This is a genomic window from Streptomyces sp. NPDC002536 (genome assembly GCF_053594995.1).
This window is the reverse complement of sequence record NZ_JBSFWU010000014.1, coordinates 1-90,432: the sequence shown is the minus strand read 5'-3', so window position 1 is coordinate 90,432 and position 90,432 is coordinate 1. Positions and strand designations below refer to the sequence as shown.

General features: G+C 71.8%; 69 protein-coding genes. 42 read left to right on the top strand and 27 right to left on the bottom strand.

Going from position 1 to position 90,432, the window contains the following annotated elements; genetic code table 11:
* On the bottom strand, positions 1–879 hold an 879-nt coding region (locus ACWD4B_RS08090; protein WP_451420001.1), incomplete at its 3' end, for a 3-hydroxybutyryl-CoA dehydrogenase.
* Entirely contained in the window at positions 876–2,162 is a 1,287-nt protein-coding gene (gene aceA, locus ACWD4B_RS08085) for an isocitrate lyase (protein ID WP_451420005.1), read from the bottom strand. The genes aceA and ACWD4B_RS08090, both read right to left, overlap by 4 nt.
* A 209-nt stretch (positions 2,163–2,371) precedes the next feature.
* Here aceA and ACWD4B_RS08080 point away from each other — a divergent pair, with 209 nt between their 5' ends.
* The 3 genes from ACWD4B_RS08080 (at position 2,372) to ACWD4B_RS08070 (ending at position 6,796) form a co-directional block, all read left to right on the top strand.
* A complete protein-coding gene (locus tag ACWD4B_RS08080) occupies positions 2,372–3,775 on the top strand; it encodes a short-chain fatty acyl-CoA regulator family protein (RefSeq protein ID WP_451420000.1) in 1,404 nt (467 codons plus the stop codon).
* Between the two features lie 422 nt (positions 3,776–4,197).
* Entirely contained in the window at positions 4,198–4,443 is a 246-nt protein-coding gene (locus ACWD4B_RS08075; RefSeq protein WP_451419999.1) for a heavy-metal-associated domain-containing protein, read from the top strand.
* An 88-nt stretch (positions 4,444–4,531) separates the two neighbouring features.
* A complete protein-coding gene (locus ACWD4B_RS08070) occupies positions 4,532–6,796 on the top strand; it encodes a heavy metal translocating P-type ATPase (protein ID WP_451419998.1) in 2,265 nt (754 codons plus the stop codon).
* Positions 6,797–8,049: 1,253 nt separating this feature from the next.
* On the opposite strand, the gene ACWD4B_RS08065 is transcribed toward ACWD4B_RS08070, so the two are convergent.
* Positions 8,050–8,424: an MBL fold metallo-hydrolase gene (locus ACWD4B_RS08065; RefSeq protein WP_451419997.1), complete on the bottom strand. Its 375-nt coding sequence runs from the start codon at positions 8,422–8,424 to the stop codon at positions 8,050–8,052.
* Between ACWD4B_RS08065 and ACWD4B_RS08060 the strand changes: the two genes are divergently transcribed.
* Entirely contained in the window at positions 8,408–8,554 is a 147-nt protein-coding gene (locus tag ACWD4B_RS08060; RefSeq protein ID WP_451419996.1) for a hypothetical protein, read from the top strand. The genes ACWD4B_RS08065 and ACWD4B_RS08060 overlap by 17 nt on opposite strands.
* Before the next feature lie 15 nt (positions 8,555–8,569).
* Here the strand turns inward: ACWD4B_RS08060 and ACWD4B_RS08055 are convergent, their stop codons facing one another.
* Complete coding sequence (locus ACWD4B_RS08055; RefSeq protein ID WP_451419995.1) at positions 8,570–9,862, bottom strand: amidohydrolase family protein; 1,293 nt, start codon at positions 9,860–9,862, stop codon at positions 8,570–8,572.
* Between the two features lie 205 nt (positions 9,863–10,067).
* On the opposite strand from ACWD4B_RS08055, the gene ACWD4B_RS08050 reads away from it, so the two are divergent.
* The 16 genes from ACWD4B_RS08050 to ACWD4B_RS07975 all read left to right on the top strand — a co-directional run bounded on the left by ACWD4B_RS08050 (position 10,068) and on the right by ACWD4B_RS07975 (position 34,458).
* A complete protein-coding gene (locus tag ACWD4B_RS08050; protein WP_451419994.1) occupies positions 10,068–11,507 on the top strand; it encodes an eCIS core domain-containing protein in 1,440 nt (479 codons plus the stop codon).
* Between the two features lie 456 nt (positions 11,508–11,963).
* Complete coding sequence (locus tag ACWD4B_RS08045) at positions 11,964–13,280, top strand: hypothetical protein (protein WP_451419993.1); 1,317 nt, start codon at positions 11,964–11,966, stop codon at positions 13,278–13,280.
* Positions 13,281–13,334: 54 nt separating this feature from the next.
* Positions 13,335–14,909, top strand: coding sequence for a hypothetical protein (locus ACWD4B_RS08040; RefSeq protein ID WP_451419992.1), 1,575 nt, complete (start codon positions 13,335–13,337; stop codon positions 14,907–14,909).
* 79 nt (positions 14,910–14,988) lie between these two features.
* The gene (locus ACWD4B_RS08035; protein ID WP_451419991.1) at positions 14,989–15,384 is read left to right on the top strand and encodes a hypothetical protein; all 396 of its coding nucleotides are present in this window, start codon (positions 14,989–14,991) and stop codon (positions 15,382–15,384) included.
* The gene (locus ACWD4B_RS08030; protein ID WP_451419990.1) at positions 15,381–15,539 is read left to right on the top strand and encodes a DUF6760 family protein; all 159 of its coding nucleotides are present in this window, start codon (positions 15,381–15,383) and stop codon (positions 15,537–15,539) included. Before ACWD4B_RS08035 ends, ACWD4B_RS08030 begins: the two co-directional genes overlap by 4 nt.
* A gap of 1,502 nt (positions 15,540–17,041) precedes the next feature.
* Entirely contained in the window at positions 17,042–17,473 is a 432-nt protein-coding gene (locus ACWD4B_RS08025) for a phage tail protein (RefSeq protein WP_336410815.1), read from the top strand.
* Between the two features lie 16 nt (positions 17,474–17,489).
* Positions 17,490–18,212 (top strand): CIS tube protein, encoded by a 723-nt coding sequence (locus ACWD4B_RS08020; RefSeq protein WP_451419989.1) that lies wholly within the window; start codon positions 17,490–17,492, stop codon positions 18,210–18,212.
* Positions 18,209–20,008, top strand: a complete 1,800-nt coding sequence (locus ACWD4B_RS08015) for a VgrG-related protein (protein ID WP_451419988.1) — start codon at positions 18,209–18,211, stop codon at positions 20,006–20,008. The genes ACWD4B_RS08020 and ACWD4B_RS08015 overlap by 4 nt, the downstream gene beginning before the upstream one ends.
* Before the next feature lie 24 nt (positions 20,009–20,032).
* A complete protein-coding gene (locus tag ACWD4B_RS08010; protein WP_451419987.1) occupies positions 20,033–20,452 on the top strand; it encodes a GPW/gp25 family protein in 420 nt (139 codons plus the stop codon).
* Entirely contained in the window at positions 20,445–22,556 is a 2,112-nt protein-coding gene (locus ACWD4B_RS08005) for a hypothetical protein (RefSeq protein WP_451419986.1), read from the top strand. Before ACWD4B_RS08010 ends, ACWD4B_RS08005 begins: the two co-directional genes overlap by 8 nt.
* Positions 22,557–22,592: 36 nt before the next feature.
* Positions 22,593–23,129 carry a phage tail protein gene (locus ACWD4B_RS08000; protein WP_451419985.1) on the top strand — a complete coding sequence of 179 codons (537 nt, stop codon included), beginning with the start codon at positions 22,593–22,595 and terminating at the stop codon, positions 23,127–23,129.
* Entirely contained in the window at positions 23,126–26,374 is a 3,249-nt protein-coding gene (locus tag ACWD4B_RS07995; protein WP_451419984.1) for a putative baseplate assembly protein, read from the top strand. Before ACWD4B_RS08000 ends, ACWD4B_RS07995 begins: the two co-directional genes overlap by 4 nt.
* Complete coding sequence (locus tag ACWD4B_RS07990; protein ID WP_451419983.1) at positions 26,371–29,361, top strand: beta-propeller fold lactonase family protein; 2,991 nt, start codon at positions 26,371–26,373, stop codon at positions 29,359–29,361. The genes ACWD4B_RS07995 and ACWD4B_RS07990 overlap by 4 nt, the downstream gene beginning before the upstream one ends.
* Positions 29,358–29,987 (top strand): DUF4255 domain-containing protein, encoded by a 630-nt coding sequence (locus ACWD4B_RS07985; protein WP_451419982.1) that lies wholly within the window; start codon positions 29,358–29,360, stop codon positions 29,985–29,987. Before ACWD4B_RS07990 ends, ACWD4B_RS07985 begins: the two co-directional genes overlap by 4 nt.
* Complete coding sequence (locus tag ACWD4B_RS07980) at positions 29,984–32,104, top strand: ATP-binding protein (protein WP_451419981.1); 2,121 nt, start codon at positions 29,984–29,986, stop codon at positions 32,102–32,104. The genes ACWD4B_RS07985 and ACWD4B_RS07980 overlap by 4 nt, the downstream gene beginning before the upstream one ends.
* Positions 32,101–34,458: a hypothetical protein gene (locus ACWD4B_RS07975; RefSeq protein WP_451419980.1), complete on the top strand. Its 2,358-nt coding sequence runs from the start codon at positions 32,101–32,103 to the stop codon at positions 34,456–34,458. Before ACWD4B_RS07980 ends, ACWD4B_RS07975 begins: the two co-directional genes overlap by 4 nt.
* Before the next feature lie 23 nt (positions 34,459–34,481).
* Here the strand turns inward: ACWD4B_RS07975 and ACWD4B_RS07970 are convergent, their stop codons facing one another.
* The 5 genes from ACWD4B_RS07970 to ACWD4B_RS07950 form a co-directional block, all read right to left on the bottom strand.
* Positions 34,482–34,916, bottom strand: a complete 435-nt coding sequence (locus ACWD4B_RS07970; protein WP_451419979.1) for a hypothetical protein — start codon at positions 34,914–34,916, stop codon at positions 34,482–34,484.
* Positions 34,917–34,926: 10 nt separating this feature from the next.
* The gene (locus tag ACWD4B_RS07965) at positions 34,927–36,267 is read right to left on the bottom strand and encodes a phage tail sheath family protein (protein WP_451419978.1); all 1,341 of its coding nucleotides are present in this window, start codon (positions 36,265–36,267) and stop codon (positions 34,927–34,929) included.
* A 26-nt stretch (positions 36,268–36,293) separates the two neighbouring features.
* A complete protein-coding gene (locus ACWD4B_RS07960; protein WP_336410828.1) occupies positions 36,294–36,734 on the bottom strand; it encodes a phage tail protein in 441 nt (146 codons plus the stop codon).
* Positions 36,735–36,779: 45 nt separating this feature from the next.
* Positions 36,780–38,147, bottom strand: coding sequence for a phage tail sheath family protein (locus ACWD4B_RS07955; RefSeq protein WP_451419977.1), 1,368 nt, complete (start codon positions 38,145–38,147; stop codon positions 36,780–36,782).
* 309 nt (positions 38,148–38,456) lie between these two features.
* Positions 38,457–39,431, bottom strand: coding sequence for an AraC-like ligand-binding domain-containing protein (locus tag ACWD4B_RS07950; RefSeq protein ID WP_451419976.1), 975 nt, complete (start codon positions 39,429–39,431; stop codon positions 38,457–38,459).
* A 159-nt stretch (positions 39,432–39,590) separates the two neighbouring features.
* On the opposite strand from ACWD4B_RS07950, the gene ACWD4B_RS07945 reads away from it, so the two are divergent.
* Complete coding sequence (locus ACWD4B_RS07945) at positions 39,591–40,745, top strand: alpha/beta fold hydrolase (RefSeq protein WP_451419975.1); 1,155 nt, start codon at positions 39,591–39,593, stop codon at positions 40,743–40,745.
* A gap of 49 nt (positions 40,746–40,794) precedes the next feature.
* Here ACWD4B_RS07945 and ACWD4B_RS07940 read toward each other — a convergent pair whose 3' ends face one another.
* Positions 40,795–41,955 (bottom strand): DUF3443 family protein, encoded by a 1,161-nt coding sequence (locus ACWD4B_RS07940; protein WP_451419974.1) that lies wholly within the window; start codon positions 41,953–41,955, stop codon positions 40,795–40,797.
* Positions 41,956–42,150: 195 nt separating this feature from the next.
* On the opposite strand from ACWD4B_RS07940, the gene ACWD4B_RS07935 reads away from it, so the two are divergent.
* Both ACWD4B_RS07935 and ACWD4B_RS07930 read left to right on the top strand, forming a co-directional pair.
* Positions 42,151–43,065: an endonuclease/exonuclease/phosphatase family protein gene (locus ACWD4B_RS07935; protein ID WP_451419973.1), complete on the top strand. Its 915-nt coding sequence runs from the start codon at positions 42,151–42,153 to the stop codon at positions 43,063–43,065.
* 19 nt (positions 43,066–43,084) lie between these two features.
* Positions 43,085–43,639 (top strand): hypothetical protein, encoded by a 555-nt coding sequence (locus ACWD4B_RS07930; RefSeq protein WP_451419972.1) that lies wholly within the window; start codon positions 43,085–43,087, stop codon positions 43,637–43,639.
* Between the two features lie 3 nt (positions 43,640–43,642).
* Here the strand turns inward: ACWD4B_RS07930 and ACWD4B_RS07925 are convergent, their stop codons facing one another.
* The 3 genes from ACWD4B_RS07925 to ACWD4B_RS07915 form a co-directional block, all read right to left on the bottom strand.
* Positions 43,643–43,981, bottom strand: a complete 339-nt coding sequence (locus ACWD4B_RS07925; RefSeq protein WP_451419971.1) for a thioredoxin family protein — start codon at positions 43,979–43,981, stop codon at positions 43,643–43,645.
* A 159-nt stretch (positions 43,982–44,140) separates the two neighbouring features.
* Positions 44,141–45,367 (bottom strand): cytochrome P450, encoded by a 1,227-nt coding sequence (locus ACWD4B_RS07920; protein ID WP_451419970.1) that lies wholly within the window; start codon positions 45,365–45,367, stop codon positions 44,141–44,143.
* Between the two features lie 95 nt (positions 45,368–45,462).
* Positions 45,463–46,308, bottom strand: a complete 846-nt coding sequence (locus ACWD4B_RS07915; protein WP_451419969.1) for a DUF4097 family beta strand repeat-containing protein — start codon at positions 46,306–46,308, stop codon at positions 45,463–45,465.
* A gap of 414 nt (positions 46,309–46,722) precedes the next feature.
* Between ACWD4B_RS07915 and ACWD4B_RS07910 the strand changes: the two genes are divergently transcribed.
* Positions 46,723–46,941: a DUF6480 family protein gene (locus ACWD4B_RS07910; protein ID WP_391154651.1), complete on the top strand. Its 219-nt coding sequence runs from the start codon at positions 46,723–46,725 to the stop codon at positions 46,939–46,941.
* 387 nt (positions 46,942–47,328) lie between these two features.
* On the opposite strand, the gene ACWD4B_RS07905 is transcribed toward ACWD4B_RS07910, so the two are convergent.
* The gene (locus tag ACWD4B_RS07905; RefSeq protein ID WP_451419968.1) at positions 47,329–47,889 is read right to left on the bottom strand and encodes a rhodanese-like domain-containing protein; all 561 of its coding nucleotides are present in this window, start codon (positions 47,887–47,889) and stop codon (positions 47,329–47,331) included.
* Positions 47,890–47,969: 80 nt separating this feature from the next.
* Between ACWD4B_RS07905 and ACWD4B_RS07900 the strand changes: the two genes are divergently transcribed.
* Positions 47,970–48,251: a metal-sensitive transcriptional regulator gene (locus tag ACWD4B_RS07900; protein WP_336410844.1), complete on the top strand. Its 282-nt coding sequence runs from the start codon at positions 47,970–47,972 to the stop codon at positions 48,249–48,251.
* Positions 48,252–48,291: 40 nt separating this feature from the next.
* Here the strand turns inward: ACWD4B_RS07900 and ACWD4B_RS07895 are convergent, their stop codons facing one another.
* Both ACWD4B_RS07895 and ACWD4B_RS07890 read right to left on the bottom strand, forming a co-directional pair.
* Positions 48,292–49,044 (bottom strand): sulfite exporter TauE/SafE family protein, encoded by a 753-nt coding sequence (locus ACWD4B_RS07895; protein WP_451419967.1) that lies wholly within the window; start codon positions 49,042–49,044, stop codon positions 48,292–48,294.
* Positions 49,041–50,423, bottom strand: coding sequence for an MBL fold metallo-hydrolase (locus ACWD4B_RS07890; protein WP_451420004.1), 1,383 nt, complete (start codon positions 50,421–50,423; stop codon positions 49,041–49,043). Before ACWD4B_RS07890 ends, ACWD4B_RS07895 begins: the two co-directional genes overlap by 4 nt.
* 157 nt (positions 50,424–50,580) lie before the next feature.
* On the opposite strand from ACWD4B_RS07890, the gene ACWD4B_RS07885 reads away from it, so the two are divergent.
* Positions 50,581–50,967, top strand: a complete 387-nt coding sequence (locus ACWD4B_RS07885; protein WP_451420003.1) for a DUF302 domain-containing protein — start codon at positions 50,581–50,583, stop codon at positions 50,965–50,967.
* Positions 50,968–51,085: 118 nt separating this feature from the next.
* On the opposite strand, the gene ACWD4B_RS07880 is transcribed toward ACWD4B_RS07885, so the two are convergent.
* Positions 51,086–51,748 (bottom strand): DUF305 domain-containing protein, encoded by a 663-nt coding sequence (locus tag ACWD4B_RS07880; protein ID WP_451419966.1) that lies wholly within the window; start codon positions 51,746–51,748, stop codon positions 51,086–51,088.
* 285 nt (positions 51,749–52,033) lie between these two features.
* Here ACWD4B_RS07880 and ACWD4B_RS07875 point away from each other — a divergent pair, with 285 nt between their 5' ends.
* A complete protein-coding gene (locus ACWD4B_RS07875) occupies positions 52,034–55,618 on the top strand; it encodes a hypothetical protein (protein WP_451419965.1) in 3,585 nt (1,194 codons plus the stop codon).
* 208 nt (positions 55,619–55,826) lie between these two features.
* Positions 55,827–56,261, top strand: coding sequence for a hypothetical protein (locus ACWD4B_RS07870; protein ID WP_451419964.1), 435 nt, complete (start codon positions 55,827–55,829; stop codon positions 56,259–56,261).
* A gap of 105 nt (positions 56,262–56,366) precedes the next feature.
* Here ACWD4B_RS07870 and ACWD4B_RS07865 read toward each other — a convergent pair whose 3' ends face one another.
* Positions 56,367–59,225, bottom strand: a complete 2,859-nt coding sequence (locus tag ACWD4B_RS07865; protein WP_451419963.1) for a BTAD domain-containing putative transcriptional regulator — start codon at positions 59,223–59,225, stop codon at positions 56,367–56,369.
* A 222-nt stretch (positions 59,226–59,447) separates the two neighbouring features.
* Between ACWD4B_RS07865 and ACWD4B_RS07860 the strand changes: the two genes are divergently transcribed.
* Entirely contained in the window at positions 59,448–61,049 is a 1,602-nt protein-coding gene (locus tag ACWD4B_RS07860; protein WP_451419962.1) for a peptidoglycan-binding protein, read from the top strand.
* 82 nt (positions 61,050–61,131) lie between these two features.
* On the opposite strand, the gene ACWD4B_RS07855 is transcribed toward ACWD4B_RS07860, so the two are convergent.
* A complete protein-coding gene (locus ACWD4B_RS07855) occupies positions 61,132–61,629 on the bottom strand; it encodes a hypothetical protein (protein WP_451419961.1) in 498 nt (165 codons plus the stop codon).
* A 326-nt stretch (positions 61,630–61,955) separates the two neighbouring features.
* Here ACWD4B_RS07855 and ACWD4B_RS07850 point away from each other — a divergent pair, with 326 nt between their 5' ends.
* Positions 61,956–62,660 (top strand): cupin domain-containing protein, encoded by a 705-nt coding sequence (locus tag ACWD4B_RS07850; protein WP_451419960.1) that lies wholly within the window; start codon positions 61,956–61,958, stop codon positions 62,658–62,660.
* Between the two features lie 358 nt (positions 62,661–63,018).
* Here the strand turns inward: ACWD4B_RS07850 and ACWD4B_RS07845 are convergent, their stop codons facing one another.
* Complete coding sequence (locus tag ACWD4B_RS07845; protein WP_451419959.1) at positions 63,019–64,845, bottom strand: ricin-type beta-trefoil lectin domain protein; 1,827 nt, start codon at positions 64,843–64,845, stop codon at positions 63,019–63,021.
* A gap of 112 nt (positions 64,846–64,957) precedes the next feature.
* On the bottom strand, positions 64,958–65,404 hold the full coding sequence (locus tag ACWD4B_RS07840; protein WP_451419958.1) for a hypothetical protein: 447 nt from the start codon (positions 65,402–65,404) through the stop codon (positions 64,958–64,960).
* A gap of 184 nt (positions 65,405–65,588) precedes the next feature.
* Here ACWD4B_RS07840 and ACWD4B_RS07835 point away from each other — a divergent pair, with 184 nt between their 5' ends.
* From ACWD4B_RS07835 to ACWD4B_RS07805, 7 genes are all read left to right on the top strand, one after another.
* Entirely contained in the window at positions 65,589–66,158 is a 570-nt protein-coding gene (locus ACWD4B_RS07835) for a TetR family transcriptional regulator (protein ID WP_451419957.1), read from the top strand.
* 143 nt (positions 66,159–66,301) lie between these two features.
* A complete protein-coding gene (locus ACWD4B_RS07830; RefSeq protein WP_451420002.1) occupies positions 66,302–68,068 on the top strand; it encodes a methyltransferase in 1,767 nt (588 codons plus the stop codon).
* A gap of 32 nt (positions 68,069–68,100) precedes the next feature.
* Positions 68,101–73,962, top strand: coding sequence for a type I polyketide synthase (locus tag ACWD4B_RS07825; RefSeq protein WP_451419956.1), 5,862 nt, complete (start codon positions 68,101–68,103; stop codon positions 73,960–73,962).
* A 33-nt stretch (positions 73,963–73,995) separates the two neighbouring features.
* A complete protein-coding gene (locus ACWD4B_RS07820) occupies positions 73,996–75,711 on the top strand; it encodes an acyl-CoA dehydrogenase (RefSeq protein WP_451419955.1) in 1,716 nt (571 codons plus the stop codon).
* A gap of 311 nt (positions 75,712–76,022) precedes the next feature.
* Positions 76,023–76,331 carry a hypothetical protein gene (locus ACWD4B_RS07815; RefSeq protein WP_451419954.1) on the top strand — a complete coding sequence of 103 codons (309 nt, stop codon included), beginning with the start codon at positions 76,023–76,025 and terminating at the stop codon, positions 76,329–76,331.
* 54 nt (positions 76,332–76,385) lie between these two features.
* Positions 76,386–77,219 carry an alpha/beta fold hydrolase gene (locus ACWD4B_RS07810; protein ID WP_451419953.1) on the top strand — a complete coding sequence of 278 codons (834 nt, stop codon included), beginning with the start codon at positions 76,386–76,388 and terminating at the stop codon, positions 77,217–77,219.
* Between the two features lie 82 nt (positions 77,220–77,301).
* Positions 77,302–78,018 carry a GntR family transcriptional regulator gene (locus ACWD4B_RS07805; protein WP_451419952.1) on the top strand — a complete coding sequence of 239 codons (717 nt, stop codon included), beginning with the start codon at positions 77,302–77,304 and terminating at the stop codon, positions 78,016–78,018.
* 36 nt (positions 78,019–78,054) lie between these two features.
* Here the strand turns inward: ACWD4B_RS07805 and ACWD4B_RS07800 are convergent, their stop codons facing one another.
* Complete coding sequence (locus ACWD4B_RS07800) at positions 78,055–79,527, bottom strand: FAD-dependent monooxygenase (RefSeq protein ID WP_451419951.1); 1,473 nt, start codon at positions 79,525–79,527, stop codon at positions 78,055–78,057.
* Positions 79,528–79,646: 119 nt separating this feature from the next.
* On the opposite strand from ACWD4B_RS07800, the gene ACWD4B_RS07795 reads away from it, so the two are divergent.
* Both ACWD4B_RS07795 and gndA read left to right on the top strand, forming a co-directional pair.
* Complete coding sequence (locus ACWD4B_RS07795) at positions 79,647–80,258, top strand: TetR/AcrR family transcriptional regulator C-terminal domain-containing protein (protein WP_451419950.1); 612 nt, start codon at positions 79,647–79,649, stop codon at positions 80,256–80,258.
* Between the two features lie 296 nt (positions 80,259–80,554).
* Complete coding sequence (gndA, locus tag ACWD4B_RS07790; protein WP_451419949.1) at positions 80,555–82,015, top strand: NADP-dependent phosphogluconate dehydrogenase; 1,461 nt, start codon at positions 80,555–80,557, stop codon at positions 82,013–82,015.
* A gap of 73 nt (positions 82,016–82,088) precedes the next feature.
* Here gndA and ACWD4B_RS07785 read toward each other — a convergent pair whose 3' ends face one another.
* Positions 82,089–82,259 (bottom strand): hydrophobic protein, encoded by a 171-nt coding sequence (locus ACWD4B_RS07785; protein WP_451419948.1) that lies wholly within the window; start codon positions 82,257–82,259, stop codon positions 82,089–82,091.
* 62 nt (positions 82,260–82,321) lie between these two features.
* A complete protein-coding gene (locus tag ACWD4B_RS07780) occupies positions 82,322–83,029 on the bottom strand; it encodes a hypothetical protein (protein WP_451419947.1) in 708 nt (235 codons plus the stop codon).
* 236 nt (positions 83,030–83,265) lie between these two features.
* On the opposite strand from ACWD4B_RS07780, the gene ACWD4B_RS07775 reads away from it, so the two are divergent.
* Together ACWD4B_RS07775 and ACWD4B_RS07770 are read left to right on the top strand one after the other, a co-directional pair.
* Entirely contained in the window at positions 83,266–83,820 is a 555-nt protein-coding gene (locus ACWD4B_RS07775) for a type 1 glutamine amidotransferase domain-containing protein (protein WP_451419946.1), read from the top strand.
* A 106-nt stretch (positions 83,821–83,926) separates the two neighbouring features.
* On the top strand, positions 83,927–84,502 hold the full coding sequence (locus ACWD4B_RS07770; protein ID WP_336410869.1) for a TerD family protein: 576 nt from the start codon (positions 83,927–83,929) through the stop codon (positions 84,500–84,502).
* 10 nt (positions 84,503–84,512) lie between these two features.
* On the opposite strand, the gene ACWD4B_RS07765 is transcribed toward ACWD4B_RS07770, so the two are convergent.
* The 3 genes from ACWD4B_RS07765 to ACWD4B_RS07755 all read right to left on the bottom strand — a co-directional run bounded on the left by ACWD4B_RS07765 (position 84,513) and on the right by ACWD4B_RS07755 (position 87,075).
* Complete coding sequence (locus ACWD4B_RS07765) at positions 84,513–85,001, bottom strand: hypothetical protein (protein ID WP_451419945.1); 489 nt, start codon at positions 84,999–85,001, stop codon at positions 84,513–84,515.
* A 70-nt stretch (positions 85,002–85,071) separates the two neighbouring features.
* On the bottom strand, positions 85,072–86,628 hold the full coding sequence (locus tag ACWD4B_RS07760) for a Na+/H+ antiporter (RefSeq protein ID WP_451419944.1): 1,557 nt from the start codon (positions 86,626–86,628) through the stop codon (positions 85,072–85,074).
* 45 nt (positions 86,629–86,673) lie between these two features.
* On the bottom strand, positions 86,674–87,075 hold the full coding sequence (locus tag ACWD4B_RS07755) for a zinc ribbon domain-containing protein (protein ID WP_451419943.1): 402 nt from the start codon (positions 87,073–87,075) through the stop codon (positions 86,674–86,676).
* Between the two features lie 631 nt (positions 87,076–87,706).
* Between ACWD4B_RS07755 and ACWD4B_RS07750 the strand changes: the two genes are divergently transcribed.
* Positions 87,707–90,271: an ATP-binding protein gene (locus ACWD4B_RS07750; RefSeq protein ID WP_451419942.1), complete on the top strand. Its 2,565-nt coding sequence runs from the start codon at positions 87,707–87,709 to the stop codon at positions 90,269–90,271.
* The last annotated feature ends 161 nt before the right edge of the window (positions 90,272–90,432 follow it).

Below are 90,432 nucleotides of genomic sequence, written 5' to 3'. Positions count from 1 at the left end.
TCGTCGAGGGTGACCACGTGGCCAGAAAGATCTACGCCTGTCCCGACTGCATGACGAGGAACCGGCTCGCGCCTCTCCGGGGCCGTGCACCCGCGCACACTCGGCGTACAGCGATTCCGCGATGGAGGCGACCGTGTCGAGGCCGATCAGGTCGGCGAGCCTGAGCGGTCCCATCGGGTGGGCGCAGCCCAGCTCCATTCCGGCGTCGATGTCGGTGGCGGAGGCGAAGCCCGACTCGGCCATGCGGACGGCGGAGAGGAGGTACGGGATCAGGAGGGCGTTGACGACGAATCCGGCCCGGTCCCGGGAGCGGACGGCCGTCCTGCCCAGCGTGCGGGTGGCGAACTCCTCGACGGCGGCCGCGGTGGCGGACGAGGTGTGCAGGGAGGTGACGATCTCCACCAGGGGCAGGACGGGCACGGGGTTGAAGAAGTGCAGTCCGACGACGCGGTCGGCGCGCCGGGTGGCCCTGCCGAGCCGCATGACGGGCAGGGAGGAGGTGTTGGTGGCGAGGATCGCCTCCGGGTCTTCGACGATCTTGTCGAGGGCTCCGAAGACCTCGGTCTTGACCTCCACGTGCTCGGTCACGGCCTCGATGACGAGCTGCCGGTCGGCGAGGTCGTCCAGGCTGCCGGTGAAGACGAGCCGGGCCAGGGCGGCCTCGGCACCGGCGCGGTCCGACTTGCCGCGTTCCACGGCCCGTTCCAGGGAGCCCGTCACGCGGTCGCGGGCGGCGCGCGCGGCGGTGGCGTCCGCCTCGCAGACCACGGTGTCGAGTCCGGCCCGGGCGCAGACCTCGGCGATGCCGGCTCCCATCTGTCCGCCGCCGACGACGCCGACGCGTGTGAGGGGTGCGAGGGGTGAGAGGGGTGTGGTCACTGGAACTGCTCTTCCTCGGTGGACCCCGTCATCGCCGTGGTGGAGGAGGCGGGGTTGACGGCCGTGGCGACGAGGTCGAAGTAGCCGGCGCCGACCTCGCGCTGGTGCCTGACGGCGGTGAAGCCGTCCTGCTGCGCGGCGAACTCGCGCTCCTGCAGGTCGACATAGGCGGTCATGCCGTGATCGGCGTAGCCGCGGGCGAGGTCGAACATGGCGTGGTTGAGGGAGTGGAAGCCGGCCAGGGTGATGAACTGGAAGCGGTAGCCCATCGCGGCCAGCTCGCGCTGGAACTTGGCGATCTGATCGTCGTCGAGGGCGGCCTTCCAGTTGAAGGACGGCGAGCAGTTGTAGGCCAGCAGCTGCTCCGGGTACTCGGCGCGGACGGCCTCGGCGAACTCGCGGGCCTGGGCCAGGTCGGGGGTGCCGGTCTCCATCCACAGCAGGTCCGCGTAGGGGGCGTAGGCGAGGCCGCGGGCGATGGCCGGGGCCATGCCGTTGTCGACCCGGTGGAAGCCTTCGGCGGTGCGCTCGCCGGTGCAGAAGCGGGCGTCGCGCTCGTCCACGTCGCTGGTGAGCAGCGTGGCGGCGAGTGCGTCGGTGCGGGCCACGACCAGGGTCGGCACGTCGGCGATGTCGGCGGCCAGGCGGGCCGCGTTGAGGGTGCGGATGTGCTGGGCGGTGGGGACGAGGACCTTGCCGCCCAGGTGACCGCACTTCTTCTCCGAGGCCAGCTGGTCCTCGTAGTGGATGCCGGCGGCGCCGGCCGCGATCATCGCCTTGGTCAGTTCGAAGGTGTTCAGCGGCCCGCCGAATCCGGCTTCCGCGTCCGCGACGACGGGGGCGAGCCAGTCGGTGGTGTCGGTGCCGCCCTCGGCGGTGGCTATCTGGTCGGCCCGCAGGAGCGCGTTGTTGATGCGGCGGACCACCTGCGGCACCGAGTTGGCGGGGTACAGGCTCTGGTCGGGGTAGGTGTGTCCGGCCTGGTTGGCGTCGGCGGCGACCTGCCAGCCGGAGAGGTAGACGGCCTGGAGTCCGGCCCGGACCATCTGCACGGCCTGGCCGCCGGTGAGCGCGCCGAGGGCGTGGAGGTGGTCGCGCTCGTGCAGTTGCCGCCACAGGCGCTCGGCGCCGCGGCGTGCCAGGGTGTGCTCCTCGCGGACGCTGCCGGACAGCCGGATCACGTCCTGCGCGCCGTAGGTGCGCTCGACGTCCTTCCAGCGGGGGTCGGTGGCCCACCGCCGGGTCAGTTCCTCCGCTGCCTGTGCCTGTTCCTGTGCCTGCATCATGCTCGACTCCTGTCGCTGTCAACTCTGCGAAGGGAAGGCTCTCTTGCTGCACTACGACCCTGGCAGTGGCACGCAGTGCCTTCAACCGTGGCTCCTTGCCAACTGTTGCGAATCTTCGGCCCGCGTTCTGCCAAGCTTGCGAAGGTTCGCTTCCGGGCATGGCCCGTTTACACTCGCCACCGTGCGGAAGGAGGCGGGAGCCGACGGTGAGCAAGACCTACGCGGGGGCGCGACTGCGGAGGCTGCGTGAGGAACGCCGCCTCAGCCAGGCCGAGTTCGCCAGGATCCTGGCCATATCGCCCAGTTATCTCAATCAGATGGAGCACGACTCCCGCCCGCTGACCGTCGCCGTCCTGCTGCGGCTGACGGAGGCGTTCGGCGTGGACCCGGCCTTCTTCTCCGCACTCGACACCAGCCGCGTTCTCGCCGACCTGCGCGAAGCCCTCGCCGACGAGATCACCGCCGCCCGTGTCTCCCCCGCCGACCTGTCCGAACTCGCCTCCCGACTGCCGGCGATCGCCACCGTCCTGCTCGACCTCGGGCGCCGCAACCAGGCGCTGACCGAGCGCCTGGCCGAGGTCACGGACGGCCGGGACGGGGCCGGGGACCCGAGCACGCCGCGCTCGCCCCACGAGGAGATCCGCGAGTTCTTCTACCGCCGCCAGAACTACCTCCACGACCTCGACCTCGCCGCCGAGAAGCTGGCCGCGGACCTCGGCATCCACCCCGGCGGCGTCCTGACGGCCCTGTCCGCACGGCTCGCCGGACACCATGGCGTGCAACTGGCCGCGGGTTCCAGCCGGTTGCACCACTACGACCCTGCGCGCCGGACCCTGTACCTCGCCGACCGGCTGCGTCCCGGCCAGCGGGCCTTCCGGATGGCCACGCAGCTGGCCCTGCTCGAGTTCGCGGACGAACTGTCCGCACTCGCCGCGGAGGACTACGCCGAGCAGTCCGTGACCTGGTCGCTCGCGCGGATCGGCATCGCCAACTACGTGGCCGCCGCGCTGATCCTGCCGTATCGCGCCTTCCATGCGGCGGCCGAGGAGATGCGGTACGACATCGAGCGGCTCACCGACCATTTCGGGGTGGGCTACGAGACCGTCTGCCACCGCCTGAGCACCCTCCAGCGGCCGCGGCTGCGCGGGGTGCCGTTCTCCTTCGTCCGCGTCGACCGCGCCGGCAACATGTCCAAGCGGCAGTCCGCGACCGGCTTCCACTTCTCCCGGGCCGGCGGCACCTGCCCGCTGTGGAACGTCTACGAGGCCTTCGCCGCCCCCGGCCGCATCCAGGTGCAGATCGCCGCCATGCCCGACGGGCAGCGCCACCTGTGGACCGCGCGCACCGTCACCCGGCAGCGCGGCGGCTGGGGCGAGCCGGGCAAGACCTTCGCCATCGGCCTGGGCTGCGAGGTCCGGCACGCCGGCCGGCTCGTCTACTCCGACGGCCTCGACCTCGCCAACGCCTCGGCCGCCACGCCCATCGGCATGGGCTGCCGCATCTGCGAACGCCTCGACTGCCCACAACGGGCCGTACCGCCCCTCGGCCGCCCTCTCGCCGTCGACGAGAACAGCAGCACGTTCGTGCCGTACCCGGTGGCGGAGCAGTGAGGCACGCGGTGCCGGCGGATCTTCGCCCCGTAAGGGGCGCGGGGAACTGCGCGACCAGCCCCCACCGGCCCGCAGCCGACGCACCACCCCCGCGGGTCCGGGGCGAAGCCCCGGCACTTCGACTGCGGGTGCGTCGTGGCTGGTCGCGCCCACGCGGCGGAGCCGCATGATGTCACGCCCCGCGCCCCTTACGGGGCGCCGTGGTGACGCGTGACGAAGATCCGCCGGACACGCCCTGGCCGTCGAAGGCGACACCGCTCGGCGAGCGGGGTACCGGGCGGGGGTATCGCCCCCGGCGACTTCCGCGGCCGGCGTTTCTTCGCGCCACTCCCGGCCACTGCACCACCACCCTTCCGGAATACCCCAGGGGGGTATATCGTTGATGCAGTCGCACACGCTCGGCAACCCCGAAGGGCACAACGATGACCTCCCAGACGACCTCCGACTCCTGCGGCACCGCCACGACCGTCTACCAGGTGACCGGTATGACCTGCGGCCACTGCGAGGGCGCCGTCTCCCAGGAGATCTCCGCCATATCCGGCGTGACCTCCGTGACGGCCGTGGCCGCCACCGGCCGGGTCACCGTCGTCTCCGCCGGCCCGCTGGACGACGAGGCCGTCCGCGCCGCGGTGGACGAGGCGGGCTACGAGCTCGCCGACCGCATCTGAGGCCGACCCCCTTACTTCCCTCGCCGGTCGTGCCGCTCCACTGATATGGACGCCGCACGGTACGGCCCTCCTCCCGGGAGAAACCCGCATGACCAGCATCGCCCCCGAGAAAGCAGCGGTACCCGCTCCGCCCTCCGCCGAGGTCGAGCTCTCCATAGGCGGCATGACCTGTGCCTCGTGCGCAGCACGCATCGAGAAGAAGCTCAACCGCATGGACGGCGTCGTGGCGACGGTCAACTTCGCCACGGAAAAGGCAAAGGTCACCTACGCTCACGGGGTCGAGGTCGCCGACCTCGTCGCCACCGTCGAGAAGACCGGCTACACGGCCCAGCAGCCGCCCGGGCCGACCGCCCCGGCCACGGTGGCTCAGGACCAGGACGACGACGGGGAAACCGGTCCGCTGCGGCAGCGCCTGCTGGTCTCGCTGCTCCTCTCCGTGCCGGTCGTGCTGATGGCCATGGTCCCGGCCCTCCAGTTCGACAACTGGCAGTGGCTCTCCCTCACCCTGGCCGCCCCGGTCGTCGTCTGGGGCGCCCTCCCCTTCCACAAGGCCGCCTGGACCAACGCCCGGCACGGTGCCGCCACCATGGACACCCTGGTCTCGATCGGCACGCTCGCCGCGCTCGGCTGGTCGCTGTGGGCCCTGTTCCTCGGGGACGCGGGCATGCCGGGCATGCGGCACGGCTTCGACTTCGCCGTCTCCCGCACGGACGGCGCCTCCTCGATCTACCTGGAGGCCGCGGCCGGGGTCACCACGTTCATCCTCGCCGGCCGCTACCTGGAGGCGAAGTCCAAGCGCAAGGCCGGTGCCGCCCTGCGCGCCCTGCTGGAACTGGGCGCCAAGGACGTGGCCGTCCTGCGCGACGGACGCGAAGTGCGCATCCCCACTGCCGAGTTGGCGGTCGGCGACCGGTTCGTCGTCCGCCCCGGCGAGAAGATCGCCACCGACGGCACCGTCGTGGAGGGGGCCTCGGCCGTCGACGCCTCGATGCTGACCGGCGAGTCCGTACCCGTCGACGTCACCGTCGGCGACACCGTCACCGGCGCGACCGTCAACGCCTCCGGGCGCCTGGTCGTCGAGGCCACCCGGATCGGCGCCGACACCCAACTCGCCCGTATGGCCAGGCTGGTGGAGGACGCACAGAACGGCAAGGCCGCGGTCCAGCGCCTGGCCGACCGCATCTCGGCGATCTTCGTCCCGGTCGTCCTGCTCATCGCCCTCGGCACCCTGTTCACGTGGCTCGCGGTCACCGGCGACGCCACCGCGGCCTTCACCGCCGCCGTGGCCGTGCTGATCATCGCCTGCCCCTGCGCGCTGGGCCTGGCCACTCCCACCGCCCTGATGGTCGGCACCGGACGCGGCGCCCAGCTGGGCATCCTCATCAAGGGCCCCGAAGTCCTGGAGTCCACCCGCCGCGTCGACACCGTCGTCCTCGACAAGACCGGCACCGTCACCACCGGCCGGATGACGCTGCACGAGGTCGTCACGGCCTCCGGCACCAGCGAGAGCGAACTGCTGCGCCTGGCCGGTGCGTTGGAGCACGCCTCCGAGCACCCCATCGCCCGCGCCATCGCCGACGGGGCCGCCCGGCGCACCGGCACGCTGCCCGTGCCGGACAGCTTCGAGAACGTCGCCGGGCTCGGCGTCCAGGGCGTCGTGGACGGACACGCGGTGCTGGTGGGACGCGAGAAGCTGCTGAGCGACTGGACGATCGAGCTGCCGGCCGAACTCGCAGCCGCCAAGGCCACCGCCGAGGCCGAGGGCCGCACCGCCGTGGCCGTCGCCTGGGACGGCGCGGCGCGCGGCGTCCTCACCGTCGCCGACGCGGTCAAGGACACCAGCGCCCGGGCCGTCACCGAACTGCGCCGCCTCGGGCTGACCCCGGTGCTGCTGACCGGCGACAACAAGGCGGTCGCCGAGGCCGTCGCCCGCGAGGTCGGCATCGACGAGGTCGTCGCGGAAGTCCTCCCCCAGGACAAGGTCGACGTCGTCAAGCGCCTCCAGGCCGAAGGCCGTACGGTCGCCATGGTCGGCGACGGCGTCAACGACGCCGCCGCCCTCGCCACCGCCGACCTCGGCCTCGCCATGGGCACCGGCACCGATGCGGCCATCGAGGCCGGCGACCTCACCCTCGTCCGCGGCGACCTCCTCGTGGCCGCCGACGCCATCCGCCTCTCCCGCAGGACCCTCGGCACCATCAAGGGCAACCTCTTCTGGGCCTTCGGCTACAACGTCGCCGCCCTCCCGCTCGCGGCAGCCGGAATGCTCAACCCGATGATCGCCGGAGCGGCCATGGCCTTCTCCTCGGTCTTCGTCGTCACCAACAGCCTCCGGCTCCGCAGCTTCACGTAGCCGAATCCTGGCTTCGGCTCGCACAGGTGGCCCCCCGGCCCGATGCCGGGGGGCCACCTCCTGTCGCTCAGCCGCGGCATCCCCTGATCGCGAGGTGCGCTCTCGCCCGTACGAGTGTCAGTGGATGTCGACATTGTGAGCTCTTTTGCCCCAGAGCCGCTCGCACGCCTGTGTGAGCCCGTCACCGGTCGGTCGAATCCGATCAACTCCCGCCCCGCGGCTTGTGGATTGCGTCACCAATCGTCGCGTGACCCGAGTCACATGGTCATGTGACGAGGTGCGATGAGCTGGTTAGTTGCAGCTTCCCGCAGAGCAGGGGCCGGACCGATCGAGGTCCCCCTGTCGCGCCCCCCGCGAGGGACAAGGCAAGATGGGGGACGTGCCGCCGCAAAAAGTGATGGGCGTCACTCCTGCGGCGTTTCGCTTGCGTACGCCGCGGTAACGCATTCGGGAACGGCGAAGGCCCCACCCTGTGCCGGCCAAGCAACCAGGTGAGGCCTTCTCTCAACACACCGACTGCAGCGTGGCCCCGGCCTGTTGGGCCGGGGCACATCGCACTACCAGGGCCACAGGTCTCGCGCGATCTTGTAGACCGTGCAGACCGGCCCCAGCCAGCGGGCCCACCTGTACGGCCGGTCCCTCTTGCTGCAGCATCGGCAGTGCCCCTCCGGCGCTTCCGTCTGTGCCATCGGGCTCCTCCCCTTCCGGGTCCACGGCCTTCGTGGACTCCGCGGAGGCTCACGAGACGTCCTGGGCCCCAGGGGCGGATCGATGGGCATAACCGTACCCGCACGAGACGGCATCCGCTGTTACGTCAACTCCGGCTGTCACACGGGGATATAGGCACCCCGTGCCACCTCGGCGCCTGTCACACACTGTTCCGTGTCGATCGACACCGGCCATCTCGCTGTTTGCCGCGGAGAAGCGTCCCGGAACGCCGGGGAACCACTTCCGGTTCCCCGACGGAACGTCACGCATCTCACACTTGGAGTGAAGTTCCTCACGGATTCCGCCCCTCTTACCGGCACCTCTGCGGCCGACGTCGTCCCGTCACGGCATCACCGCCACGCCGCCCACCCCTGCACCGCGAACCGGTCGCCGGCGCGCCGCACTTGGGCTGCGCCCGGCCCGGGGAAGTGCGCGGGGAACAGCAGGGCGCCCCGGTCCGCGGCCTCCCCCAGAACCCGGCGCCGGCTGTCCCGTGCGCGGGGCTCGTCCCCGTCGAAGCTGGGACAGTCGTCCGGCTCCGCGATCTACAGCGGGCTGTGCAGCAAGTCCCCTGCGAACACGGCTCGTTCCGTGCCCGACCGCAGCCATACGACGGAGGAGCCGGGCGTGTGGCCGGGAGCGGGCTCGATGCACAGTTGCGCGTCGATGTCGTAGTGGTCGCCGTCCCACAGCACGGCCTGTCCGGCCCGGTGCACGGGGGCGACGCTGTCCTCGAAGACGTCGGCCATCCAGGGGCCGGAGCGGGTGCGGTGTCCGTTGGCCGGGTTCCAGTAGTCGAAATCGGCGCGCGCGATGACGTACTGGGCGTTGGGGAAGGTCGGCCGCCACTCGCCGTCGTCCGTCAGGAAGGTGTTCCAGCCGACGTGGTTCCCGGCGGTTTCGGTGCCGTTCGGCTTCACGGTCGAGGGACACCCCACCGGGCTGCAGATCATCGGCCGCCAGGGGGACGACCTGGGGGTGCTGCGATTGGCGGCTGCGCTGGAGACGGCGACCGGCACCTGGCAGCGGCATCCGCAGATCGCACAGTGAAAGCGTCAGGAAGAGTCAGGAATCGCGGCCGAGTTCGTTCTTGTGGATGCGGCCGCCCTTCATGATGAGGGCGAGATTCTTCCCCGGATCCGCCAACAGGCCCAGATCCTGCGTCGGATCCCCGTTGACCAGCAGCAGATCCGCCCACGCACCCGGCTCGATCACCCCCAGCCGCGCCGCCTTGTACGGGTCCCGTCCACCGCACAGCCGGAACAGCTCCGCATTGCCGGACGTCGCCATCCGCAGCGCCTCCACCGGACGGAACCCGAAGTGGCCGGCCAGGCGGACGAACATCTCGCTCTGCCGACGGGTCTCGCCCGGGCTGAGGAAGAGGTCGGTCCCGAAGGCGAGTTTCACTCCGTACGTGCGGGCCCACGCGTAAGTCCGCTTCACGCCCTCGCAGACCCGGTGGTTCTTCTCCGCCCTCTCGGGGTCGGGGTAGTGGTGGTCGCTCTCCAGCCACGGCTGGGTGCTCAGCCACACCCCTTTTCTCGCGAGCATCGCCATGGTCTGCTCGCTCGCGAGGTGCCCGTGCTCGATCGACCTGATCCCGGCCTCGACCGCACGCCGGATGCCCGCGGAGTTGTAGACGTGCGCGGCCACGTACGTGCCCCAGTCGGCCGCCGCCTCGACCGCCGCCCGCAGCTCGTCGAGTGTGAACTGCTGGACGTCCAGGGGGTCGTACTTGGAGCACACCCCGCCGCCCGCATACACCTTGATCTGGCTCGCACCCCTCTTGAGCTGCTCGCGCACAGCGGCCAGGACACGGTCGCGCCCGTCGGCGGTCCGCACGCACCCCGTCGCCTCGATCCGCGATTCCGGGCCACCGAACTCCCTCGCCGCGTCGTGGATTTCGGAGAAGTCCCCGTGCCCGGACGTCTGGGAGACCATCCCCTCGCTCGCGTAGATCCTCGGCCCCGGGAAGCGGCCCGCGTCGAGGGTCCGCCGGAGGGCGGTCACGGGCCCGCCCATGTCCCGGACGGTGGTGAAGCCGCGCAGGAGCATGCGCCCTGCCTCGGCCAGCGCGTTGTAGTGGGCGGTCCCCGTGGGTCCGTGGAGGAGTTCCTCGTCCGTGCTCCCCGCCATGAACAGGTGCACGTGCGCATCGCTGAGACCGGGCATCAGAACGCGCCCGCCGCCGTCGACGACCCTGGCCTCCGGCGCGGGGGGCTCCCCCTCGGCGGAGATCCTCCCGTCGGCGACGTACACCGCACGCCTGCCGCTCAGTTCGTCGTGCACGCCGTCGAAGACCCGCACGTCGGTGATCAGGACGGGGGGCGGGGCAGGGTGCGACTCGCTCGACGTCATCTGGCCGTCCTCTCAGAACTACTCAGAAATACTCGGAAATTCCGCCGCCGGGCGCGGGAGTCCACTGTGTTGCCCGCCACGACGGCCCCACAGCTCCGTTTTCGGCCACACGCCCGATGGGCGGCCCCTTCCCCCGGCGGAGTACGGCGTTGTACGCATGGGCTGTCCGTTCATCGGCAGGGAAGTCGGCAGGGAAGGGGACCCCATGCGCACGCACGTTCCGGGCCGGAGGCCCGTGCCCACGAGGACGTCCGGCAGTGCACAGCCCTCGACGCCCGCCGCCGCACCGTCGGCGGCCCGGCCCGGCGGCCCGGCGGTGGCCGTCCTTCTGGATCTGCAGCGCAGGGCGGGGAATGCCGCCGCGGCCCGGGTGCTGGGGAGGGGGACGCGGAGGTCCGGCGCCCTCGACGTCCTGCGCGGCCCCGGCCGGCCGCTGCCGGTGCCGCTCAAGGAGGAGATGGAGGCCCGCTTCGGTGCCGACTTCTCCGACGTGCGGCTGCACACGGATGCGGCCGCGCGGCGGTCCGCCGCCGGGCTCGGGGCACGCGCGTACACCGCCGGCAGCCATGTCGTCATCGGCGACGGCGGCTCCGACCGGCACACCCTCGCCCACGAGTTGGTCCACGTGCTCCAGCAGCGGTCCGGGCCGGTGGCCGGCACGGACCGGGGCGACGGCACGAGGGTCAGCGACCCCGGGGACCGCTTCGAGCGTGCAGCGGAGGACGGCGCCCGTCGCGCCCTGACCGGGCAGCCCCGGCCGGGGGCGGCAGCCGCACCGGCTCCGACGGGGGATGCGCAGCAGGCCCCGACGATCCAGCGGATGAGGTTCTACCGCGGGGTGTCCGATGCCGATGCCAACGCGCTGGTGGCGCGGAGGGGCGACGGGGGAGCCGGAAGCACGGTGCGCGACGGGGGGCTGCAGCCCACGGGGAGCGGCGAGTTCGGCAAGGGGGTCTACTTCTGGGAGGAGGACCGCGACGCCGCCCTCGTGACGGCCCTCCAGTACCAGGCGCCGGAACGGGCCTGGGCGGTCGTCGAGTACGAGGTCCCCGACGAGCTCGTCCGCCGGACGGCGGCGGACGACCGTGCGGCGGGGAAGGACTGGCTGAGCTTCCCGCACGACGCGGAGACCCGGCCTTCGAAGGACGCGTTCGTGGCGATGCAGACCGAAGTGCCGCGGCCGTATGAGGAGTTCACCGAAGGCGACCTCGCACAGGGGCGTCACCCGCATCCCCTCGTCCGGCATCCGGTGGAGGGCGGGGCATGGGCGACGAAGAAGGACGGCACCCCGGTCACGTCCGCTCCCATGAACGTCAAGCAGTTCTACGACGTCAACAGGGACCCGAAGGGGCACGGCAAGAAGTTCGGCCTGGGCGGGCTGCCCGCCGACAACATCGAGTGGACGAACCACCCCGTCGTCACGGGGATGTCCGCCGCCGACTACTCCCCCGGCGCGCCTCGGCAGGCGCGCTTCCTGGGATCCGGGATCGACATGCTCAATCGCGGCAGGGACATCAGGATCGCCAAGGTCCTGCACGGAGTTCAGGTCAAGAACCGTTCCGACGTCGCCTGGGTCCGGGGACTCGAGATGAAGCACCGCGCGACCGCGGAGCGCGATGCCAGGGCCAAGAAACTCCTCTCCTAATACGGCCGTTCGAATTTCCGGGCACATTCTGGTGGCAATTTCCCGCCAACGGGCCGCGCCATCCGCGCCGGAAAAACGGTTCCTGAAGGAGTTCCGGCCACCGTGCCGCGCCGGAACGACCGGGCTCGCGCGCTCTTGACAGGCGCGAGCCGGTCGGCTTCACGGGAGAGCGCAAGCGGAATTCCCGAGGCCGTATGACGGTGTTCCCAGCCGGAACGCCGTGGGAGGTCCGAAGCCGCGGATCTGCTGTCCGGAAGCCGTAGGGGCCCGCCCCGCGTGGCCGGTTCGCCCGGGTGCGCGGGTAGTGCTGACGGCATAGTCTCGACCACCCGAACGCGCCCCCGCGCGAGCTGCCGGGTTTCACCACCTTTGCCATCGCGCACTCCTGCTGCCCTACTCCCGTGCGCGCCGGGCGCGTTGAAAGGTATCGACCACAGGACCGGAGGGGATACCGCCGTGACGGACAGCATGAAGGAATACTCCATCGGGAACTACCGGCCCCACTCACTGGCACAGGGAAACGCGCGATACCTCTGGGTCACCACCAGCGACAAGGCCATCGTCCGTGTCCACCCAGGTCTCGGCGACAGCCAGATGGTGGTGGACCATTCAATGATTCCCCAGCTCAGCGCCGGAATCATCAAGGACCCCAACGGGCTCCAGCGGGTGTGGTTCGCGGCGCCGGCTCCGCCGCGCCAGCAGGACCCGATCGTGATTATGGAGACCACGGCCGGCAACCCTGTGACGTTCTACCCGCTGGAGGACGACGCCAAGGCCGAGAGCATCAAGCTCCGGACGACCAACACGGGCACCGACTCCACGCCAGTCTACGAGTACAGCCTGCTGTTCGCCGAACCCGAGCACAGCTACGTCGGCATCCTCACCCCCAGCATCGGCGGACACATCGACCGCATGCCGGTCAGCCAGAGCACCTGGCTGTGGGACGTGGCCGTCAGCACGACCGCCGACGGGAAGACGCACACCTACTGGGCCACGGGCCAGAGCAGGGCAAGCAATCCGGTCAGGAACGAGAACGGCCTCTATCGCCGCCGGCCCGGGGACACGCAATGGGAGCGGATCCCAGTGCTCCCGTCCACCCAGAAGCCTTTCTACGTCATCGCGGACACGACCGCGGTATGGCTGACCGCGACCAACCCGAACCAGGTCATCCGCTTCGATCTCAACTCGGGCACCACGCGCACGGTGGATCTGGGCGCGGCCGTTCCGCAGCAGTTGGCGTTCGGCACGCTGGGCGACCTGTGGGTGGCCTCCAGCGCAGGGCTGCACGAGTTCGACAGGAACCTGCTGGGAGGCGGATCCCTGGTGCGCCTGCTCTACGGCGGCGGGGCCAAGGGCATTTGCATCGCGGCCGACGGGAAGCTCTGGTACACCAATCCGGAGCGCAAGTCCGTCGGCAGCTACGACGTGCCCCCGCCCCCTTACGGAGCCGCCTCGCTCATGGGCCGGACCCAGGTCGTGTACCAGGGGGAGTCGGAAGTCCACGTCAAGGACCAGGTCGCCCATCCCCTCGTCGTCGACTACGTGGCCAACGGACGGCCGGTGCCGGGAATCCCCCTCACGTGCCGGATCGACGCGGAGGGGGCGACCTTCGAGGACGGCACCCGCGAACGCGTGATCATCACGGACCAGCGGGGCCGGGTCGCCCTGCCCCCGGTGATCGCAGGCGACATCCAGGAAGAAGCGGTCATCAGCGTCGGCCTCGGCGACACCGAGCCGCACGCCGCCACGACGCTCAACATCACGCCGGCCTAGCGGCGCACCTGCACCACCCGGTCCGTTTCCCGCTCCGCAGGAAGGAGAAGCAGCATGCCGACCGCAGTGCCGCCGCCCGTCCCCGAATCCGGCGCCGACTCCGACGAGTTCCCCATCAGCGCGACCGCCGTCGACGTGGCCTGGCTGAGCGACGACGAGAACGTATGGTTCGTCACCGCCCAGGGTGTCATGGGCTACTTCGAACCCCGCAGCCCCTGGGGCAACGTCGTCATCACCCCCGGCCCGGGCATCACCGGCAACGCCAACTCCCTTGTCGCCTGGCCCGGCCACGGAACGTGGACGTTCCTCGCCGCGGAGAACGGCTCGTCCTTCGTCAAGTGTGCCGACAGTCAGTACCAGGTCTATCCCCTGAGCGGGAGGACGGACTGCCGGGCCCTGGCCCTCGGCAAGAGCCGTGAAGGCCGTACGCGCATCGTCGCTCCGCTCACCTCGGGCCAGCTGGCCTTCATCGAGTCCGGTGGCAGCATCTCGAACTCCACGTTCTACCGCGACGACCTGTACGGCATCGCCATCGCCCCGCGGCAGCAAGGCCGTTACTGGCTGACCTCCCCCCGTGGCAAGGCGCTGCTCGACTACGACGTCAGCACCGGAATCTTCGGCGATCCCATCGGCCTCGGTTTCGAGCCACGGGATGTCGCGATCAGTCCGGCGGGCGATGTCGTGTGGATCGCCACCACCGACAAGGTCATCCTCAAGTACACCGTGCAAGGCGGCACGCTCACGCGCATCGAGACGCCGTCCCCCGCCAACCACCTGCTGGCGACAGCCGACGGCACGCTGTGGTTCGTGAGCACCACCGGCAACGCGGTCGGATATGTACTGCCCGGCAGCAACAGGGCAGCCACCATCCCCACGGGCCAGGGTTCCCGCCCGTCGGGTCTGACCGTGTCCGGCGACAGCCGGCTGTGGGTCGCGCTGTCGGGGCAGCAGAGTCTGCGGCGCGTCTCCCGGCACCGGCTCGCGGTGGAATCCGGAGACGGGCAGAAGACCGCCGTGGGCAAGCCCTTCCGCAAGCCGTTCGAGGTCAAGGCGACGCTGCTGGACGGCACTCCGGTGGGCGGGCAGAAGATCGAGTTCTCCGTCGCGGAGGGCTCTGGCGTCTTCGAGAACGGCAAGCACACCGAGACCGAGTACACCGGGACCGAGGGCGACCGGCTCGGCATCGCGACCAGCTCCCGGCTCACGCCGCTCAAGGAAGGCCCCTGCCCCGTCACCGCCCGCTGGACGGAGACGGACGCCGTCGCCTCCTTCACCCGACTGAACGTCACCCCGCAGCCGGGCACGGCGGACCGCGTGCGCTACGTCTCCGGCGCGGGCCAGACCGTGCCCGCGGGGAAGTCCTTCGAGCACCCGATGAAGGTGATCGCGGAGGACGCCCAGGGAAATCCCGTCGAAGGCGCCGAGGTCACCTTCAAGGTCCGCGGCGAGACCGGCGAGAATCGGGCCACCTTCCCCGGCGGCACGGACACCGCCCAGGTGACCAGCGGCAGCGACGGCACCGCCGAGTCCCCCGTCCTGACCGCCGGCGACAGCCCGGGCGGGTTCGCGGTCCAGGTGTGGGCGGACGAGTCGTTCATGAGCCTGCTCCTCCAGCAGAACATCCACTGAACTCCGGCACGTTCACGGCCCCTGGGGCCTGTCCGACGGGACAGGCCCCAGGGCTCCCGAAGGAGGAATCCGCCCCACCATGCCCGAGAACGGACCGGCGCTCCGCACCGCATACGACTTCGAACTCCCCAACGGCTACGTGGACGGCTCCGGAACCGTCCACCGCCACGGCTCCATGCGGCTCGCCACCGCCCGCGACGAACTGTCGCCCCTGATCGACCAGCGCGTCCGGGAGAACCCCGCCTACCTCGGCGTCGTCCTCCTCAGCCTGGTCATCACCCGGCTGGGTACGGTGACCGACATCCACGCCGGTGTCGTGGAACAGCTCTTCGCCCAGGACCTCGCCTACCTCCAGGACTTCTACCGGCGCATCAACGGCCTGGACTCCGGGCACGGCGCCGTCGCCTGCCCCTCCTGCGGGACCAGCTTCGCGCTGCCCTCGACGGCACCCGGCGGCCGCCTGGGGGAAGCATGACGCACCCGCCGCGCCGGCTCCGCGAGGAATCCGCCTGCATCGCCTACCACTTCCACTGGGCGTACGGGGACATCCTCGGCCTCCCGCACGAGGAACGGCGCGCATGGGTGCGCGAGATCGCCAGGCTCAACAGCGCGGCGGGAGGAGGCCGGTGAGCCTCGCGGGCGCGCTGAGGAGAGCGGGGTTGCGGCGTCACCGTCCCGCGCCCCCTCCTGTACCGCCGGCCCGGGCGGACTGGCGTGACGTGGCGCCCGTCGGGCTGCTGCACCTGCCGCTGCTGTCCACGAGCGGGCACGTCGCCTTCCGGGAAGGCCTCGCGGCCTGGCAGCCGGCGCCGCTCGTCACGGCCGGCACGCGGCTGCTGCCACGGGCGGTGCCGCTCGCCCTGGGGGCGGGAGTCCTCCGGGGTCTCCTCGCCCCGGAGTTGCCGGTGAGCACGGTGCGCGACGGGGTGTACGAGGCGTTACCCGAGGGGGTGCGACTGCCGGATCCGGCCGGCCTCCGGCCGGGCGCTGCGCACGCGCAGGAGGCGTACGAGATCCAGGAGGCGTACGAGATCCACGGCCCCCGGCCACCCGGTGCGCCGCGTGACGGCGAACAGCCCCTGGATCCTGGGCTCGTCGAGACGACGCTTCGCCGCCGCGTGAGCGAGGTCTCCGTCTCACCACCCGCCGACAGTAAGGGACACCGCCCGGTCCAGCCGGACCGGGGACCGGGCGTTCCCCTACGCCGTCCCGCACCGGCTCCGCCACCGCAGCGGCCGCCGGGCGGCCATGACCGGACCGGCGCCGCCCCGGGAACGACCGGCGGCCCCATCCGTCCTCAACGTCCACCGGACCCCGCCGACCCCTTGAGCTCCGCAACTCATGGCCATCGGAGGCGCGTTGAGCACCCCGGCCCCCTGAAGGGCCCCCGGCCACACGACGCGGACCTGCTCCCCGACGCTCCCGGACTCCCCTCCCCCGGCACGGACCGGTCCTTCATCTTTCCCTGGCTCCCTCTGCCCGGCACCACACCACCACGCACAGCGGAGCACCGCCCCGCAGAGAGCCCGCCTCGCGAGGCGGACCGGCCCGTCACGGACACGATCGTCCGCCGACGCCCCGACGACGGCGAGCGGCCCATCGGGACCCCGGGCCGGCACGAAAGCCCCGCGCCCGGGCCGAGTCCAGTCACCGACCCCACACCACCGTCACCCGCACCGCCGTCACCCGCACCATTCCCGCGGCAAGCGCCCCCGCACCGCCTCCGCGTCGGCGAACCGGTTGCTCAAGTACCGGCAACCGCCCGGCCCTTGGCGATCCCACCGCCCGCCACCGGGCGTACCGGACCACCACCCGCCCCGGGCCGGACCGGGCCGCCACCCGGTCCGGCCAAAGCCGCCGCCACCCCCGCCGAGGTCCCCGCGAACGCACCCCCGGCCGCCCCGGCCGCCTCCCCCGCGGCGCCGCCCGGGCCCCCGGCCGCCCCGGACATCCCCGCCCTCGCCCGGGAAGTCGCCCGCCGGCACGCCGGGCTCCTGGCCGAGGCCGTGCTCCCGCCCCCCGGGCCGGCACCGCTGACGTGGCCGCCGCAGCCCCAGCCGCCGCCGGACGGCGGCAGATGGGGATCGTCCGTACCGCGATGAGGCTCCCGACCACCCACGGAGTGCCCGCCCATGGCCGACCAGCCGTTCGCCGTCAGTTCCCATTTCCAGCTCTCCATCGGCACCCACGCCCTCGGTTCCTTCACCTCGTGCGACGGGCTCGGCTGTGCCATGGAGGTCGAGGAGCGGGTCGAGGGCGGCACGAACGGGCACGTGTGGCAGCTGCCGACGCGGCTGCGCTACACCAACGTCGTGCTCGGCAGACCGCTGTCGCAGGACACCGTGCTCGTCTGGGCCTGGATGCAGCAGCAGATGATCGAGCCGGTGCGGCTGCCCGGGCAGCTCGTGGCACTGGGACCGGACCGGCGGCCGCTGGTGCGGTGGCTGCTGGACGGGGTGCTGCCGGTGCGCTGGAGCGGGCCGACGTTCGACGTCGACCAGTCGCAACCGGCCCGCGAGACCTTGGAGATCGCCCACAACGGGTTCCTCGGGATCACCGTCTGACGTCGGAAAGGACCGTATGGCGTTCGAGTTCCCGGGCGGCGCACCGGTGCGTGCCGCCCTCGTGATCCACGACCCGCCGACCGGGGCGAGCAGTACCCCGGGGCCCGAACGCGACCGGGTACGGCTGCAGTTCAACCCGGACCGGATCCAGGTCGGCAAGCAGGCCCGCTGGGACCGCAGCCGGTCGCCGTCCAACGGGCAGGCGGCGCGGGCCCAGTTCGTGGGCGCACAGCCGCGCACCATGACGCTGGAGGTCTTCCTCGACGCCCACGGCACCCGGGAGGGCGTCCAGGAGCGGGTCGAGAAGCTGCTCGGCTGTTGCGCCCCGACCGCGCGCAGCACTACGGCGAAGCCCGCCTCGGCGCCCTGGGTGCGGCTGGAGTGGGGGCATGCCCGCACGACCGCCTTCCTGGCCCTGGTGACTCAGGTCGACGCGTCCTACACCCGGTTCGGTCATGACGGGACGCCTCTGCGTGCCGTGTGCACGGTCTCGTTGGAGGAGGCCGGCGGATCGGTTCCGCGGCAGAACCCGACGTCGGGCGGGGACGGTCCGGTGGACACCCATCTCGTGGTGGCGGGTGACAGCCTGGCCGGGGTGGCCTGGCAGGCGTACGGCGATCCGGGGCGGTGGCGGGAGATCGCCCGGGCGAACGGCCTCGACGACCCGGCCCGGATCCCGCTGGGCATCGTGCTCGTCCTGCCGGTGCTGCAGGAGCAGGCCGCGGGGGGTGCGGGATGACGGAGCGGCTGTACGCGGCGGAGCCGGTCCTCGTCTTCGGGTCCCCGCTGCGGGAGGAGTGGGCCGATCAGCTCGTCGAGGCGTCCGTGGACACGGCGTTGGGCCTGCCGGCGCGCGCCTCCTTGCGGTTCCGGGATCCCGCCCACCGGCTGCCGGCCGCCGCCGGGATCGCCGTGGGGGTCCCGCTGACCGTGTCGGTGGCCGCAGCGCGCCGCCGGACCCGGCTGGAGATCTTCGACGGCGAGGTCACCGCGCTGGAGACCGAGGTGGATGCCGACGGGAGCTTCACGACCGTACGGGCCATGGACCGGGGGCACCGGCTGATGCGCGGGCGGCGGGTGACGGCCTACGTCGAGTCCACCGTGGCCGAGGTCGCCGGACAGGCCGCGGGCCGCCACGGCCTGAAGGCCGGCCGGATCGACGCGGAGCGCACCCGCATCGCGCACCTGGCCCAACCCAACCTGACGGACTGGGAGTTGCTGAGCCACCTCGCCGACCAGCGCGGGCTGCGCCTGTCGGTCGAGGGCAGCGCCGTTCACATGAGGCGCCCGGCCGCGGCGGACAAGGCGCCCGCGCCCGGTACGGGGGCGGACCGCAGCCCGTTCGTCCTGGAGTACGGGGAGAACCTGCTGGCGCTGCGCGCCTCGGTGTCGTCCGAGGGCCAGGTCGCCGGAGTGGAGGTGCGCGGCTGGGACCCGGCGGGCAAGGCCGCGTTGTCGGTGCGGGCCGGTGCGGGCGAGAGTGCGCGGCTGCGGCTGGGCGTCACACCCGCGCAGCTCGGCGCGGCGTTCCCCGGCCCGGCGCCGGACCTGCTCGTCGGCGGCCGGGGCTGCGACACCGCCCCGCAAGTCGACGCGGTGGCCCGTGCGTTGGCGGAGGAGGCGGCTGCCGCGATGGCGGCGCTGTCGGCCGAGGCCGTGGGCACTCCCGAGCTCGCCGCGGGGCTGCCGGTGACCCTGGCCGGCGTGGGCGAGCCCTTCGCCGGCAAGTACACGGTCACCGCCTGCCGTCATGTCTTCGACGGCGACCACGGCTTCCGGACCCGGGTGCAGGTGGGCCCGCTGCCCCCGCCCGTCGTGCCGTATCCGCCTCCGTTGTGCGCGCTGGGCGTCGCGGTGGGCACGGTCACCGACATCAAGGAACCGGGCCAGGGCGAGCGCGGTGCCGTGCGGCTGCGCCTGCCGTGGCTGTCGCAGGACTACGTGACCGACTGGGTCCGGACCGTGCAGTGGGGAGGCACCGGCGGCGGCGGGGTGTTCGCCCCGGAGGCCGGGGACGAGGTGCTCGTCGGCTTCGAGCACGGACGCCTGGACCGGCCGTACGTCCTGGGCGGCCTCTACAACGGCATCGACGCCCCCACGGACCCCGGCCTGCCGCTGGTCGACCCGGGCACCGGCCGCCTCAACCGGCGCACGCTGGCGTCCCGTTCGGGGGACCGGCTCGAACTGCTCAGCGCCGCCGACGGCCCCCAGGGCGTCCGGCTCCGGACGGGCGACGGGAAGCTCACCGCCCACCTCGACCGCAAGGACGGCACCCTCGTCCTCACCGCGGGCGAGGGCGGGACGACGCTGCGGGTCACGCTGGACGCCCGCGGCGACGGCACCCTCACCGTCGATGCGGGCCCGGGCGGCAGCCTGGTCCTCACGGCGGGCACGGTCTCCGTCACGGCCGACGACAGCAAGGGGGGCGGCGACCTCACGCTCAAGGGCGCCACCGTCACCGTCGAGAGCGCCGGGGAACTCAAGCTCGACGGAGCGCGCACCAGCATCACCGGCAACACCGTCGACATCAACTGACCCCGTACGGGCGGGAGGACGAGCGTGGACATCGTCGGAGCGGGGTGGGCGTTCCCCGCCGTCATCACCGGCACCGGGCGCGTCGGCCTGGCGAGCGGCAGCCAGGACGTGGAACAGGCCCTGCGCATCATCCTGTCCACCGCACCCGGCGAGCGGCCGATGCGGCCGGAGTTCGGCTGCGGCATCCACCACCTGGTCTTCGACCCGCTCGACGCGACGACCGTGGCCCGCGCCGACACGGAGGTGCGCCGGGCGCTCGACCGCTGGGAACCACGGATCGAGGTGGACGATCTGCTGTTCAGCACGGATGCGGCGGATGCTGCAGATGCGGCGGACACGGGAGTGCTCTACATCGACATCCGCTACCGGCTGCGCGCCACCAACGAACCCCGCAACCTCGTCTTCCCCTTCTACACCCTGCCCGGAGACTCCCCCAGTGAGTGACCTCCCCGTACCCGACCTGGACGACCTGCGGTTCCAGCCCCTGGTGGACGCCGCCAAACGCGCCCTGCCGCAGCGCGTCCCCGAGTGGACCGACCACAACGTCTCCGACCCCGGCATCACCCTCATCGAGGCCTGCGCCGAGCGGACCGACCAACTGCTCTACCGCATCGACCGCATGACCACCCGGCAGCGCTCCGCCCTGCTGCGCCTCATGGGCATCACGCCCCTTCCCGCATCGCCCTCGCGGATCGTGGTCGTCTTCACCCGGACCGACGGTTCCACCGGGCGACGCGAGATCCCGGCGCACACCGAGGTGCGGACCGAGGGCGCGGAGCCGGTCGTGCTGGCGACCACCGAAGCACTCGTCCTCGCGGAGGGGCAGTCGAGCGGGACGGTGGAGGCCGTGGAGCGGCCCGTTGCGGTCACCGAGGTGCTGGGCGTCGCCGACGGGCTGCCCGCCGGCCGCTTCCCCACCGCACACCGCCCCTGGGGGCCCAACACCCCCGTCGCGGAACCGCCGTTCGGCCCGCCGCTCGTCGTCCGGGTCGGGGACGCCGTGTGGCCGGCGGTGCACACCTTCGCCGAGGCGGGACCCGACAGCCCGGTGTACTGGTGGGACGACGCCTCGTGCGAGGTGGTCTTCGGGCCGCTCGTCCCCGTCGAGGGCGGGCCCGGGCAGCAGCACGGGAAGGTGCCGCCGGAGGGCGCGCGGATCAGTGCGCAGTACGCCGTCCACCGCGGCCGCCGGGGTGCCGTCCAGGCCGGCACGGCCTTGACGGTGACCGCGCAGACCGGGCTGGGCGCCGCCGTGGACCGCGTCGTCACGCCGCCCGAGGACGCGGAGGACTGGCAGCAGGCGCTCGACCGCGCGGGCCTGGACCTGGCGCCGCTGCGCCGCGCGGTCACCGCCGCCGACCACGAGCAGCTGATCGGGGAACACGTGCCGGGGCTGGCCCGTGTCCGCGTCACCGCGCTCACCCGTCCCACCGACTCGCGCGTGCCGACCGCCCTGCAGGCACCACCCCGACCGTCCGACATCCTCACCTGCCTCGTCACCGCCCGGGCTCCGCAACGCGCCGTGCACTACTACGACGACGGCGGGATCATCACCGCGCTCTCCCTGCCCCTGCACCACCAGGACAAGACCTTCGACGACGACGCCCCACAGCCTGTGAAGGCCGCGGGGCGCCTCGACGCCATGATCCGCACCGGCGAGGACGCACCCCGGCTGTGGTTCTACGGGAAGATGTGCCTGTGGGACGACGGGGAACCGCGCACTATTGCGGAGGAATTCCCCTCCCTGCCCGAGGAGTTCACGTCGGACCTCGACGCGGTCGCCCTGCTCGCCGACCCCCGCACCGACGACGCGTACGAACTGTTCTTCTTCAAGGGCGAGACCTTCTACCACCGCACCTACACCTACTCCCACACCGACCGGGCGTTCGTGCCGCAGAAGGACAGCCGCGGCGTGACCTCCCTCGTCTCGGAGGCGTTTCCCGGTCTCTCCCCCCAGTGCCAGCAATCCCCGGACGCCGTCGTGGTGTTCGACGACGTGTTCTTCTTCCTGAAGGGCGCACGGACCGAACCCGCGCTGTGGCGCCGCGAGGACGACCCGCTCCACGTCCTCCTGGTCCCCCGCTGTACCGGGGACCCCGAAGAGCGGCCGCCCGACGACGCCTTCGACATCCCTCACGACACGCTCACCGCGGTGAAGAACGTCGTCGACGCCTCCCGCCTGCTCGGTGAACGCCTGCTCGTCGGAGAACCCCGCTACCACCCGTTCCACATCGCCGCGACCGTGCACCCCTGGAGCAGCGCGCCGGCGGACGTCGGCCGGGCGAAGGAGGCCGCCGAGCGGGCCTTGCGGCGCTTCTTCCACCCCACGGCCGGCGGGCCGGACGGGCGAGGGTGGCCGTGGGGCAGACGGGTCCATGCCGGCGACGTCTTCACCGTGCTGGAGACGGTCCGCGAGCACCGGGGCACGACCGCCGTGGCCCTGTACGAGGGCGCAGGCGGCGGGGCCGTGCCGTCCATCGAGGTCTCGGACGGCGGTCTGGTCCTCCTGGGCGACGTGGACATCGCCGTGGACACCACCGACGGCTGACACCGGCCGTATCCGCATCGCACGAGAGGACCGCGCATGCCGCCTTCCCCCGCACGCCCGCTCCCCCTGCCCGCCGTCTACGGCCGCGACACGGTGGCACAGGCGTTCGCGGCCGCGATCGGCGAGACCCTGGCGCCCGTCGAGGAGCACGTCGACGACCTCGACGCGGTGCTCGACCCCTGGCGCGCGCCCCCCGCCTTCCTGGACTGGCTGATCGCGATCACCGGCGCCCGGGTGGAGCCGGGCTGGGACGAGGTCCGGCGGCGCAAGGCCATCGACCTCGCGCCCCGGCTGGCCGCACACCGCGGGACGCTGTACGGACTGCGGCTGGAGGCCCGGGAGATCCTCGGCTGGACGGACCAGTCGCTCGTCATCGACGACCCGGGCCTCGACCCCGCACCCGGCTCCGGGCGCATGCTCACCGTCACCCTGACCGCCCCCGCCGGGGAGGACCAGCGGGCGCTGGAGAGCCGCCTGACGCGGCTGGTGGCGGCGCACTGCCCGGCCCATCTGCCGTTCAAGGTCGTCGTCACGCTCTCCCAGCCCCCTGACGGAAGGTCACCGCAAGGATGAGTCGGCAGACACCCGAGTACGACGGGCGCACCCGCGACGAGGTGGTCGCCACCGCCGTCGCCGCCGTGCACCGGCAGGTGCGGACCTGGACCGGCCGGGACCTGACGGACCCCGGGCGGGGCCTGATCGAGACATGCGCCGACATGGTCACGGCCCTGCGCGACCGGCTCAATCAGGCTCCCGACCAGCGTCGGTTGCAGGTGCTGCGCCTCCTGGGCGTCCGGCCGTACCGGCCCGCGCCCGCGCAGACCGAGGCCGTCTTCCGACTCGCCGCGCCCTCGCCCGAACCGGTGGTCGTACCCGTCGGCCAGGAGGTGGCCACGCGTCCTCCGGGGGACGAAGAGCCGGTCGTCTTCAGCACGTTGACGGATGCGGTGCTCAACCCGTGCGTCCTGTTCGCGGCCGGGGACTTCGCGGAGGCGCGGGTGGCGGACGGCACCCTGGAGGGGCGGCTCACCGATTTCGTTTCGGGGGAGGCCGTGGAACCGGGTACGTCCGCCGCGGGCGGGCCGGCCTTCCGGCTCAACCTGCCGTATCTCGGCGACCTCCCCCTCCCCGGGGACGCTCCGGCGGGCTCCGGGCCGCGCGACTCCCCCTACGCCCTGCTCGTCCTCTCGGTGCCGGTGCCCGGCACCCGCGTGACGCTGGACGTCCGATTGAGCCCGGCGCCGCCGCCGAACGACGCCGGAATCACGAAGGGTTCCTGGGAGGCCTGGCAGGGCACGCACTGGAGCGGCTGCCGGATCCTCGCCGACACCGTGACCGCCCCGGGCAGTCCGGGCAAGGTCACCCTCGACCTGCCCCCGGCGCACGCACCGGCCCAGCTGGTGCTCCAACGGCCGGACGGCCAGGGCGGGTTCTTCCTCCAGCGGCTGCGGGACGTCGGACTGCTCCGCTACCGCACGGACGCCGGCGGGAACGCCCTGCAGCAGGTCGCGCTCGACCCGGTCCTCGCCGTCCCCGTCCCGGTCGTCCAGGCGCGGCTGGTGCGCGACGAGACACTGGGGACGGCCACGGGCATCCCCGGCGAACGGCTCCGCTTCGCCCATCCGCCGATGCCCCGCAGCACGGACCCGCTCGTCGTGGACGCCGTCCTCGACGGCCGCACGGCCCAGTGGACGTACGTCGCCTCCCTCGCCGGATCGGGGCCCGACGACCGGCACTTCACCCTGGACCCCCGCACCGGGGAAGCCGTCTTCGCCCCCGCCGTCGCCGGCGCCCTCGGGCTGCGCCGGCACGGGGCGCCGCTGCCGGCGGGCGCGGTCGTCCGCATCCGGCGCTACCTGACCGGCGGCGGCGCCCGCGGCAACGTGCCCGCCCGTACCCTCACCGTGCTCCGCACCCCGCTGCCGTACGTCTCCTCGGTGACCAACCCCGCTCCCGCCGTGGGCGGTACGGAGGGCGAGAGCGCCCTCGCCTGTTCCGAACGCCGCCCGCTGGGCGCCCCGGTGCCCGAACGGGCCGTCGTCCCGGCCGACTACGAGCAGCTCGCACTGGCCGCGTCGGCGGGCATGGCCCGCATCCACCACGTCCGCGACGTGCCGCACCAAGCGCTCGACCCGGCCCGCAACTACCTGCCCTGGGTTCCGGCGAAGACCGATGTCGGCTTCACCCTGGCCGCGGACGTACCGAAGGCCGCCGAGGGGACCGAGGTGACGACGGAGGACGGGAAGACCGTCTTCACCACCACGCGGGACGCCGAACGCCTGCCGCCCGACGCCGCCGGTGCGGCACCTCTGCGGCTCACCGACGGGGTCACGGCCGCCGTCGACATGTTCACCGCGGGCAACTACGAGGCGCCCGGCGTATTTTCCGGACCGTTCAGGGGTGGCGGCGTGCTGGTCCTCGCCCTGGTGGAGATCAAGAACACCCACGATCCGCGCCACTTGATGCTCTGGGTGACGGCCGACGGCAAACGGACGGCGCAGGACCGCATCGCGGTCTCGGTGTTCGCACCGAGGAAGGAGACGCCGTGGTGGGACACCTCCGCCCCGCTCGCGTATGCCTCGGCACCCGCGCAAACGTTTACGGTGAAGGGCGACGCGAGCGTCGCCGCCCACCCCGTCCCTCTCGGCTCGTCGGCGCGCTGGCAGGCCGCCGTCGAGGACGGCGCGTTCGCCACGACGGCCCAGGACGCCGTCGCCCGGCTGGGGACCAAGTTCCCGACGGAGCCCGCCGCATGCTGGATCGCCGTCCAGATCCTCGACCCCAAGGGCACGGACGGCACGAGGTACACCGTCTACGCCGACTCCGGCAGCACCGAGGCCGTCCCCGCCCTCCAGTACGAGCAACACGACCGGGGCAAGGGGCCGTTCACGTCCACGGGCGAGCCGGGCCAGGTCTTCCCCCTGCTCCACGCCCCGGTGTACGGGTCGCTGCCCACGGTCCGCGTCGGCCCGGACGACTGGGTCACCGTCACCTCCTTCGAGCAGTCCGGCGAGGACGACCCGCACGTGGTGATCAACGCCAGCACCGGCCAGGTCCACTTCGGCCCCAAGGTGACGGGCGGCCCCTCCGGCACCCGGCAATACGGCAGGATCCCGCCCAAGGACGCGGCCATCACGGCGCAGGGCACCTACCGGACCACCCTCGGCGCCTCGGCGAACGACATCGCTCCAGGCAAGATCTGCCGGTTGAAGACACCGGACCCGCACATCGTCGGTGTGCGCAACACCTCCCCGTCGCACGACGGCAAGAACGGCTACACCGACACCAGCGGCGGCAGCACCCGGGCCGGCGTGACGCTGATGGTCGTGCCGTTCGTCACCACGGACGAACGGGGCTGGTTCCCGTACCACATGCTCACACCCACCGCGGACGCCTGCGACACGCTGCGCCGCGCCCTGCGGGCCTGCCAGCCCGAGGGCGTCCCGGTGTGGCTGGTGAAGCCCGTCTACCACGGCATCCGCTTCGAAGCCCGCATCGTGCCCGCGGACTACCGCACCGCCGACGAACGCGCCGAGCTGCGCGCCGCCGCGGAACGCGCCCTCTACCGGTACTTCAGCCCTGTCGGCGGCGGGCCTGACGGCACCGGCTGGCCGCTGGGGCGTCCGGTGTACGCGGGTGAGGCGTTCCGCGTCCTGGAAGGCGTGCCCGGCGTGGGCCGGGTCGCCACGGCCGAGATGGTCCCGGTCGATCCGGAGACCGGCAGGGCCTCGGCTCCTGTCGCCCGGATCGACTGCGGGCCGGGCGAGACCGTCTACTCCGTCGAACACCGCATCACCGTTGCGGAGGTGCCCTCGTGAGCGAACCCGACAACGACCACGGCAGCGCGGCGGCCCGGCTGGCGGCCCCGGCTTGGGGGGCGGACGACCTCGTCGTGGCCGACCTCACCGCGCCGGAGCACCCCGAGGTCCATGTCACGGGGGTGGAGAGCAACCCCCGTGCTGTTGCCGTGAGTTCGGACGGAACCCGGGCCTACACCGCGAACCATGATGCCGGGACGCTGTCCGTCGTGGATCTGAGCACGTCCGTCGCCACCGTGCTGCGGTCCGTTCCGGCCGGCAAGAACCCGTGCGCCGTGGTCGCCGGACTGGCCGGCGACCGGGTCTGCGTGGCCGACTGGGCGGGCCACCAGGTCACGGTGTTCGACAAGGACGGGCTCTCACCCGTCCCGGTCCCCGTCGGTGCCGGCCCTTGCGCACTGGCGGCGGCCCCGGGCGGGCAGGCGCGGTACGTCTGTGTCGTCAACGAGACGGACACCACGGTGTCGGTGGTCGACGTGAGTGTGCCCGGTTCGCCGTCGGTGACGGCGCCGGTCCCGGTGCCCGGGGTCACCCGGGCGATCGCGGTGGCGGGGGGAGGACGGTTCGCGTACGTCGCGAGCCGGGGCGAGGGCACGGGCGACGGGCGGGTGACGGTGCTCGACCTCGACGCGGAAGGCGCGTTGGTGGGCGAGCCGGTGCCCGTGGGGGCCGAGCCGCGTGCCCTGGCGCTCAGTGCCGATGGCAAGCGTCTCTGCGTGGCCGCCTACGGTTCGGCGTCGGTGTCCGTCGCCCAAGTGGACCCGGCCACCGGGCATGTGAGGGCCCCGGAGCCCGTTCCCGTGGAACCGCATCCGGTCGCCGTGGCCTTCACCCCGGACGGCAGCCTGATCCTCGCCGTGAGCCAGACGTCGGGCCGTCTCACCGCCATCCGCACGGACACCCTCGTCCCCACGACCCTCGACGAGCCGGTGGGGGCGGTCCCGTCAGGCGTGACACTCGGCCCGGACGGCCGTCTCGCGTACGTCATCGACCAGGCCGCCGGCACGCTCGTCACCGTGCGCACCGCCCCTCATCGGACAGGGGAGGTCGGCACCGGCCCGGGGTCGCGGCCGGTCAACGTCGCCGTGTCGTCGGACGGTTCATGGGCCTATGCCGCCGACGCGGCCTCGGACAAGGTGGCGGTGCTCGATCTCGGCAGTCTCACGCCGGGCACGCCCGTCTCCCTCGGTGGCGGACACAAGCCGTGGGACGTCGCCATCGCGCGCGACCGCAGCTTCGCGTGCGCGACCAGCCCGGGCACGGCCGCCCTCCTCGTCCTCACCCCGGCCCAGGAGGACGTCCTCACCGACGGCGGCGCGGTGACGGTGACCGCCGTCGCGCTGGCCCCGGGCGCCGATCCGCACGGCGTCGCCATCACCCCGGACGGCCACTACGCGGTGACCGCGGACTCCGGCACGGCGACGGTCTCCCTCGTCGACCCCAAGGGCGGCAGGTACACGATCGCGGCGGACGTCGTGGGCTGCCAACAGCCCACCGGAGCCGCGCTGTCCAAGGACGGCACGACTCTCTACGTGGCCGACTTCGCCCGCACCGGGGAGAACCAGCAGGGCGGCCAGATCGCCATCCTGACCCGCACCGGGCCGGGGACCTGGCAGCGGCGGACAGTCGTCGACGCGGCGACCGGACGTCTCTCGGGCCCCCACGAACTGGCAGTGTCGGCCGACGGATTGCGCCTCTGCGTCGCCAACTACCAGAACAGAACGGTCTCCGTCCTCCAACGCGCCACGACGAGCGACGCCTGGAGCTTCCACATGGCCGTGACCAAGTCGCCGACGGCTCTGCGGTATCCCTACGGGCTCGCCCTGACGCCCGACGGCAACACCCTCTACGTCTCCAATGCCACCAACAACAACGCCACGGTGGAGGTCTTCGACATCTCGGGGACCCAGGCGACGCACCAACGGACGATCAGTGTCGAGAACGGCAACCAGACCCCTCCCGGGCTCGCACTCTCCCCGGACGGCCAGTACCTGTACGCGGCGGTGTCGAAGGCCTGGGCGCCCGACGACGCACCCCTGGGCACGGTGTACGGGATCCAACTGTCCTGGGGCGGCAACGCCATGACGGTCGTCGCGACCGCCCCTGCCGCATACACCGACCGGCCCAACGGGCTCGCCTGCCGGGACAACCAGACCCTGTACGTGGTCAACCAGGGACGCAAGGCCGATCCCGCGCGCAACGCGTGCCTCGCCGTGATCACCCTCGACGCATCGCGCCTCGCGGTGCAGAAGACCGAACAACAGGCCCTCGACAAGGACGACGTGCCGTACTCGATCGCCGTCGCCGAGGACGGCACCTGCTGCATCGCCAACTCCGAGAGCGGGACCGTCACCGTCTTCACCTCCAAGGTGACCCCCGTCAAGGTGGGCGAACCGGCCACCTCCCGGCCATGGGACGTCGACGTCACCGACGACGGCGTCTACGCCTGCGTTTCCGATCGCAATGCCGCAACCGTCCACTGCGTACGCCTCGCCGACCACACGGTGATCCCCGTCACCGTGGGCACGGACCCCATGGGCGTGGCCTGCGCCCCGGGCGGCGCTCGCGCCTATGCGGCGAACCACGGGGACGACAGCATCGCCGTGATCGACCTGAACGGAGCCGGGGGCAGGCCCGAGGTGATCGCCACATGGCGGCACGCGCTCATCACCAAACCCGAGTCCGTGTCGGTCTCGGCCGACGGCACCTGGCTCTTCGTGACCACCGAGAACAGCGGAGCCGTCCTGATGCTCGACACCGCGACCGGAACCCCCCGCTTCACCGTCCCTGCCGGCCAGGCGCTCGCCGCAAGCGCACCGGATCCGCGCACCGCAACGCCCCTGGTGTACCTCGCCGACATGACGGGCGCCGTCGTGTCCGTCGTGAACACCACGGCGCTCGGCCGCGTCGGCGCCACAGCGGCAGCACTCGACCTGCGACAGGCCGTCGTCGTCCCGACCGCCGCCCGGACGGAGGCCGACCGGTGATCCAACTCGTCGACGGCGCGCTGGAGTCCCGCGTACGGCAGGACATGACCTGCCTGCCGCCCGAATTCACGGTCACCTTCCAGCCCCCGGGCCGCGATGCCGGGCTCGGCGAGACCACCGGCTCCGAGGCGGTCGGTCTCTACCTCTACGACATCCGCGAGGACCTGGACCGGCGCCAGACCGGCGCCGTCTACCAGTACGCAGGCCCCCCGGTCGGCATCCCCGAACTGCCGTTGCTGAAGCGGGCCCAGTTCGATCCGCCCCGCTACGCCCGGCTCTCCTACCTCGTCGCCGCCTGGGCGCCGGACGCCCTCATCGCCCACACCATGCTCGGCGACCTCCTCGTCGGCTTCGCCCGCAGCCCGCGGTTCCCCGTACAACTTCCCCCGGAACTGCGGGAGATGGACCTCTCCGCACTCCTGGACGTGGGACACCCACCGAGCGAGGACCGCGCTCTCACCGAGCTGTGGAGCGCGGTCGGGCACACCCTCGTGCCCACCCTCAACGTGACAGTGACGATCCCCCTGTTGTCGTTCGTCCCGCAGTCGTACACCGACTGGGTGACCAAGGACCCGGTCGTCAACGAGCACATCATCGACGAGCCGGTGGAGGGGGGCCGGGAGTGACCGCTCCGGCAACGGGAACCACCCGAGCGGCTGTGCCCGCGGCCGCGGACTGGCTCCTGGCCCGGCTGGCCGTCGTCGAGGTCAGGGTGCGCCGGGCCATCGCCCTGCGCACCGGCGAGGACCCCGAGGACCCGCCGGATCTCCGGGAGTTCGCCTGCGACCCGTTCCAGGGGCTGTACGTCTCCGACGAGATGGCCCCGCGCCTCCTGGACGCGCCGGCCGGCCCGCTGCCGCCCGCCGCCTCCGAGGACGCCCTGGCCGCAGTCGTCCGCGCCCGCGAGGACACGGCCGCGGCCGCGGGAGCCGCACCGCCCCTGCGGCGCCTCGCTGAGGAGTTCGGCCTGGACGAACGCGCCGTGGAGGTCCTGCTGATCGCGCTCGCGCCCGACGTCGACGCCCGGTTCGAGCGCTGCTACGGCTACCTCAACGACGACGTCACCTGCCGCCATGCCACCATCGGGCTCGCCCTCGGCCTCTGCGGTCTCCCGGCCGCCTCCGCGACCGCCCGCCGCCTGTTCTCGGCCGACGCGCCCCTGCGGTCCGGCGGACTCCTGGAACTCCTCGACGTCTCGCGGCCGTATCCGACGCGGGGACTGCGCGTCCCCGACCGGGTCACCGCGCACCTGCTGGGCGACGACGGTGCCCCGGCCCCGGCCGCCGTGCCGCCGCTGGGCGACGGCCCGTTGGCCCGGACCGTGGACCGGCTCGTCCGGCTGCTCGCGCACCCCTGGCCCCTCCACCTGCGCGACAGCGGTGACGGCACCGCCGACACCGCGGCCCGGGCAGCCCTGGCTGCAGCGGGATGGCCCGCCCTCCACCTGGACCTCGCCGCGCTCGACCACGAACCGCACCCGGCCGGGTCCGTGCGGGCAGCGCTGCTCGAAGCCCGGCTGCGCGGCCGCGGGTTGATCGCCGGGCCCGTCGGCTCCCCCGACACCCGGCGCGTACGCGACCTTCTCGCCCCGCTCGCCGATGCACCGGTCCCTCTCGTCCTCACCGGAAGCAGTCCGTGGGACGCCCGCTGGACGGACACGCCCCCGGTGCTGGCCGAGTGCCCTCCCCTCACGCAGGCCGAGCGCACCGCGCTGTGGCGGCACGAACTGCGCACCCGCGCCGCGTCCTTGTCGGGGGTCGACGAGGCCACGGCCGCCGGTGCCCGGTACCGGGCCGGGCCGGCCCGCATCCGTGCCATGGCCACGGCCGCCTGCCGACAGGCGGCCGCGCAGGGCGTGGACGTGGACGCGGACGTCGTCCGCGACGTGGCCCGCTGCTGGCACGGCAGCGCACTGGAGCGCCTCGCCCGGCCCGTACGTCCCTCCGTCACCTGGGACGACCTGGTGCTGCCCGAGCGGACGCACGAGCAACTGCGTGACATCGTCCGGCGCGTGCGCCACCGCGACCGGGTCCTCGGCGAGTGGCGGATGCGGCCGGGCGGGGGGCGCGGGCACGGCGTGAGCGCGCTGTTCAGCGGCGGATCCGGGACCGGCAAGACCCTGGCGGCCGAGGTGGTGGCCGCGGGCCTCGGTCTCGACCTGTACGTCGTCGACCTGGCCACCGTCGTCGACAAGTACATCGGGGAGACCGAGAAGCACCTGGAGCAGATCTTCGCCGCGGCCGACGCGGACGAGGCGGTCCTCCTCTTCGACGAGGCCGACGCCGTCTTCGGCAGGCGCACCGCCACCCAGGACGCCCACGACCGCTACGCCAACACCGGGACCTCCTACCTGCTGCAACGTCTGGAGTCCTTCGCCGGTCTGGCCCTGCTGACCACCAACATGCACGCCAACATCGACCCGGCGTTCCTGCGCCGTCTCGACCTCGTCGTCCACTTCCCCGCCCCGGACGAGACCCGGCGCCAGGCGCTGTGGGACCGCTGCCTGGGACCCGCCGTGCCCCGGGCCGAGGACATCGACCGGGCCGGACTGGCCTCCCTCGCCTCGGCCTTCGACCTGACCGGCGGCGCCATCCGCTGCTGCGCCGTCACCGCCGCCTACCGCGCCGCCGACGACGGCCGCCCGCTGGCCATGGCGGATCTGCTGGCGGCCGTCCGCGAGGAGTACGCCAAACTCGGCCGCTACGTGGACGAGTCCGCCTTCCCTCCGGAGGTACGGCCATGAGCCCCGGCCCACTGCCCGCGCCGACCACCACCACCGGCCCGGAACCGGCCGCTCCGGCGCCCGCACCGCCCGTCCCCGAGCCGGCAGCGGACACGGCCACGACGGCCACGACACTCACCGAGCGGCTGCGCAGCCTGCAGCAGGAGGCCGGCAACGCCGCGACCGCACGGGCCCTCGCCGGACCGGCCCGACAGGGCGCCGCCGCGCCGCCGTTCGGCCACCGCCGCCTCCTGGCCTCGCCGGGCTGGCACCAGGCGGCCGAGCTGTACGAGCAGCGGCTCGGTGCAGCTCTGGCCACTGCGCCCGAGGTCCGCCGTGCCGCCCGGACCGCCGTGCTGCGACTGTACGAGGTCCTCAGCCGGGGGTTCAGTCCGGAGGCGGCCGCGGGCGCGTTCGTCCAGGACGACCCGCACAGTGCCGGCCAGGTGGGCACCGCAGGCGACCCCGAGGCGCGGCTCCTGCAGTGGACCGCACCGGACTCGTCCGCCGGCGTCCGCGAACTGGTCACCGCCTTCTACAACGCCGCGTACTACAAGTACGGCCCCCAGCCCCGGCCGCACCCCGACGAGCGCGCGGTGTCGCTCAAGACCCTCCTGCACCGCATCGTCCTCGGCGGGGACCTGCACCTGGCCCGCGAACTCGGCCTGGACACCGAGGGATTGACCGCCCAGCACGCGTATCTGACCGGACACGCCCGTGCCGTCCTCGCCCGCCTCCCCCACGACGTGCGGCGGCTGTTCGACGAGGACGTCTTCGCCCTGGGGAACCTGACGATCCAGCAGGGCGCGGGCACCGCTCTCTCGATGGGGCGCAGCCAGCGCGGCCGTTCGGAGCGCCCGGACCAGGACACCGCACCCGGCAAGCGGACCCTGCGCGACTACCGCGACCTGGGCGTGCCGTTGAGCGCGGCCGAGACCGCCCACGCCCGGCGCAGCACTGCTCCGCTGTCCGTCGAGGGCGTCACGGACGACCTCGCCCCGGCCCGGCACGAGGTCGCCGCCGAGGACGTGTGGAAGGCGATGACCGAACCGGGCGAGGAGGGGCCCGAGTTCCCCCTGCCGTGGGCCCCGGGGCAGGCCGTCTTCGCCATGAGCGCCAAGGACGACTGGTACCGCAAGCACCACGGGCGCGGCGCGCCCCTGGTGGCGGGCATCTCGGGCACGACCACGCGCATGCTCGGCGCGTTCCGCTGGCTGCGGGTCGTACCGGGCTCCGGCGGCTCGGAGCTGTCGGAGCGGGAGTTCTTCCTCGCCGTCGCCGCGTGGATGCTCACCGGCCGCGACCACTCGCTGTACGAGATCCTGCGCGGCGCCAAGGCCGCGGGCCTGCCCGGCCTGGCGGGCCTCACGGCCTCCTCGAAGGACGTGCCGCGGATGTACCGGGACTTCGACGCGTTCACCCGGGACGTCCTGCCGTCGGCCGCCCTGCCAGAGCTGCCGTACGCCGCGCTGTACGAGGAGAAGGCGCGCGCCGCGCCCGCGCACGGGGGCCTGGTGACCATGGACGACCGGACACTGACCACGGCGCGCCGCACCCGCCGGGCCCTGCTCGCGCGGCAGCCGCGCGCCGAACTGACCGACTGGCTGGCGGGGCAGGGGCTTTCGGGCTCGGAGGCGGACACCGAGCGCGCCCGGCTGGGGGCCGAGTTGCGGCTTCCTTACCTGCTCGCGCTGGCGGAGTACACCGGCGGCAACCACCAGCTCGTCAACCGCGTCCTGTCCATGCCGTCGGCCTTGGCGACGACGGGCGTGCACCGGCTCGTCGACGAGATGATCTCGCTGTTCACCGAGGGGCAGACGGTCGAAGTGCCGTACGCCACCTGGCGCGACGCGGAACTCCAGCGTCTGATCGACGCCTACCGGGCGCCGGGACTCGACGACGCGGAGCGCAGGGAGCGCCTGGAGCCCGTCCGCAAACGCATGCACGCTCTTGCGGACACCCTGCGGGCGGAGGCCAAGACCCATGCCGACATGCTCACGGAGGCTCTGGGCAAACTGCCGCCGGTTCGGGGCGTGGTGTACCGGGCGGGCTGGGAGCTGCTGTCCCGGAAGCGGATCACGTTCGACGAGTTCACCAGTACCAGCCGCGAACAGAAGGAGGCGGAGAAGTTCCTGCCGCTCCAGCATCCGCCCGCCGGGGGCCGCCGGGTGCTGTACTGCCTGGAACTGACCGGCCACAGCGGCCGGGACATCGCCTTCTTCTCCCGGGAGCCGGACGAGAAGGAGGTGTTGCTGCTGCCGAAGGCGGCCTTCACGGTCGACATGCGCAGTCGCGGCCTGGGCACGGAGGTCGGCGGCCGGCACCTGGAGTACGACTTCGTCTGGGCGACGGAGGCCGTGGGAGCCGCGGGCTGACCGCGGCTCCCACGGCCTCCGGCCTACCCGGCCGTCACCGGGCGCGTGCGGGGGCAGGTGAGGATTGCCGATCCCCGGTACTCGGACACGGGGTCCATGCCGCCGGCTTGATTGCTCGCCTTGGCCTCCACAGTGAAGACCACTTCGAGGGGACCCCCGTCGACGACGACTTCCGTCGTACCGTTGCCCGTCCTCGCGTACTTGGCGCGGTCCTCGGCCGGAACCTTCAGCTGGACCCGGACGGTTCCGGGCATCAGGAAGGCCGGCGTCGAGTAGGGGGCGGGAGGGATGACCATCGACTCGATGTCTTCCGGTACGCAGGCAGGCAGGCCTTCGATCCGGAATCCCGCCGTGCCCCGCGGGATGGGTATCGGGGGCGGCGGGACGAGCGTTGCCGGAGGCGTCAGGGCCGGCAGGAGGGTGATGGTGTCGCCCTGCCTCACGATGACCTTCTGCACGGGCGCCGCCTCAGCTGCTCTTGCCGGGCTGGCCGGCGATCTGGGTGATGGTGAAGTGGACGAACTCGGCCGGCCGCACCGGCGCAACACCGATGTCGCAGATCACCTGACCGGCGTCGATCGTCTCCGGCAGGTTGTTCGTCCGGTCGCAGATGACATAGAACGCCTCATCCGGCGTACGGCCCAGTAGCGCCCCCTGACGCCACTGATCCGTCAGGAAGCTCACCACCGAGTGGCGCAACGTCGCCCACAGACGATCGTCATTGGGCTCGAACACCGCCCACGTACTCGACTGACGAATCGAATCGGACAGGAACGAGACCAACCGCCGCACGTTGAGGTACCGCCAGTCCCTACTGCTCGACCGCGTCCGCGCACCCCACACCAACAAACCCCGCCCCGGGAAGACCCGGAGGCAGTTGACGCCCTTGTCGTTGAGTGCCCCGTTCTGGTCGTCGGTCAGGAGCGTGGGGATGCTGAGCACCCCGCGCAGGTTCTGGTTGGCCGGAGCCTTGAACACACCGCGTTCGCTGTCCGTACGGGCCCACACGCCCGCCAGATGCCCCGACGGAGGCACCGTGCGCCGCACCCCGTCCACCCCTGGGACCTCGACCCACGGGTAGTACAACGCCGTGAACGCCGCATCGTCCGAATCCGGCGAGGCGAGCGTGCCGACGAAATCCTCGAGTGGCTTGACGAGTTGGCCCGGAGGTGCGTCGACAAGCGCGAGCCGGTTGCGCAGTTGGGTGCAGTGCGCGAGCACCTTGTCGATGAGCATCTTGCCGGTCGGCAGCACCGGGGGCGGCGGGGTGGCCGCATCGGTCGCGGCCACGGTCATGTCCCAGAGGCTGGGCACCGCCACCATGGTGACTTCCGGCACCGTCTCCAGACCGCCCAGTCCCGTCCGGGCCTCGGGGTCTCCCCCGAGGGCCGTGTCGGTCACCACTGTGTCCGGGTTCAGGAAGCCGACGACGTAGCAGGACGTGCCGCCGTTGGCGAAGAACCCGTACACCGCCTCGGCGAGCGTGAAGCACCGCTGGAGCACCTGGATCTTCTTGAGGTCACCGGAGGCGAGGGTGTTGTCCTTCTGCTTCTTCAGCAGGGCGGCCAGTTCGTCGCCCAGCTCCTTGATGCTGTAGCGGTCGACGAACTCCTGCCACCCGTTGATCGGTTGGGGAATTATGCGCTGGTCGGCGGGGAACGGCGGGTTCGGCCGTTCCGGGGGCGCGACGTCGGACAGCTTGGTGTATCCGAGGAAGGCGGGCGTCGAGGTGCCCACCCCGACGATCATGCGGACGCCGCTGGACCTCTCGGTGACGTAGACGCCCGGGGGCTTCGGGTTCGTTGCCATCGCTGCTGCTCCTTCCGGCTACTCGGCTACTCGACGGAGATGTCCTCGTAGGTGACCGTCACCTGTTCCGTCGCGGTACCGGAGTTGGCCGCCCCGAGCTGCGGGCCCTCCCAGCGGGAGGCCCAGGCGTTGGTGAGGTGGATGCGGCGCACGGTCTGCTTCTGCGCGTCCTTCAAGGCGATGGTGATGTTCTGACGAGCGCCGTCCAGGTCGGCGTTGACCAGTGTGGCCTTGATCCAGTCGGTGAACGCGGTGCTCTTGTCCATGCCGCGGGTGATCGTGATCTCGCCGGTCTTCCGCGCGCCCGGCTGTTTGCGGACGATCAGCTCGCCGGTCGCGGACACCTGGCGGGTCTCGACCACGTCCTGTTCCAGGGTCAGTCCGGAGACGTCCTGGACGGTCTCGACCTGGAACTTGCCCAGTTCGATGGCGAAGGTGTTGCTGCTGAAGGTGTCACCGGTCAACACGTGCGTGGCCTCCCTGAATGCTCACCTGACTGCTCACCTGACTGCTCAGCTGCTCTGGCCGGGCTGGCCGGCGATCTGGGTGATGGTGAAGTGGACGAACTCGGCCGGCCGCACCGGCGCGACACCGATATCGCAGATCACCTGACCGGCATCGATCGTCTCCGACGTGTTGTTCGTCCGGTCACAGATGACATAGAACGCCTCATCCGGCGTACGCCCCAACAACGCACCCTGACGCCACTGATCCGTCAGAAAACTCACCACCGAGTGCCGCAACGTCGCCCACAGACGATCGTCATTGGGCTCGAACACCGCCCACGTACTCGACTGACGAATCGAATCGGACAGGAACGAGACCAGCCGACGCACGTTGAGGTACTTCCAGTCCCTACTGCTCGACCGCGTCCGCGCACCCCACACCAACAAACCCCGCCCCGGGAAGACCCGGAGGCAGTTGACGCCCTTGTCGTTCAGCTCGCCATGCCGCTGATCGGTGAGTCGGACGGGCAGCGCCAGGACGCCGCGCAGGTTCTGGTTGGCAGGAGCCTTGAACACACCGCGCTCGGTGTCCGTACGGGCCCACACCCCGGCCAGATGCCCGGACGGCGGCACCGTGCGCTGCACCCCGTCCACCCCCGGGACCTCGACCCACGGGTAGTACAACGCCGTGAACGCCGCATCGTCCGAATCCGGCGAGGCCAGCCGCGTCAGGAACTCCGGCACGTCGGCCGGTACGGTGCCGGGCGGAGGCTCGCAGAGGGTGAGCCGGTTGCGCATGTCGGCGCAGTGAGCGACCACCTTGCCGAGGATCGCCGCACCGATCTCGGCTGTCGTGCCCCGGCTCCACAGATCCGGCACCGCGACCATGGTCACGTCCGGGACACTCTTCAGCCCGGCAAGACCGGTGCGCTTGTCGGGATCGCCCTCGACCTCTTTCTCGAGGTCCTTGGCGGCGGGGTCGAGCCGGAGAACGTAGCAGGAACTTCCTCCGTTGGCGAAGAAGCCGTAGACGGCTTCGTGCAGGCTCACGCTACGAGCCTCGTCGAAGCACTGGACCAGAAAGACCAGTTCACTCTGACGATGCCGCAGGGAGGCTTCCTTCTCCCCCGCCGCGATCCACAACTGGTACTCGTCGGGGAAGGCCGGCTTCACCTTGGCCACCGCGGCTTCCGCCGCCTGCCGGTCATCTGCGCTGACGCTTTCACCGGTCCAGTCGGCCGTCTGCACTTCGACGAGCTTGGCGAATTCCGGTTCGGTGACGGGCGGATGCTCGCCGGTGGTGGACTTCTGCCGGAGGCCCTCCTCCCGTTCCCCGAGTTCCGCTTCCGCGCCCTCGATGGCCTCGATCAGTCTCTCCAGCTCACGCGCCAGCTCTTCCGGCCCCATCGGCGACCGGAAGTGGAACTTGTCCACGAACTCGGACCAACTACCCACCAGCGTAGGAGGCGTCGACGGCTCAAAGCCTCCGACGGTGTAGCCAAGGAACGCAGGTGTGGACGTACCCGCTCCAGTGATGGTCCGGACGCCGCTCGGGCGCTCCGTGACGAACACTCCGGGTGCCAAGGGACGAGCAGCCATGCCCAGTTTGCCCCTCTCTTCGGGAATGCGTATGTTCAGCGAACCAGCCTCCCGGACATCGCGCACGCAAAGAAGGGAAGCTACGTCAGTTGTCGTAGCAGCGCGGCCTCCCACCCGGTGTGAACAAGCCATCTGCCTACGGGTTCAGCGTCCGGTGCCGTGGGCGGCCCGGTAGTCGCTGGGGCTCAGGCCGTGGGCCGCCTTGAAGGCGCGGCTGAAGTGAGCGGGGTCCATGAACCCCCAACGGGCCGCCGTCGACGCCACGGTGCGGCCGGCCGCGTACGGGCCGGCCAGGTCGCGCCGGCAGCCCTCCAGCCGGCGCTGCCTGATCCAGGCCGTGATCGTCGTCCGTTCCTCGGAGAAGAGCTTCTGCAGGTAGCGCAGGGACACGTGGTGCGCCTTCGCGATCTGCTCCGGGGACAGATCCGGATCGGCCAAGTTCTGGTCGATGTAGGCGCGAACGCGCAGGAGCGTGGTGCGACGGACTGCTTGCCGGTCGTCGTCACTCGGCTGTGGCCGCCGCTCGGCGAACAGGGTGGCGAGCAGGTCACCGGTGGTCCGGGAGAGACTGTCCGCGCTGTCCGCATAGTCGCGGGAGTGTCCGGCCAGGCGGGTGAGGAACGGGGCGACCAGAGCCCCGACCCCTTCGGACGCGGAAAAGCGAGTCGCCGTCACCTCTCCGGTCCTGCTGCTGTCCAGGTGGGCGAGGCGGTGGGGAAGCATGAACTCCAGCATCGAGAAGTCCCCGCGGCACACGAGCGTGTAGGGCCGCGTGGAGTCGTAGCAGGCGATGTCCCCGGATCTCAGCACGGTCTCGCGGCCGTCCTGGCGGACCACCGCGCTGCCGCGCCGGACCAGTCCCACGAGCAGGTACTCGGCATCCGAGCGGGCGATCAGCCGCGGCGTCCGGTCGACGCGACTCGGATCGGCCGACACCGCGGCGAAGTGGACCGCGGCGAGCCGGCCGGCCGTGAGCTCTCCGCGGAACGGCTCGTCCTGGAGCGGCTCGACGTGGACAGGCACGAAGCTGTCGCACACGACGTCCTGCCAGAAGGCGCGCCGCTCCGCCGGTGCATGGTCCTGCGTCCGCAGGAGAAGGGTCGTGGCTCGCCCGTTCACTTCTGTCACATGGCTGGGCAACACGGCGGGCCGACGGCGGATTCCCGTGCGCGTATTCCCGTGCGCGTACCGACAAGTGGGCGTGCGCCCGAGGACAAGCCGGCCGCGCTCGCACCGGGCACGGTGGAACGCATCAACCACCCGGACAGGAGATCACGCATGCCTTTCGCACCGGTCAACGGTCAGCAGCTCTACTTCGAGGACACCGAGGGCGACGGGCCCGTGGTCGTCTTCAGCCATGGCAACCTCATGGACCACCGGATGTGGGCTCCCCAAGTCGAAGCGCTGCGCGGCGAGTTCCGTTGCGTGGTGTGGGACGAGCGCCTGCACGGCCGTACCGAGGACGACGGCGCCCCGTACACCTACTGGGACTCCGCCGACGACCTGCTGGGCCTGCTCGACCACCTCGGCATCGAGCGGGCCGCCCTGGTCGGCCACTCCCAGGGCGGGTTCCTGTCGCTTCGCGCTGCGCTGCGCGCGCCCGAACGGGTCGGGGCCCTGGCCCTGATCGACACCGCGGCGGTGGCCTGGCCGCGGGAGGCCCTGGCCCAGATGGGCGGTATCAGCGACGGCTTCCGCGTCGGCGGCCCGGATGCGGTGGCCCCTCTCCTTCTCGGCATGCTGCTCGGCAAGCCCGAGATCCACGGGGACTGGCTGCGCGCGTGGCACGAGCAGCCCCGGGAGCGGCAGGCCGATGCGGTGGCCGTGCTCATGGGCGTCGACGACATCACCGCCCGCCTCGGGGAGATCGCTCAGCCGACCCTGATCGTGCACGGCGAGGCCGACCGGCCGGTCCCGCTGCCGCTGGGGCAGATGCTCCACGACCGCCTGCCCGGGGCCGTGGACCTGGTGGTGGTGCCGGACGCGGGACACACCCCGAGCCTGACCCATCCCGACCGGGTCAACGGCCCGTTGGCCGCCTTCCTCCACCACCCGACTCCGCCGCTCACGGATCCCGCACTGCTGCCCGTTGCCTTCCAGGACGCGCTCAATGCCCACGATGCCGAGCGGGTGCTGGCGCTGTACGCGGACGACGCGACAATGCGCACCGTCACCGGCGAGGTGATCAGCGGCAGGACCGCGCTGCGGGAGGAGGTCGAGCAGACGATTGCCGCCGACCCCCGGATCGCCAACACCACCCGTCACATCCTGGTCGGCGACGGTACCGCTCTGGTGATCGTCGACTGGAGCCTTCAGGTGACGGCACCGGACGGCAACCGCGTCACCGCGTCGGGCACCACCGCGAACGTGGCCCGCCGCAGCGCCGACGGCACCTGGCGCTTCACCGTCCTCAATCCGGCCGGCACTGCTTGACCCACTGGTGCCGAGGTGGGGCGGCGAGGTGGTGAAGGAGGTCAGGCGGTCATCGAGGCGCCAGGCCCAGGCGTCCGTTCTCCAAGTCGTACAGGACATCGGCCTTGGTGAAGGCCGGCAGTCCGGCGAGGATCAGTGGGCGGGCCTGCCGGCCGTAGCTGACCAGCGGGGTGGAGAGGGCGTTCATCGGCTGCGTCCCGGCGGTCTCCCGGGCCGGCATGCGATACGTCCACTCCCAGCCGGCCGTGGTCACGGCGAGTGTGACCTGCCGGCCGAAGGTGTCGATCACGCCGCCCTTCAACACGGCACCCGGCACGGGCCCTTCGATGCGCGGAGCCTCCAGCACAAGGGTCGGCGTGCCGGTGTCGAAGACCACCGGGGCGCACCGGGTGTTCAGCACGCCGGTGACGGTCAGACAGCCCTGCAGCGGGGCGGGATCCCAAGCCGTGACGGTGGTCGGGGACCCGCCGGGTGACGGTGCGAGCGTGGCCGACCGTTTCAGGCTGACGGTCGTGAAGTGCTCCAGGGTCTTCCGGTCGGGATTGAGGACGAGTTCGGGGTGCTGCTCGTCGAAGTGGACGGTGAATGCACCGTTGTCGGTGAGGCCGGCCATGGGGTTGGCGCAGCATCCCCTGACGCCCTGGTCGCGTTCGGCCAGGCCGATGCCGAGGATGCCGTCGAAGACCCCGCCGAACTCCTCCGGCGTCCTCCCGTGCGCGGCCTCGCAGTCGGGAACCTGGTCGATGCAGCCGAGGGAGTCGACGAGCAGGACGGTCTGGTTGCGGGCGGTGGCATCGCCGAGGCGCAGGGTGGCCTGCGCCTCCCGCCCGCTGATCTGCAGTCCGCTGAGGTAGCTGCTGCTCCCGGTGGCGCCGGTGGGCGTGGCGTTGCCGTCGCCGACGGCCGAGGCGAGCACCTTCAGGCCGGTGGATCCGGTGTCCACCAGGAGGCTCAGCTGTTTACGCCCGATGGTGACGGTGGCCTGGAGCCGGGGTTCGGAGAGCTTGCCGCCGTTGCTCCCGGCCTGCAGGTAGCGCAGCGGCACGGTGACGCCACCGGGCACGGTGGACCGGCTCTGCCCAGGGCCGGCGCAGCCGCCGGGCAGTGCCGCGGCGAGCAGAGCGGCACAGACGGCGGCGGCCGTGCGCCACCGCCGGCGGCGGCGCGGACGGAGAGAGGGGGCGGAGGACGGGTACGGCGTCGGCTGCACGATCGGCTCCAGCGCTGCAGAGGGGAAGACTCCTGCACGAGCATCCGTGCCGCACCGGCGCGGGGCTCTGTGAGGAGGACCGTTCGGGTGCTGCGCACTCCCTCTCCCGGACCTTCCCGCGATGTCGTCCCCCGGTTTCGGACCTAGGTTCGGTCGTGGTGGGAGCGCATGCTCCCGGAGAGGACTGCAGAGTCGATGACGTGGTTCGTCGCCCGTCGCTGGATCCTCACCGTGAGCATGTGCCTGACGGTCGCTGCGGGACCGGCCGGGACGGTCTCCGCCGAGGTGCGTGCCGCGCCCTGCCCGACTGCGGCGGCCTCGTCCTCCCTCCCCGGGCCGCGCTCGGCGCGGGTGCTGCCGCCCTTCACGGTGGAGTCCTGGAACATGCAGGGCTCGACGGCCGGCGGGCAGTGCATCTGGACCATGGACGTGGCCCCGCTGGCGCAGAACTCCGATGTCGTCGCGCTGCAGGAAGCCGGTCAGCCGCCGACGGCGGGAACGACCCTTGAGAACTCGTGGACCCAGTACGGCTACACGGTCCGCGAGTACCGCTGGCACGTCGGCAGCAGGACCCGGGGGCAGGACTACTTCCTGTACTGGATGGAGACGGACCCCAACGGCGGCCGCGTCAACCTGGCCCTGGTCGTACCCGAAGCCCGCAGGGCCCGTGAAGTGCTCGTCGCCTACGATCCCGCCCGGCCCTCGGTACGGCCTGCGCTCGGCATCCTGCCGTCGGGCATCGATGCGTGGGTGTTCACCGTGCACGCCTCCGCCCAGCCGCAGGCCGGAGGCGGCGGACGCGGCGGCTGGGACGGTCCCCGCATCGTGCAGGAGGTCGAGTGCGCCGCCGCCGGCGCGCAGCAGGGACCGTACCCGTGGGTCGCGGCAGGCGACTGGAACCGGATCCCCAACGGCTGGGCGGCTGCCGGTGCCCAGACCCGTGAGGTCGCCCCGACACAGGCGACCCGGCCCCAGAGCGGCACCGTCATCGACTATGCGGTCGTCGCCGCCGCCCTCCTCGGCACGCTGCTGCTCCGTGCGGTCTTCACCGACCCGCGGCGCAGCGCAGGCCAGTCGGACCACCTCCCGGTCCGGTTCCAGTTCGGCTGATCCCAAGGAAGGAGTGCCCGTGCGCGCATCACGTTCCGTCGTCCCGGCCTGCGGCCTGTCCCTGGCTCTGCTGCTGCCCGGCAGTGCCGCCGCCGCGGACGACTGCGGCACGCAGGTCTGGCGGATGACCATCACCGAGGTCGACATCCGGAACGGTGGCGACTCCGATGGCGGTGACCTCTACGGCAACCTCGCCTTCGACGGGCAGACCCTGTGGAGCCGGTCCCGTTCCGACGCCGTCTTCGTCTACAACGGTCCGCTCGACATCGGGGCGGACAACCAGTGGAAGCTGTGGGACGAGAAGCTGGTGCCCGTCACCGGCACGACCCGCACGGTCTTCACCGTCGACGCCGGCTTGTGGGACGCCGACTACTTCACGGGCGACGACGAGGTGGCCGTCGGCACGAGCACCGTCGACCCGCTCCAGGTGGGCGAGGGCCCCCACCAGCTCGACTACTGCCACGGCAGCGGCTGTTCGGAGGGCCACACCGTCATCGGCTACACCTTGGAGAAGGTCGGCGAATGCACCGCCGAACAGTGCGCCGCCGGCAGGACCGCCGGCCGCACGCGATGAGGGTCAGGCGGCGCCGGCTGCGCCGGCCCTGCCGATCAGCTCGTGCAGCGCGTCGGGGTCGGGCGCGACGATCTCGCCGATCTTGACGCCGTTGCAGAAGGCCATGAAGACGGGCACGGGCCCGACCCCGGCCTTCTGCGCGATCGCGAACGCCTCGTCGAGGTCCACGGAGTAGAAACCGACGCGGCCGGCGAACTCGGGGAGCTCGGAGAACCTCGCGAAGACCGGGTCGATCGCCCGGCAGAGGGCGGCCCACGTCGCGCAGAAGTCCACCACCACGCCCTTGTCCTGCGCGATGGCGTTCTCGAACTCGTCCAAGCACGTCAACGGGGTGACCGCCATGTTCTCCGACTCCTCGACTCGTCGACTCGCCGGCCCATCGGGGGCGACCGGTGCCCGCGATGAGCCGCGGCTCACGAAAACCACCGTTCCACACCCCTTGCGGCCGCGCACGCCGACGAGTCGGCAGTACCGCACGGGCGACGCGCCCGGCCGACGGTTCTACCGGACCGCTTCCGTCCAGGTGACCGGCAGCTCGTGGACGCCGTAGATGTTCATGTCGGTCCTGAGTTTCACCTCGCCCGCGGGGACGGCGAGTTCGAGGGTCGGGAAGCGGCGCAGCAGTCCGTCGAAACCGGCGCGCATCTCGACGCGGGCCAGTTGCTGGCCGAGGCACTGGTGGACACCGTGGCCGAAGGACAGGTGACCGCGGGCCTGGCGGCGGACGTCCAGGGTGTCGGGGTCGGCGAAGCGCAGGGGGTCGCGGTTGGCGGCCAGCAGCGAGACGACGACGGTCGATCCCTTGCCGATGGTTTCGCCGCCGAGTTCGATGTCCTCCGTGGCGTAGCGGTAGAAGATGTCGCCGACGGACAGATAGCGCATGAGTTCCTCGACCGCATCGGGCATCAGCTCCGGTTCGGCGCGCAGTGCGGCCAGCTGCTCGGGGTGCTCCAGGAGCGCGAAGGTGCCCAGCGCCAGCATGTTGGCAGTGGTCTCGTGGCCCGCGAGCAGCAGCAGGAAGGCGATGCCGATCAGCTCCTCGATGCTGAGGTCGTCATCGCGGGCCAGGTCGGACAGGATGTCCTCGCCGGGCTCGGCCCGTTTGCGCGTGACGAGTTCGGCGAGGTACGTGGTCAGTGCGTCCCACGCGGCCATCTTCTCGTCGAGCGACTGTTCCTTGACCAGGAACTTGGCGGAGTTGACCTGGAAGGTCTCCCGGTCCTCGTAGGGAACGCCGAGCAGTTCGCAGATCACCAGCGAGGGCACCGGCAGCGCGAACTCCTTGACCAGGTCGACCGGCGGGGTGAGGCGCGCCATCCCGTCCAGCTGCCGCTCGGCGATCTCGCTGATGTGCTCCTCGAGCTGCTTCATGCGTTTGACGGTGAAGGCACCGATGAGCTTGCGCCGCAGCCGGGTGTGGTCCGGCGGGTCCATGGCGACGAACATGCCCGGTATCTGCGGGGACGGTTCGGTGGCGGCGGGCATGCCGGGGGTCTCGTACGGTATGTGGAGAACACCGATGTCCTGGCGGGAGCTGAACCGGGTGTCGGCCAGCAGCCGGCGGACCGCTTCGTAGCCGGTGACGAGCCAGCCCTGGTGACCGTCGGGAAAGACCATGGGGCTGACCGGGCGGGCCTCGCGCAGCCGGGTGATCTGACGGGGCGGGTCGAAGGGGCCTGCATCGCGGTCCATGGGGAGGCCGTGCGGGACGGGAAGCGTTTCACTCATCGGATTCTCTTTCGTGGGGTGCCGGGAGGGCGTGACGCCCTCCTGATTGAAGGCTGAAGTGAGCGGGGGTACAGGTGAGTTGACGCGGCCGGCGCTCAGGCCTTGGCGCGGCGGATGTCGATGGTGCCGTAGCGGGAGCGGGCCCGGACCTTGACGGTGTCCCCGGCGCCCTCCGGGGCCCCGGAGGCGGCAAGCGTGTTGCGCACCTGCCCGTTGTCGGCGCTCGCGTCGAGCCAGGCGGTGGCGCCGTCGCGGATGCCGACCTCGATGGCGCCGTAGGAGGTCTCCAACTGGACGGTGCCGCGGGCGACATCGGCGACGCGCAGGGCGCCGTGGGCGGTGGTGGCGGTGACGGAGCCCTCGGCGTGCGCGATGTCGATGTCACCGTGGGCGCCGGTCACCCGCAGTTCGCCGGTGGCGGTGCCGACGGTGGTGGTGCCGTGGGAGTTCTTCAGGACGGCGGGCCCGTCGGCGGTGCCGACGCGCAGGCTGCCGGTGCTGGTGGTGATCTCGGCCGTGCCCTCGATCCGGTCGACGGTGATCGAGCCGTGGGAGGCGGTCAGCTGCAGGGGCCCTGTCTCGTCCAGACGGACGTCACCGGAGGAGGTCTTGATACGGACCTCACCAAGCCGGCCCTCGCCGAGCACCTGGGCCCAGGCGCCGGTCATGTCGATGCGCGAGCCGGCGGGCAGTTCGACCGTCACGTCGACGGTGCCGGGGCGGCGGAGTGTGGTGCGCAGCTTGGGGGTCTTCACGGTCAGGGTGCCGTTTGCGCAGGTGACCTCGGTCTGCTCGGCCGACCGCACGTCCCGGTCCTGCTGGGGGTCGCGGGGCCGCACCTCGACGACCGTGTCGGGGCGGTCGCCCGCGGTGAACCGGATGGAGCCGGCCTCCACGTGGGCGGTGACGGAGATCGGGGCGGGGGTGTCGAAAGAAGTCATGATCGCGGCATCCTTCTGGCTCGTGCGGGCGTCCCCGTCGGTGGGAACATGAAGATAGTGGCACCACTATGGCGCCACACGCAAGCCCTGATGGCACCTCACATGACATAGGCTTGAGGACGGCCATCTTGAGCCGGTGAAAGGCGAGATGAAAGGCGAAGGGTATGACCTGAGTCATTGCGGCGCCGTGCCTGCTCTTGCGCTTCCGGGAGCGCGGAGCAGCACAGGTGACGTCGGATGGCGCCAAACCGCACCACCTGACGCCATCCGACGCCACGCGGTGCCATGTGATGCCACGTGTCTCGTCGGGAGGTGTTACGCGCTGCACCAGGTCCGCCCGGGAGGCACCCTGGAACCGGAGGGGTACCCGAAACCGGGCCCGTACGGCCCGAGCCGAGAAAGCGGGGCGCCACCATGCCTTCGTTCCACGATCCCGATCCCGAGCGCACACCCGGCCTGGAGCCCGGCGGCGGTGTGCCGCCCGGTGAGACCCCACCCGGCGAGGACAGCACCGGCGGCACCGGCCCGCGCGACGAACAGTCGCGCGGCTGGGGCAAGGGGCCGGTCATTGTCATCGGCGTCCTGGTGCTGTTCTTCGCCGTCACCGTCATCATCTGGGCGGCAATCGTGTGAGAAGGGCCGGAGGGGCCCTCGTACGCCGGGGCCCGTTGCCCGCCGTCCGCACACGGCACCGTGACGGCACCGTGGTGGCGTCGGCACAACACGACCACGGCCCACGCCTGTTCGCAGGCGCGGGCCATGGTCGTGTCGTATTCGGGGAGCCCTGCACCGAGCACGTCGCGGCGTGCTGCCCGGCCCAACGCCGAATCCGGCGGTACCTACTGGGACCGGGACCAGGACAAGAAGATCCTCATCCGCAATCCGGGACGGCGGGGCACCGGCGGGAACTGGATCCCGAGCCGGTTCATCCATGAACTCGGCCTTCCGGAATGAGAAAGGGACCCAACGTCCACCGAGTCCCTCCGTGCAGTGTTGTGGAAGGTCAGGACCTGTCCGGTCTCAGCCTGTCAAGGTGGCCAGTGTGGCCCCGAGTTCCGCCGACCCGGGCCGGTTGTGAGGGAGCCTGGCGAGGACGCGGGCCATGCCGCAGGTGTCGGTGACGGCGGAGACGATCAGGCCGCCGGCGACACCGGCGGACAACAGGCGCAGCACGGGCAGGCGTCGTGCGGCGAGCAGTCCGGCCAGTACGAGGGACCCGGCGGCGAAGCGGACCTGGCGCTCCATCGTCCAGACGGCGCCCGTGACTTCGGGGTGGTCGAGGCCGTGTCCCTGCTGGGACCAGGCGGTGGTGCCGCCGGTGAGGGTGGCGGCGGTGATGCCGTGCGCGGACAACTGCTCGCAGGCCTGCGCGGAGCGGTTGCCGGAGGCGCATACGAGGAGCAGGTCACCCCGGCCGGCGGCGCTGTTCAGGGCGGGCAGGGCCTGGTCGAGGCAGTCGAGGGGGACGTTGTGGGCGCCGGGCAGGTGGCCGGAGGCGTACTCGCCGGGGGTGCGTACGTCGACGACGGTCAGCTCGTGCAGCCGGTCGCGGGCCTGTTCCGGGGTGAGGGGGGTGGTCATCAGGTGCGTTTCCTTGCCTGTCTCGGGAAGGCCCCCTCCGGGTAGGATACCCGGAGGGGTATGGAAGATCGGAGTGGGTCGTGGAAATGGCGATGGCAGCCGAAGAGCTGAAGACGGTGGTCAACCGGCTGCGTCGGGCGCAGGGGCAGATCGCCGGGATCATCAGGATGATCGAGGAGGGCCGGGACTGCGAGGACGTCGTCACGCAACTCGCGGCGGCTTCCCGCGCGTTGGACAAGGCGGGTTTCGCGATCATCGCCACCGGTCTGCAGCGGTGCCTGGCCGACCCGGGGTCGGCCACCGACGAGGACCGGGAGCAGATGCGGGCCCGGCTGGAGAAGCTCTTCCTCTCCCTGGCCTGACCCGGTGCCCCCGGCCGGTCGGGCGGCCGGTCACGTCACGTCACGTCAGGGCGTCGACGAGCATGAACGCGGCCACGGCCAACAGCATGATCGCGAAGGCGCGCCGGAGCAGGGTGCCGGAGACCTTGTCGGCCAGCCGCTTGCCGTCCCAGGCGCCCAGGACCGCCGCCGCGGTGAACGGCGCGATCACCGCCCAGTCGAGGCCCGTCGTGGTGGCGCCGCGCGTGGCCAGGGCGGCCAGCGAGTTGGCCGTGATGATCAGCAGGCTGGTGCCGACGGCCGCCTGCATCTCGAACGCCAGGACCGTGACCAGGGCCGGGACGGCGAGGAAGCCGCCGCCGACGCCGAGCAGTCCGGTCAGTGCGCCCAGTCCCGCACCGGCGCCCGCCGCCCTGCCCGGCCGGGCGGGGCGCGGCTCCGCCGAGGCCGGTGCACGCTGGGGCCGGAGCATTCCGACGGCCGCGAGAGCGGCTATCCCGGCGAAGGCGGCGGTCAGTGCCGGTTGCGGCAGGCGGGCCGCGGCGGCTCCGGCGGCCGCGGCCGGCAGAAGTCCGGCCGCGGCGAACAGCAGACCCGCCTTCCACCGCACACGGCCCGCCCGGGCGTGGGCGTACAGGGCTGTCGCGGAGGTGGCGGTGACGATCAGGAGACTGGCCGTGGTGGCGGCCGCGGGGGTGAAGCCCAGCAGGTAGATCAGCGCCGGCACGGCCAGTACGCTGCCGCCTCCGCCGAGCGCCCCGAGGGCCAGCCCGACGACGGCCCCGCAGACGAGCGCCAGGATCAGCGCACTCACGCTATGCCCCCGGTCAGGGGCCGGGAGACGACGAGACCGGCGTCGGTGGCGGCGTCGAAACCGTCGTCGACGGCGACCACCTCGCGGCCGGTGGCGTCCAGCAGGGACGCGGCGATCGCCGCGCGCATGCCGCCGGCGCAGTGGACCCACACCACCCCGGGCGGCACCTCGCCGAGCCGGCCGCGCAGCTGGTGGAGGGGGATGTGCACGGATCCCTCGACGAAGCCGTTCGCGCGCTCGGAGTCGCGCCGCACGTCCAGCACCACGACGTTCTCGCCGCGTCCCCGCGCCTCGGCGAGGCCAGCGAAACGGGCCCGTGGGAAGGCGGCGAGCTGCTCGCCCGGCCGCACCCAGGCGGCGGGGTCGCCGGTGGCCGCGGCGGCCGGGCGGTCGATGCCCACCCGCACCAGCTCCCGCTGTGCGGCGGCGACCTGCTCGGGCGTCTCCGCCAGCAGGGTGACCGGCTTGCCCCACGGAATCAACCACGCCAGGTAGAGGGCCAGTTGCCCCTCGCCCTCGAAGTTGAACGAGCCGGCGACGTGCCCCTCGGCGAACGCGATGCGGTTGCGCAGGTCCACCACCCACTCCCCCGCCGCCAGCCGCCCGGCGATCTCCTCCGCGTCGGCCTGCCGCACCGGGGTCAGGTCGACGGGGGCGGGGCCGGCGGCGTTGGCCGGAGCCATGTGCGCGTAGTACGCGGGCACGTCGTCCAGGCCGGCGAGCAGCTCCGCGACGAAGGTGTCCACGTCCTTCGTGAGCGCGGCATTGTTCCTGCGCTCCGCGCCGATCGTGGTCGCATCCCCCTCGGCCTGGGACGAGGAGCAGAAGCTGCCGAAGCCGTGGGTGGGCAGCACCTGCACTTCGTCGTCCAGCTCACCGGCCAGGCGGTGGGCGGAGGCGTGCTGGGCACGGGCCAGTTGCTCGGTCAGCCCGGGCTCGACGAGGTCCGGCCGGCCCACGCTGCCGATCAGCAGTGAACCGCCGGTGAACGCGGCCACGGCCCGGCCGTTCTCCTCCAGGACGTAGGACGTGTGGTGGGGCGTGTGCCCCGGAGTGGCCAGTGCGCGCAGCACCAGGCCCTCGTCCACCGCCACCGCGTCGCCGTCGGCCACCGGCGTACGGGCGAAGGGGACCGCGGCGCCGGCCGGCACCAGGTACTCCGCGCCGGCGACCTGTGCCAGCTGAAGGCCGCCGGTGACGTAGTCGTTGTGCACGTGCGTCTCCACCACATGCGTGATCCGCACCCCACGGCGGGCGGCCGCGGCAAGGACTTGATCGATGTCCCGCGGCGGATCCACGGCCACTGCCGAACCCGGCCCGCCGGCGAGGTAGCTGCGATTGCCCAGGCCCTTGAGTTCCAGGGTGCTGATGAAGAACACGATCACGACTCCGTCCGTGTGATGTACCCCGGGGGGTATCTGTCGGCCACCTTAACAGGGATACCCAGGGGGGTATTCCAGGGGAGGATTCAGGGATCCGGGGTGTATGCCGGGGTATATGAGGGACCAGCTTCTGCCGTGCGATCCGGGAGTCCTCATGCCCTACGCCCGCAGCGTCCGCCTGGATGCCGACTTCGACACCGCCGTCACCGCCGTGCGCCGGGCCCTGGCCGAGCACGGATTCGGTGTCCTCACCGAGATCGACGTGAAGGCCACCCTCAAGGCCAAGCTCGGCCACGACATGGAGGACTACCTGATCCTCGGCGCCTGCAACCCGGCGCTCGCCCGCCGGGCCCTGGAGGCGGACCGCAGCATCGGCCTGCTCCTGCCCTGCAACGTCGTCGTACGCCGCGACGGCGACCGGACCGTCGTCCAGGCCCTCGACCCGGACACCATGGTCACCCTCACCGGCCTGCCCGCCCTCCGGCCGGTTGCCGCCGACGCCACCGCACGCCTGGACGCTGCACTCGCCTCCCTCACCTGATCCGCCCGCGACGCGGCGGCCCCGACTGCGAAGGTGGTCGGCTGCACGGCCACGGTCAAGGGCGAGTTGACGCCGACCTGCCATTCCACGCCACGGTGCCGCCCCCCGGCAGCTTCTGTCAGGAGGCCGTCGCGGAGGGCGAGCCGGTGCCGAGCATCTTGCGCATCTGGGCGATTTCGGCGGTCTGCCCGGTGACGATGTTGCCGGCCATCTCCTTGGCCGGTCCGTAAGCACCTTGCTGCTTCTCGGTGTTGGCCATCTCGACCGCGCCCTCGTGATGCTTGATCATCATGGTCAGGAACATGGTGTCGAAGGCACTGCCGGAGGCGCCCTTGAGCTGGTCCATGTCGCGGTTGCTCATCATGCCGGGCATCGCGGACGCGTTTCCGTGGCCCGTTCCGCCCATGCCGCTCGCACCTTGAGGGACTTGCTCGCCCCAGGACTTCAGCCAGGTGGTCATGGTGTCGATCTCCAGCGCCTGCTCCTTCTTGATCTTGTCGGCGAGAGCTTTGACCTCGGCGGAGGAGGCGTGTTCCGCGGCCATGTCGGCCATGTCGACGGCCTGGCGGTGGTGAGGGATCATCCCTTGGACAAAGGCGACATCGGCCCGGTTGTGCTGCCCGGCCGATGCGGAGGCGCCGGAGCCGGTCTGCGCGGTCGATCCGGCCGGGGAGCCGCCGCTTTTGCCGGCGTTGCCGCCACAGGCGGCCAGGGCGACTGCCGCGACCGAAACCGCGGCGGCCACGGCTGCCCGACGTGGCAGAGGACGGAAGCTGTTCATGGTGCACGCTCCTGGAGGCGGCGAGAGGGGGTGGCCTCACCTGTACGCGCCGGAACGGCAGCCGAGAAGGATGCCGCGCCGTGGAAGCGTTTCTTCACACCGCTCATGCCGACTCATGCCGACCGTTGCCTGAGCGGCCCGGCGTTGCTGGGCGTAGAAGCAGCCGCATGCTCGAGCGCCATACGCCGACCCCTCTGTACAACTCGTTTCACAGGCAAGAGGGCCCCGGCCCAGTGAGACGACGCGGCTCACGCGTTGTCAGACCCCGTCCCTACCATGACAGGCATGAGGGGATCGCAAGACAGTTCGGCCGCAGACATGGTGCGCACCATCCTCGCCTCGTCGCAGGCAGAGGACGCAGGAGAAGCGCGGAGCACGCGAGGCGGCGTGCTCGGGGTGCTCGAGGAGGTCCGCCCGGCGCGCACGGTCGCGGCGCGCATCGCCGCAGCGGGCGGAGTCGACGAGCAGGCGGCGCGCCGGCTGCGTCAGCTGGTGGAGCAGCATCTCGGCGGCCGCGCCGAGCGGTGGCTGGGCGTGCACGACGCGCTCGCCGGCCACCGGGGCACCCTGCCCGCGCTGCTCGCCGACGTGCCGCCGCCGGCGCCGCCCGTCGCGCCGGGCGAGGTCCGCTCGCCCGCGCCCCGCAGCGTGTACGACACGCTCGCCCTCCTGCTGGAGCAGGCCCGGCCCGAGTACGCGGCCGTCGCCCTGACCGCTCTGCCCGACCGCACGGTGGAGGGGCTGCTCGCGGGCGGGGCGCTGCCCGGGCCCGTCCTGGTCGGCGCCGTCACGGAGCACGGCGACTCCCGCACCCGCACCGCTCTGGCCCGCCACCCCCGGCTCGACGCACGGGTGCTGGCCCGGCTGCTCGCGGTCGGGGACGCCCGGGTAGGGGCTGCCGTCTACCGCAACCCGCGCGCCACGCAGTCCCTGCGCCGTGCGCTGGCGCACCGGCTCGACGCGGTTCCGATGGACGAGGGACTGCGTGCCGAACTGACGGACCCGAGCGGCACCTTGTCGCGCACCTGGCTCGCGCCGCTGCTCGGCTCGGGTGATCCCCGGCTCGTGGCCGGGGCGTTGAGGGTGGAAGTACGGGGCGTGGCGCAGCAGTACGCGCTGGTCCGGGTCTGGCAGCGCACGGGGCCCGAGGCGGTGCGCGGTCTGCTCGGCGACCCGGCCGTCGCCCGGCACCTGAGCCGGTCCGTCGTCGCCGCCGTCACCGACGCCCTGACCGATGCCCTGGCCGAGGAGGACGCGGCGGACGGCTCCGGCGACGCGCTGCGCCGGCTGTGCGAGCAGTGCGAGCCCTACGAGGACCCCATGCGGCTGCCGAGCCTGCTGGCTGTCACCCGGGGCACCAGCAGTCTGCGCGACCTGCTGTCCGAACCGTACGTCCACGATCTGCAGGCCCTGTCCGAGGCGCACGCGAAGAGCCCGTTCATGCCCGCGGCATGCGCGGAACTGGCCAGGCACGAGGAGGCGAGCGACGCCCAGCGCCTGGCGTTCAGGCTGAGCGTCCTCAACGAGCCCTGGCGCGTGGGCGATCGGCGGGTCGGGAACATCACGCCGCCCGGACGGCGCCTGGCCGAGGAGCCGCTCGACGAGCAGGCCGCCTGGTGGGCTGAGGGCATGGTCCGGGCCGGGCTGATCGATCCGGTCGAGCTGATCCGCACCGCTCGGCCGGCCGCCCGTGCACTGGACGCGCTCACCGAACTCGCCGAGCGGGACCTGCTCACCGGCACCGCCGTCGCGGAGCTGCGGTCGCTGGCCGACGGCCGCCTCGGCGACCGCCCCGAGGCCTGGGCCGCACTCGACCGTCTGTTGCCGGCCCACCGCGGGAACCTGCGGGAGCTGATCCACGAAGCCGGCACGGCCGCGGTGCCCGAGACGCCCGACGGCCCGGAGGCCGCCGCGCTCGCCGGAGCGGAGCTCCAGCAGCGGCCCGAGCCTCCCGTTGCCCCGCGCAACCCCGACGAGCGGGCCGCCCTCGCCGCCCTCGACCTCCTCCGTTCCTTCGCCCCCGCCGACGCTCCGCTGCCCGCCGACCCCGGCGTCCTGGCATTCCTCGCCCGGCACCGCCGGCACGAGGCCCCCGGCCTCGCCACCCCGCAGTGGCTCATCAGGGCGTGTGCGTCCCACGGCCTCGAACCGCCGGACGCAGGCTCCTGGCACACCGCGCCGCCTCTCGCGGAGGTGCGGGCGGAGCCCCCGCAGTCCTGGGGTTCCAGTGCCACGCTCACCGAACTCGCCTACACCCAGGGCATCCTGCCCGCCGACGAACTGCTCGCCTTCCTCCCGGCGTGCCGCATGCTGCGCCTTCCGCACGACTGGCGTGGGCTCGCGTTCGCGCACGCGTGGCGGGGCGCGCTCGCCCGCCTGCTGCGCGCCGAGCTCGGCACCGACCCCGACGCCTGGCTCGGGCTGGCCGCGACGGCGGGGGCGGCAGCCGGCAGGACCGTCGCCGACCGTGGCCAGGGCGGGCCCGGCTGGCTGGAGTTGCTGTCCCTGGCCCGATCCGCGGCGACGCCCGAGGAGGTGCATGCCGCCGGGTACCGGCCGCTGGAGGAACCGGCGTCGGGCCCGTTCAAGCCCCGCCCGCGCACCCCCGACGAGGCAATCGGGCTGCTGGAGCGCGGCAACCACCTGTGGGCCTGGCCGATGGGCACCCTGCTGTGCCTGGCCGACGCCGAGGTCGTCGACGCGGTCCTGCCCCGGCTCGGCCCGGACGGTTCCTGGCTGCTCGCCGCGTACCTGCTGCGCCACGACCACACCCCGCGCGTGGTCTTCGAGCGGCTGCTACAGGGCCGGGATCCGCACGCGCTGCGGATCCTCGCCGCCCAGTCCCGGTGGCTCGAGACCGGTCTGGCGGAGCAGTTGGCCGACCTCGGCGATCCCGGCACCGACCTGGCCCTGCTGCAGCATGCCGGCAATCCGCACCTCGCCCGCCGGATCGTGGCCCGGTCCCGGCGCTCCGGGACGGAGGCCGGCCCGGTCGCGGCGCGGGTGCTGGACGGGTTGCGGGCCGATCCGTCCGCGGGGCCGATCGGGGGCCTGCACTGGCTGGGCTCGGCCGAGCCGGACCTGATCGAGGAGATCCTCGTCCGGCGGGGCGCCGGACTGAGCCTCGTCGAGCAGGTCCTCGGCTGTCTGCGCCTGTTCGAGCACGGCGGAGCGGGGCGGCTGACCGCACTCGTCGGGCGCGGCCTGCTGGGCCAGGCCGCCACCAAACTGTGCGTCAAGGCGCTGGCCGCCGGCGATCCGGCCGCCGTGCTCCGCGCCCGTCTCGACCGTGAACTGGACCCGGCCAAGCTGGTCAAGAAGCTGCGCCGGGCCCAGGGCCACTGGCAGGCGACGAGCACGGTGGCGGCGGTCCCGGTCGGCGTCGACTGGCGGGCGCTGGAAGCCGCGCACGAGGAAGAACCGCTGCCGTACTGGGCCCAGTTGGTCAATCTGCCGGACGCCCCGACCGACCTCCGTCTGCGGTACGCGGCCCTGGTACGGGAGCCGGGGCCCAACGGCCTGGCCGAGGGTGCGGAGCTCACCCGGGCGCGGGCCCGGCACGGCCTGGCGGGCCTGTACCACTGCGCGCCCGTCACACAGCTCGACGGCCTGCTCGGCTCGGGCATCCTGACGGGACCCGACCTGGTCCACCTGGCCGCCCCGGCCGCGCGCATACTCGCCTACCTCGGCAGTGCCGCGCGCCGCACGGACGCTCCGGCGGAGGCGAGCGCCGCGCTGGCGGAACTCACCGATCTCGTCCGTTCCCGGCTCGGTACGGACGCGGAGGCCTGGGCACGGGTGACCGGCCGGCTGACGGGGCGCGATCCCGGGTGGGAACCCATGTCCCCGGTGGCGGCGTTGCTGTCCTGATGCCTGCCGTGGCCGGGAGGCGGCGGACTGTTCGGCCCTGCGCTCCCGGGGCGTCCGGGCTGAGTCGGAGGTGGCGTCGTCCACCAATCCAGCGCCAACCTTCCGCCAACGTCTTGGCAACACCGGGCGGTGAAGGTCGTCCTGCGCACTTCAGCGCACTGATCGCCCGATGGACCACACGCCCCATCGGGCACGCAAGAGGAGCACCATGAAATTCACCGCTATCAAGCGGCGGACCGCCCGTACGCTGGCAGTCCTCGGCGCCACCGCCGCGGCGGTCAGCCTCGTCGGCGTCGGCCCGGCCAACGCCGTAACCCCCCACCAGCTCAAGCTGTGCAACAAGTCCGGCCCGGGGCGATTCGGACCCATCGCGGTCTCCGTGGAACTCATCGACCGGAAGACCTGGGTCCCCAATGTCCAGTCCGGGTACTGCACCACCTTCAACCTGACCGGCAATGGAGGCGAGCGCGCGGCGATCTGGATCAAGCCCGAGTGGACGTGCGGCCCCGGCGCCTGGCCTGCCGAGACGTGCTTCCCGTACACCCCCTACAACGGAACGACCAACGGCAAAATGATCGGCATCCTGGACACCAAGGGCACGGACATCACCCTCACCGGCCCTTACACCTACACCCAGCAGTAGCACTCCGGCGAACGACCGGACCGGCCCCGCCGGTCGTGCCGCAGTGCTGCCCTCACCAGGTCCTGAGCCCGCTCGTCGGGCCCGTGATCGCGGTGTGTCGGCGCCTCACTCGGTGGCGAGGATCTGACCGGTGGGGCCGAGGGTGGTCAGCCGCTGGGTGGTGAGCGCGGCGACGGTGCGTCCGTCTTCCCGCCTGCGGTACAAGGTGATTGCCATGTCGAGGTGTGCGGCGGCTTCCTCGGTGCGCCCGTGGCTGTTGAGGAACGTGGCGAACTGGGCCTGGGCGAGCCCGTGGAGGTGGTCGTCGCCGGCGTCGGCGCTGAGGTCGAGGAGGCGGCGCCAGGTGGTCTCGGCCTCCGTGGTGCGGCCGAGCCGGTCCAGGGCGTGGGCCTCGAAGGCCAGCGTGCCCAGAGCCAGTTGGGTGAGTGGCCGGTCGGCCAGGAGCCGTAGCACGCGGCGGGCCCGGTCCAGCATCTCCTCGGCGCGGTCGGCTTCCACGGCGGCCATGCACATGCGGTGCAGGACGAACGCCTCCATGAAGGCGTCGGCGGCGCGGGCCGCTTCGAGTGCCTCGGCGAAGCGCTGCCGGCCGAGGTCGGCGCGGCCCAGGTCGTGATGGACGCTGCCGAGCAGGCCGAGGGCGATGGTGCGGTGACGGTCGCCGGGCGGGTACAGCCGGAGCGCGCGTTCCAGGTGCGGCAGAGCCTCCTGGGGGCGGTCGAGCTGGCCGAGGACGATACCCATCGAGGTGTGGGCCCGGGCCGACGCGGCCGGATCCCGCAGTTGTTCGGCGATACGCAGGCCGAGGGTGGCGCAGTCCAGCCAGGCGCCGATGTCGGTGCAGACGTAGTAGCTGATGGCGTTGTGGGCCAGCCGCCAGGCGCGCTCGTGGTCGTGCGCCGCGACGCAGACGTCGATGAGCTTGCGGATCACCGGCGCCTCGGGCCCCCACCAGCGCAGCGCGTCCCGGGTGTGTCCGAACCTGGGCAGGGTCCGGGGCACCGCGTCCACCGGGCGGTAGGGGGTCCGGTCGTCTCCGAAGATCACGGTGGAGGCGGCGGCGGTCGCGGCGAGGTAGTGGTCGACGAGGCGCTGCGTGGTGCGCTCCCGTTCGTCGACGGTCAGCTCTTCCTCGGCCAGTTGGCCGCAGTAGAGGCGGACGAGGTCGTGCGCCTGGTAGCGGCCGGGCCGGGATTCGGTGAGCAGGTGGAGTGCGGCCAGATCCGCCAGGGCCTGTCGGCCGACGGCCGGCGCGTCGCCGAGGAGGGCGGCGGAGGTCAGGGCGTCGGCCTCGGGGCCGGGGTGAAGAGCGAGCAGCGGCAGCAGCCGGGCGGCTTCGGTCGGCAAGTGGCGTCGGCTCAGGCCCAGTTCACGCTGGACGCTGCGGTCGCCGGAGAGCCCCAGGGCGCCCAGGCGTGCCTGCTCGTCCTCCAGTTCGGCGACGAGGTCGGCCACCGACCACTGCGGGTGCATGACCAGCCGGGCGAGGGCGATGCTCAGGGCGAGGGGCAGGAAGTCGCAGAGCTCGACCAGTCGGCGCGCCGCCTTGGGATCCTTCAACGTGCGTTCGTCACCCAGTCGTTGGCGCAGGAGCTCGTGGGCGGCAGTGGCGGTGAAGGCGCCGACCGGCAGGTAGGTCACCCCTTCCCGCAGGACCAGTCCGCCCAGGGCGTGCCGGCTGCACACCACGGTGCGCGCGGGCCCGGCGTCGCAGAGGAAGGGGGTGATGTCGTCGGCGCACCGGGCGTTGTCGAGGACGACGAGCAGGCGGCGGCCGCGTATGCGGTCGCGGAAGAGTTCGGCGCGCGCTTCGGTGGCGGCCGGGATCCCGTCGTCCGGTACGCCCATGGCACGCAGGAAGGCGTGCAGGATCCCGGCGGTGTCGGCGGGGCCGCGCGGGTCGAAACCCTGCAGGTCGGCGTAGAGCCGGCCGTCGGGGAACCGGTCGGCCGTCGCGTGCGCCCAGTGGACGACCAGCGAGGTCTTGCCGCTCCCGGCCGCCCCGGCGACGACGGCCACGCGCGGCGCCCGCGCCCCGTCGTCGGTGCACGCCTCGTCGAGCCGTTGCCGCTCCTCGGGCCGGGCGACGAACCCCGCCGGGGGCTGCGGCAGCAGCTGGGGGGCCAGGTACACGGACGGGGGTGCGGCTGCTGCGGTGACGGCCGGCTCGGCGTCCGGCGCCGGGGACGGCGCCGCCAGGACGGGATCGGCGCGCAGGATCCGCTCGTAGAGCGACTGGAGTTCCGGGCCGGGCGCGACCCCGAGTTCGTCGTCCAGGTGCCGCTGGGTGTCCAGGAACGCGCCGAGCGCCTCGCCCTGACGGCCGGAGCGGTACAGGGCGAGCATCAGCAGCTCCGTCAGCCGCTCCCGCAGCGGGTGTTGCCGGACCAGACCGGCCAGGACGGGCACCGCCTCCGTGTGCCGCCCGAGCTCCAGTCTGATCTCCGCCAGTTGCTGCTCGGCGTCCAGGAGCAGCTCGGCCAGCCGGTCGCGTTCCCGTTCGGCGAACGGTCCCGGCACCCCGGCCAGCGGGGTGCCCTGCGGGAGGTCCAGCGCCCGGGCGAGGAGTTCACCGGCCCGCCGGTGGTCCCTGGCCGACCGGGCCCGGCCGGCCGCGGCGAGCACGTTCTCCAGGACATCGGTGTCGAGGGCATCGGTCCCCGTCTCCAGGGCGTAACCCCCGCCGGCCGAGACCAGCGGGCCGGGGCCGCTCGCCGGCCGCAGACTGCGGCGCAGCCGGGAGACGTACGAGCGCAGGGTGCCCACCGCCGAAGCGGGCAGTTCTTCCCCCCACACCGCGTACAGCAGCTCGTCGCGCCCGACCGGACGGCCGTGGTGGAGCAGCAGCGTGGCGAGCACCGCCTGCTGCTGGGGGCTGCCGAGATCCAGCGCGGCCTCCCCACGCCAGGCGCGCACCGGGCCGAGCACCGCGAATCTCAAGGCGGTGCCCTCTGCCTCCGCCATCTCGTACCCCTCAGCACCCACAGATCAAGACAAAATGCTGACGCAAGTTACCCGACGTAAGGCATCCCGCCAAACCGGGGCCCCTCCGCACGCGAGCACCGGGCTCGGCTCCCGTCGCCCGCCGTCAATCTTTCGGCAACCTTTTTCCACCCCCCGTCTGTAAACCTCCTTGCGGCCGACGAGCCTTCTCGCCGGCCGGTACGGAACGCAAGGAGGTGTCCCGTGGCACGGGACAGAGTTCGGATATCGCGGCGCCATGCCGTGTCGGCCGCCGTGGCGGCAGCAGCGCTGGCCGGCGGCCTGGGCCTCGGCCTGGCCCAGCCCCACGCGACGGCGGCCACGGCCGGTACCGGCGGAAAGGCCCCCGCGGGCCAAGGCCGCGGCACGGCATCCGGTCCCACGGGCGGTGCGTGGCTGACGCTGAAGGACGGTCACCTGACCTACGGGCAGGACGCGCAGGGCAACCGGATCCCCGACTACTCCTCCGCCGGGTACGCAGGCGGCGGCGTGGCGTTGCCGAAGGCACCCGTCAAGGCGACCCTCCCGGCGCACGGCACGGGGGATGCGACCGCGACCGTGCAGGCGGCGATCGACAAGGTGGCCGCGCTGCCACAGGGCGCCGACGGAATCCGGGGCGCGGTCCAGCTCGCGCCGGGGCAGTACCACATCGCCGGGCAGCTGCACATCGGCGCGAGCGGCGTCGTCCTGCGGGGCGCAGGCACCGGCTCCACCATGCTCGTCGCCGACCAGCCGTCGGTGCGGACGCTGGTGACCATCGGGGGCACGTCCCGCTACTCCCCCGTCGGCACCGCTCAGCAGGTGACCGACGACTACGTGCCCGTCGGCGGCACCACGCTCACGCTGGGCAGCACCGCCGGGCTGAGCGTCGGCGACGAGGTCGTCGTGGAGCGTCCGACCACGCAGGCGTGGATCGACGCGATCGGCATGACCGATGCATGGAAGCCCAACTGGAGCCTGCGCTCCGAGCGGAAGATCACCGCCGTCAACGGCAACAAGGTCACGCTCGACATCCCGCTGACGACGGCGCTGGAGAAGCAGTACACCCAGGCGACGGTCTACAAGTACACCTTTCCGCGCATCGACCACGTCGGCGTGGAGAACCTGAGCCTGGACGGCCAGGCCATGAGCGGTGACCCGGACTACGCCAAGTCCTTCTACAACGCGGCCCCGTGGGAGTTCAACGCCGTCCAGGACTCCTGGATCAGCAACGTCACCTGGCGCCACTTCGGTGGCAGCGGCCAGACCTTCCTCGGCCCGCAGAGCCGCCGCATCTCCGTCCTGCACACCCAGGCGCTGGACTTCAACACCACCGACTCCTCGGCCCGTTCGGAGGCCTACCTCCTGCAGGGCCAGCAGAACCTGGTCCAGGACTGCGCCGTCACCGCACCCATGATTCACGCCTTCTCTACCTATGGCCGCCAGTCCGGCCCCAACGTCTTCTCCCGCTGCAAGGCGACCCTGGTGGACAAGACCTACGACGCAGGCGGCCACGAGCGCTGGGGCAGCGGCACCCTCTACGACGACGTCCAGGTCGACGGCTCGCTGCTGCTCGTCAACAACGGCAGCCGCGGCAGCGGCCACGGCTGGTCCGACGCCAACAGCACCGCCTACAACTGCACCACCCAGCAGTACATGGCCCAGGAGCCCCCGACCGCCCACAACTGGGCGATCGGCTGCACCGGCACCCTCATGAACGGCAGCGACGGACAGATCGAGTCCGACGGCAAGCACCTTCTGCCCGACAGTCTCTATGACCAGCAGCTCCTCGACCGCCACGCGGCGGCACGCAGCACTCGCTCCTGACGCCTGTCACAGCACCACAGCACCAGCGGCCGCAGGGCAACCGCCCTGTGGCCGCTCAGTGTTCCCGGCAGGCGGGGCGGGGTCAGCGGCCGGCCCGGAAGGCGGCGAGGGCCTCGTCGGCGGTGACCGGGGTGAACGGCTCCAGCGCGCTGACGGCGAAGCGGGACAGCCGCAGGAAGCGCTCGCCGGTTTCGGTCAGGGTCCAGCGATGGCGGGTGCGGGCGGTCATGGGCTGCCCGTTCTTCGCGATGCCCTGCCAGGCGAAGTCCATGGCCAGGTCGTAGCCGACGCCGCCGGGGGCGGGGGTGACGACCAGGTCCACGATGCGGTGGATGCTGATGTCGACCAGGTCGCGGGCCCCGGCGTACCAGGCCGCGACTTCGTCGAAGGTGCGCAGCACCCGGCCGTCGGAGAGGGTCATCTCCAGGTCGTCCGCGATGAGTTCGCGCAGCGGCTCGGCGTCGGGGGCGGGCTGCTCCAGGAGCAACAGCCAGTGGTGCAGGAAGGCGCGCACGCGGTTCTCGTTCGAGGCGTCGGTGAGCGAGGTGCGGAGCCGGTCGAGGGCGGTGGGCTCGGTCATGGGTGGCGCTTTCGGTGCGAACGGACGGGACTTATTGTGTGTACGTACACACAGCAGAATGTGTGCATGCACACGCAACCCGTCGCCGCGCGCGGGCGATCAGAGGGCTCCGACGTAGCCGGAATCGACGGCTCTGTCGGCGCCGGTCGCGCTGCCGGACCGGGGTGAGGCGAGGAGTGCGACCATGTCGGCGTTCCCTAGCGCGAGGCGGCGGCCACTCGCACCCCTTCGTGATTGCCTGACCCGAGCCACCCGACAGAGACCAAGCCTGCCCGGCAGACACCTGCCGACGGGCACCACCACGAGCGTCGCAACAGAGGAGAGCAATGCCCAGCCACTTATCAACCTTCAGCCCCGTCAAATGGGTTGCGGCCACCTTGAGCGACGGCGGGCGGGTGCCGGGAGTCTGGACGAAGGAGTTGCTGAACTCCGCCCAGGGCGACTCGTTCTCGCTCCTGCGGCTCGCGGCGGGCGGCGAGTTCACCCGCACAGGGCACGAGGACGAACGGATCCTCGTCCTGGACGGCCAGCTCTCCGTCGCGGCCGGTACCACCGGACCCGCCACGGAACACCGGACCGGAGCGTACGCCGCGCTGCCCGGGGACGGGCACGCAGTCGTGTCCAGCACCGACGGCGCCCTGGCCCTCGTACTGTCCGGGAAGCGGCTGGGTACTCCGGCCGACGACGTGTTCAGCCCGGAAGGGTGGCTGGAGTCGAGTCCGGGCCAGTGGTTCCGGCTTCTCCTCGACGTCGCCTTCGACGAGACCTTCGACGAACGGGTCGTAGGGCTGTCCCACTTCGAGCCGGGATCCTCCTCGCCCCGCCACCCGCACCGCACGGCGCACCGCTTCCTGTTCCTCGACGGCGAGGCCGACGACGAGCTGGTGTTCCCCGACGGGACCCGACACACGGCACACCGGGCCAAGGGCGACTTCGTCGACTACCCGTACCCCGTCGAGCACCAGACCTTCAGCAGGACCGGCTGCACGATCCTCTTCCTGCACGAGCCGCTCCCAGGGGCAGCAATGTGACCCGGAGATCCTCCTGCCTCCACCACATACGCGGCGTACCTGCTGACCACGGGCACCGACGGCACCTTGGACGGCGAAAGCCCCACCAGCGAACTCTTCAGCCACAGGCCGGAAGGCCGACCGTGTGAGAACGTCGGCCTCCTCGAAGTGGTCGACCGATGCGCCGACGCTGGTAAGCCACTGGGCCACCGCACGGCACAGAGTGGACTTGCCGACGCCAGGACTCCTCCCGATATCGGAGATGGGATGCATGGTCATGGCGGCCGTCTCGCACCCGCGTGGTGTTTGACAACGATCCGCCGGACGGGTCCGGGCCGCCTGGGCCGGATGTGCGGTGGTCCAGGCGGCCGGGTGGGTTTCAGGGGCTGACCGTGTTCCAGCGTTCGGCGGGGATGTCCTGGCACTTGTAGAGACTGACGATGCCGTGGTCGGCGTCGGGTGCCAGCAGGCACAGGTGGTTGGCCTCGTTGCGGTAGCGGATGGATCCGTCCGGGTAGGCCTCGGCGAGCCATCGCTGTCCGGCTCCGGCGACGCCACGGGCATCGTCGCACGTGTAGAGCAGGGCGGCTGTCTGGGTGCCGGCGTGGACGTCCTGGCTGCCCAGGCACTGGTTGGTGCCGCTCAGGCTCTGGATGCGGACCAGGTTGTCGCCGCGGCTGATCCGCTGGATGTTCCAGCCGAAGTCCTGCTTCTCGTAGAACAGCCAGTAGATCCACCACGAGCGGGGCGGTGTGGGCTGGGTGTAGACGAAGGTCCCCGGAACGTTCCCGGCCCTGCGCAGCCGGCCGCCGAGCCAGGAGGATTCCAGGCGGATGTTGTCGCCGGTGGTCTGCCAGCCGGTGGGAGGGGAGGTGGCGTTGTCCCACCACAGCTGCGCGGCGCTGTCGGTGCACGGGGCGGCGGTCACCGTGGTGCCGTTCGGGGTGAGGCAGAGTCCGGGGACGGCGACGTTGCGCCACCGTTGCGGTCCGCCGTTGTCGTCGTTCCAGGCCGGGGGGTCATCGAGGTGGGCGATGGTCCACTGCGCCCGCGGGTCGTCGCACTTGCCGGCGACGATCGGGGTGGAGGCGGCCCGGCGAGCGCTGGGCGCGATGGCGATGCAGTCTCCGGTGGCGTCGTTGCGCAGGTAGTGGGTGAGCGCGTCGGTGGTGAACATCTGGAAGGTCTGGTTGCCGTTGTAGCGGGCGTTCCCGATGGTGATCGAGCGGTTCGGGTTCTCCTGCAGCAGGCCGCCCGTCGGAGAAGCCAGCACGGAGTGGAAGACGTGGGACGGGAGCGGTGCGCGGACCGGCGGCGGGGTGCGGGCGAACTCGACGGGCACGTGGTCGGATCCGCCGCCCCTCGGGACGGTCGCGGTGAACCCGCCCGGCACGCCGCGGGTGATGGCGTAGTCCAGCTCGCTCGGGGTGTCGCCGAGGTAGGTCACCTGTCCGGTGCGCAGCAGGTTCTCGTTCGCGCGCAGATGCAGCGAGTCGCGGGCCTGGTCGTTGGTCCGGTTGAGGATGTTGACGTTGAAGTCGCCGACCAGCACCCAGTTCCGGCCGTCGGTGGCCGCGAAGTCGCGGACCTGGTCGAGCAGTCCGGGGCGAGTGCCTTGCCGCACCACGTCCTCGCCGCGGGCGTGGGTGTTCCAGTACCAGGTGTTGCCGAACCGCAGGCCGAGCAAGGGGCGGGCCCGGTAACGGTTGTTGGGGGCGTTGGGGTCCGAGTTGTAGGACGGGTTCTCCAGCACGCGGACGTCATCGGCGACAGTGTCGGTGACGAACGCCAGGTTCATCTGGCCGCCGTCCCAGGTGTCCTGGTTCGTGCCGGCGACCCGGCGCGGATCGGTCTGCAGGTAGTACACGTAGCGGTTGCTGCCGTTCGGGCCGCCCGCCCAGGTCACCCGCTGGACGGAGCTGGGCTGCGGGTTGCGGTTGGGGGTGAGGCGGATATGGCGGAACTCGTTGCGGTCGTTGTCGTGCGCGGGCAACGGCGGCCCGGCACCCGCCTCCTGCAACGCCACCAGCGGATTGGTCGCGGCCAGCCGCGCGACCTCCGACGTCCACCGCGAGCCGTTGTCGGAGCCGTGCATGTTGTAGGTGGCGAACGGTGACGTGCCGTCGCCGTTCACGGCATGGGCCACCGTGGCGGTCAGTGCCAGGTTCGTGGCCAGTGCGGTCAGCACGGTCAGGACGGCGACCACGGCGGCACTCCACCGCCGCCGTTGGGCACGTATCGTTGGATGACTGCGTCTCACGAATGATCAGTCCTCTCACGTTGGCTTCTCCGGCCGGGCCGGTGCGCTGTCCGTCATGTCACCAGCGGTCGATGCCCATGGTCCGTGCCGCGTCGTGGATGGCCACGTAGTGGTAGGGCGTCATGCCCGACCGTTTGATCGGAGCGTTTTTGTCCTTGGCCCGGAACTCGTCGCGCGAGCAGGCCAGCAGGCTGGTGCCGTAGCCGACCGGTACGTCGCCCGTGCCGTGGACGGGGTGGGACTTGGCGGCGGTCTCGCTGCCGGCCCTGGCCAGGATGCTGCGGGCCTGGTTGTACGCGGCGGCCTTGATCCTGGCCGGGTTCGCCGGTGTCCGAGCGGCCATTGCCTGGTCGGCGGTAGCGTCCGCTGCGGCAGAGCGCCCCCGGCACAGTGCGTTCACCGCCTGCTCGTTCGTGGTGCTGGTCGCGCTGGCGGACGGGGCAACCACAGCAAGAGCTGCGACCACTGCCGCGGCGGCCACTGCGGTGCGCAGGGCTGACTTCATGGCTGCACGTCCTTTTCGAGTCGGCGAGAGGGGGGTGCGAGTTGCTGACCATGGCGTGCTCACACGCCCGGTCACGACGGTGCACATGATCTCAACTCCTCATCTGCAGAGGTGAGTTGATGCCAGTTGCTGTCATCGACGCTACACCTGACGTCATCGACTGTCATCACGTAGAATTCCTCCCATGGCCAGGTGGGAGCCGAACGCACGCGGACGGCTGGCAACAGCCGCGTTGGAGCTCTACAGCGAGCGCGGGTTCGAGCAGACCACCGTGGCGGAGATCGCCCAACGGGCCGGACTCACCGAGCGGACCTTCTTCCGTCACTACGCCGACAAACGCGAAGTGCTGTTCGCCGGAGCCCCCGCGATGCGAGAGCTTTTCGTACAGGCGGTCGCCGACGCGCCGCGGTCCGCAGCACTGGTCGACGTGCTGCTGGCCGGGTTTGACGCGGTGTCCGAGATGTTCGCCGGCCGGCGCGAGGTCGCACGCCGGCGGCAGAGCGTGATCACGGCGAACGCGCATCTCCAGGAGCGCGAACTGATCAAGCTCGCCAGGCTCTCGGCCGCACTCACCGAAGCCCTGCACCGACGCGGCGTCACCGAGCCGACCGCGACCCTGACCGCCGAGGCGGGCATCGTCGTCTTCAAGGTCGGCTTCGAACGCTGGATCGCACCGGGAGAGGAACGCGAGATGCCGCAACTGATGCGCGAGACACTGGGAGAGCTCAGGGCCCTGGCCACGGGCAGTCAGTGAGCGGACGTGAGACGAGCGTGCTGTTGATCGTGGAAAGCCTGCGGGACCGGCGCAAGATGTGCACGTCGTTGCCCGGGCGGGTCCCGAGCGGTCACTCTGAGGGCACCTTGCGGTGTCGTGTCGTGTCGAGGGAGCTGGTCTTGGTGGATCCGTACGTCCGGACAGGCGGTCTCGACCCGGCTGATCGTGCCCTGGTCAACGAGTCCCTGTCGCTGGTCCGGTCGGCAGACGTGCGTGGCGTTGTGCGGGACCTGCTGCCCCACCTCACCGAGGGGGAGCAGGCGTCCGTGGCTGCTCACTGCGACGTGGCCCATGCGGCGGTTCTGGTTTTCCCGCCGTCGCTCGATGGGCTGATCGCGGGCCTTAGGGCCGACGGATTCACGGTCGGCGAAGCGGTCCCCAGCGTGGTGGTGCGGGAACGGCTGAGCCGGCGTTACGGTGTGCCGGTTGCTGCGCTGAAGGTCGCGATCCTGCACGTGCAGGCGCCTGTTGCCGGTCAACGGCCGCGCGAGATCGAGCTCTTCGTCCTGGAGACCGCGCCGGGCACCAAGCTGCGCGAGATCGCTGCCAGGGAACGGGCGGAGCGCAACGAGTCCCACCTCGCCCTGGAGGTGAGGGCACCGGACGGCGTGGTTCTGGCAGGACTGCGCACGCTCCTGGCCCACCACGGCGGGCCGGCCGCCGACGGCGGAGGCTACAACTCCGTCGAGGACTGCACGGTGTTGTACTTCCTCGGCACCGCCGCCGACGGCCGGGACGGACTCCCCGTGTCGGGCCCGGGGCGCCCCGGGCGTCTGGAGTTACGGGCCCGCGGCCACCACCCGGCGGTCCTGGCCGCACACCGGAGCGCCGAACCAGACGAACCGGCCAAACGGTTGCTGGAGCTGATGACCGGGGCCTGGACCACCCAGGCGATCGCGGTGGCTGCCGGGCTGGGGCTGGCCGACCAGTTGCCCGGTCCCGCCACCCGGCCCGCGCGCGGTGCCGAAGCCGGGGCAGCGGTCGGTTCCGTTGCCGAGCTGGCCGGCCGTCTCGCCGTCGATCCGGCCGGTCTGGGCCGTCTGCTGCGCTACCTCGCGGCCGTGGGAGTGGTCGCTCCCGTCGGCGACTCCTACGCGCTCACGGAGCTCGGTGCGCTGCTCCGGAAGGATTCCCGCCACTCGCTGCGCTCGCTGGCGCTGCTGTACGGCGGCCCGTTCTACCAGTCCTTCGGGGAGCTGGGCCATTCCGTCCGTACGGGGCAGGAGGCGTTCAAGGAGCTCTTCGGCAAGGGGCACTTCGACTATTTCGCCGAACGGCGTGATCTGGCCGAGCTGTTCGACTCCGCGATGGCTGCCAGTGGAGCCATGTTCGAGCCGATACCCGGTCTCTTCGACTTCTCGGATGCTCGCGTGGTGGTGGATATCGCCGGCGGCAGCGGGCACTTAATCGGTCTGCTCCTGGCTCGCGCGCCTCACCTGCGGGGCGTGCTCCTGGAACGGGCGCATGTGGTGGATGCTGCACGCCGGCACTTGAACGATGCAGGCTACGCCGACCGTTGTTCCTTCGTCACGGGGGACTTTACCCGTGCCGTACCGGAGGGCGGGGACGTCTACCTGTTGTCGCGCATCCTGCACGACTGGGACGACAAACAGTGCCTGACCATTCTGCGCCGCTGCGCCGAGAGCATGCACGACGAATCTCAACTGCTGCTTGTCGAGCGCCTGCTACCCGACACGGCAGAGGTGGCGTCCGGGGGTGCGCCGCCCCTGGCGGTGGCCTGGGATCTGCACATGATGTGCAATGTGGGCGGCCAGGAGCGGACCGCCGGTCACTATCAACGCCTCTTGGAGACGGCCGGGTTCGAGCTGCTCTCGGTCCGGGGTCTGCCGCTGGACGGCAACCTGCTGCACGCCCGACGGCGGGGCTGACAGGCAGTACCGGTGCGGGGAAAGATGCACACATGGCGATCACGGTCCACGACTATCTCGTCGCCCCCTCGGGAGCCGTCATCGGGGGAAGCGGCCGTACGACCCTCCCGGAGGCCTTCGCTGCGGCCGCCGACGCGTACGGCGATGCTCCGGCCGTCGTCGGTTGCGGCGCACCGCGGTCGTGGTCGCAGTGGCGCGCCGAGTCCCGCGCCCTGGCAGCGGGCCTGCAGGGCCGCGGCATCGGTGTGGGCGATGTGGTCGCCGTCCACCTCCCCAACTGCTGGGAATTCCTGGTCACCCACACCGCGGTGGCCGAGGCCGGCGCGGTGCTCCTGCCGCTCCATCTCGCCTACGGTGAGCGGGACCTGCTGACGTTGATGCGCCGGGCGGCAGCCCGCGTGCTCGTCCTGTCGGCGCATTACCGGCAGGCGGACGGTGCGGCGCTGGGCAAGCGGCTGTTGGCCCGGCTGGACACGCTCGAACTCGTCCTGATCGCCGGATGGACCCGGCCGACGGCTCCGGCGGACGGGGACCCGGCAGGGCGGGACGCCCGCATCGTCTCGTACGACGCACTCGTCCAGGACCACCGCCTGGCCGCACCCCGGCACGTGGACCTCACGCCCGAGCTGCCGTTCGCCCTGCTGCCGTCGTCGGGCACCACCTCGGACCGTCCCAAGCTCTGCCTGCACAGTCACGGCACGCTGTTGTCGAACGCCGCGACGGTGGCTCTGGACGGCGGCGCGAGCGGCGGCGACACGATCGTGAGCGCCAGCCCGTTCACTCATCTCTTCGGCCTGTTGTCCGTACACCTGGCCCTTCTCACCGGAAGCCGGCAAGGCCTGCTGCCGCAGTGGGACGCCGCGGCCTTCCGCGCGCTTGCCGAACATGCCGAGGCGAGCGTGCTGTTCGCGATACCGGCCCAACTACGGGATCTGGCCGCGACACTGCGCAGCGACCCTGCAGCGGGGAGGCTACGCTTGCGCGAGGTGCGCACGGGCGGCGCGGCGGTTCCCGGTCCGCTGGTGACAGACCTGCGGCGGCTGACGGGAGCGTCGGTGATCGTCCAGTGGGGCATGTCGGAACTGGGCGCGGGCACGGTGACCCGCCCCGACGACCCGCCGGAGGTCGCCGTGGGCAGCATCGGCCGCCCGCTCGGCGGCTGCGCGGCGCGCGTGGCCGACGACTCGGGCGCCCTCTGCCCCGAAGGCGTCACCGGTGAACTGCAGTACCGGGGACCGCACATGTTCCTCGGCTACCTCGGGGATCCCGAACGGGCCCGCGAGGCCTTCACCCCCGACGGCTGGCTGCGCACCGGGGATCTGGCCCGCCGGAACGCGGACGGCACCTTCACCTACCGGGGGCGCGACGCGGAGGTGATCAACGTCGGGGGAATGAAGGTCAGCGCCTCGGACGTCGAGACCATGCTCGGCGACCTGCCGCAGTTCTCCGAACTGGCCGTCACCGCCCGCTCCGACGCCCGGCTCGGCCAGTACCCCTGCCTGGTCGCCGCCCTGCGCCCCGGTGCCACCATCGGCCTGGAGGAGGTACGGGCCCATCTGGCGGGCAAGGGCGCAGCCGAGTACCAGCAGCCGCTGGAACTGCTCCTGGTCGACGAGGTGCCGCTCACCCCCACCGGAAAGATCGCCCGCGGTCGGCTGGCCGGGCTGCTCGCCCGCTCTTCGGGGACCGGAAGCCGTTCGGCCGTCGTGCCAAGGGTCCAAAGCCTTCATGCTGTCGGGGAGTTGATTCGTCAAGAGGTCGCCCGTGTGCTGCCGCCCCATGCAGTGGACGAACTTGCGCCGGACCGGACGTTCCGGGAATCGGGGGTCGGCTCGCTCGCCGCGGTACGTCTCGCCGTGGGACTTTCGGAGGCGACCGGACTGGCGTTACCGACGACCGTCGTCTTCGACCACCCGACCCCGACGGAACTGGCCCGTCACCTGGCCGACTTGGCCACCGGCCGCCGACCGCAGCAGCGGACGGGCCCGGAGGAGCCGCACCCCGCACCGGCACCGGCTCCGGACAGCCGGGACCCGGTCGTGATCACCGGCATCGGCTGCCGCTTCCCCGGCGACGTCCGCTCCGCCGAGGACCTGTGGCACCTGCTCGTCGACGGCCGGGAGACGGTCGGCCCCTTTCCGGCCGACCGCGGCTGGGACCTCGACCGGCTCCGGCACCCGGACCCCGCCCACCCCGGACACTCCAGCACGCACTACGGCCACTTCCTCGCCGGAGCTGCCGAGTTCGACGCCCGCTTCTTCGGCATATCACCCCGCGAAGCACAGGCCATGGATCCCCAGCAACGGCTCCTGCTGGAGACGAGCTGGGAAGCGCTGGAGAGCGCGGGGATCGACCCCACCGGGCTGCGCGGCTCCGACACCGCCGTCTTCATCGGCCTGATGGCCCCGGACTACACACCACGGCTGGCCGAAGCGCCCGAGCGCTTCGACGGCCTGTTGCTCACCGGCAACGCGGCGAGCGTCGCCTCCGGACGCATCGCCTACACCCTCGGCCTGACCGGCCCCGCACTCACCGTCGACACCGCCTGCTCCTCCTCCCTGGTGGCCGTGCACCTCGCGGCCCAGGCGCTGCGCCGCGGCGAGTGCTCCCTGGCCCTGGCCGGCGGCGCGACCGTGATGGCCACCCCGGCCTCGTTCGTGGACTTCAGCCGACAGGGGGCTCTGGCCCCGGACGGCCGGTGCAAGGCCTTCGCGGCGTCGGCCGACGGCGCGGCGTGGGCGGAGGGCGTGGGCGTGCTGGTGCTGGAACGCCTCTCCCGGGCCCGGCAGTACGGACATCCGGTCCTCGCCGTGATCGCAGGTTCGGCCGTCAACCAGGACGGCGCGAGCAACGGCCTGACCGCGCCCAACGGGCTCGCGCAGCAGCGTGTGATCCGACAGGCTCTGGACGACGCCGAGTTGGCAGCCGGTCAGATCGATGTGGTCGAGGCGCACGGAACGGGCACACCGCTGGGCGACCGGATCGAGGCCGGAGCCCTGTACGCCGTGCACGGCGAGGGCCGAGACGGGGGCCGGCCGCTGTGGCTCGGCTCGGTCAAGTCGAACATCGGGCACACCCAGGCCGCCGCCGGGGTCGCCGGCATCATCAAGACGGTCCAGGCGCTGCGGCACGGCCTGCTGCCGCGCACCCTGCACACCGGCCTGGCCTCCCCGCCGGAGGCCGGAGAAGCAGCGGGTAGCTTGCGGCTGTTGCTGGCGCACCGACCGTGGCCGCGCTCCGGCCGGATCCGCAGGGCCGGGGTGTCCGCCTTCGGGATCAGCGGGACCAACGCCCATGTGATCCTGGAAGAGGCGCCCGAAGCCCCCTTGGAGCACCCCGCCCCGACCGTGGCGCCGGCCACGGACGACGGGCAGCGGGCGCTGCCCTGGGTGCTGTCCGCCCGCAGCGCGCCGGCCCTGCGCGCCATGGCCTCCCGGCTGTTACCGCTCGCCGAGTCGGCCGATGCGTTCCAGGCGGGCCGGGCACTGGTCACCTCCCGGCCGTCGTTCGAGCACCGTGCGGTGGTCGTCGCACGACAACGGGAGGAGCTGATCGCCGGGTTGCGCGGCATCGCCGACGGCGGCGCCCTGCCGGCCCACGCGGTCGGCAACCTGGCCCGTCCCGAGAGTGGTGGCACGGTCTTCGTCTTCCCGGGGCAGGGCTCCCAATGGGAGGGCATGGCAGCGGACCTGCTGGCCGAGTCCGAGGTGTTCGCACAGTCGGTGGCAGCATGCGAGGAGGCCCTCGCGCCGCACACCGACTGGTCCGTGCGTGCCGTACTGCGCAGGGAAGCCGGTCAGCCGCCGCTGAGCCGCGTCGACGTCGCCCAGACGTCCCTGTTCGCCGTGATGGTCGCGCTCAGCGCCCTGTGGCAGTCACTCGGGGTGCGTCCGGACGCGGTGGTCGGGCACAGCCAGGGGGAAATCGCCGCCGCCTGTGTCTCCGGCGCGCTGTCGCTGGCCGACGCGGCGAAGGTCGTCGCCCGGCGGGCCGCCGCCGTCCGGGAGCTGCTGCCCGACGGCCGGATGGCGGCCGTCGCCCTGCCCAGAGGTGACGTGCTCCATCATCTGGACGCCGGGCAGGGCCGGTTGTGGCTGGCGGCCGACAACGGTCCCCGCTCGACCGTGGTCTCCGGCGATCCCGGTGCCGTCGACACCCTGCTCGACGAGCTCGGCGACCGGGGCATACGAGCGACCGGCCTTGCGGTCGACTACGCCTCCCACAGCGCCCACGTGGACGTCCTCCGGCACCGCCTGACGAAAGCACTCGACGGCCTCGAACCCCGCCCCGCACAGATGCGCTTCTACTCCACCGTCGATCCGGGCCCGCTGGACACCACGCGGCTGACCACGGAGTACTGGTACCGGAATCTCCGCCGCCCGGTCGAGTTCCACGGCGCGATACGCGCACTGCTGGAAGACGGCTTCTCCCACTTCATCGAAGTCAGCCCCCATCCCATCCTCACCTACCCGGTCCTGGACACCGCCGAGTCGGCCGGACGGCCCGTATCCGTGGTGGGAAGTCTCAGGCGGGGCGAGGGCGACGAACGACGCCTTTTGCTCTCCGCGGCGGAGGCGTTCGGCAACGGGGTTCCGGTGGCCTGGAAGAACGTCTTCGCCGGGCGCGCAACCCGGCACGTCGAGCTCCCCTTCTATCCTTTCGCACGGGAGCGTCACTGGTGGCCGGACGGAGCCGCGAGCGCCCGTCCGGCCACCGACACCGACACCGACACCGACACCGACACCGACACCGACACCGACGAAGTGCCGCTCCCGGACAGCGAGTCCGCACTCCTGACGCTCGTACAGGACCACACCGCAGTCGTCCTCGGACACCGCGACCGCGGACAGATCGACCCGGACACGGCGTTCGCCGAGATCGGCACGGGGTCGCTCGCCGCAGCCGAACTGCGCGCCCGACTCACTCGCGCACTCGGGCTTCCCCTGCCGTCCACCGTCGTCCTCGACCACCGCACGCCCCGGGCCCTGAGCGCCCACCTGTGGCGCCTCCTGCTCGACAAAGAACACCCGGAGCCCGGCCGAGTCGCCCCGCGTGAAGTGCCGGACACCCTCGACGCCCTGTACCGGCAAGCCTGCCTGACCGGTGAAGGCCGGGCCGCCGTCGAACTGATCGGCGCAGCGGCCCGACTCCGTCGTACGTTCGACGCCCAGTCCGCACCGCAGCACGCACCCCGCGCCGTCCGGCTCGGACCGGCAGGAGGCACTCCCCTGCTGCTGTGCTTCCCCTCTCTGCTCCCGGCCTCGGGACCACACGAATACGCGCCTCTCGCCGAGGCGTTGCGCGGCGATCACGAGGTGCTGGTGCTCCCGCAGCCCGGTTTCGCCGAGGACGAGCTCCTGCCCCGCGATCTCGAAGCCCTGACCGCCGCGCACGCGATGGCAGTCGACCGGTACTCCGGCGGGGCACCGCTCCTCCTGTGCGGCCACTCCTCCGGCGGGCTGATCGCGCACGCCGTCGCCACGCGGCTCAAGGAACAGGGCCGCCCCGCAAGCGGTTTGGTCCTGCTGGACACCCCGTGGCCCGATCAGACATTTCAGGACGAGGTGCTGCCCCGCGTCCTCGCCGCCACAGCCGTACGGCAGCAGGCCTTCATGGCGCACGGCATCCCCGCTCACCGGCTCACCGCCACCGGCGGCCATCTCCGCATGCTGGCCGGCTGGCTGCCCGCACCGGTCGGCACCCGCACACTCCTGCTGCGAGCCCAGGAGACCGCCCCCGAGTTCGCCGAGCAGGACCGGCGGGCCCGTCCGTGGCAGCTCCTGCACACCGAACGCGCCGTACCGGGCGACCACTTCAGCATGCTGGGCACCCACGCCGCCGCGCTGGCCGATGCCGTACGAACCTGGTGGGCCGAGATCGCAGATGCGCCGTAGCCCCCCGCGCACCACAACCGAGGAGCACTGGACATGGCCCCCTACGACGGCGACCTCGCGGCACTGTTCACCGACGCGTTCTTCGCCCGGACGCACCGAACCGAGGGGCCGTCGCCTGCCGCGCCCTATCTGGGACTGCAGCACCTCCAGTCCCGACTCGGCGACCAGGAACCGCTCTTGGCGGACCCCGCCCGGCTGCGGACCGTGCTGGAACTGAGCGCGGTGACGGACCCGCGCCTGTTCTTCGTGATGTTCCTGCACCACAGCATGGCCATCGGCGTCGCACTCGACTTCGGCGCCCCGCCCGAGGACGTGGCCGCCCTGGCCTCCGGGAGATGGATCGGTGCCGCCCTGATGAATGAGACCGGCCACGGCAACAGCAGCGCCGACATCCGCACCCGGGCGGTTTTCGACCCGGCAGCCCGCGAGTTCGTCCTGCACACGCCGAACCCCGAGGCGATGAAGCGTCCGGCCAATGTGGGCCTGGACGGCTTCGCCAGGCTGGCCGTGGTGAGCGCTCGCCTTCGGGCCGGCGGTGCCGACCGCGGGACCGCGCTCTTTCTCGTACCGCTGCGCGACGAGAACGGACCCTGCGAGGGCGTCACGATCGAACCGCTCGCGCCGACGCCCCTCCTGCCCATGGACTACGCGAAGGTCCGCTTCGACGGAGTCCGGGTGCCGTACCGCAGATGGCTCGCCGACGGCGCGTCCATCGCCGACGACGGGTCCTTCCACGACCCTCTGGACGGGCCCGAGGCCCGCACCCGGCGCAGCGTGGGCATGAGCCGCTTCGCCTGGGGAGCAGCCACGGCCGGACTGGCCGCGACCGCGCGCGCGAGCGCGGCCTTCGCGCTCACCCACGCCCGCCACCGCCGCACCCACGACCGCCTCGCCGGTGACATCGCGGCCATCACCCATCTCAACCAGCAACGCCTGCTGTTCGGCGCCACGGCCGACGCCCTGGCCGCCACCGCGGTCGCACGCCGGGCCACCGCACGGAGCTGGCACATCCCTCCCGGCGGCGGTGCCGGCACCGGGCCGTCGGCCGCCGAGATGCGCACGCTGGCACTGAGCAAGGTCACCGTCGCCGTCCTCGCGGACACGGCCGTCACCCGCTGCCGCACGGCATGCGGTGCACTCGGCTTCTTCGCCGAACACCGACTGATCGGCTATCAGGCCCTCACCACCGCCTTTCAGTCCGCCGGTGGTGACAACCGCCTCATCCTGCTCGATGCCGCCTGGACGATGGCCACCGGCGCGGACTACCGCCCACCGGACGAGGAGTCCGCGTCGAGCGACTGGCCGCGCCTCTTCCGCGCCAGGGAACGCCTCCTGCACGCCGAGCTCGCCTCGGCCCTGCGCACGGACGGCCAGGGCGGGACCGTCGGCTTCGCGTCCTGGAACGCCCGGACCGAACTGGCCCAGCGCCTTGCCGAAGCCCACATCACGCGCACCACGGCCGAGGCCCTGCACGACACCTGGTGCGCCCCGGAAGTCCCCGGAACCGCCCGCCCCTTGCTCCGTGACCTGTACCGGCTCCACTGCCTCGAACAGACGGCACCCCATGCCGGCTGGTACCTCGCACACGAACTGCTCACACCGCAGCAAGTCCTCGCGCTGCCCGAGCAGATCAACGAAATCTGCCGCCGCCTCGTCCCCCACGCCGAAGCCATGACCGAACTGCTGGACATCCCGGCCGAGCTCCTCGGCTGGTCCACGCATCACCCCCCTGGCCCCTTCCCCGCATAACCGACTGTCAACTGCCCTGCCACCTTTCGTTCATCACGGGCAGCGATGGTGATCAGACCAAGGACCTCAACGCCGGGGTCCTCAACGCCGGGGAGTGCACCACCACTTACCACCACATCGTCGGTTCCTCCACCTTCTGCACGTCCGCGCGAGACGGTGCCAACACGAGCGGCAGCTTCCACACGACCTGGGATCGCGACCAGTGCTTCTCCGCGAGCGGCCTCGCCGGTGACGCGGACTACCAGGCAGCCTGCCGACCCTGTCCCCACCCGATACCCGAGGCCGTACTCCTACTTGGCTGCGAGCCGGTGGTGGAGCGTGTCGTCCAGCCAGTCGTAGATCCGGGCGAGGGCCAGTCGCTGGGCTCCGGCCTGGCAGTGCGTGTCGGCGCCTTCTTCCGCAGTGAACTAGAGCAGGGTCTTGGGTCAGTTGAGGTGGTCGTAGAGCTGGCGGGCCTGTCCGGCGAAGAACAGGTCCTCGACGGCCTCGCAGATCAGGGCGGGGCACTCGATCTTTTCCGCGATGCCGTCGCGCAGGTGGTAGTCGAGGTAGGCGGCACCGAAGCGACTGAGATCTCAGTTTGCTACATAGGGATCTTAGATGCCTTAATAATGAAGTGAGCCGCTGCCATATGGCCAAAAATCTCTGCATGTGACCAGCAATGGAGCTGAGCGATGGCGATCTTCGAACCGATCACGGGCCGCTATGTCGCGGTCAACGGTGCACGCACCTACTTCGACGAGGCCGGCGAAGGCGTCCCGATCGTGTGCATTCACCCGGGGGCCACGGACTCTCGGGTCTACCGGCACCTTCTGCCGTTGCTCGCCGAACGCGGATATCGCGCGATCGCGCCCGACCTTCCCGGGCACTGCCGTTCCTACCCGGCACAGTGGCAGCCGGGGACTTCCATTCACGACCACGCCGAGTTCGTGCACGCGTTCGTGCGCACGGTGCTGCCCGGAATCTCGCCCTTTGTGCTCGGCGCCTCTGTCGGAGGCCTGACGGCACTGGATCTTGCCGCTCACCACGGAGAGAGCTATCGAGGTGTCGTCGCGATGCAAGCAGCGTCGTGGACACCGCTGTCGGCCGAGGCTGCCGCGTTGCTGGCAGGTCGGACAAGCGCGCCCGATGCCGGCTGGACGGATCACCTTGAGTATGCGGCGGTGACCTCGGCGAGCAAGAAGCTGACAACCGAGCAGGAAACCGAGCTGAGGTGGCTTCAGCGCAGCACCTCCCAGCAGGCCGGTCAGTTCGACGGTCAAGCGTGGGCTTCCCACGATCTGCGCGGCCGACTCGGCGATGTGCGGTGCCCGGTCCTGCTCGTGCAGGGCACCGACGATTTCTTCGTGCAGGATGAGCTGGTCGATGACACGGTCGCCGAGATGGGCTCGGCGGCGCAGCTGCTGAGGGTGCCCGACATCGGGCATTACCCGCCGCTTGAGAATCCGGAGTGGGTTGCGCAGGTCGCAGACACCTTTGTGAAGCGGCTGACGGCAGCGGCGGTCTGACGGGCGGATGGGCCGACGTCTGGCGGGCACCACTGAGATCCGAGAACTTCTGACTGGGATATCAAATCCCTAGGATGGATGCGTGAAGTATCTGCCCGCCATCCTCAGCACGGACCACCCCAGCCTGAACGCCACCGAGCGCGCATACCTCGCGATCAAGCGGCGGATCATCGAGCTCGACCTGGCGCCCGGCGCCCATGTCACCAAGACGGATCTGACGCGGCTGACCGACGTCGGCACCATGCCGGTGAGAGAGGCTCTGACCCGGCTGCGGCGCGATGGGCTGGTCGATGTGCTCCCCCGCTCGGGATACCGGATCCTGCCCGTGACCTTGAAGGGGGCACGCGATCTGTGCGCCTTCCGCCGGCTTCTGGAGACGGAGACCGCTGCCCTCGCGGCAGAGCGCGGCTGCCCGCAGGATGATCTCGCCCGTATGGAAGAACTTCTCGGCCAGACCTACGAGCCACGCGATACAGAGAGCATCGAGGCATTCCTCCGCGCCACTCTGGAATTCGATGCGATCATCGCCGACAACTGCGGCAACGACAGGCTGGCCCAGTCGGTCATCCAGGTCTTCGACGAGCTGGAACGAGTTCTGCGGATCACCTTGGGCTCGCTTCCGTTCTCGGCATCGGCCACGCATCAACGACGCGCGGTCTGGGAAGCGGTCCGCGACCGCGATCCGGTCGCGGCCCGAGCCGCCATGGACAACCGCACGCGAACCTCTCAGCAGCAGATCATCGATGCGCTCACGGCCAGCCCATCGATCGCCGAGGCCGGCATCACCGTCTCCCGATGAGGCATCTCCGTTGACGGGTGGGCTCATCGAGCGCGCTCAGCGGCACAGGGTGCGCAGGGCGGTGAGGCAGTCCGCGGCCCGGCGTTGCGGGTCGGTGTCGGTGCCGGCCCAGGCGATCCGGGCGTCCGGCCGGATCAGAACGGCGGTGACGTCCCGCCAGATCGGGTCCGCCGCTTCGGTGTTGACGGTGACCGTCCGCTGTTCCAGACCGTCTGCGGAACACAGCGTCCGCGTCCCGTCGAGGTCCAGCAGCAGCGGCCGGCCGTGGTGCATCAACGGGTGGGCGGTGGGTGCGTCGGCCGTGTCCAGGGCGAGGCCGGCCAGGCGGGTGCCGTTCAGCGGGTGCGCGCCGGGTGTGGTGCCGGCGGGGAGCGGGTCGTCGAAGCCGGCGATCCGGCGGGCCCACTGGCGGTTGGTCTGCGGTTCGGCCAGCGCGGCGGACCAGACCTCGCGCAGCGCGATCTGCTCCGGGCTCGCCGCGGCGAACAGGGCGAGCTGCGCGCGGGTGTTGTCGATGACGGCACGGGCGGCCGGCCGGCGCTCCGTGTCGTAGCTGTCGAGCAGTCCGTCGGGCGCCCGGCCCTGGAGGGTGGCGGCCAGCTTCCAGCCCAGGTTGGTGGCGTCCTGGATGCCGAGGTTCATGCCCTGGCCACCGGCCGGGAAGAACATGTGCGCCGCGTCCCCGGCCACCAACACCCGTCCGGCCCGGTACCGCGCGGCCTGGCGGGTGGCGTTGCCGTAGCGCGACAGCCAGCGGGGGTTGCGGATGCCCAGGTCCCGTCCCAGTAGCGTGCGGGTCTGCTCGCGCACCTCCTCCAGGGTCAGCGGTTCGCCGGTGCCGTGGTGCATGGTGGCCGTGGAGAGGCCCGCCAGCCGGTGGACGCCGTCGCCGATCGGGGCCGCCAGGAACGAACCGGCCGGTCCGGTGGCGGCGAGCGGCGCGGTGGGCGGATCGTCGAGTTCGACGTCGGCGAGCCACCCGGTCATGGTGGTGTCCTGACCGGGGAAGTCGATGCCGGCCGCCTGGCGCACCACGCTGCGGGTGCCGTCACAGCCCACCACCCAGCGGGCCCGCACGGTCCGGTGGGTGCCGCCGGCTCGGATCACCGCCTCGACGGAGTCCGGGCCCTGGGTGAGCGAGACGACCTCCTCCCCGCGCAGCACCCGGGCGCCCACGGCAACCGCGTGCTCCTCCAGGAGCTGTTCGGTGACGGACTGGCCGAGCGCCAGCATGAACGGGTGCACCGCCCCGACCGTGGAGAAGTCCAGCCGGGTGGTCGCCGCCCCGAAGTGGCCGGTCGGCACCGGGGTGCCGCGTTCGATGAACCGCTCCGCGAGTCCGCGGGTGGCGAAGGTGTCCAGCGTGCCGGCCTGCATGCCGACCGCGCGCGACCGTCCGTCCGGTGCCGCCCGGCGTTCCACGACGGTCACCTCCACCCCGTGCAGGCGCAGTTCCGCGGCGAGCCAGAGCCCCACCGGGCCGGCCCCGGCGATGAGCACGTCGAGCATGACAACCACTTCCTCTCACTCTTGTCCGTTGGACAAGAGTGAGCATGCCCTAGAATTGTCCATTGGACAACAGAGGTTGGACAACAGGGGCACGGAAGCCGACCGGGAAGGCACATCGGATGGGTACGACACGGGACGAGATCGTCGCTGCCACGCTGGCGGTCCTCGACGAGCGCGGGCTGGACGGGGTGACCATGCGCGCCGTCGCGGCCCGGCTCGGCGTGCAGCACAACACCGTCCGCTGGCACGCCTCCAGCAAGGGCCGCCTGCTCGAACTGGCCTCCGATGAACTCCTTGCGCACTGTCTCGACGAGCCGCTGCCCGAGGCGTTCCCCGACCGGCTCAAGGAACTGAGCCGCCGCTGCCGCGCGGCGCTGCTCTCCCACCGCGACGCCGCCAGAATGGTCGCTGGCGTCTTCGCCGCCGAGCCCCGCACGCTGCGCTACGCCGACACCGTGATCGCCACCCTGCTGGCGGCCGGCCACCCGCCGCGCACGGCCGCGTGGACCCACTGGTCGATCTTCTATCTGACCCTGGGCCTCACCCAGGAACAGCAGGCCGCCGAGGAGACCGCACCGGCCCTCCTCCCGGACCAGGTCCCGGACGACACCTACCCGGCCCTGGCCGCGGTCCTGCCGCACGTCGGCCCCGACAGCTTCGACCAGCGCTTCGAATTCGCCCTCGACCTGATCATCGCCGGCCTCCCCCGGGCCGAAGGGCCGGTCGGCTAGCAGCCATGAAGAAGAGTTCCGGCTGGACAGACTGACGCCGAAGCCCATAGACGCAGGACGCGTACCCACTCCACGCATGGTCCGGGCCGCACAAACGGACCACAGACGCGGACGCTTCCGTGGCGAAGAAAGTGACAGACCCAAAGCCACCTCCAGCGCACACCCAGCCACCTCCGAGCACCCCGTGCAACGATGACCGGGCGACGCCCGACTGACCGAGGGGAAGCTCTTCGCACCCTCCGACGTTGACGCCTCGCACACCCCTTCGACGCACGTGACAGGAGTGGACCACCGCAATGCCCGGCACCCCCGACACCACCGCCACCGCCCAGATCGGCGTCACCGGACTCGCCGTCATGGGCAGCAACCTCGCCCGCAACTTCGCCCGCCACGGCCACACCGTCGCCGTCCACAACCGCACAACGGCCAAGACCACAGCCCTCATTGACGAACACGGCCACGAGGGAAACTTCGTCCCCGCCGAGACCGCCGAGGAATTCGTCGCCGCACTCCAAAAGCCCCGCCGCCTGATCATCATGGTCAAGGCCGGCGGCCCCACCGACGCCGTCATCGACGAATTCGCACCCCTCCTCGACGAAGGGGACATGATCATCGACGGCGGCAACGCCCACTTCCTCGACACCCGCCGCCGCGAAAAAGCCCTCCGCGACAAGGGAATTCACTTCGTCGGCACCGGCATCTCCGGCGGCGAGGAAGGCGCCCTCAACGGACCCTCCATCATGCCCGGCGGATCCGTCGAGTCCTACAAAGCCCTCGGCCCCCTCCTCGAATCCATTGCCGCCAAAGCCCCCGACGGCACCCCCTGCTGCACCCACATCGGCCCCGACGCCGCCGGACACTTCGTCAAGATGGTGCACAACGGCATCGAGTACGCCGACATGCAGCTCATCGCCGAGGCCTACGACCTGCTGCGCACGGTCGCCGGCTACGAGCCGGCCCGGATCGCCGAGATCTTCCGTGCCTGGAACACCGGGCGGCTCGACTCCTACCTGATCGAGATCACCGCCGAGGTGCTCGCCCACACCGACGCGGCCACCGGGAAGCCGTTCGTGGACGTGGTGGCCGACGAGGCCGAGCAGAAGGGCACCGGGCGGTGGACCGTGCAGACCGCGCTGGACCTTGGGGTTCCGGTCTCCGGGATCGCCGAGGCCGTCTTCGCGCGGTCCGTCTCCGGGCACACCGACCTGCGGCGTGCCGCGCGCTCCCTGCCCGGCCCCGTCGGCGAGCCGCTGTCCGCGGACGCGGCGGAGGCGTTCGCGGCGCAGGTCGAGGAGGCGCTCTACGCCTCGAAGGTGGTGTCCTACGCACAGGGCTGGAACATGATCGGTTCCGCGAGCGCCGAGTACGGCTGGGACATCGACCTCGGGTCGACGGCCGCCATCTGGCGCGGCGGCTGCATCATCCGGGCCGCCTTCCTCGACCGTATCCGCACCGCGTTCGCCGCCGACCCCGCGCTGCCCACGCTGCTGGCGGACAAGGAGTTCGCGGACGAGGTCGGACGGGCGCAGGACGCCTGGCGTGCGGTCGTCGCCACCGCGGTGCGCCGCGGCGTGCCCACGCCGGGCTTCTCGGCCGCCCTCGCCTACTACGACGCGCTGCGGGCGGAGCGGCTGCCGGCCGCCCTGACGCAGGGGCAGCGGGACTTCTTCGGGGCGCACACCTACCGGCGCACCGACCGCGAGGGCTCGTTCCACACCGTGTGGGCCGGCGACCGTCACGAGGAAGCGGCCGGCTGAGTCTGCCGGGACGCCCGGCCGGAAATGCGGCCCGGAATACGGGCGCCGTCCGGCCGGGCGTCATCGCCGGAATTCACCAGCGATACCAGCGGCCCCTTTTCCCGCCGGAACCCACGCTGCGGAAAATGAATCCCAGCAACCACACGACCAGCACGGCCATGGCGAGCCACCACAGCACGTGCAGCACGAATCCCGCGCCGCCCAGAATCAGGGCCAGCAGCAGGACGATGACAAGTACGGCCATTTCCGCCCCCTTTCCGTTCTGCAGGGATATTCCCTGCACGGGGCCGGATAACCGGTTTCCGGTCAGGCGGGGTGCGGGCTGTCGCCGTCCAGGAGCAGCTGGGGCACCTGGGTGAAGGACCAGTCCCCGCCGCCCTTGCGGGTGAAGACCCAGACCAGGTCGAACCGGTCGTCGGGCCAGGCCTTCGGCGGCTCGGGCCGTATCGTGCCCAGGCCCTTGACGATGGCGGAGATCCGGTGGTGCTCCCAGGCCACCAGGGTGGCGCCGTGCAGTCCGACGAGCTCCTCGGCCAGGGCCGCCTCGTCGTCCGTGCGGTGGTCGACATTGGGCTTGACCTTGAGCTTCGCCGCCAGCGGGGTGACCGTCTCGCTGGGCCGCAGGCCTCCCCCGCCGTGGTGCGGCGAGGCGGCGTAGACGGCGGTCGGCCGCACCAGGCCCTGGCGCAGCGGCGTGCCGCCGTCCGGGGCGAAGAGGCCGGTCAGGGCTCCGGCGCGCTGCCAGCCGCGGACGGTGAGGGCGTGCTCGCTCTGCTCGCCGTCCTCGGTGATGCCGAAGGGCGGCTTCTTGCCGTTCTCCTTGGGCTTCTCGCCATGCCGGATGATCATGACGGTGTCGTCGCCGGAGGCCGGGGGGCGGCCCGTCTCCCCTGCTGCCGCGCTGTGCTTCTTGCCGCCGCAGGCCGCCGTCATGGCCCCCGTCGCCGCCACGGCTCCGCCGGCACCGATCATGCGCAGCAGGGTGCGGCGCCGTGGCGCCCGGGGTGTCTCCATCTCCGGCTCCTTCGTGTCATGGCACGTCAACTCCCGTTCGTCGTCCATGGTCGCGGATGGCTCCGGCGCCCCGTCAGGTCAGGTTCCCCTTTCCATGCTCGCCGCCCCGCCCCGCGCGGCCGTACGGGGGATTCCGCCCGCCCTTCCCGGCACCGGGTGTTTCCGCGCCGCACGAACGGTCACCCGTAGCCCGGACAGCAGTGAAGGACAGCAGAAGACGGCGAAGGACGGCACCCATGCAGATCGCATTTCTCGCGGCACCGGCCGGTGTCGAGCAGGTCGAACTCACCGAGCCCTGGCAGGCCGCTCTCGACCACGGCGACAAACCCCGGCTGGTCTCCACCCGCGGCGGCCGGATCCAGGCCTTCCACCACCTGGACCGGGCCGACACCTTTCCCGTGGACGTGACGCTGGACGAGGCCCGCGTCGAGGATTTCGACGGGCTGGTCCTGCCCGGCGGCGTCGCGAATCCCGATGCGCTGCGCATGGACCGGCGGGCCGTGGAGTTCGTGAAGGGATTCTTCGACGCGGGGAAGCCGGTCGCCGCGATCTGCCACGCGCCGTGGACGCTGATCGAGGCCGACGCGGTGCGCGACCGCACCCTCACCTCGTGGCCCAGTCTGCGGACCGACGTGCGCAACGCGGGCGGGACGTGGGTGGACGAGCAGGTCGCGCTCTGCACGAACGGCCCCAATGTGCTGGTCACCAGTCGCAGGCCGGCCGATCTGAAGGCCTTCTGCGCGGCGTTCACCGATGCGTTCGGCAAGGCGGCGCAGGCCGCCGGGGACTGACCGCCCGGTCAACACTTCATGTATTGCGCAAGCGGGGAACCCTGAGGCCCGCCCGTGCGTCCTGCCTGACGACAGCACACCCACTGCATCATGCACGGAGGACCCCATGGCCGTGACCCTGTCCAAGGGCGGCAACGTCTCGCTGAGCAAGGAGGCCCCGGGCCTGACCGCGGTGACCGTCGGTCTGGGCTGGGACGTCCGCACCACCACGGGAGCGGACTACGACCTCGACGCCTCCGCTCTCCTCTGCGACGTGTCCGGCAGGGTCCTCTCCGACCAGCACTTCGTCTTCTTCAACAACCTCAACAGCCCCGAGGGTTCGGTCCGGCACTCCGGCGACAACCTCACGGGCGGCGGCGACGGCGACGACGAGCAGATCCAGGTCGACCTGGCCACCGTCCCCGCGCAGGCGGCGCGGATCGTCTTCCCGGTGTCCATCTACGACGCCGAACAGCGCGGGCAGAGCTTCGGGCAGGTGCGCAACGCGTTCATCCGCGTGGTCAACCAGGCCGACGGGCGGGAGATCGCCCGTTACGACCTGACGGAGGACGCCTCCACCGAGACCGCGATGGTCTTCGGCGAGGTGTACCGGCACGGGGCCGAGTGGAAGTTCCGGGCGATCGGGCAGGGTTACGCCTCGGGGCTGGCCGGCATCGCCCAGGACTTCGGGGTCAACGTCTGAGTCCGGCGCCTCAACTCTTCGCCGAGTCCTCCACCTTGATGTCGGATATGAGCTTGGTGCTCAGGTCCGACTGCACCGACAGGTACGTGTACGTCGGGTGCTGGTCGTCGCCCCAGGTGAGCCGCACCCGCGTCCACGTGTGTCCCGCACCGCTGTTGTCGTAGGAGACCTGCCACGCGCGCGGCGTGTTCTGCGCCCGGAGGACGCCGTCCACGTGGTTGCTGTGCTCCCACGCATCCAGGCGGATGCGGAACTCCTTGGTGAGGTAGTGGGCGCGCAGGGCGTTGGCGAGCGAGGTGTCGGGTTCGCCGGAGCGGGCGTCTATGTACGCGCCGTAGAAGGCCGCCACGCGGTCCTGGGCCGAGTCGCTGCTGCCCGCGCGGACGGGCGGCGACGGCGACTCCGCGGCGAACGCGGCGGCGGGGACGGACAGCGTGAGCAGGAGGGCGAGGGCGGCGGCGGTGCGCTTGACGGTTCGGTTCACGGACTTGGCGGACATGGTTTCCCCCACAGTTGTGTTCTCCTTCACCCTGTAGAGCGCCCGGCGCACCGGAATTGTTCCTTCCGCCTCATTCGCCGAGGCCCGCCTCCTCCAGGTCCAGCGCCCGCTGCAGGCGCCGCCGCGTCATGTCGCCTATGCGGTTGTCCGCATACAGCCGTGCCAGTTCCGCGGACTCCGCCGCGATGACCGTACGGCGCAACTCCCGGTAGGCCGCGGCCGATACGGCCGACGCCGCCTCCCCCTGGTCGGCGTCCGCCTGGTCCAGCCGTGCCAGCAGCCCCCGCCGCAGCTGGTCGATGACGATGGCCGGCGCCGCCTCCAGCTGTTCCATCTCCTCCAGGCACCCCAGCCCCGCCTCCGCGAGCGCCGCCCGGGCCCGGGCCTCCTCGCGGGCCGTGTGCTCCGGCTGCAGGGCGATGCCCGACCACCGCACCACCGGCGCCAGTGTGAAGCCCTGCAGGATCAGCGTGAACGCCACCACCCCCGTGGTGAGCACCAGGATCAGCGACCGGTGCGGCAGCGCCTCCCCCGCGTCCGTGGCGAGCGGCACCGACAGCGCCGCCGCCAGCGGCATCACCCCGCGCGTCCCCGCCCACGACACCACCGCGGGGATCCGCCAGGACACCGGGCCGTCGCCGCGCCGGCGCTGCATCACCACGGACAGCGGCAGCACCCCCAGCAGCCGCACCGCGATCACCGTGGCGGCCACGGCCAGCACCCCGGGCAGCCATTGGTGCGGGTCCGGGCCGAGTGCCCGGACGAGCGTGGGCAGTTGCAGACCGATCAGCGCGAAGACGACGCTCTCCAGCAGGAAGACCACCGTGCCGTAGACGGCCTGGACCTGGAGCCGGACGGACCCGCTGGTGAGGGTGTGACCCGTGCTGCCGAGCAGCACGCCGGCGATCACCACCGAGGTGACGCCCGAGGTGTGCAGGTCCTCCGCCAGGACGTACCCGGCATAGGGCGTGACGAGCGCGACGACCGTCTCCAGCACCGGATCCTCCGTACGCCGCCGGATCACCGTCGCCGCCCCCGCGACCGCGGCCCCCACCAGGGCGCCCCCGCCGCCCAGGACCAGGAACCGGCCGCCCGCGGCCGGGAGCGAGACCGCACTCGCGGCCACCGCCGTGGTGACCGCCACCTTGAACAGCACCAGCGACGTCGCGTCGTTGAACAGGCTCTCCGCCTGCACCAGCACCTGGACGCGCGGCGGCAGCGACAGCCGCCGGCCCAGCGCGGTCACCGCCACCGGGTCCGTACTGGCCAGGATCGCGCCCAGGACGAACGCCATCGTGCCCGGCAGCGGAGTGATCGCTGCGGCCACCGCCCCGACCGCCGCCGCGGTGACCAGCACCAGGCCGAAGGCCAGCACGGTCACCGGCCGCCACACCCGGCGCAGTTCGCGCCAGGGAATCTCCTCCGCCGAGGCGTACAGCAGCGGCGGGAGCACCGCCACACTGATCACGTCCGGGGAGACCCGGACGTCGGGTACCCACGGCAGCAGTCCCATCAGCACCCCGCCCACCACCAGCAACGAGGGGGCGGGTATCCGCCAGTGACGGGCACCGGTGGCGACGAGGGTGGCGAATCCGACGAGGAGCAGGGTGGCGGTCAGGGTTGTCACGTGCGAATTTTGACTTCCTCCCCCTCCTGAACGAGGGGGATTCCCCTATGAGGGGGTTCGGCCGGTTGCCCGGCTTACAGGTTCCTGCTTCAGGGACCGGCCGGCGCCGAGGTCTCCACAGGCTGACACGGGCTGTCCGCCCGCGTGTTTGATGTTCTTCGCAGCGTTCACGTCGGCGTTCTCTGCGTGTCCGCAGCCTTCGGCTTTGCATCGGAAGACCGCTTGGCTTTCGCGGTTTCCTTCCGAGACGAGGCTGCAGGCGGAGCACCGCTGCGACGTGTACGTGGGATTGACCTTCACCACGAGCGTGCCCGTGTGCCGGGCGGCGTTGGTGAGGGCGAGTTCGAGGCAGTGCCAGCCCTTGTCGAGGACGACGCGGTTCAGGCCCTGCTTCTGGGCGACCCGGCAGCCGGGCGCTTCGATCGTGCCCGAGGCGGAAACGGACATGTTGCGGATCTTGAGCTCCGAGCGGGCGCGACCGGCGGAAGCGGACCCATCCCAGCTTCGGCAGTTTCGCCCGGCCCCATGTACGGCCCAGTCGTTCTACGGTGATGAGGTTCCCGGCCGGGAACCGGAAGGACGGGGACCAGCAGGCCTTGGAACGCCGGCGGACCTTGAACGTGCCGTGATCCCGGCACGCCTTGTCCAAGTCCCTGAGCGTCTGCTGAAGAACGTGAGAAGGGGCAGCCTTCAACCACGGGTGCTCGCGCTTGGCGTCGGCCAGCTCAGCGGCCTGCGGTACGTAGTTCATCCACGCGCCGCGACGCCGGTACTCCCGCCGCTGGTGAAGGCCGGTGTTCCACACCGACCGGCAGATGTTGCCGAACTCCTCGCACATGCCGGCTTGTTCGTCCGTCAGCTCAAGCCGGTACCGGCGACCGGACAGCATAGGAACACCCCCCTCCAATTGATGTGACCATTCTGGTGCGACCCACTGACAACTCAGTGAACTCCGCCGCTGCGCGGCTCCGCGTCAAAGATCACAGGTCAGGAATGCGTCAACGTGGCCGTCCGGTACCGCGATCGGGGTTCTCCGGCCCGACGATGAGGTGTGGACCATTTAAGGAAGGAGCACCTCATGGCCCAGGTCAGCGCGCCTCCCCGGGAACGGCGCAGGCCTCCCGGCAGACTCAAGGTCTATCTCGGCGCCGCCCCCGGGGTCGGCAAGACCTACCGGATGCTGGACGAGGGACGGCGCCGCGCCGAGCGCGGCACCGACGTCGTGGTGGGCTTCGCCGAGTGCCATCGGCGGCCGCACACCGAGAAGATGCTGGAGGGCCTGGAGGCCGTGCCCCGGCAGCGGCGCAGCTACCGGGGCATGGAGGTCACCGAACTCGATCTCGACGCGGTCCTCGCGCGCCGCCCGGACGTGGTGCTGATCGACGAGCTGCCGCACACCAACGCGCCCGGCGTGCGCAACACCAAGCGCTGGCAGGACGTCGAGGAGCTGCTCGCCGCCGGCATCGACGTCGTCACCACCGTGAACATCCAGCATCTGGAGTCGCTCAACGACGTCGTCGAGAAGATCACCGATGTGCCGCAGCGCGAGACCGTCCCCGACGAAGTCGTGCGCCGCGCCCACCAGATCGAGCTCGTCGACATGCCCCCCGAGGCCCTGCGCCGCCGCATGGCGCACGGCAACATCTACGCGCCGGAGAAGATCGACGCGGCGCTCTCGCACTACTTCCGCGTCGGCAACCTCACCGCCCTGCGGGAGTTGGCGCTGCTGTGGCTCGCCGAGCGCGTCGACGAGACGCTGCAGCGCTACCGTGCCGAACACGGCATCGGCGGCGTGTGGGAGACCCGCGAACGCGTGGTGGTCGCCCTCACCGGGGGTCCGGAGGGCGAGACCCTCATCCGGCGTGCGGCCCGGATCGCGGCCCGTTCCGCGGGCGGCGACCTGCTGGCCGTCCATGTCGCCCGCAGCGACGGACTGGTCGGCGCCTCGCCGGCGGCGCTGGCCCGGCAGCGGCAGCTCGTCGAGACCCTGGGCGGCAGCTATCACACCGTCGTCGGCGACCATGTGCCCGCGGCGCTGCTCGCCTTCGCCCGGGCCGAGAACGCCACCCAGCTCGTCGTCGGCGTCAGCCGCCGCGGCCGGCTGCTGCGCTGGCTCACCCCGCAGGGCGTCGGCGACTCCGTGGTCGAGGGCTCGGGCGACATCGACGTCCACATGGTCACCCACGAACGGGCCGGCCGGGGACGCGCCCTGCCCGTCCCCGGCAGCGGCCTGTCGCGCACCCGCCGGATCGCGGGCCCGGTGGCCGGATTCGTCCTGCCCGTCCTGCTGACCCTGCTGCTGCGCGCGGTCGCCGGCCCGCTCGACCTCAACCTGACCAGCGAGACGCTGCTGTTCCTGCTGGCCGTCGTCGGAGTGGCCTGCATCGGCGGGGTGATCTCCGCGCTGCTGGCCTCGCTGACGGCGTCGCTGCTGCTCAACTACACGTTCATCCCGCCCATCGGCCGGTTCACCGTCTACGAGGCCAACAACATCCTCGCGCTCGTCGTCTTCGCACTCGTCGCCGTCACCGTGGCGACCGTCGTGGACGGTTCGCAGCGCCTGAGCCGCAGGGCGGCGAGCGCCACGGCCGAGGCCGAGACCCTCTCCTCGCTCGCCGCCGGCATCCTCCGCGGCGAACTGGACGTCCCCGTGCTGCTGGAACGCACCCGCGAGACCTTCGGCATGGCGTCCGTCGAACTGCGCCCGCGCCACCGCGAGTCGGAGCCGGTGCGCCCCGCGGCGCCGGCAGGGAACGGGGACGGGATCGCCGTCCCCATCGGGACCGACAGCGAACTCGTCCTGCGCGGCCGCCCGTTGCCCGCCACCGAGCACCGCGTCCTCACCGCCTTCGCCGCCCACCTGACGGCCGCCGTGGAACGGGCCCGGCTCGCCGAGGCGGCGGCCGAGATCGAACCGGTCAAGGCCGCCGACCGCATGCGCACCGCTCTGCTCGCCGCGGTCAGCCACGATCTGCGCACCCCGCTGGCCGGCGGCTGGGCCGCCGTCAGCTCCCTGCGCAGCCGCGACGTCAGTTTCTCGGAGGAGGACCGCGAGGAACTCCTGGCCACGGCCGAGGAGTCGCTGGCCAAGCTCAACCGGCTGGTCGACAACCTCTTGGACATGAGCCGCATCCAGGCGGGCGCCCTGACCCTGCACCTGCAGCCCACCGCACTCGCGGAGGTGCTGCCGCTGGCGCTGGACAGCCTGCCCGAGGCCCCGGCCGACCCCGTCGCCGTGCAGGAGGTGGCGGACGCGCCCGCCGTGCTGGCCGATCCGCCGCTGCTGGAGCGGGTGATCGCCAACCTGGTGGCCAACGCGGCCCGGCACTCGCCCGCAGGGCGCCCGGTCACCGTCGCGGCCAGCGTCCTCGCATCGCGGGTCGAACTGCGCGTCATCGACCGGGGCCCCGGCATCCGGCAGCAGGACCGGGAGCGGGCGTTCGCGCCGTTCCAGCGCCTGGGCGACACGGACAACACGACAGGGCTCGGGCTGGGACTCGCCCTGTCCCGGGGACTGACGGAGGCGATGGGCGGCACGCTCACCCCCGAGGACACACCGGGCGGCGGTCTGACGATGGTCGTCTCGCTCCCGGCGGCACCGGTGCCGCCGAGGGCGTGTCCGGCGGATCTTCGCGCCCCGTAAGGGGCGCGGGGAACTGCGCGACAAGCCACGACGCTCCCGCAGTCGAAGTACTCGGGGCTGCGCCCCGGACCCCCGGGGTGGTGCGTCGGCTGCGGGCCCCGGCGACCTCCGTGGTGTTGATCGAACGCACCAGGGTGCCGTTGAGGCTGCGGTTGGCGAGC

Bases quoted from the DNA above. Each gene is read 5' to 3' on its own strand.
- ACWD4B_RS08040 (WP_451419992.1), top strand. From the start codon at position 13,335: ATGCCGACCGCAGTGCCGCCGCCCGTCCCCGAATCCGGCGCCGACTCC.
- ACWD4B_RS08075 (WP_451419999.1), top strand. From the start codon at position 4,198: ATGACCTCCCAGACGACCTCCGACTCCTGCGGCACCGCCACGACCGTC.
- ACWD4B_RS07785 (WP_451419948.1), bottom strand. From the start codon at position 82,259: ATGGCCGTACTTGTCATCGTCCTGCTGCTGGCCCTGATTCTGGGCGGC.
- ACWD4B_RS07925 (WP_451419971.1), bottom strand. From the start codon at position 43,981: ATGGCGGTCACCCCGTTGACGTGCTTGGACGAGTTCGAGAACGCCATC.
- ACWD4B_RS07765 (WP_451419945.1), bottom strand. From the start codon at position 85,001: ATGTCCGCCAAGTCCGTGAACCGAACCGTCAAGCGCACCGCCGCCGCC.
- ACWD4B_RS07750 (WP_451419942.1), top strand. From the start codon at position 87,707: ATGGCCCAGGTCAGCGCGCCTCCCCGGGAACGGCGCAGGCCTCCCGGC.
- ACWD4B_RS07835 (WP_451419957.1), top strand. From the start codon at position 65,589: ATGGCCAGGTGGGAGCCGAACGCACGCGGACGGCTGGCAACAGCCGCG.
- ACWD4B_RS07920 (WP_451419970.1), bottom strand. From the start codon at position 45,367: ATGAGTGAAACGCTTCCCGTCCCGCACGGCCTCCCCATGGACCGCGAT.
- ACWD4B_RS07855 (WP_451419961.1), bottom strand. From the start codon at position 61,629: ATGACCGAGCCCACCGCCCTCGACCGGCTCCGCACCTCGCTCACCGAC.
- ACWD4B_RS08025 (WP_336410815.1), top strand. From the start codon at position 17,042: ATGGCCGACCAGCCGTTCGCCGTCAGTTCCCATTTCCAGCTCTCCATC.
- ACWD4B_RS07800 (WP_451419951.1), bottom strand. From the start codon at position 79,527: ATGCTCGACGTGCTCATCGCCGGGGCCGGCCCGGTGGGGCTCTGGCTC.
- ACWD4B_RS07770 (WP_336410869.1), top strand. From the start codon at position 83,927: ATGGCCGTGACCCTGTCCAAGGGCGGCAACGTCTCGCTGAGCAAGGAG.
- ACWD4B_RS08020 (WP_451419989.1), top strand. From the start codon at position 17,490: ATGGCGTTCGAGTTCCCGGGCGGCGCACCGGTGCGTGCCGCCCTCGTG.
- ACWD4B_RS07885 (WP_451420003.1), top strand. From the start codon at position 50,581: ATGCCCTACGCCCGCAGCGTCCGCCTGGATGCCGACTTCGACACCGCC.
- ACWD4B_RS07945 (WP_451419975.1), top strand. From the start codon at position 39,591: ATGCCTTTCGCACCGGTCAACGGTCAGCAGCTCTACTTCGAGGACACC.
- ACWD4B_RS08050 (WP_451419994.1), top strand. From the start codon at position 10,068: ATGCGCACGCACGTTCCGGGCCGGAGGCCCGTGCCCACGAGGACGTCC.
- ACWD4B_RS07880 (WP_451419966.1), bottom strand. From the start codon at position 51,748: ATGAACAGCTTCCGTCCTCTGCCACGTCGGGCAGCCGTGGCCGCCGCG.
- ACWD4B_RS07915 (WP_451419969.1), bottom strand. From the start codon at position 46,308: ATGACTTCTTTCGACACCCCCGCCCCGATCTCCGTCACCGCCCACGTG.
- aceA (WP_451420005.1), bottom strand. From the start codon at position 2,162: ATGCAGGCACAGGAACAGGCACAGGCAGCGGAGGAACTGACCCGGCGG.
- ACWD4B_RS07975 (WP_451419980.1), top strand. From the start codon at position 32,101: ATGAGCCCCGGCCCACTGCCCGCGCCGACCACCACCACCGGCCCGGAA.
- ACWD4B_RS07775 (WP_451419946.1), top strand. From the start codon at position 83,266: ATGCAGATCGCATTTCTCGCGGCACCGGCCGGTGTCGAGCAGGTCGAA.
- ACWD4B_RS08000 (WP_451419985.1), top strand. From the start codon at position 22,593: ATGCCGCCTTCCCCCGCACGCCCGCTCCCCCTGCCCGCCGTCTACGGC.
- ACWD4B_RS08070 (WP_451419998.1), top strand. From the start codon at position 4,532: ATGACCAGCATCGCCCCCGAGAAAGCAGCGGTACCCGCTCCGCCCTCC.
- gndA (WP_451419949.1), top strand. From the start codon at position 80,555: ATGCCCGGCACCCCCGACACCACCGCCACCGCCCAGATCGGCGTCACC.
- ACWD4B_RS07935 (WP_451419973.1), top strand. From the start codon at position 42,151: ATGACGTGGTTCGTCGCCCGTCGCTGGATCCTCACCGTGAGCATGTGC.
- ACWD4B_RS08055 (WP_451419995.1), bottom strand. From the start codon at position 9,862: ATGACGTCGAGCGAGTCGCACCCTGCCCCGCCCCCCGTCCTGATCACC.
- ACWD4B_RS07875 (WP_451419965.1), top strand. From the start codon at position 52,034: ATGAGGGGATCGCAAGACAGTTCGGCCGCAGACATGGTGCGCACCATC.
- ACWD4B_RS07780 (WP_451419947.1), bottom strand. From the start codon at position 83,029: ATGGAGACACCCCGGGCGCCACGGCGCCGCACCCTGCTGCGCATGATC.
- ACWD4B_RS08015 (WP_451419988.1), top strand. From the start codon at position 18,209: ATGACGGAGCGGCTGTACGCGGCGGAGCCGGTCCTCGTCTTCGGGTCC.
- ACWD4B_RS07850 (WP_451419960.1), top strand. From the start codon at position 61,956: ATGCCCAGCCACTTATCAACCTTCAGCCCCGTCAAATGGGTTGCGGCC.
- ACWD4B_RS07870 (WP_451419964.1), top strand. From the start codon at position 55,827: ATGAAATTCACCGCTATCAAGCGGCGGACCGCCCGTACGCTGGCAGTC.
- ACWD4B_RS08035 (WP_451419991.1), top strand. From the start codon at position 14,989: ATGCCCGAGAACGGACCGGCGCTCCGCACCGCATACGACTTCGAACTC.
- ACWD4B_RS07810 (WP_451419953.1), top strand. From the start codon at position 76,386: ATGGCGATCTTCGAACCGATCACGGGCCGCTATGTCGCGGTCAACGGT.
- ACWD4B_RS07910 (WP_391154651.1), top strand. From the start codon at position 46,723: ATGCCTTCGTTCCACGATCCCGATCCCGAGCGCACACCCGGCCTGGAG.
- ACWD4B_RS07820 (WP_451419955.1), top strand. From the start codon at position 73,996: ATGGCCCCCTACGACGGCGACCTCGCGGCACTGTTCACCGACGCGTTC.
- ACWD4B_RS07905 (WP_451419968.1), bottom strand. From the start codon at position 47,889: ATGACCACCCCCCTCACCCCGGAACAGGCCCGCGACCGGCTGCACGAG.
- ACWD4B_RS07825 (WP_451419956.1), top strand. From the start codon at position 68,101: ATGGCGATCACGGTCCACGACTATCTCGTCGCCCCCTCGGGAGCCGTC.
- ACWD4B_RS07865 (WP_451419963.1), bottom strand. From the start codon at position 59,225: ATGGCGGAGGCAGAGGGCACCGCCTTGAGATTCGCGGTGCTCGGCCCG.
- ACWD4B_RS07995 (WP_451419984.1), top strand. From the start codon at position 23,126: ATGAGTCGGCAGACACCCGAGTACGACGGGCGCACCCGCGACGAGGTG.
- ACWD4B_RS07840 (WP_451419958.1), bottom strand. From the start codon at position 65,404: ATGAAGTCAGCCCTGCGCACCGCAGTGGCCGCCGCGGCAGTGGTCGCA.
- ACWD4B_RS07965 (WP_451419978.1), bottom strand. From the start codon at position 36,267: ATGGCAACGAACCCGAAGCCCCCGGGCGTCTACGTCACCGAGAGGTCC.
- ACWD4B_RS08030 (WP_451419990.1), top strand. From the start codon at position 15,381: ATGACGCACCCGCCGCGCCGGCTCCGCGAGGAATCCGCCTGCATCGCC.
- ACWD4B_RS07755 (WP_451419943.1), bottom strand. From the start codon at position 87,075: ATGTCCGTTTCCGCCTCGGGCACGATCGAAGCGCCCGGCTGCCGGGTC.
- ACWD4B_RS07795 (WP_451419950.1), top strand. From the start codon at position 79,647: ATGGGTACGACACGGGACGAGATCGTCGCTGCCACGCTGGCGGTCCTC.